Origin of the sequence: Hymenobacter terrestris, assembly GCF_013377905.1 — a bacterium.
Lineage (GTDB): Bacteria > Bacteroidota > Bacteroidia > Cytophagales > Hymenobacteraceae > Hymenobacter > Hymenobacter terrestris.
Window position 1 is genome coordinate 1 of record NZ_JABKAV010000001.1, and the last position, 115,343, is coordinate 115,343.

Annotated in this window: 97 protein-coding genes, 1 tRNA gene, 1 pseudogene and 1 riboswitch; of the genes and pseudogenes, 46 read left to right on the top strand and 53 right to left on the bottom strand. The window is 60.3% G+C overall.

Going from position 1 to position 115,343, the window contains the following annotated elements; genetic code table 11:
- Window positions 1-6 precede the first annotated feature (6 nt).
- Window positions 7-2,223 (bottom strand): protein-disulfide reductase DsbD family protein, encoded by a 2,217-nt coding sequence (locus HW556_RS00005; RefSeq protein ID WP_176896812.1) that lies wholly within the window; start codon window positions 2,221-2,223, stop codon window positions 7-9.
- Between the two features lie 226 nt (window positions 2,224-2,449).
- On the opposite strand from HW556_RS00005, the gene HW556_RS00010 reads away from it, so the two are divergent.
- Window positions 2,450-3,781, top strand: a complete 1,332-nt coding sequence (locus tag HW556_RS00010) for a hemolysin family protein (RefSeq protein ID WP_176896814.1) — start codon at window positions 2,450-2,452, stop codon at window positions 3,779-3,781.
- 94 nt (window positions 3,782-3,875) lie between these two features.
- On the opposite strand, the gene HW556_RS00015 is transcribed toward HW556_RS00010, so the two are convergent.
- The gene (locus tag HW556_RS00015) at window positions 3,876-4,418 is read right to left on the bottom strand and encodes a gamma carbonic anhydrase family protein (protein WP_176897091.1); all 543 of its coding nucleotides are present in this window, start codon (window positions 4,416-4,418) and stop codon (window positions 3,876-3,878) included.
- Window positions 4,419-4,571: 153 nt separating this feature from the next.
- Window positions 4,572-5,555, bottom strand: coding sequence for a radical SAM protein (locus HW556_RS00020; protein WP_176896817.1), 984 nt, complete (start codon window positions 5,553-5,555; stop codon window positions 4,572-4,574).
- A gap of 115 nt (window positions 5,556-5,670) precedes the next feature.
- Between HW556_RS00020 and HW556_RS00025 the strand changes: the two genes are divergently transcribed.
- Window positions 5,671-6,159, top strand: a complete 489-nt coding sequence (locus HW556_RS00025; RefSeq protein WP_176896820.1) for a hypothetical protein — start codon at window positions 5,671-5,673, stop codon at window positions 6,157-6,159.
- Between the two features lie 2 nt (window positions 6,160-6,161).
- On the opposite strand, the gene HW556_RS00030 is transcribed toward HW556_RS00025, so the two are convergent.
- From HW556_RS00030 to accD, 5 genes are all read right to left on the bottom strand, one after another.
- Window positions 6,162-6,923, bottom strand: a complete 762-nt coding sequence (locus tag HW556_RS00030; protein ID WP_176896824.1) for an endonuclease III domain-containing protein — start codon at window positions 6,921-6,923, stop codon at window positions 6,162-6,164.
- Window positions 6,924-7,032: 109 nt separating this feature from the next.
- Window positions 7,033-7,737 carry an OmpA family protein gene (locus HW556_RS00035; RefSeq protein WP_176896826.1) on the bottom strand — a complete coding sequence of 235 codons (705 nt, stop codon included), beginning with the start codon at window positions 7,735-7,737 and terminating at the stop codon, window positions 7,033-7,035.
- Between the two features lie 201 nt (window positions 7,738-7,938).
- Complete coding sequence (locus HW556_RS00040; RefSeq protein ID WP_176896836.1) at window positions 7,939-8,205, bottom strand: YMGG-like glycine zipper-containing protein; 267 nt, start codon at window positions 8,203-8,205, stop codon at window positions 7,939-7,941.
- Between the two features lie 443 nt (window positions 8,206-8,648).
- The gene (locus tag HW556_RS00045; protein ID WP_246289461.1) at window positions 8,649-9,392 is read right to left on the bottom strand and encodes an OmpA family protein; all 744 of its coding nucleotides are present in this window, start codon (window positions 9,390-9,392) and stop codon (window positions 8,649-8,651) included.
- Window positions 9,393-9,624: 232 nt separating this feature from the next.
- Complete coding sequence (gene accD, locus HW556_RS00050) at window positions 9,625-10,500, bottom strand: acetyl-CoA carboxylase, carboxyltransferase subunit beta (RefSeq protein WP_176896838.1); 876 nt, start codon at window positions 10,498-10,500, stop codon at window positions 9,625-9,627.
- 222 nt (window positions 10,501-10,722) lie between these two features.
- On the opposite strand from accD, the gene HW556_RS00055 reads away from it, so the two are divergent.
- On the top strand, window positions 10,723-11,730 hold the full coding sequence (locus HW556_RS00055; protein ID WP_317170451.1) for an OmpA/MotB family protein: 1,008 nt from the start codon (window positions 10,723-10,725) through the stop codon (window positions 11,728-11,730).
- Window positions 11,731-11,842: 112 nt separating this feature from the next.
- The gene (locus HW556_RS00060; protein WP_176896839.1) at window positions 11,843-13,282 is read left to right on the top strand and encodes a hypothetical protein; all 1,440 of its coding nucleotides are present in this window, start codon (window positions 11,843-11,845) and stop codon (window positions 13,280-13,282) included.
- A gap of 113 nt (window positions 13,283-13,395) precedes the next feature.
- On the opposite strand, the gene HW556_RS00065 is transcribed toward HW556_RS00060, so the two are convergent.
- Entirely contained in the window at window positions 13,396-14,535 is a 1,140-nt protein-coding gene (locus tag HW556_RS00065) for a cystathionine gamma-synthase (RefSeq protein ID WP_176896841.1), read from the bottom strand.
- A 172-nt stretch (window positions 14,536-14,707) separates the two neighbouring features.
- On the opposite strand from HW556_RS00065, the gene HW556_RS00070 reads away from it, so the two are divergent.
- Window positions 14,708-15,418 carry a TVP38/TMEM64 family protein gene (locus HW556_RS00070; protein WP_176896843.1) on the top strand — a complete coding sequence of 237 codons (711 nt, stop codon included), beginning with the start codon at window positions 14,708-14,710 and terminating at the stop codon, window positions 15,416-15,418.
- Window positions 15,419-15,551: 133 nt separating this feature from the next.
- Window positions 15,552-15,625 (top strand) — tRNA-Arg (locus HW556_RS00075).
- Window positions 15,626-15,786: 161 nt separating this feature from the next.
- On the opposite strand, the gene HW556_RS00080 is transcribed toward HW556_RS00075, so the two are convergent.
- Complete coding sequence (locus tag HW556_RS00080) at window positions 15,787-16,623, bottom strand: bacteriorhodopsin (protein ID WP_176896849.1); 837 nt, start codon at window positions 16,621-16,623, stop codon at window positions 15,787-15,789.
- Between the two features lie 319 nt (window positions 16,624-16,942).
- Here HW556_RS00080 and HW556_RS00085 point away from each other — a divergent pair, with 319 nt between their 5' ends.
- The 3 genes from HW556_RS00085 (at window position 16,943) to HW556_RS00095 (ending at window position 19,386) form a co-directional block, all read left to right on the top strand.
- The gene (locus HW556_RS00085) at window positions 16,943-17,959 is read left to right on the top strand and encodes an NAD(P)/FAD-dependent oxidoreductase (protein WP_176896850.1); all 1,017 of its coding nucleotides are present in this window, start codon (window positions 16,943-16,945) and stop codon (window positions 17,957-17,959) included.
- Window positions 17,960-18,051: 92 nt separating this feature from the next.
- Window positions 18,052-18,378, top strand: a complete 327-nt coding sequence (locus HW556_RS00090; RefSeq protein ID WP_176896852.1) for a 2Fe-2S iron-sulfur cluster-binding protein — start codon at window positions 18,052-18,054, stop codon at window positions 18,376-18,378.
- Window positions 18,379-18,519: 141 nt separating this feature from the next.
- Window positions 18,520-19,386, top strand: a complete 867-nt coding sequence (locus HW556_RS00095) for a hypothetical protein (protein ID WP_176896853.1) — start codon at window positions 18,520-18,522, stop codon at window positions 19,384-19,386.
- A gap of 87 nt (window positions 19,387-19,473) precedes the next feature.
- Here the strand turns inward: HW556_RS00095 and HW556_RS00100 are convergent, their stop codons facing one another.
- The 3 genes from HW556_RS00100 to HW556_RS00110 form a co-directional block, all read right to left on the bottom strand.
- Complete coding sequence (locus HW556_RS00100) at window positions 19,474-19,833, bottom strand: hypothetical protein (RefSeq protein ID WP_176896854.1); 360 nt, start codon at window positions 19,831-19,833, stop codon at window positions 19,474-19,476.
- 220 nt (window positions 19,834-20,053) lie between these two features.
- Window positions 20,054-26,347 carry an alpha-2-macroglobulin family protein gene (locus HW556_RS00105; RefSeq protein ID WP_176896855.1) on the bottom strand — a complete coding sequence of 2,098 codons (6,294 nt, stop codon included), beginning with the start codon at window positions 26,345-26,347 and terminating at the stop codon, window positions 20,054-20,056.
- Window positions 26,348-26,515: 168 nt separating this feature from the next.
- Entirely contained in the window at window positions 26,516-27,097 is a 582-nt protein-coding gene (locus HW556_RS00110) for a DinB family protein (RefSeq protein WP_176896856.1), read from the bottom strand.
- 127 nt (window positions 27,098-27,224) lie between these two features.
- Here HW556_RS00110 and HW556_RS00115 point away from each other — a divergent pair, with 127 nt between their 5' ends.
- Window positions 27,225-28,208 (top strand): hypothetical protein, encoded by a 984-nt coding sequence (locus HW556_RS00115; protein WP_176896857.1) that lies wholly within the window; start codon window positions 27,225-27,227, stop codon window positions 28,206-28,208.
- Between the two features lie 103 nt (window positions 28,209-28,311).
- Window positions 28,312-29,376: a ComEA family DNA-binding protein gene (locus tag HW556_RS00120; protein WP_176896858.1), complete on the top strand. Its 1,065-nt coding sequence runs from the start codon at window positions 28,312-28,314 to the stop codon at window positions 29,374-29,376.
- Window positions 29,377-29,383: 7 nt separating this feature from the next.
- Here the strand turns inward: HW556_RS00120 and HW556_RS00125 are convergent, their stop codons facing one another.
- Window positions 29,384-30,157 carry a phosphatase PAP2 family protein gene (locus HW556_RS00125; protein ID WP_176896860.1) on the bottom strand — a complete coding sequence of 258 codons (774 nt, stop codon included), beginning with the start codon at window positions 30,155-30,157 and terminating at the stop codon, window positions 29,384-29,386.
- Between the two features lie 132 nt (window positions 30,158-30,289).
- A complete protein-coding gene (locus HW556_RS00130; RefSeq protein WP_176896861.1) occupies window positions 30,290-31,174 on the bottom strand; it encodes a hypothetical protein in 885 nt (294 codons plus the stop codon).
- A gap of 178 nt (window positions 31,175-31,352) precedes the next feature.
- On the opposite strand from HW556_RS00130, the gene HW556_RS00135 reads away from it, so the two are divergent.
- Window positions 31,353-31,544 (top strand): cold-shock protein, encoded by a 192-nt coding sequence (locus HW556_RS00135; protein ID WP_176896862.1) that lies wholly within the window; start codon window positions 31,353-31,355, stop codon window positions 31,542-31,544.
- A gap of 159 nt (window positions 31,545-31,703) precedes the next feature.
- On the opposite strand, the gene HW556_RS00140 is transcribed toward HW556_RS00135, so the two are convergent.
- Entirely contained in the window at window positions 31,704-32,204 is a 501-nt protein-coding gene (locus HW556_RS00140) for a gliding motility lipoprotein GldH (protein WP_176896863.1), read from the bottom strand.
- A gap of 20 nt (window positions 32,205-32,224) precedes the next feature.
- Window positions 32,225-33,724, bottom strand: a complete 1,500-nt coding sequence (locus HW556_RS00145; protein ID WP_176896864.1) for a PSP1 domain-containing protein — start codon at window positions 33,722-33,724, stop codon at window positions 32,225-32,227.
- Window positions 33,725-34,236: 512 nt separating this feature from the next.
- Here HW556_RS00145 and HW556_RS00150 point away from each other — a divergent pair.
- Window positions 34,237-35,040 (top strand): M57 family metalloprotease, encoded by an 804-nt coding sequence (locus tag HW556_RS00150; RefSeq protein WP_176896865.1) that lies wholly within the window; start codon window positions 34,237-34,239, stop codon window positions 35,038-35,040.
- 417 nt (window positions 35,041-35,457) lie between these two features.
- Here HW556_RS00150 and HW556_RS00155 read toward each other — a convergent pair whose 3' ends face one another.
- The 4 genes from HW556_RS00155 to HW556_RS00170 form a co-directional block, all read right to left on the bottom strand.
- On the bottom strand, window positions 35,458-38,112 hold the full coding sequence (locus HW556_RS00155; protein ID WP_176896866.1) for a S8 family serine peptidase: 2,655 nt from the start codon (window positions 38,110-38,112) through the stop codon (window positions 35,458-35,460).
- A 187-nt stretch (window positions 38,113-38,299) separates the two neighbouring features.
- Window positions 38,300-39,250, bottom strand: a complete 951-nt coding sequence (locus tag HW556_RS00160; protein ID WP_176896867.1) for a hypothetical protein — start codon at window positions 39,248-39,250, stop codon at window positions 38,300-38,302.
- Window positions 39,251-39,365: 115 nt separating this feature from the next.
- Window positions 39,366-40,154 (bottom strand): UDP-2,3-diacylglucosamine diphosphatase, encoded by a 789-nt coding sequence (locus HW556_RS00165; protein ID WP_176896868.1) that lies wholly within the window; start codon window positions 40,152-40,154, stop codon window positions 39,366-39,368.
- Window positions 40,129-40,794, bottom strand: coding sequence for a LutC/YkgG family protein (locus tag HW556_RS00170; protein WP_176896870.1), 666 nt, complete (start codon window positions 40,792-40,794; stop codon window positions 40,129-40,131). The genes HW556_RS00165 and HW556_RS00170 overlap by 26 nt, the downstream gene beginning before the upstream one ends.
- A 290-nt stretch (window positions 40,795-41,084) precedes the next feature.
- Here HW556_RS00170 and HW556_RS00175 point away from each other — a divergent pair, with 290 nt between their 5' ends.
- Window positions 41,085-41,282 carry a hypothetical protein gene (locus HW556_RS00175; RefSeq protein ID WP_176896872.1) on the top strand — a complete coding sequence of 66 codons (198 nt, stop codon included), beginning with the start codon at window positions 41,085-41,087 and terminating at the stop codon, window positions 41,280-41,282.
- Between the two features lie 110 nt (window positions 41,283-41,392).
- Here HW556_RS00175 and ftsH read toward each other — a convergent pair whose 3' ends face one another.
- The gene (ftsH, locus tag HW556_RS00180; protein ID WP_176896873.1) at window positions 41,393-43,528 is read right to left on the bottom strand and encodes an ATP-dependent zinc metalloprotease FtsH; all 2,136 of its coding nucleotides are present in this window, start codon (window positions 43,526-43,528) and stop codon (window positions 41,393-41,395) included.
- Between the two features lie 150 nt (window positions 43,529-43,678).
- On the bottom strand, window positions 43,679-44,071 hold the full coding sequence (gene rsfS / locus HW556_RS00185) for a ribosome silencing factor (protein WP_176896875.1): 393 nt from the start codon (window positions 44,069-44,071) through the stop codon (window positions 43,679-43,681).
- Window positions 44,072-44,113: 42 nt separating this feature from the next.
- On the opposite strand from rsfS, the gene HW556_RS00190 reads away from it, so the two are divergent.
- The 5 genes from HW556_RS00190 (at window position 44,114) to rlmB (ending at window position 51,209) form a co-directional block, all read left to right on the top strand.
- Window positions 44,114-44,875: a biotin--[acetyl-CoA-carboxylase] ligase gene (locus HW556_RS00190; RefSeq protein WP_176896877.1), complete on the top strand. Its 762-nt coding sequence runs from the start codon at window positions 44,114-44,116 to the stop codon at window positions 44,873-44,875.
- A gap of 273 nt (window positions 44,876-45,148) precedes the next feature.
- Window positions 45,149-45,556, top strand: a complete 408-nt coding sequence (locus HW556_RS00195) for a T9SS type A sorting domain-containing protein (RefSeq protein WP_176896879.1) — start codon at window positions 45,149-45,151, stop codon at window positions 45,554-45,556.
- Between the two features lie 248 nt (window positions 45,557-45,804).
- Entirely contained in the window at window positions 45,805-48,804 is a 3,000-nt protein-coding gene (locus HW556_RS00200) for a glycosyltransferase family 117 protein (protein ID WP_176896881.1), read from the top strand.
- Window positions 48,805-48,924: 120 nt separating this feature from the next.
- Window positions 48,925-50,139: a GWxTD domain-containing protein gene (locus HW556_RS00205; RefSeq protein ID WP_176896883.1), complete on the top strand. Its 1,215-nt coding sequence runs from the start codon at window positions 48,925-48,927 to the stop codon at window positions 50,137-50,139.
- The gene (gene rlmB, locus HW556_RS00210; protein ID WP_246289462.1) at window positions 50,103-51,209 is read left to right on the top strand and encodes a 23S rRNA (guanosine(2251)-2'-O)-methyltransferase RlmB; all 1,107 of its coding nucleotides are present in this window, start codon (window positions 50,103-50,105) and stop codon (window positions 51,207-51,209) included. The genes HW556_RS00205 and rlmB overlap by 37 nt, the downstream gene beginning before the upstream one ends.
- An 80-nt stretch (window positions 51,210-51,289) precedes the next feature.
- On the opposite strand, the gene HW556_RS00215 is transcribed toward rlmB, so the two are convergent.
- Window positions 51,290-51,664, bottom strand: coding sequence for a hypothetical protein (locus HW556_RS00215; protein ID WP_176896885.1), 375 nt, complete (start codon window positions 51,662-51,664; stop codon window positions 51,290-51,292).
- A 180-nt stretch (window positions 51,665-51,844) separates the two neighbouring features.
- On the opposite strand from HW556_RS00215, the gene HW556_RS00220 reads away from it, so the two are divergent.
- Window positions 51,845-53,077 carry an NADP-dependent isocitrate dehydrogenase gene (locus HW556_RS00220; protein ID WP_176896887.1) on the top strand — a complete coding sequence of 411 codons (1,233 nt, stop codon included), beginning with the start codon at window positions 51,845-51,847 and terminating at the stop codon, window positions 53,075-53,077.
- A 90-nt stretch (window positions 53,078-53,167) separates the two neighbouring features.
- Here HW556_RS00220 and HW556_RS00225 read toward each other — a convergent pair whose 3' ends face one another.
- Complete coding sequence (locus HW556_RS00225) at window positions 53,168-54,295, bottom strand: mannose-1-phosphate guanylyltransferase (RefSeq protein WP_176896889.1); 1,128 nt, start codon at window positions 54,293-54,295, stop codon at window positions 53,168-53,170.
- An 81-nt stretch (window positions 54,296-54,376) separates the two neighbouring features.
- Window positions 54,377-55,357, bottom strand: a complete 981-nt coding sequence (locus HW556_RS00230) for a KpsF/GutQ family sugar-phosphate isomerase (protein WP_176896891.1) — start codon at window positions 55,355-55,357, stop codon at window positions 54,377-54,379.
- 180 nt (window positions 55,358-55,537) lie between these two features.
- On the opposite strand from HW556_RS00230, the gene recQ reads away from it, so the two are divergent.
- Window positions 55,538-57,736: a DNA helicase RecQ gene (gene recQ, locus HW556_RS00235; protein WP_176896893.1), complete on the top strand. Its 2,199-nt coding sequence runs from the start codon at window positions 55,538-55,540 to the stop codon at window positions 57,734-57,736.
- Window positions 57,737-57,852: 116 nt separating this feature from the next.
- On the opposite strand, the gene HW556_RS00240 is transcribed toward recQ, so the two are convergent.
- From HW556_RS00240 to HW556_RS00250, 3 genes are all read right to left on the bottom strand, one after another.
- The gene (locus tag HW556_RS00240) at window positions 57,853-58,779 is read right to left on the bottom strand and encodes a glycosyltransferase family 2 protein (protein ID WP_176896895.1); all 927 of its coding nucleotides are present in this window, start codon (window positions 58,777-58,779) and stop codon (window positions 57,853-57,855) included.
- Window positions 58,780-58,880: 101 nt separating this feature from the next.
- Window positions 58,881-59,591, bottom strand: a complete 711-nt coding sequence (locus HW556_RS00245) for a GNAT family N-acetyltransferase (RefSeq protein WP_176896897.1) — start codon at window positions 59,589-59,591, stop codon at window positions 58,881-58,883.
- Between the two features lie 153 nt (window positions 59,592-59,744).
- On the bottom strand, window positions 59,745-60,167 hold the full coding sequence (locus HW556_RS00250; protein ID WP_176896899.1) for a BrxA/BrxB family bacilliredoxin: 423 nt from the start codon (window positions 60,165-60,167) through the stop codon (window positions 59,745-59,747).
- Between the two features lie 167 nt (window positions 60,168-60,334).
- On the opposite strand from HW556_RS00250, the gene HW556_RS00255 reads away from it, so the two are divergent.
- The 6 genes from HW556_RS00255 to HW556_RS00280 all read left to right on the top strand — a co-directional run bounded on the left by HW556_RS00255 (window position 60,335) and on the right by HW556_RS00280 (window position 69,123).
- The gene (locus tag HW556_RS00255) at window positions 60,335-60,628 is read left to right on the top strand and encodes a hypothetical protein (RefSeq protein ID WP_176896901.1); all 294 of its coding nucleotides are present in this window, start codon (window positions 60,335-60,337) and stop codon (window positions 60,626-60,628) included.
- A 289-nt stretch (window positions 60,629-60,917) separates the two neighbouring features.
- Window positions 60,918-61,904, top strand: a complete 987-nt coding sequence (locus tag HW556_RS00260; RefSeq protein WP_176896902.1) for a tetratricopeptide repeat protein — start codon at window positions 60,918-60,920, stop codon at window positions 61,902-61,904.
- A 98-nt stretch (window positions 61,905-62,002) separates the two neighbouring features.
- Window positions 62,003-64,045 carry an OmpA family protein gene (locus HW556_RS00265; RefSeq protein ID WP_176896905.1) on the top strand — a complete coding sequence of 681 codons (2,043 nt, stop codon included), beginning with the start codon at window positions 62,003-62,005 and terminating at the stop codon, window positions 64,043-64,045.
- Between the two features lie 166 nt (window positions 64,046-64,211).
- The gene (locus tag HW556_RS00270; protein WP_176896907.1) at window positions 64,212-67,697 is read left to right on the top strand and encodes a hybrid sensor histidine kinase/response regulator; all 3,486 of its coding nucleotides are present in this window, start codon (window positions 64,212-64,214) and stop codon (window positions 67,695-67,697) included.
- A gap of 52 nt (window positions 67,698-67,749) precedes the next feature.
- Entirely contained in the window at window positions 67,750-68,460 is a 711-nt protein-coding gene (locus HW556_RS00275) for a LytR/AlgR family response regulator transcription factor (RefSeq protein ID WP_176896909.1), read from the top strand.
- 30 nt (window positions 68,461-68,490) lie between these two features.
- Window positions 68,491-69,123: a PKD domain-containing protein gene (locus tag HW556_RS00280; protein ID WP_176896911.1), complete on the top strand. Its 633-nt coding sequence runs from the start codon at window positions 68,491-68,493 to the stop codon at window positions 69,121-69,123.
- 30 nt (window positions 69,124-69,153) lie between these two features.
- Here HW556_RS00280 and HW556_RS00285 read toward each other — a convergent pair whose 3' ends face one another.
- The 7 genes from HW556_RS00285 to HW556_RS00315 all read right to left on the bottom strand — a co-directional run bounded on the left by HW556_RS00285 (window position 69,154) and on the right by HW556_RS00315 (window position 75,788).
- Complete coding sequence (locus HW556_RS00285; protein ID WP_176896913.1) at window positions 69,154-70,065, bottom strand: SDR family oxidoreductase; 912 nt, start codon at window positions 70,063-70,065, stop codon at window positions 69,154-69,156.
- A 165-nt stretch (window positions 70,066-70,230) separates the two neighbouring features.
- Complete coding sequence (locus HW556_RS00290) at window positions 70,231-70,872, bottom strand: peptidylprolyl isomerase (protein WP_176896915.1); 642 nt, start codon at window positions 70,870-70,872, stop codon at window positions 70,231-70,233.
- 379 nt (window positions 70,873-71,251) lie between these two features.
- A complete protein-coding gene (gene hemC / locus HW556_RS00295; RefSeq protein ID WP_176896917.1) occupies window positions 71,252-72,184 on the bottom strand; it encodes a hydroxymethylbilane synthase in 933 nt (310 codons plus the stop codon).
- A 332-nt stretch (window positions 72,185-72,516) separates the two neighbouring features.
- Window positions 72,517-73,653 (bottom strand): DNA polymerase III subunit, encoded by a 1,137-nt coding sequence (locus HW556_RS00300; protein ID WP_176896919.1) that lies wholly within the window; start codon window positions 73,651-73,653, stop codon window positions 72,517-72,519.
- A gap of 3 nt (window positions 73,654-73,656) precedes the next feature.
- Window positions 73,657-74,085, bottom strand: coding sequence for a hypothetical protein (locus tag HW556_RS00305; protein ID WP_176896921.1), 429 nt, complete (start codon window positions 74,083-74,085; stop codon window positions 73,657-73,659).
- A gap of 42 nt (window positions 74,086-74,127) precedes the next feature.
- Window positions 74,128-75,378 carry a GlmU family protein gene (locus HW556_RS00310; RefSeq protein ID WP_176896923.1) on the bottom strand — a complete coding sequence of 417 codons (1,251 nt, stop codon included), beginning with the start codon at window positions 75,376-75,378 and terminating at the stop codon, window positions 74,128-74,130.
- A 143-nt stretch (window positions 75,379-75,521) separates the two neighbouring features.
- Window positions 75,522-75,788: a type B 50S ribosomal protein L31 gene (locus tag HW556_RS00315; RefSeq protein ID WP_176896925.1), complete on the bottom strand. Its 267-nt coding sequence runs from the start codon at window positions 75,786-75,788 to the stop codon at window positions 75,522-75,524.
- 285 nt (window positions 75,789-76,073) lie between these two features.
- On the opposite strand from HW556_RS00315, the gene HW556_RS00320 reads away from it, so the two are divergent.
- The 5 genes from HW556_RS00320 to secDF all read left to right on the top strand — a co-directional run bounded on the left by HW556_RS00320 (window position 76,074) and on the right by secDF (window position 81,674).
- Window positions 76,074-76,472: a hypothetical protein gene (locus HW556_RS00320; RefSeq protein ID WP_176896927.1), complete on the top strand. Its 399-nt coding sequence runs from the start codon at window positions 76,074-76,076 to the stop codon at window positions 76,470-76,472.
- An 80-nt stretch (window positions 76,473-76,552) separates the two neighbouring features.
- Window positions 76,553-77,134 carry an RdgB/HAM1 family non-canonical purine NTP pyrophosphatase gene (gene rdgB / locus HW556_RS00325; protein ID WP_176896929.1) on the top strand — a complete coding sequence of 194 codons (582 nt, stop codon included), beginning with the start codon at window positions 76,553-76,555 and terminating at the stop codon, window positions 77,132-77,134.
- Between the two features lie 210 nt (window positions 77,135-77,344).
- Complete coding sequence (locus HW556_RS00330; protein ID WP_176896930.1) at window positions 77,345-77,977, top strand: uridine kinase family protein; 633 nt, start codon at window positions 77,345-77,347, stop codon at window positions 77,975-77,977.
- 131 nt (window positions 77,978-78,108) lie between these two features.
- A complete protein-coding gene (locus HW556_RS00335) occupies window positions 78,109-78,486 on the top strand; it encodes a hypothetical protein (protein ID WP_176896931.1) in 378 nt (125 codons plus the stop codon).
- Between the two features lie 224 nt (window positions 78,487-78,710).
- Window positions 78,711-81,674 (top strand): protein translocase subunit SecDF, encoded by a 2,964-nt coding sequence (secDF, locus tag HW556_RS00340; protein WP_176896932.1) that lies wholly within the window; start codon window positions 78,711-78,713, stop codon window positions 81,672-81,674.
- 237 nt (window positions 81,675-81,911) lie between these two features.
- Here the strand turns inward: secDF and HW556_RS00345 are convergent, their stop codons facing one another.
- The gene (locus tag HW556_RS00345) at window positions 81,912-82,541 is read right to left on the bottom strand and encodes a NifU family protein (protein WP_176896933.1); all 630 of its coding nucleotides are present in this window, start codon (window positions 82,539-82,541) and stop codon (window positions 81,912-81,914) included.
- 177 nt (window positions 82,542-82,718) lie between these two features.
- Between HW556_RS00345 and HW556_RS00350 the strand changes: the two genes are divergently transcribed.
- Window positions 82,719-84,077: an HTTM domain-containing protein gene (locus tag HW556_RS00350; RefSeq protein WP_176896934.1), complete on the top strand. Its 1,359-nt coding sequence runs from the start codon at window positions 82,719-82,721 to the stop codon at window positions 84,075-84,077.
- On the opposite strand, the gene aroC is transcribed toward HW556_RS00350, so the two are convergent.
- A complete protein-coding gene (gene aroC / locus HW556_RS00355; protein WP_176896935.1) occupies window positions 84,074-85,153 on the bottom strand; it encodes a chorismate synthase in 1,080 nt (359 codons plus the stop codon). The two genes, HW556_RS00350 and aroC, sit on opposite strands and share 4 nt — an antisense overlap.
- A gap of 151 nt (window positions 85,154-85,304) precedes the next feature.
- The gene (locus HW556_RS00360) at window positions 85,305-86,783 is read right to left on the bottom strand and encodes a BatD family protein (protein WP_176896938.1); all 1,479 of its coding nucleotides are present in this window, start codon (window positions 86,781-86,783) and stop codon (window positions 85,305-85,307) included.
- A 488-nt stretch (window positions 86,784-87,271) separates the two neighbouring features.
- On the opposite strand from HW556_RS00360, the gene HW556_RS00365 reads away from it, so the two are divergent.
- The 5 genes from HW556_RS00365 to HW556_RS18585 all read left to right on the top strand — a co-directional run bounded on the left by HW556_RS00365 (window position 87,272) and on the right by HW556_RS18585 (window position 91,303).
- The gene (locus HW556_RS00365) at window positions 87,272-87,994 is read left to right on the top strand and encodes a ferritin-like domain-containing protein (protein ID WP_176896940.1); all 723 of its coding nucleotides are present in this window, start codon (window positions 87,272-87,274) and stop codon (window positions 87,992-87,994) included.
- A 29-nt stretch (window positions 87,995-88,023) separates the two neighbouring features.
- Window positions 88,024-88,839: a ferritin-like domain-containing protein gene (locus tag HW556_RS00370; protein WP_176896942.1), complete on the top strand. Its 816-nt coding sequence runs from the start codon at window positions 88,024-88,026 to the stop codon at window positions 88,837-88,839.
- Window positions 88,840-89,131: 292 nt separating this feature from the next.
- Window positions 89,132-89,860, top strand: a complete 729-nt coding sequence (locus HW556_RS00375) for a ferritin-like domain-containing protein (RefSeq protein WP_176896944.1) — start codon at window positions 89,132-89,134, stop codon at window positions 89,858-89,860.
- Window positions 89,861-89,879: 19 nt separating this feature from the next.
- A complete protein-coding gene (locus tag HW556_RS00380) occupies window positions 89,880-90,809 on the top strand; it encodes a ferritin-like domain-containing protein (RefSeq protein WP_176896946.1) in 930 nt (309 codons plus the stop codon).
- Between the two features lie 299 nt (window positions 90,810-91,108).
- Window positions 91,109-91,303 (top strand): hypothetical protein, encoded by a 195-nt coding sequence (locus tag HW556_RS18585; protein WP_246285144.1) that lies wholly within the window; start codon window positions 91,109-91,111, stop codon window positions 91,301-91,303.
- A gap of 99 nt (window positions 91,304-91,402) precedes the next feature.
- On the opposite strand, the gene queG is transcribed toward HW556_RS18585, so the two are convergent.
- Window positions 91,403-92,365, bottom strand: coding sequence for a tRNA epoxyqueuosine(34) reductase QueG (gene queG, locus HW556_RS00385; protein ID WP_176896948.1), 963 nt, complete (start codon window positions 92,363-92,365; stop codon window positions 91,403-91,405).
- Between the two features lie 122 nt (window positions 92,366-92,487).
- Here queG and HW556_RS00390 point away from each other — a divergent pair, with 122 nt between their 5' ends.
- A complete protein-coding gene (locus HW556_RS00390) occupies window positions 92,488-94,560 on the top strand; it encodes a HelD family protein (RefSeq protein WP_218136831.1) in 2,073 nt (690 codons plus the stop codon).
- 139 nt (window positions 94,561-94,699) lie between these two features.
- Here HW556_RS00390 and HW556_RS00395 read toward each other — a convergent pair whose 3' ends face one another.
- Window positions 94,700-95,488, bottom strand: a complete 789-nt coding sequence (locus tag HW556_RS00395) for an MBL fold metallo-hydrolase (RefSeq protein ID WP_176896950.1) — start codon at window positions 95,486-95,488, stop codon at window positions 94,700-94,702.
- A gap of 164 nt (window positions 95,489-95,652) precedes the next feature.
- Window positions 95,653-95,931, bottom strand: coding sequence for a phosphatase PAP2 family protein (locus HW556_RS00400; RefSeq protein WP_176896952.1), 279 nt, complete (start codon window positions 95,929-95,931; stop codon window positions 95,653-95,655).
- Window positions 95,932-96,161: 230 nt separating this feature from the next.
- On the opposite strand from HW556_RS00400, the gene HW556_RS00405 reads away from it, so the two are divergent.
- From HW556_RS00405 to HW556_RS00415, 3 genes are all read left to right on the top strand, one after another.
- The gene (locus HW556_RS00405) at window positions 96,162-96,845 is read left to right on the top strand and encodes a haloacid dehalogenase type II (RefSeq protein WP_176896953.1); all 684 of its coding nucleotides are present in this window, start codon (window positions 96,162-96,164) and stop codon (window positions 96,843-96,845) included.
- Window positions 96,846-97,150: 305 nt separating this feature from the next.
- Window positions 97,151-99,094 (top strand): glucosamine-6-phosphate deaminase, encoded by a 1,944-nt coding sequence (nagB, locus tag HW556_RS00410; protein ID WP_176896954.1) that lies wholly within the window; start codon window positions 97,151-97,153, stop codon window positions 99,092-99,094.
- Between the two features lie 156 nt (window positions 99,095-99,250).
- Complete coding sequence (locus HW556_RS00415) at window positions 99,251-99,811, top strand: GAF domain-containing protein (protein ID WP_176896955.1); 561 nt, start codon at window positions 99,251-99,253, stop codon at window positions 99,809-99,811.
- Window positions 99,812-99,837: 26 nt separating this feature from the next.
- Here the strand turns inward: HW556_RS00415 and HW556_RS00420 are convergent, their stop codons facing one another.
- From HW556_RS00420 to ruvB, 6 genes and pseudogenes are all read right to left on the bottom strand, one after another.
- Window positions 99,838-100,203 (bottom strand): hypothetical protein, encoded by a 366-nt coding sequence (locus tag HW556_RS00420; RefSeq protein ID WP_176896956.1) that lies wholly within the window; start codon window positions 100,201-100,203, stop codon window positions 99,838-99,840.
- A gap of 42 nt (window positions 100,204-100,245) precedes the next feature.
- Entirely contained in the window at window positions 100,246-101,553 is a 1,308-nt protein-coding gene (locus HW556_RS00425; protein WP_176896957.1) for a PAS domain-containing protein, read from the bottom strand.
- Between the two features lie 34 nt (window positions 101,554-101,587).
- Complete coding sequence (locus HW556_RS00430; RefSeq protein ID WP_176896959.1) at window positions 101,588-101,986, bottom strand: hypothetical protein; 399 nt, start codon at window positions 101,984-101,986, stop codon at window positions 101,588-101,590.
- A 166-nt stretch (window positions 101,987-102,152) separates the two neighbouring features.
- Window positions 102,153-102,566, bottom strand: a complete 414-nt coding sequence (locus HW556_RS00435) for a hypothetical protein (RefSeq protein ID WP_176896961.1) — start codon at window positions 102,564-102,566, stop codon at window positions 102,153-102,155.
- Window positions 102,567-102,836: 270 nt separating this feature from the next.
- A pseudogene (gene arsB / locus HW556_RS00440) lies at window positions 102,837-103,852 on the bottom strand (ACR3 family arsenite efflux transporter).
- A gap of 307 nt (window positions 103,853-104,159) precedes the next feature.
- On the bottom strand, window positions 104,160-105,206 hold the full coding sequence (ruvB, locus tag HW556_RS00445) for a Holliday junction branch migration DNA helicase RuvB (protein ID WP_176896963.1): 1,047 nt from the start codon (window positions 105,204-105,206) through the stop codon (window positions 104,160-104,162).
- A gap of 368 nt (window positions 105,207-105,574) precedes the next feature.
- Here ruvB and HW556_RS00450 point away from each other — a divergent pair, with 368 nt between their 5' ends.
- Window positions 105,575-106,543, top strand: coding sequence for a hypothetical protein (locus HW556_RS00450; RefSeq protein WP_176896965.1), 969 nt, complete (start codon window positions 105,575-105,577; stop codon window positions 106,541-106,543).
- 195 nt (window positions 106,544-106,738) lie between these two features.
- Here HW556_RS00450 and HW556_RS00455 read toward each other — a convergent pair whose 3' ends face one another.
- Window positions 106,739-107,077: an HIRAN domain-containing protein gene (locus HW556_RS00455; protein ID WP_176896967.1), complete on the bottom strand. Its 339-nt coding sequence runs from the start codon at window positions 107,075-107,077 to the stop codon at window positions 106,739-106,741.
- A gap of 140 nt (window positions 107,078-107,217) precedes the next feature.
- On the opposite strand from HW556_RS00455, the gene HW556_RS00460 reads away from it, so the two are divergent.
- Window positions 107,218-107,679 carry a DUF4268 domain-containing protein gene (locus HW556_RS00460; protein ID WP_176896969.1) on the top strand — a complete coding sequence of 154 codons (462 nt, stop codon included), beginning with the start codon at window positions 107,218-107,220 and terminating at the stop codon, window positions 107,677-107,679.
- An 88-nt stretch (window positions 107,680-107,767) separates the two neighbouring features.
- Here HW556_RS00460 and HW556_RS00465 read toward each other — a convergent pair whose 3' ends face one another.
- The 3 genes from HW556_RS00465 to HW556_RS00475 form a co-directional block, all read right to left on the bottom strand.
- A complete protein-coding gene (locus HW556_RS00465; RefSeq protein ID WP_176896971.1) occupies window positions 107,768-108,127 on the bottom strand; it encodes a type II toxin-antitoxin system RelE/ParE family toxin in 360 nt (119 codons plus the stop codon).
- Between the two features lie 9 nt (window positions 108,128-108,136).
- On the bottom strand, window positions 108,137-108,358 hold the full coding sequence (locus tag HW556_RS00470) for a hypothetical protein (RefSeq protein ID WP_176896973.1): 222 nt from the start codon (window positions 108,356-108,358) through the stop codon (window positions 108,137-108,139).
- A 455-nt stretch (window positions 108,359-108,813) separates the two neighbouring features.
- On the bottom strand, window positions 108,814-110,049 hold the full coding sequence (locus HW556_RS00475) for an acyl-CoA dehydrogenase family protein (RefSeq protein WP_246289464.1): 1,236 nt from the start codon (window positions 110,047-110,049) through the stop codon (window positions 108,814-108,816).
- A 204-nt stretch (window positions 110,050-110,253) separates the two neighbouring features.
- Here HW556_RS00475 and HW556_RS00480 point away from each other — a divergent pair, with 204 nt between their 5' ends.
- A complete protein-coding gene (locus tag HW556_RS00480) occupies window positions 110,254-111,993 on the top strand; it encodes an APC family permease (protein WP_176896974.1) in 1,740 nt (579 codons plus the stop codon).
- A gap of 120 nt (window positions 111,994-112,113) precedes the next feature.
- Here HW556_RS00480 and HW556_RS00485 read toward each other — a convergent pair whose 3' ends face one another.
- A complete protein-coding gene (locus HW556_RS00485; protein WP_176896976.1) occupies window positions 112,114-114,615 on the bottom strand; it encodes a TonB-dependent receptor in 2,502 nt (833 codons plus the stop codon).
- Between the two features lie 61 nt (window positions 114,616-114,676).
- Window positions 114,677-114,787: riboswitch (TPP riboswitch) on the bottom strand.
- A 237-nt stretch (window positions 114,788-115,024) separates the two neighbouring features.
- On the opposite strand from HW556_RS00485, the gene HW556_RS00490 reads away from it, so the two are divergent.
- On the top strand, window positions 115,025-115,258 hold the full coding sequence (locus tag HW556_RS00490; protein WP_176896810.1) for a hypothetical protein: 234 nt from the start codon (window positions 115,025-115,027) through the stop codon (window positions 115,256-115,258).
- Window positions 115,259-115,343: the final 85 nt, after the last annotated feature.

Consider the following 115,343-nt stretch of genomic DNA (forward strand, 5'->3'; position numbering starts at 1 on the left):
TTAGGGTTAGCGGTTGGCCTGCCGCTGGCGGTAGCTGGCCAAGCCTGCATCCAGGAAACGGGCGAAGGCCGCCGCGTTAGGCTCGTAACCAAGTGGTGGGGCCAACACACCGGTCTGGTTGGCGGGTGCGTTAGGGTCGAGCAGCACGTAGTAAGGCTGCGCGTTTACGTTGAAGCCCGTTACCTGCAGATCGGCGTTTTTCTTGCCAATCGTGCTTTTCAATTTACCATCGTAGGCCGAGGTGTACGCCTCTTGGGCGGGCAAATCGGTTTTGTCATCGACGTAAAGTGCTACCACTACGAAGTCTTCGCGCAGGCGCTTCAGCACCTGAGGGTCGCTCCAGACGGTGGCTTCCATTTTGCGGCAGTTCACGCAGGCGTGGCCAGTGAAATCAATGAACAACGGCTTGTTCTGGGCCTGGGCGCAGCGGCGGGCCTGCTCCAGATCGAAGTAGCCGGACAGGCCGTGGGGAAGCTCAAGGAAGTCGCCGTAGCGGGGCGGCTCGCAGCCGGCCACGGGCGCGGCCTCGGCCGCGCTGCCCTGCGTTGTGCCCACAGTCGCTACCATAAAGTCGGTGCGGCTTTGGGGGGGTAGGTAGCCGGCCAGCAGCGGCAGCGGCGCGCCAAACAGGCCGGGCACCAGATACGTCATGAAGCTAAACGCCAGCACGGCCATCAGCAGCCGGCCCACACTTAGATGCGCCATGTCGGAATCGTGGGATAGTTTGAAGCGGCCCAGCAGGTAGAGGCCCAGCAGGCCCGAAAGGGCAATCCATATAACCAGATTCACGTCGCGCGGCAGTAGGTCCCAGTGGTAGGCCAGGTCGGCCATGCTCAGGAACTTGAGAGCCAGCATCAGCTCCACGAAGCCCAGCGTCACCTTCACCGTGTTCAACCAGCCGCCCGAGCGGGGCAGGCTTTTCAGCCAGGTGGGGAAGATGGCAAACAGCGTGAACGGCAGCGCAAAGGCCAGCGAAAAGCCCAACATACCTACCACCGGAGCCACCCGCTCGCCCCTAGCGGCCAAGCCCAGAATGGTAGCCACAATGGGCCCGGTGCACGAAAACGACACCAGTACCAGCGTTAGGGCCATGAAGAACACGCCCGCCCAGCCGCCTTTGTCGGCCTGCGCATCAATCTTGTTCACCATGCTGTGGGGCAGCGTGATTTCAAACAGGCCCAGAAACGAGAGGCCGAACACCACAAACACCACAAAGAAAATCAGGTTGGGCAACCAGTGCGTGGCAATCAGGTTGGGGCCGTCTTCGCCCAGCAGCGCCGACACCACCACACCAATCAGTACATAGATAACGATGATGCTGAGGCCATACACGGAGGCTTTGAGGATGCCGCGCTGCCGGCTGTCGGAGCCGCTAGTGAAGAACGAAACCGTCATCGGAATCAACGGAAACACGCAGGGCGTGAGCAAAGCGCCCAGGCCGAACACGAAGGCCGCGAAGGCAAAGCCCCACAGTCCGCCCGCCGACTCGACCGCCGTGGACGTTACCGTGGCCGCGCTGGCCGCCGGCGTACCGGCCGACGGCGACACCACGGCCAAGCTGCCATCGGCTGTAACAAGCGTATCGTTAGTGGACGTGGCGGCGGGAACGGTAGCGGCAACGTTGGCGGCAACGTTGGCTGGAGCAGAGGACGCAGTGCCGGGGGCGGCCGGAGTTGCTTCGGGACCAGTTGCCTTGGTGGCGGGCGTGGCAGCCACCGGAGTAGCGGCGGCCGGCGCGGCGGCAGTGCCGGTAACCTCCAGCGGGCCAAAGCTCAGGCTGGCATCACCCGGAATGCAGCGGCCATCCACGTCAGTGCAGGTCTGAAACTCGGCTTCAGCCTTAACAACCAAAGCGCCGGGCTGCAGCACCCGGATGCGCTGACGAATCTGGCCGGTCTTCTCGAAGTACGTGACGTCGCCCTTAAATACGTTGTCGTAGTGCTTGGTTTCACCCACCGATTTGGGCGGGCCGACCAACTCGTAAGCCGGGCTTTTAGCAAACTGCAAACTGAAAACCGTGGGGCCTAAGTCGGGGTCGAAGTTGGTGGCATACAGATGCCAGGTGGCCTCCATGCGCGCATTGATGATAAGGTCGAGCTGCTCGCCCACTTTGGCGGTGGGCTGGCTGAGGGTAGTGGTAAGCTTGGTAGGCTGCAGCACCTGTGCCTGGATGCCCAGGGGCAATAACAGCGCCAGTAGCAACAAGAAAAAGCGGTGAATCATGAGCAGATGATAAGCGGGCAGTAAGGCAGAACGACAACAAAGGTCGGCAGAAACGGCAACAGCTACCGGGCGGGCAAGTTTAAGCCACCCCGCAGCCGCCCGCACCAACCAAGCCAGTCATCTGCAGTATCCGGAATTCCGGTTATTACCCCAACCCCTTAGAGCGAATGTCGTACTTTCGCAGTATAAAGGATGGCCGGGCCGGTTGAGCCTGCCGTCCACAACTATGGGCTTAAACATTTTATTGACTATCCTGCTGGTTGCCGCCAACGGATTTTTTGTGGCCGCCGAATTTGCCTTCGTCAAGGTCCGCATCTCTCAGATTGAGTTAAAAGCGCAGAGCGGCAACCGCATTGCGCAGCTGCTGTTGGGCATGCTACACGAGATGAACCACTACCTCTCGGCCTGCCAGCTCGGTATTACGCTGGCCTCGCTGGCCCTGGGTTGGATTGGGGAAAGCGTGGTAGCGGAGATTATCATGGCCATTATCGCGCAGTTCGGCATCGTGCTTTCCTCCACGGTGGTGCACCAGATATCCATCGTTACCTCGTTTTCGCTGATTACAGTGCTTCACATCGTGCTCGGCGAGCAGGCTCCCAAGGTACTGGCCATTCAGAAGCCCGAAACCACCAGCATTGCCATTGCCATTCCGCTACGGGCTTTTGCTTTTATTGCCTTCCCCTTCATCTGGATTCTTGACCGGATGTCGAATATCGTGCTGCGTATGTTCGGGGTAGTTTCGTCGCACGGCTCGGAGGTACACACCAGCGAAGAACTGCGGATACTGCTCGACCAGAGCAAGCAGAGCGGGGAGATTCAGGAGTCGGAGCACGAGCTGCTCGAAAACGTGTTCGAGTTCAACGACCGAATGGTGAAGCAGATTATGGTGCCCCGCACCAAGCTGGTTGCTCTGGACATGAATACGCCCGAAGATGCGGTGCTGGAAATGGTATACACCGAGGGCTACTCGCGCATCCCGGTCTACGAGGTCAACATCGACAACATTGTAGGTGTACTCTATGTAAAGGACCTGCTCCAGATTATCCGGCGGCACGAGCCGCTGGAGTTGGCCAAAATTATCCGGCCGGCGTACTTCGTGCCCGAAACCAAGAAAATCAACCGGCTGCTGCGTCAGTTCCAACGCAAGCACATGCACATGGCCATCGTCAGCGACGAGTTCGGCGGCGTGTCGGGCATTGTTACGATTGAAGACATCATGGAGGAGCTAGTAGGCGAAATCCAGGATGAGTACGATAACGAGGTGCCGGTGGTAGAGAAGGTATCGGAAACCGAATACCGCGTAAATACCGCCACGCCCATCCCCGACGCCAACGAGCACCTGCCCTACCCCCTACCCGAGGGCGGCGACTACGAAACCGTGGGCGGCCTGCTCAACGTGCTCTATGGCAACATTCCCGAGGTAGGCGACGTGGCCACGCTCGATAACTACGAGTTCCGGGTGCTCAAACGCTCGCGCCGCGCCGTCGAACTGGTGCAGCTGCGGGTACTCAATGGCCAAGAGGAAGAAGCGGAGGCCGGTGCACTGCCGCACCTGTAGCAGCCGGCCGTGCAGGTCTCAAATTACATCAACCAAAAGCGCCTCCCCGGTTTGGGAAGGCGCTTTTGGTTGGCACTTGTTGATAGAATCAAGCTTAATCAGTAGCCTTTTCGGGCTGAGTTTCCTCAGTTTGAAACCAGCTGGCGTACAGTACATAATTGTCGGCCGTTTGAAGCAGGCCGGCGCGCTGCTGCTCCGTAACGGGCTTTATGCGGCGGGCCGGCACGCCGGCATACAGGTAGCCCGGCTCGCAGTGCATGTTTTCCAGTACTACGGCCCCGGCCGCTATAATGCAGCCGGCACCCACCACGGCATGGTCCATCACGATGGCGCCCATGCCAATCAGCACGTCATCCTCCACGGTGCAGCCGTGCACGATGGCGCGGTGGCCGATACTCACCCGCGAGCCCACTATCGTGGCCGCCTTCAGATACGTGCAGTGCAGCACCGCCCCGTCCTGAATGTTGGTCTGGTCGCCAATGCGGATGGAGTTCACGTCGCCGCGCACCACAGCCCCGAACCACACGGTACAGGCGCGGCCCAGCGTCACGTCGCCCACAATGGTAGCATTATCGGCCACGAAACAGTCGGGGCCAAGCTGCGGATGTTTTCCCTGAACAGGTAGAATGAGGGCCATGAGGTAGTTGGTGAGTGGTGAGATGGACAAGAACGTGTCATGCTGAGCGGAATCGAAGCATCTCGCGTGCAATGCCAATCCTACTATCAGAAATTACTATTACATGTGAGATGCTTCGGCTCCGCTCAGCATGACACGTTCTTTCTCAATTGCTCAGCGCGTCAGCATGCGCTTCCAGGTGCCTTTTTCCCAGTTGTATTTGATGGTGCTAGGTAGGGCCTGCCAAAAGTACTTGCTGGTTTCAACGGCGAAGCTGGGCTGCATGTAGCAGTTGATGGTGCAACCTTCGCAGGCGGGTAGCCGGCCTTCGAGGGCGGCCAGCTGCTGTACTTCGGCCGAGTTGTAGAGGTCGAACAGGCGACCTTCAATCGGGAATTTCTTTTCGCCGAGGTGGTAGCAGGGCAGCACCAGCTCGTTGGAGGGCGACACGACCAGCGTGGTGCTAGCGGCCCGGCACACCGGGTCGGCCACGTGGTTGCCTCCATCGCGCCGTAGCTGAATAAAGGCTTCGTTGAGGTACACACCCTTGCGCTTGCCGAAGGCCGAGAGGTAGTCGAGCTCCTCAACTGTAAGCTGCTCGCCGGTTTCTACATCACCGTACTCGAAGGCCGGATTAAGGATCAGCACCAGTCCGTTAGGCTGCGTAATCTGCTCGTACACCCGCTCCAGATCGGCCAGGTTCTGGCGGAAGACGGTAAACAGCACGTCGGGCCGCTCGCCCAGCTCGCGGGCTACCCGGATGCTTTCGAGCACGAAATCGAAGCAGGCCACGCCCCGACCCCGGTCGTGCACCTCCTTCTCCGAGGAATCAAGCGAGAAATGCAGCATATCCACCTTGCCTCGCAACCGCTCGGCGTACTTGGGGTAGAGCAGGCAGTTGGTGGTCAGCGTCGTGATGAAGCCCATGTCGTGGGCCAAGCCCACAAATTCATGAATCTGGCGGTGCAGCAGCGGCTCGCCGCCCGTAAAGTCCACCACCGATACGCCCAGCCGCTTCAGGTCGCGCAGGTTTTGGGTTACATCATCGAGCGTAATGTAGGGCGAGGGCTTCTCCCAGATATCACAGAACGAGCACTTAGCATTGCACCGGTAGGTAACGTAATAATTGCACAGAACCGGATGACGAACAAGACGCATGGCAGTAAAGGTAGAACGGACCGAATAGCTTTTACTGTGGTGCCTGCAACGTTCCTCTTCGTGCGGGGATCTTGCTATTGAATCTGGCCCTCATTTCAATCTTAACTCTCCCAAAATGCACAAGCCCATCCTGGCAACCATCTGTCTGGTAATCTGCGCCCTCTCTGCTTGTAAAAAGAATGAGAACATGATCATAAGCGACGAAAACCAAACCCTCGTCTTTGGCAGCTTTTTCGGCGAGTGTGAAGGCGAAAAATGCGTTGAAATCTATCTGGTGGACTCCCAAATGGAGCGGCTGGCAGAAAACACGACAGATGCCTACCCGAGAAGCAATGTCCCTCTCAACGGCTCATTTACAGAACTCAGTGCTGCTCAGTACGAGCAGGTGAAAGATTTGCCGGCTTTATTTCCTGCGGAACTGCTGACGGAGCAAACCAATGTTATCGGTGCGCCTGATGCGGCAGATCAGGGCGGGTATTACGTGGAGGTAACCCGGCGTGGAGTGCGGCGTCATTGGTTGATCGATACCGATAAAAAGGGCATCCCGACCTATTTGCACCCTTTCGTAGATTCCTTGAGCGTCCGGCTAAAGCGCCTGCCCTAAACTCAATGCTGCAACTCGCCCCAGGCTAAATCCCAGCGGGCGGGGGTGGCGGCCAGCGCCTCGGGCGTAGCGGGGCCGTGGTGTTCGAGGTAGTAATTGCAGAAGCCCTTGAGCGGGCAGCGGGCACAGTTGGGCTTGGCGTAGAAGCACACCTTCTGCCCGTGCCAGTAATTATGCTTGTGGAAGTTGAGCAACACCAATGCATCGGCCGGCAGCTGGGCCAGCAGCAGCTGGTGAGCCTTGTCGGCCGAGGCCTTGGGCGGAATCATCCCCACGCGTTGGGCAATGCGGTGCACGTGCGTATCGACGGGCAGCACGGGCTTGTGGAAATTGAAGAGCAGCACCAGCGAGGCGGTTTTCAGGCCGATACCGGGCATGTCGTGCAGCCAGCTCATGGCCTTGTCGGTGGGCCATTCGGTCAGGAAATCCAGCACAAACTCGCCCCGTTCAGCCTTTATGCGGCGCAGAATTTCCTGAATGCGCGGCGCCTGCGTATCGGGCCAGCGGGTGGTGCGGATGGCGTGGACCAGCTCCTGGGTTGGGGCCGCCGCCACCCCGGCCCAGTCGCCGAAGGTTTCCAGCATCCGGTCGTAGGCCAGCTCCTCATCGGCGTGAGTGGTGCGGTGCGACAAAACCGTCGAAATCAGCTCGCGCATGGGTGAGCGGCGGGGCTTTTCAAGCGTGAGGGGCGGATAGAAGCGCTGGAGTTCCTCGTAGTTCTGGCGCGTTTTCTCGGCGGCGGAAGCGGTATAAGCTGTGGTCATAGGCGGTTGTACCGCCGGGCCGGGCAGCAGGTTGCGCCCGCCGGGCCACAAAAAAGCGGGGGCATCCCCGAAAGGAGGCCCCCGCTTTTTAAAAGGCTGAAAACCTGGGTTAGATGGTGCCCTTCTCGGCAGCCTTCTTCAGCTTTTCGTTGGCAAAAATGGCCACTTCCACCCGGCGGTTGGCCACCCGGCCGGCTTCGGTCGAGTTGTCGGCTACCGGCTGTTTCGAGCCGTAGCCCGTTACCGTGAAGCGCGAGGCATCCACGCCCTGCTGCTGGGTGTAGTTGGCCACAGCTTGGGCCCGGCGCTGCGAAAGCGGGTTGTTGACGGCGTCGGAGCCACTGGTGTCAGTGTGGCCTTCCACAATCACGTTGGTGTCGCCGTACTTCACGAGCGTCTTGGCTAGCTCCTGGATGTTGTTCTGGGCCGCGGCCGTCAGGCTCGACGAGTTTTTGGCGAACAGCAAGCCCGAATCGAAGGTGATTTTGATTCCCTCGCCCACTCGCTCGACAGTGGCACCGGCCATTTCGCGCTGCAGTTCGGCGGCCTGCTTGTCCATGCGGCGCCCAATCAGCGCGCCCCCGGCCCCGCCCACGGCGGCCCCGATGATAGCTCCCTTGGCCGTGCCCGACTTACCGCCAATCACGCGGCCCAGAATGGCCCCGCCAGCAGCGCCGCCCAGGCCGCCAATTATTCCGCCTTTAGCGGTTTTGCTCCAGGGCTTTTTCTCTTTGGTGGTTTGTGCCTCGGCGAAATTGCCGCCCAGCAGCAACACGGCCAACAGCAGCACAAATAGAGAGCGAAGATTGATCATCGGAAAACAGGAAAGATGAGGAAGTGAAAAATACAGGGCCATCTAGCTGGCTACAGGCCGGCAAAGCTACCCGCCGGAGGCCGCTTTACAACCATCCTGCCAAAAACAGCCCGGCCCCACCCGCTGGTAGCGAATGGGGCCGGGAGTCAGCCTGATAGATTCTTGGAAACGACCTTATCCAGGCTGAATAATGCGGCGTGCTTACAGGTTAGGGTTGTTAGCTTCCCGCGCCCGGCGACGCTCATCTTTGCGCTTCTGCTTCTCGTTACCGATAACGGCCCCGGCACCAGCACCCACAGCGCCACCAATTATGGCGCCTTTGGTACCGCCAATTACGGCGCCGGCAGCCGCGCCGCTACCGCCACCGATTATGGCGCCTTTGCCCGTGTCGTTGGCATTACGGTAAGTCGAGCAACTCATCATCAGGGCTGCAATCAGCAGCATAAACGTCCAGCGTATCATTTTCATGGTCGGTCAGTTTTAGTGAAAGAAATAAGCGTTCGGCGCAGTGGCTTCTAAGCCGGCGGTTAGTTGCCTAAGGCACACCTAAGCCAGAGCAGCCTGCCAATGAGCGTTTAAACGGCTCAGGCTATAGCCAGGTTGGCAGTTTCCGGTAAGTACGGCGGCACGTATTGTATTTTCCGACGCCCTCCTTATCGTAGTCACTTACCATTCCTGAACCATGTGCCGGGTACTACATTACGGCCGTGGGGAAAACCGCCCGCATGTGAAGCCTTGCACTACCGATGCTGATAATAGCAGATTTCGAAGCCACGATTTTCCACTTTAGGTGGGCACTGCGGCCGTAGTTTTCAATCATAGCTCCGAAATAGTCGGTGCAGGCACAAAAAAAGCCCCCTCAGCGAGGGGGCTTTCTCTATTACGGCTGGCATCATGTGCCCGGCCTTTAATTACAGCGTACCGTTTTCGGCGGCCTTCTTCATCTTCTCGTTGGCGAAGATGGCAATTTCAACGCGGCGGTTGGCCTGCTTACCGGCTTCGGTCGTGTTGTCGGCAATAGGCTGGCTCGAACCGTAGCCCTCCGTCGAAACACGGCTGGCATCTACGCCTTGGCTAACGGTGTAGTTAGCCACGGCCTGGGCCCGGCGCTGCGAAAGCGGGTTGTTGATGGCATCCGAACCCGAGGCATCGGTGTGGCCTTCTACAATCACGTTGGTGTCGGGGTACTTCTTCAGCGTTTCGGCCATCTTCTGGATTTCGGTCATCGAAGCGGCACGCAGGTCGCTCTTGTTAGTATCGAACAGGATGCCCGAATCGAAGGTGATCTTGATGCCTTCGCCTACACGCTCTACCTTGGCGTTAGCCATGTCGCGCTGTAGCTCTTCGGCCTGCTTGTCCATTTTGCGGCCGATCAGGGCACCGCCCGTGCCACCTACAGCAGCACCAATGATAGCACCAGCAGCCGTGCCGCTTTTACCACCAATTACGCGGCCCAGCACGCCACCTACTATCGCACCACCACCAGCACCGATGATGCCACCTTTGGCCGTTTTGCTCATGCCGGTTTTGCGGGGACCGGTACCGTTGGTATCAGCCTCCGGAATGTTGGGGTTGCGGGGCTGCGAAGTGGCGCAGGAGCTGATGAACAGCACGAAGGCCATCAGAAGAGTAAAAAGGGAGGTGCGAGAAGTCATAAAATTCAACAGATTGGTGAGAGAAAGAGTCAATTTACCTGGTCAGAGGTACTTACTAGGTTTGAGAAAAAAAGTTCGGCAAATATAGACGCTTATCTATACCCGGCCGCTGGCAGAGAACCGCTATAATAGCCGGAAGCCCGCCCGAGGCGCCTACAGCGCATCTGGCGGGCTTCTTCCCAAAAAGCTTGCCGAAAATTGAGTGTGGAGGCCGAAATACCAATCGGGAAGCCTAAGCAAGCTCAGGCTCAGCGCCTTTACCGGCCTGCAGCATAGAAAGCAGCGTGTGCAGCCGCATCTTCAACTCCTTACGGTCGACGATAAAGTCGAGGAAGCCGTGCTCAAGTACAAACTCGGCGCTCTGGAAGCCCTTAGGCAGATCTTTGCCAATGGTTTCTTTGATAACGCGGGGGCCGGCAAAGCCGATGAGCGCGCCGGGTTCAGCAATATTAAAGTCGCCGAGCATGGCGAACGAGGCCGTAACACCACCTGTGGTCGGGTCGGTGAGCAGGGAAATGTAGGGCAGGCCAGCCTCAGAAAGCAGCGCTAGCCGGGCCGAGGTTTTGGCCATCTGCATCAGCGAGAAGCCGGCTTCCATCATGCGGGCGCCGCCCGAGCGCGAAATCATGAGGAAAGGTAGGCGGTGCTCACGAGCGTAGTCGATGGCGCGGGCAATCTTCTCACCTACCACTGAGCCCATCGAGCCGCCGATGAACTTGAAGTCCATGGCCGCCACAACAAGGCCCAGACCTTCGAGCTGGCCGTGGGCCGTGCGCACGGCGTCGCGTAGGCCAGTGCTTTTCTCGGTGGCTACCAGGCGTTGCGGGTAGGCTTTGGTATCCACGAAGTGCAGCGGATCGGCCGAGTGCATATCGGCGTCGAGCTCCTCGAACTGGCCACCATCGAAGAGGAAGTTGAAGTACTCGGCGGCTTCCACCCGGTCGTGGTAGCTGCAGTTGCCACAGGTGCAGAGCAGGCGCTTGTGCTCCACCATGGTGGCCACCGTTTTGCACTCCGGGCACTTGTACCAGAGGCCGTCGGGGGTTTCCTTTTTCTGGTCGGTGGGCGTTACAATGCCTTTTTCTTTGCGATTAAACCAAGACGACATAAGTACAGAAAGGCGTGGGGTCAGAAGGAAGTACGGGCCCGCGCCGTCCGGGAGGGCGCGGGTTGGGGGGTGCAAGTTACGGCGGAATCCAGAAGCGTGAAACGCCGGGGCAAAGTGCGCCCGGCTGACGGGGCGGGGCCGAAGCGGCCAGCGGACTGTATCTTGCCGGATGCCGGCCGCGAGCCGGCCGTATTTTCTTTCGGCTTTCTACTCGTTTTCGTAGTGAAGAACTCCTTTCCTTCCGCCCTGGCAATGGGCGCCCTACTGGCCTCTCTGGCCCTGCCCGGCTGCGTAGCCTCCAAGAAGTACGACGACTTGCGGGCCCGCCAGTCGGCCACCGAGCAGGCTAAAACCGAGGCCGAGCGCCAGAACCGCCAGAATGTGGCCGAGCTGAAAAAAGCCTCCGACGAGCTAACCCGCCTGCGGCTGCAGAACCGTCGTCTCACCGACGACTCGACCGAAACCGGCCGTAACCTGGCCCGCACCCGCCAGCTCTACGAACAGCTCACCGACAGCTACGACCGGCTACTGAAAAACTCGGACCGGACGCTGGCCAACAAAACCACCGACTACAACAAGGTAGCCCAGGACCTGGCCCGCCGCGAGGCCGAACTGGGCGAGCTCGACCAGAGCCTGCAAAAGAGCCGCGCCGACATCGACCGCCTCAACCAGGACCTGACGACCCGCGAGGCCAAACTGGGCGAGCTACAAAAGGCGCTGGCCGAGAAAGACCGCGCCGTGGATGCCCTCAAAGCCAGCGTGAGCAACGCGCTGCGCGGCTTCAAGGGGACAGAATTGCAGGTAGAAATGCGCAACGGCAAAGTATACGTGTCGCTTTCCGAGCAGTTGCTGTTCAAAACCGGCTCGACCAAAGTGGACCCTAAAGGCCAGGATGCGTTGCGGCAGCTGGCCACCGTGCTCCAGCAGCAGCCCGATGTGAACGTGGTAGTGGAAGGCCACACCGACAATGTGCCCTTCAGCCGGGCCGTGGGCTCGATGACCGACAACTGGGATTTGAGCGTGCTGCGGGCCACCGAAATTGCCCGCCTGCTCACGACCGGTGGCGTAGCGCCGGAGCGTGTAACGGCCTCGGGCCGCTCGCAATACGTGCCCGTGGCCCCCAACAGCTCGGCCGAAAGCAAGGCCCTCAACCGCCGCACCGAAATCATCCTCACGCCTAAGCTCAACGAGCTATTCAAAATTCTTGACTCCAACTCGGCAGGCAAGTAAATAAGCTGCCAACAATTACTGCTTTACCATATATTTACAAGCGAGTAGCGTGAGGACAGCTAACTGATTCTCATGCTACTCGCTTTTTCTATTACACTCTTTATCCTTGCTTATGTCTGTTCACGCCTGGGCCCGTGCCCTGCTTGTAGTCGGTGCCCTGTTTAGCTCCGTCCCTGGTTTCGCCAGTCATGCCCGTGGGGGTGAAATCTATTACACTCCCGTACCCGGCACGGCCAATACCTACCATATCACGGTCCGGAAATACGCGGTACCGCCCTCCCCCGTAGTAGTCGAGTATGGCCCGGATATGGAGCTGGTTTGCGGCCAGGGAGGCTGTTCCTCCACTTCGGCCGGCAGCTTTGTGGCGAAACTACTGCTCACTAGCAGCACCAGGGTGCTCGCACCCGACTGTACTGCGGGTTCTGCTATCCAGGTATTGGTGTACGAAGGGGATGTAGAGCTCCCGCCGGCCCGCTGGACGCTGAGTATGGGCGATGTAAACCGAACTTTTGGCTTACTTAATCTGGAAAACTCCGGCAATCAAAGCCAGTACGTAGAATCATTTCTGGATAACTCCTCCGGATTACGCAATTCGTCCCCCCAATTCATTGAGTCACGGGTCCCGCTCCTGCTGGGAAATCAGCGGCAGCTATACAGCTTTAGTGCCTTCGACGCCGATGGGGATTCATTGGTCTATCAGTTGGTGCAGCCCTTGCAGGGTGGTTGGCAGATAGCAGGTAGTGGCATTGCGCCCTGTGCCCAGCCCACCGTTGGCTTCACACCTTCGCACTTCCAGTTGAATGAAGTTACCGGCGAGGCCCAAACTATTCCATTTACCTTGGCGGTTGGCGCCTTTGTAATGGCGGTGCGCGTGCAGGAATACCGCCGCCTCAACGCTTCCTGGACCTTAATTGGCAGCATCACGCGCGACCTCGCGTATTTCGCCAGAGCAAGCAGCAATAGTACGCCTTCATTCACGTCTCTGCAGGTGGGTACCGTGGGCCAGCCATTTGATAAGGCTATCGAGGTAATTCCAGGCCAGACTATTGCCGTGTTGCTGGACGCCACTGATGCGGATGCTGACCAGATCCTTACTTTCAGCAGTGCTGCCACCACTATCGTTCCCGGCGTAGCCCTCCAGCCGGTTTCGGCTACCCAAGCTCGCCTAACCTGGCAGGTTCCGGCCGATCTGCCTTCGGGCCGCTACTATTTGCCCGTCACGGTAACCGACAATGGCTGCCCGCTTTTCGGGAGTGAGAGCCGCAGCGTTGCCTTTTTGGTAACCGCCCGGAGAGTTCTGAGCACGGGTCCGACCCAACCGGCCGCCGCACTTTTCGCGGTTCCTACGCCTTTTCGGGAGCAAGTAGAGTTCAGGCTCCGCCAACCCGGTACCCAACCGGTAACGGTATGGGATGCGCTGGGCCGGGTAGTAGCTCAACTGGTCAGCACGCCCGACGGTCGGGTTGTCTGGCGGCCCGAAAACCACTTGGTAGCCGGGATGTACCTAGCCCGCACCGCCGATGGCCAGCAGGTGCGACTGCTACGCGAGTAACCCCAATTGCCTAGTCGGCCGCAGCAAAATTTTGCAGCCGGACACCCCCAGGGCACAAAAAAGAGCCGCTCAGCTAATAGCTGAGCGGCTCTTTTTTGTGCCCTGATTTTGACTTACCCGATGGCCTGCTTCAAATCGGCAATCAAATCTTCGGCGTCCTCAATGCCCACGCTCAGGCGGATAAGCGAGTCGGACAGACCAGCCTTGCGGCGCTGCTCGGCCGGAATGCTGGCGTGCGTCATGGTAGCGGGGTGGCCCGAGAGGCTTTCGACGCCGCCCAGGCTTTCGGCCAGCGTGAAGAGTTCGAACTTTTCGAGCACCGCAATGGCATCGGCCTGCTTATCACCTTTGAGTACAAACGACACCATGCCGCCAAAATCGCGCATCTGCTTGGCAGCTACGGCGCGGTTCGGGTGGTTTTCGAGACCGGGCCAGTACACCTTTCCCACTTTCGGGTGCTGTTGCAGGTACTCGGCTATCTGGCGGCCGTTTTCGCAGTGGCGCTGCATGCGCACGTGTAGGGTTTTGAGGCCGCGCAGCACCAGAAAGCAGTCCTGGGGGCCGGGCGTGCCGCCACAGGAGTTCTGGTAGAACGCCAGCTGATCCGCTAGCTCTTCGTTGTTCATCACCAATGCGCCCATCACTACATCGGAGTGGCCGCCCATGTATTTGGTGAGCGAGTACACTACAATGTCGGCGCCCAGATCGAGCGGGTTCTGTAGGTAAGGCGTCGAGAACGTATTGTCGACGGCCAGCAAAGCGCCGGCCTTTTTAGCTACGGCCGCGGCGGCTTCAACATCAATAATATTGAGCAACGGATTGCTGGGCGTTTCCACCCAAATCAGCTTCGTGCGCTCGGTTACGGCGGCTTCTACGGCCGTCATGTCGTGCATGGGCACGAAATGGAAGTTGATGCCGTAGGGCGCGTACACCTTTGTGAAGAGCCGGTAAGAGCCGCCGTACAGGTCATCGGTGCAGATAACCTCGTCGCCGGGCTTGAGCAGCTTCATCACGCAGTCGATGGCTGCCATACCCGAGGCGAAGGCCAGTCCCTGCTTGCCGTTATCGAGGGCTGCCAGGGCGTCCTGCAGTTGGGTGCGGGTGGGGTTGTGCGTGCGTGAGTATTCGTAGCCCTTGTTCTGACCGGGCGAGGTCTGGACGTAGGTAGAAGTCTGGTAGATAGGCGTCATGATGGCCCCGGTAGCGGGGTCGGGATGCACGCCGGCGTGGATAGCTTTGGTTCCGAATTTCATGCGTAAAGCGTAAGTAACAAGTGAAAATTTAATTACCCGGCAAAGGTACAAGCCTTTGCCGGAGTGCCATTTTGGGCTGACTGAAGCCTTGAACCCGGCCGTAGCAGCCATTCTTACGTTCTTAGCAACCGACCGGCCAACAGCGCCGGTCTACTCTTTGTTGCCTGCTACTATGTCGTTTCTGAAAACCCTGTTCCACCAGAACAAATCCACGCTTACTGCCTTGGTCCTGCTCACGGTGCTGCCCATTATTGGCGACAGCGTGCTGACCTGGACCCTGCACGAAAACCAGCACTGGCTGCGCGACCCCAGCCCGGGCCTCATGCTGCTGTACTTTGTGGTGGTAGCCGCCACCATGACCCTCTCCCTCACCCACACCACGGTAGTGGTGCTCACCACGGCCTTTTTCTTCGGCTGGCCGGGCTTCCCAGGGATGCTGCTGACTTACATGCTGGCTGCCTACGGAGGCTACCTTATCGCCTACAATCTCGACAAGGGCAAGCTTATCCGGCTGCTGGAGCAGTTTCCGAAGGCCCACGCCGTAATGGGCGAAATGCGGGCCGACAGCTGGCGGCTGGTGCTGCTCACACGCCTCTCGCCGGTACTGCCCTTCGCCATGATTACGTTCATCCTGACTGTAATGGGCGTACCGAAGCGGCAATTCCTGACGGCTTCGGTTATCGGTATGCTGCCCCGCACGCTGTTCTTCTACTGGCTTGGCACCAAGGCCCAGGATGTGCTACTCCTTATTCAGAACCCCGACACGGGCACGGCCGGGAAGGTACTGGTGGCAGTGCTACTTGCCATATCGGCTTTCGGACTATACTTTGTATTTACCCGGGCTTTGAAGCGCAGTTTAAAGCAAAGTGAGGCATCAGAATAAAAAAATCCGACTGTCATTCAGCCGCTTGCAGGCAGGGAGCACACTTTTTTTGCCTCTCGGTTTGCGCAGCCCGCTTTTTAGCTGCTATCTTTGCACAACCAAAACGGATAAACGCATCCGCATAACGGTAAAGGGTTGTGTAGCTCAACTGGATAGAGCATCTGACTACGAATCAGAAGGTTTAAGGTTCGACTCCTTACACGACCACTAAAAAGCCCCTCGGCATTACGCTGAGGGGCTTTTTGCTTTTCATAAGGGTTACTTTCTCCGCCGTACATATCACCAGCGTGGCCGGCCGACGCACAGCAGCAAGTTTAGTACACGCGATGCACATCAATCGTGATGCGGCTTACCCACACCGGGCAAGGTTAGCCGATGTTGTAGGCAGGTTGGGTAGCATCCTTCGGCACCCGTTCGTCGAGCATAGTTTTGCCCACCAGATACACCGCTACCGACAGCCCCACCTTATTGATTACATCGGCAATGGAAAAGCCAATGTGTACGTAGTTCATATTGATGGGGAAAACTGACAGCACATAGCCCACCGGGTACACGCCCCAGGTAGTAACCGTACTGATAGCCGCCAGCTTAAAAGCCCGGCGCTCCACGGCTGTAACCTGATTTTTAAACCGATTCCAGAGCCGCCAGAGCACGAAGGGCACCACTAGGTAAGCAACCGTAGATACAGCACCCCAAAATAGTTTCGGTCCCATCACAATATGGCCCGTAGCATCGAGTTGCTGCTCGCCGATATAGCCGGTAAGCACCATCAGAAAGTCGGCTAGCAGCAGGGCTACTATTGAGCCTTTGGCCTGCATGGGGTCTATCCGTAGCAGCAGCACCATGGTTAGTAGCATAATGGGCGTGGTAATCGACCAGCTGATATAGCGATACTGACCGATAGCGTTGTAGCTGGTTCGGATCAAATCCTGCTGCTCGGCCAGTGTACCCAGGCGGGCCAGGTCGGTTAGCATGTGCTGGTAATAGTTCTGAATGAAATAGTAGGAGAGCGCCGCAATGCCCGCCACGACGGCCCCCATGGTGCGGGTGAGACGGTGCTCGGGCACCGTGAGGCCATTGGAGATGATAGAGAACAGGAAGTTGCCCAGAAAGGCGTACATCGAGGCCAGCAGAAAAAAGTAGGTCAGCATCGACACCATGTCGATGCGGGCAGCGGTGGGCACAAATAAGTCAGAGAGCTCCATAAGCGAAGAGATTGGGTTGGGAAGCAGACAGGTGGTGGGGCATTTTCTGCGGCCCAGACCGCTCCAAACAACGCAGATTCCGGCCTTGCCGTTGCGGTCGAGCTTGCCCTGCAAGCGGTATTCTTTCCAGGGTTACGACCTGCCAAAATCAGACCGTCTGGCAGGTGCTGGCTGGTTTGGGCAGCAGGCTGCCTATCTTTGCGGCCGCGTAGCGCCCGGTGCCAACTATGCTTTGGCTTTTTAGCCAACGATTTGGCCAGTTTGGTTGTTAAGCAAGCGGCCCCCACGGGTCGGATGTTCCGTTTTTCGTTGCTTGTACATGACCAATTCCATTTCCACTGATATCTGCATTATCGGGGCTGGCCCAGTGGGGCTGTTTGCTGTATTCGAGGCCGGGCTGCTGAAGCTACGCTGCCACGTAGTCGATGCTCTGCCCCAAGTGGGCGGGCAGCTGTCGGAAATCTACCCGAAGAAGCCGATTTATGATATTCCGGGCTTCCCCGAAATTCTGGCCGGCGACCTGGTCACCAACTTAATGCGCCAGATTGAGCCTTTCCACCCCACGTTCACGCTCGGTGAGCGGGTGGAGGAGTTCCGTAAGCTTGACGACGGCTCGTTTGAGCTCGTGACCACCGACGGCACCCAGATCAACTGCAAGGCCGTGGCCATTGCCGGCGGCCTGGGCTCGTTTGAGCCCCGCAAGCCCGCCATCGAGGACCTGACTACCTTCGAAAACGGTAAGGGCGTACACTACATGGTGCGCGACCCCGAAGCCTTCCGCGACCAGCGCCTGGTAATTGCCGGCGGCGGCGACTCGGCCCTTGACTGGACGATTTTCCTGGCCAACATCGCGAAAGAGGTTACGCTGGTACACCGCGGCACCACTTTCCGCGGGGCCGCCGACTCGGCTGAGAAGGTGCAGAAGCTCCACGAGGCCGGCAAGGTGAATCTGGTGCTTAGCAGCAACGTAACGCACGTGCACGGCAACGGCCGCCTAAACGCCGTCACTATTACGGCCAACGGCGGCGAGGCTAAGCAGATCGAAATTGACTCGTTCATTCCACTTTTCGGCCTCACGCCTAAGCTGGGCCCGATTGGCGAGTGGGGTTTGGGTATCGACGACAATGCGGTGGAAGTGAACACCGTTGATTACTCGACTTCCGTGCCCGGCATCTTCGCCATCGGCGACATTAATACCTACCCCGGCAAGCTCAAGTTGATTTTGTGCGGCTTCCACGAGGCTGCCCTCATGTGCCAGGGCGCCTTCAAGTACATTTACCCCGACAAAAAATACACCCTCAAGTACACTACGGTGAACGGGGTACCTACTCTATAATTGGCTGTTGGCTAAGAGTTGTTAGCTAGTAGCCTGATGTTTTTTCAGGTCGAAGCTAACAGCTAGTAGCTAGCAGTTATCAGCTGAATAAAATGACCGACGAAGTACGGGTGTACGTGGAGGAAGCTCCTGGCCACCGCCGCGAAATTGTGGGCCCCACCGATATGGGGCTGAGCCTAATGGAAATCATGAAGGCCGACGGCTACGACATTCAGGCCACCTGCGGCGGCATGGCGCTGTGCGGCACCTGCCACGTAGAAGTGCTGGCCGGCCCCGAGCTGCCCGAGCCCTCCGACGACGAGTTGGCCATGCTCGAAAGCCTGCCCATCATGACCCAAGGCAGCCGCCTTTCGTGCCAGATTCGCCTTAACCCGCGTATCGATGGCTTGGTGGTGCGCCTGATGCCCCAGGAATCGTAAGCAGTTGATATACTAATGAAAAGCCGGCCCAGAGGTCGGCTTTTTTTGTTTGGGGATACCACACTGCTGGAGCGGGGGAATCGTTATGAACGGACGTCCGATACCGGACCTACTTTCTTGCCGCCATTACTGCCGCAGCCAATGGGTTTTTATCTTTACCGAATAGCAGGCGGCCTGCTGGTTGGGCTGTTGCCGCTGGCAGATGCCTTGGCCCAACCACGGCCCCAACTAAGCCTGTGTGTCGGACCGACTTACTCGCTGATGACCATGCAACGCGCGGCCGGCACCCCTTCCGGCTTCCGGGCCCATAGATACCTCTGGCCAATGGGCGAGTTGCGGCTGGCCTGGCCGCTCGCCCCGCAGTGGTCACTGGAAACTATGCTGGGGCTTACCGAGCTGCAACCGGGTATCCGGTATCGGCACCGATACGATAGAAGTAGCACCAGCATTGGACTGGGGCCGCTGTTACAAACCGGCCTGGCTCTGCGCCGCCCCAACCTGCTCACCTTCGGCTCCCGCCTCAGCCTCGACGCTACCTTGGGAGCCGCGGTGGCCTGGCTAACCCGCTCGTACCGGCCCGACCGGCTGCACGAGTTTTATCCGGGCCAGCGGCAGCCCATGCTAGGCCGGCCGCTGGTCGTGTATACCAGCCACCAGCTGCACCGCAACACTTGGCTGCTGAACGGCGGGGTTCGGTTGCGCTATGCCCTTACGCCCAACCACAACCTACTTTTGAGTCTGGATTACGCGCAGGGACTGCGGCCGCTGCTGGAGATGAGCACCCAACGGCTAACTTACCTGGACGCTAATGGCATGCCCCAGGAAGGCGGATTTGTGTTGCGTGACCGGGGCTCGCGCGTGGCCTTGCAACTGGGCTACGGCTGGTTTTTGGGTCGGGCCGGGGAGCAGGCCACTCCCCGCACGCCCCGATACGGCCGTGCCCCCACGCTACCCGAAGAGCCGGCCGAAGACGAAACGCCCGCTTTTTCAGAGCCGCCCACCGAGTAATCCGGAGCTGTTCATCTGCTTTAGACGCAACGCGCCGCCCGGCAATAGCCGGGCGGCGCGTTGGTTTTGGTAGAAGCTAAATTGGGTTTAGCGACGGCCGGTTTTGTGCTTGACACCTTTTTTGCGCTCTTCAGTAGGCGCAGGTACCGGTACCGGGGGGGCATTCTTTTCGGCTTCCACCTGGGCGGCCAGGCGGGCAGCTTTGGCGGTGGCCTCAATGGCGGCTTCGGCGGCGCGGGCCTTTTCTTCCACCGCTTCGATGGCGGCGGCGCGCTTGCGGCGGGTGGGCATCAGAAAATCGCGCTCGGCACGCTCCTGGGCCGACAATTCTTCTTCGCCAGGCAGGCTGGTGGGCGTAATGATGGCGGCGGCTTTGGCGTCGTCCTGGGCCCAGGCGGGGGCGCTGCCGAGTAGCAGCGCGGAGAGTAGCACAAGTAATTTACGCATCGATTTTTCCTTTCTTTCCTTCAGTAAACGAGGGGCAAAGGTACGCCGTCAGGTCGCTAAACTCAACCACAATCCTTGAATTTAGGTCATAATCAAGCCTATAAGACTGTGAGTGGCGAAAAAACAATCCAAGGCAATACCCTGTCGGCCATTGCAACAGCCCACTGTCGGAAGCCTCGCCGGCTGCCAGCAACACTCCCGACAATACTTTCGGCCCACGCTATTTCTGCTCCGCAATGCTTACCCGCGTGCCGGCCGAGTGGGTGGTGAACTCGGGGGCATAGAGGCACTGCAACTGCGAGAGGCCACCACTAAAATTGCCCGCCTGCGCCGCCCGCAGGCGGTACTCGAAGGTGTGGGTGCCCTTGGGGAAATAGCTGATAAAAAAGTTGGCAGCCGCGTCGCGGGGACTCTCGTAGTAGCCTAGGCCGCCCTGGTAGCGGTAGCCGCTGGTCTGGCCGATGAGCTCCAGGCCGGCGGCGCGCTGGTCCTTGAGGTGCACGTACTCCAGGTCGCGGTCGGCACGCAACACCAGGCGCACCACCAGCACATCGCCCACGCGCAGCGGGCTGGCGGGCGTGAGGGGGTCCAGTACCGGGCCGGCGGCGGTACGCTGCTCGCGGTAAAGGCGGCGCTCCAGCTGCAGGCCAGTGGCGGCGGGCGTAATTTTATCGAGCTGCTCGAAATACTGCCAGTACAGCGCCCCCCAGGCCACGCCGGCATCGGGCTTGCGCACCGTTACCCGGCCCTGGGCTGGCGTAATGTCGGCGGCCGGCCAGGCAATTTTATAGTAGCCGGTGCCGGCCTGCTGGCTGGTGGGTTGGGCAGGCTGCCCACCTACCACTACCGTGAGGGGCTCGGTGGCGGGTTTCAGCCAGTCGGAGCCGCGCAGCAGCAGGGCGTAGCAGGCGTCGGCGGTGGCGCGGGTGCTGGGCCAGTTCTGCACCTGCTTCTGTTTGAGCAGCCAGAGCTTCATCTCATCCACCGATTTCTGGTCGTTTTTGATTTCGTCGTAGGCTTCGATGAGCGTGGCCTGGGTTTCGGTGGGGGCCTCGCGCCAGTAGTAGCCGGGGCGCACGTCTTTCCAGTACATACCCAGCTCGTCGTTGTGCAGGGCATTTTCGCTGAGCGCAGTCATAATTTGGTCTACGGCGACGGATTGCGCTTTGGCGCGGTACAGGGCTAGGGCCGTTTGGGCCTGCAGGTAGCGGGTGCGGCCGGGCCAGTAGGTGGCGGCCTGCTGCTGGTAGTAGGCCTGGGCGGGCAAAGCGGCTTTCGGCACGGCCAGAGCCGGCCAGAAGCTGCGGGCGTACAGCGCCTGAATCTGCGTGTCGTTGAGGTGGTCGGCTTTCAAATCCACCTTGGGTTGCTTGCGCAGGCGGGCGTAATCCTGCTGCAATTCGCCATCGAGGTAGGCCAGCGCGTTTTGCAGCAGCGGCCGGGCCTGCTCGTCTTTCATAGCATCGAAGGCGCCCAGGCGCTGCAACTTGCCGAAGCCAGCCACAATGAGCTGGGTGATGTAGCGGTCGGCGGGCATCCGCTCAAACCACGGGAATGAACCGTCGGGGAGCTGTTGCTGGCGGAGCTTAGGCAGGGCGCGGGCGGTTTCGGCTTTCAGGCGGGGCTCGTCGAAGAGCTCGGCCAAGCGGCGCATGCGCTCGGTTTCATTCTGGGCGTCGCGCACCCAGGGCGTTTCCTGGAGCAGCAGATTTTTCAGCTCCTGGTTCTGCTCCAGCTTGCTGCTCAGGGCCGCTTTGTCGCCGGCCTGGGCGGCGCGCTGCCATTCGGCCAGCGTGGTTTTTAGCGCCGGATTGCTCTGCAGGATTTTAGCGGCCAGTAGATTGGCGTAGAGGCGGCTGAACACCTGCTCGGAGCACTCGTAGGGATACTCCATCAGGTAAGGCAGCGCCTGCACGGCGTACCAGGCCGGGTTGGGCGTCATTTCCAGCGTGAGCGAGTAGTTGCGCCGGGTCGCCGACGTAGTGCTCGTCAGTTTCCTCAGTTCAAACTCACGCGTAGCCGGCCCCACAATCGGCAGCGGCAGGCTCTCGGTTACCAGCAACCGGTTGGGCAGAACCGGCAGCGTATTCTGCTCGCCATCTTCAACGGTTGCTAGTTGTTGGTTGGCAGTTGTCGGTTTGTTCTTGCGGCGCTGGCGCTTCTCTTTGCCTGACAACTGACCACTGACAACTAGCAACTGAGCGGAAGCTACCACCTTGTAGGTTACGGCCTCCAGAGGCAGCTGGCCCTCAGCGGTTTCAGGCAGGGTGATGCCCCAGCTGAGGGCCTGGCTTTGGTTGCCTTTGAGGTTGAAGGCGAGCTGGGCGGGGCTTTGCAGCAGGCGGGCTTCGAGGGGTTGCTGGGTGCGGGCATCGAGCAGGAAAAGCTGGGCGGTGCCGGCTAGGGCCGCATCAGTGAGGTTGCTGAGTTTGGCTTGGAAGATAAGCTGGTCGCCCTCGCGGAAGAAGCGCGGGGCGTTGGCCGTTACCTGCAGCTTCTTCTGGGTTACCAGCTCGCGGCGCAACTGGCCAGTGCGTAGCTGCCGGTCTTGGGCCAGCGTGAGTAGCTGCCAGCGCGTTACGGCCTCGGGCATCTGGAATTCGAGCACGATTTCGCCCTGGGCATTGGTGCGCAGCGCGGGCAGCCAGAAGGCCGTTTCGCGGAAATCGGTGCGGGCCTGTACCGCCGAGAGGTTGGATTGAGGGGTCGAATTGGGAGCTCCGGAGCCGGTCACTACTACTTCGTTGAGCTGCTTGGAATCAGCCATATCCATGCCTGGTGTTGATCGGGCACCCCGAATCATAACCTTCGCTGGCGCTCCAGGGCGCATGGTAGCCGCGTCTGCTACTGAGTAAGCTTTGGTTTCTACTACCATCTCAACTGCTTCCATCCTGGTACCGGAGCCGAAGACCCACAGGTTCAGCTCGGGATACAGGACAGGAGATATGGATACAATTCCAATACGGTCAGACAGTAACTTCTGCCCTTCTGTTGTGGCGAATCGGCCCTGCCAGGCTAATGTAGGCGGAAAGTAGCGGCGGGGGAAATCCAGCGCCGTGAAATCGTGGGGCCGGAATAGGTCGAGCGATTTGTCGTAGAGAGTAGCCAGCAGCTCGGCATCGGCTGGTTTGCCATCGGTTTGCTTGATGGTAACGCGCCAGGTTTCCTGCTGGCCGGGCTGCAGCTTGTCGCGGAACGTGGCGATGTCGAGCACTAGTGGGGCAGGCGGATCGGCCACCTGCACCGGGGCCATGTGGGTGGAGAGGCGGTTGTCGCGCACCTGCGTGAGGTGCACGTAGAGTTGCGTTTCGCCCAGCGCGGCGGGCACGGGCACTTCCACCACGCGCTGCTCCCCGGCGCGCAACGTTAGCCACTCCGAACGTAGCGGCTGGCCATTGGCTTCGGCGGCCAGCAGCACGCGGGCATCGGCCAGCGAGCTGCCCACCAGGAAGCGCGCCACGCCACCGGGCCGGATGCTGTCCTGCAGGGCCACAAACCAATCGGTAGCGGGCACCGGCAACTGGCGTGCGGCGGGGTCGAAAAGGGTGAAGAACTGTTCGGCCTTCGGCGCTGGCTGGCCGGATTTGGCTGGTGCGGTAGTGGCTTCGAGCAGGTAGCGGCCGGGTTGCTGACGGGCCAGCTGGACGGCCAACTCGGGCAGTTGGGGCGTTTTTTCGGTATCGAATTTCAGCGTGGCAACCAGCGTACGGGTCCAGGTGCTGTCGTTGTCCTGCTGACCGTAGGCATCGAGCGGAAATTGCTGGCGAAACTCCTCGCGGCTCAGAGCCTCACGCTCGGGCCGCTGCCAGGGCCGGGGCCGGAAGGCGGTAGCGGGCGGCGTGAGGCGGTAAAGGCGCAACTCGCCGGTAACTGGCAGGGCCTCGCCGGTTGCGTTAGTCGTTAGTAGCTGCAGCTGCGCCTGGGTGGGCAGTTCGGCGCGGCTGAGCAGCGCGGGCACTTGCAGGCGCAGCACCAGCGCCTCAGTACCGAGACTGACGCGTTGCTGACCGCTACGGGTTTCGCCGGCCGCGTCAGTTACGTCGGCCGTTACTTCGAACACGTAGCCCGGTCCCCCAGGCCCCCGCCGGCCGCCGGTGCTTACTTCGCCGGGCTGGGCCACGAAGGTTACGCTAAAGCCGCCGGCCGAATCGGTACGGGCTGTGCCGCTGGCAATTTCCTGCTCTGGGTTTCCCCCGCCACCATAGTAGCCACGCCCGAAGTAAGGCCAAAACGTGCGCCGCACCACCCGGTACTGCACGGTGGCCCCATCAACGGGCTGGCCGGCGTAGGCGGTTGCCGTGCCGCGCACCGTTACGAGCTGGCCCAGCACGGGCGTACCCTGCACCGGCGCCAGCGTTATCTGGAACGTGGGCCGCTTGTAGTCTTCGACAGAAAAGGAGACGCGGCCGTCGTTGGTAACTAGCTGCATCTGCCCATTGAGCAGGCTGGTAGGCAGCAGCACCGAGCCGTGAAAGGAACCAAACTCACTGGTCGTGAAGGGCAACGTCTGTACGGTCTGGCCGTTCACGTCCATTAGCCGCACCGAAACCGGCGTGTTAGTTAGTAGCGTAGCTTTTGCGGCCCGCGTTTCGGTCAGAATACCCTTGAAATACAGCGTCTGGCCGGGCCGGTAAATGGCGCGGTCGGTGTAGAGAAAAGTGCGGCGCTGGGCGCGTTCAAGAGATTCATTGCGCGGGAGGGAGAAATGGTTCAGGTAGTCGTTTATCAGCAACGAATCGGCGCCCTGTGAGAATAGTAACGACCTGATTTGTGTAACGTCGCCGGGTAATTTCCCGACTACGGGGCTCACCTTGCCTTTTGCATCAGTGGTTTGCGGGGCTTGGCGCACGTAGTTGGTTGCGCCACGAACCTTATCAAACTGATTGTACTTCTGCGCAAAAGCCAACACTTGTACCCCCGCCAGCGGCGCGCCCGACTGCCGGTGCAGCACCAGCAGTTCGGGACCATCGTTGTCGGCGGCGCTGCGGCGCAGGTAGCTCAGTTCGCTCACCGGCACCTCGCTATAAGCCGTAACGGTGCCGGGCTGCTCCTTGGCGGGGCTGTTGGGTGCCGTACTGAGCACAATAAGGTAGTAGCCCAGCGGCAGAGCCGGACCGGCCTGCTGCACGGTATGGCTGCGAAAATCGGCCGGGCCGGGGACGTCCAACGTCCAAGTAGCGGCGGGTAACGCGGCCAGAGCGCGGGCATAGCGCTGCTGCAGCGTTTTATTTTGATACAGCTCTGGCCGCTCCAGTTGCCGCAGCTGCTGGGCGTGGCTGATTCGGTAGGCCGTGGCGTACAGGCGCGGGGCGTTGCGCACCGTCAGCTGCAGCAGCCAGGGCTGACCGGGCAGCAGCACGTCTTCCGTTGTAAAGCCTACTTCCACGCGCTCCAGCTGTTGGCGCAGGGCCGCAGCCTGCCTGGCTCCGCGCGACTTCGGGTACTGCTTTTCTACCACTAGGGCCAGCGCGTGGGCTTTGGCGGGCTCGTCTTCTTCCCAGCTGGCAGCTTCGGCGGCCCCAAACTCGGCGGCCACCGGCGTGGCCCGGTAGGCTTCGGCGGCCCGGCGCAGGGCGGCGCGGTATAGCTCGGTCTTATTTTCCAGCGTGGCGTGTTGCTGCACGAATTCCAGGCGCTGCAAATCGGCATCGGCCAAGGCCTCGGGTTGGGCAGCGGCGTTCTGGAGGCGGAAAGCCAGCAGCTGCTGCAACACCTGCAGCGCGTGGAACTGGCCATTGAGCGAGTCGGCAGCCGGGGCTTCCAGCTTCAGGCGGGCAAACCCGGCAGCAGGGCCAAACAACTTGGGGTCGGTCAGGCGGAACTGCTGGGCAGGTTTCGTGATGTACAGCTCATCGTTGCCCAACGCCTCCACGGCCCGGAAGGCCAGCAAATCGAATAGCGTGGGGCGGCGGGCGCGACCGGCGGCATCGGCGCCGCGGCTCAGGTAGCCCAGGTCGGCCAATTGTAGCTGCTGCTGGCGCCGAGGCTCGTCGGTCACCGAGGCCTGGTAGTGGCGTACTACCGCCGCGGCTAGGCGGGCGGCATCCCAGGTGCGCAGGTCGGCGCGGCTCTGGTCGGCCGTGTCGGGGCGGGCGGCAACGTTGGTGCGGCCGTACAGCTGGTAGCGGTGCTGGTCGTAGTAGCGGCCGTAGAGCTGGGCCAGCAGACTGTGCAGTACCGGCCGGGCCGGAAACTGCGCCGTTTTTACATCGGCTTCGAGCAGTGCAATGCCCTTCACATCGGCTTCTTCCTCCTTGTTTTCGAGCAGCCGCAGCTTGTACAGCAGCGTACGCACGTACTCGGGCGCAGCCTGGGGCCGGCGGCGAGCCTGCTGATAGAGCGGCTCCAGCAGCTTAGCGGCCGAGGCCGTCTGGCCCTTGACCAGCAGCTGGTCGATTTTCAGCCAAGTGGCGGAGTTCGGTCCATTGTCGGGCCGGTCAGCACGGCTGGTTTGGGAAGAACCGGGAGTCAGCAGCATCAGCAGGGCCAACAGGCTAAGCAGGAAAGGGCGCATAGGAAGACTGAAAAGGGAATGCGTGTTCAGATACACCCTTGATGCCCACCGCCGCCGGATTCCATACGGCCCGGAAATAAGGGCGTGAAGCAACACGCCTGCCGCGCGTTAATCCTACCGGAGTTCCCCTACATCCATAGCCGCCGCCCTAGTCTGCCTCTTCCTGCTTCATTCGCTACCTGTCAGGCCGTCGAGCACGCGCTCGGCCTGCAGCAGGTGGCGCTTGAGGTGCTCCACCAGTAATTCGAACACGTCGGGCAGGGGCGGCAGCAGCAGCGGGATTACCGGGTTGGCAATCCGAATGGCGTTCATGTTGATGCGACGCGCCTGGCTGAGCAGGTTGCTCAGCTCGTCGAGCTGGCGGGTGAACACCTCCACTACCGTACCCGGCAGCCGCGAGCCGCTGGGCGCATACTGCTGCGGCGACTTCAGGGGCTTCTCTGTGGCTGGCACGCGCATAGCGGCCGTCAGCTTCTGGCCGAAGTAGCCGTGCTTCACGGTGGTGGCCGGGCGGGTGCCGCGCTGCTGGGCCGCCTGAATTTTACGGCTGATAACCGGCAGATACAGGCCGCCAATCAGATTGAGGTGCTCCAGGCACTGGCCCACGCTCCAGCGGCCTGGCCCCGGGCCCCGGTTGAGCTGCTCGCTACCCAGCGTGCGGAAACGGCGGTTGGCCACCTCGCGCACCCGCTCTACATCAGCGGTCAGGGCGTCCAGAAATTCGGTCGTAGCAGTAGGATAAGCAGACATGGCAACAGGCAGCGGTGGGCGGGTTTGTGCCGTAATGATACGCGAAGCCAGCCGGTTCGGCAACGACAACCGGCCAATTTAGGCCCCAATTGCCAGGAAATTGCCGGGCGGGCGCTACTTTCGAACTATGCTTTTGCTCTTTCCGCGCTTCGTTTTGCTTATTCTGCCGCTGCTGGGGGCACTACTGCTGCCGGCAGGCCCGGCCTCGGCCCAGGCTGCGCCTAACCCCGGCGAGAATATTCCCTTCCTGATTACGTTCGGCCCCCAAGCCAACCCCAGCTGGGGCGACGATGACTTCAGCCAGACATTCTTTTTTCTGGTGCCTAAAGAGCGCCGCCAGCCGGTGTATATCCGCGTGTTCGACCCCGACTGCGGCGGCCGCCACGACGAGCTGAAGGGTGGCTGGAACACGACGACCAATTTCAGCCTGTACGGCGGCGCCAACGCCCACTCGGCCCCCGATGCCCGCGCTACCAGCCCCAAAGGCCAGTACCGCGCCGGCACCCTGCTGGCCCAGAAAGCCTTCGGGGCCGAGCCTACCTACGACAACTGCTGGTACACCTTTGGCCCCCTCAACCCGCTCGAAGGCGAGCTGACGCCCGAGTTTGAAGGCTACGTGTTCAAGCTGATTGCCCAGGGCCTGCGTGGCGACGACGGCAACCTGTACCGCTACTTTCTGAGCTCCTCCCCCACCGAAAACATCCCGGTAGAAGGCGGCAATGCCTTTACCTATGAGTACTCGTTTCGGCTTTCATCGGTTGTCGGGGCCAAAACCCACCTCTACCCCTTCGTCAACGACCGGGTGGTGAGCATCCGGCAGAGCAATTTCGACCTGGATGGGGGCCTCAAAATGAAGATTTTCAGTGTGGCCAAAAACGGGCATCCGGCCACTATAAGCGGCGACAATGTCTGGGCCGCCAGCACCCATCCCGTAGTAGCCAAAGAGCACGGTCTCTCACTCGACTTCCAGCTCACGACCCTTTCCAAAACCTCCAACGACCTTGTTTTCTACGTCACCGACCAGTATGATGTGGCCCTGCCCTTCTTCGCCATTCCGCTCGGTGGGCCGCCCCGCTACCGCTACGAAGTGGAAGTGAAAATGCGCGAATAAGCTTTGGGGGCATGCGTAGCGGGCAGTAGCGCCTGGCTCTATTGATTTTGTGCGGAATATCGGCTAAACTGAGGGCTTTATACTCTACTAAGCCTTATCCGTTATGCCTTCTGCCGCCCCCCGGCCCCAACCGCCCGCTACGCCACCTGCCCGCCGGAACCGTGGGAGCGTGGCCGGGCCGCTGGCAGGCCTGCGCCGGGCAGTGAGGCGCTACTTTGGTTTTTCGCGGCGCGAAACCTCGGGCCTCGTGGTGCTGCTGGCACTGCTGGGGCTGCTGTTGGCCCTGCCCGCCTTGCTGCGCCCTGCCCTACCCGCCTACGACCCGGCCCCCGACCAACGCCGCCTCGATGCCTGGGCCGCCCAGCTGGCCGCCCGCCGCACCGTCCGGCCCGATTTTGAAAACCGCTACTCCAGCCGCTACCCCCGCCGCCCGCCCCGCGAGCGGGTGCCCCAGGTGCCGCTGGCCCCCTTCGACCCCAACACCTTTTCGGCCCGCGACTGGCAGGCGCGGGGGCTGCCCGCCTGGCTAGCCGAGCGGCTGGTGAAATACCGCACGGTGGTGGGCGGCTTTCGGGCCAAGGAACAGCTGCGCAAAGCTTACGGCCTCTCCGACACTACGTATGCCCGCCTCGCGCCCTATATCCAGCTACCCGAGCAGCTCCCGCCCCGCGAGCAGCGCACTTTCGCCAAAAACAACAAGTTTCCCGAGCGCCGACCCTTCGAAAGCAAGCCCGGCTTCGTGGCGAAGCCGCGCAACCTAACGGCATTCGACTTGAATGCGGCCGATACCACCCAGCTGATGCAGATTCGGGGCATCGGGCGCGGGTATGCGCGGCGGGTGGTGGAGTACGGCCAGCGGTTGGGTGGCTTCCGGCAGGAAGACCAGCTGGCCGAGATTTTCGCTTTTCGCGACGCCCCCGACCTCATCGACAGCCTGCGCAAATACACCTTCGTGGCTCCCGGCTTCAACCTGTCCCGGCTGGCGGTGAACACGGCGTCCTTCGAAGTGCTCCAGGCGCATCCGTACCTGGGCAAGCGGCTAGCCCGCGTACTGGTAGCCTACCGCCAACAACACGGCCCCTTCCAGCAGCCCGCCGACCTGCGCAAGATCCGCATTATCGATGAGGCTACTTACGACAAGCTGCTGCCCTATATCGAATTGAAATAGCGCCTCTCTACCGCAGCACCAGTACCGCGCCAACGGTTCCGCCGGGGGCGTAGGTAGGCATAAGCAGTAGTTTCTGGCCTAAATGGCCCGGCAAGTGGCGGGCCAGCACGGGGTAGAGCCGCCACACGGTTTCGGCCGATAAAAAGCCCACGCTGGCTCCCGCCACCACGTCGGTGAGCCAGTGCCGGTCGTTGAGCATGCGCATGGCACCAGTGGCCGTGGCTACGCCGTAGCCCGCCACCGACAGCCAGGGACGGCCGCGGCCAAACTGCTCGTGTAGCAGCGTCGCCGTCAGAAAGGCATCGGCCGTATGGGCCGAGGGGAAGGAGCTTAAATCAGTAGGAGAATCGGGGCGGCGGGTAGCACTCAGGCGCTTGAGGTTGCTGACCAGCCCCGTGTTCAGGGCGTGGGCCAGACCGAAGCAGGCAGTGAAGGGCACGATGCCCCGCTCCCCTTTCATACCCAGCGCAAACAGGCTGTAGGAGGCTACCAGCGGCGCGCTACGGCTGTAGTCGTCGAGGCTGGTATGGAAACGTGGGAATTTTTCGTGGGTCTCGTGCCGCACATACTCTTTTAATTCATCCAAAAAATTCTCGTTGCGGCTGGCGTAACCCATTGCCACCAGCACTACGGGTACCGCAACGCGTACAGTAGCGGGTCGCACCAGCCAGGAACGCGTAACCGGCGGGCTAACCGAGTCGGGACGAGCAGTCGGCTGGGCATCTACCGACCGGGGCAGCAGCAGTAACAGCAGAATTGTACACAAACCAAGGCTTCTCATATTCAGGCTGTTAAGAACCCTGAAATATAGGTGATTTAGCAGCGGATTACCAGCCAGCCGGCCCATAAAAAATGGCCCGCAGCCGCTGCCACAAACGGGCAACGGCTGCGGGCCGAAATCGGGGCAGGCCGGTTACTTCACGGGGGGACCGGGCACCGAGCCGTAGTCGGGCGAGTTAGGCGAATCGGTCCGCTCATCCGACGCCGCTCCGTAGTTTTTGGCACCTTGCTGCTTGTCGAAGTCGCCTTTGGCCGGCGAGCCTTCGGTACCACTCGGCTGCGAGTCGTCGTACTCATCATTATAAGAGCCGCCCTTTGTGCCGAAACCCTCCTGCTCGCTGCCCTGCGAGTCGGGCGAGCCAGCCGCCTCGTAGCCGCTGCGGTCGGCGCGGGTGGGTGGGGTAGCACCGGCCTCGTCGCTGCCATGCCCGGCATTGCCCGGAGCCTGCCCGGTACGTTGGCCTACGGGGCCGCCTTCGGGGTGGCCGGGCATATAATCTTCGCGTTGGTTGCGTTGCATGTCGGCACCCTCAGTCTCGGCGTTTGACTGGCCACCGAGCGAGGAGGTACCGTAGTTCTGCGCGTAAGCCGAGCCCGTGCCCGTAGGAGCGTCGTTGTCGTTACCAAACAAGGGGCCTACTGCCGACTCAGGAGCATTATGTCCGGCTCCTACAGCTACGGTACCAAAGCTGCCGTTTTCAGTCGATGGGAAGCCATCATTGTTCTGGGCCCGCTCGCCCACGTAGCCCGAGGTGGCAGGCGCCTGCACCGGCGGGCCGGCGTACGTATCGATACCGCGGCTGGCTTCGTTGCCGTAGCCTCCCTGGGTGGCCCCTTGGTCCGACTGGCGGCCAAATTCGCCGCGGCTAGCCCCGGCCACCTCGTTCTGCTCGTGGTTGAACTCGTCGTTGGCCACAGGCTGCCCGGCGGCGGTATTATCCGGGGTGCGCAGCTCGATTGGCAGCGCGTTGGCAGGATTTTCGGGTGTGGTAGCGGACTTCTGGGCGTTATCGGACATGGATGCGGAAGGCTTAGGTGGCAGTGCTGTTACATACGCAGCCCCGGCAGCCACGTTTTGCCACCGGCCTTTTTTGTTGCTTTAAAAAACAGCGTAGATTTACCGCGCTTAGTTATAGCATTCGCTTCACGCTCTCTTGCTTTCCTTTCCACCATTTCCTCAACCATTTAACACCTTTATGAAAACAGGTACCGTTAAATTTTTCAATGAAGCCAAAGGCTTTGGCTTCATCGTGCAAGACGAAGACAACCAGGAAATCTTTGTTCACCAGACTGGTCTCGTTCACGAAATCCGCGAAAATGACCGCGTTAGCTTTGATATTGTTGATGGTCGTAAAGGCCTGAACGCAGTGAAAGTGGAGCGGATTTAAGCTACTTTATTTCCAATTGTCATCTACGAATTCGCATTAACAATCAAGAGCAGGGTCCCGGCCCGCCGAAACAGCTTGTTTCGGCGGGCCGGGACCCTGCTCTTGATTGGCACTACCAGTTATGTGTTGGCGACGGTAAGCTGCAGAATAAAGCCCCTGCTACTTACCCGCTTCGTGGCGGGCTACGCGCACGCCCACGGCCATAATACCGGGCAGCTGGTCTTGCCGCATGTACTGCTCCAACTGAATACGATATGTGCCGGGCTGGCTGAACTCCTGGTTGGGCAAGGCCAGAATGCGGTGGTCGAAAATGTCGCCGCTGCCGTTGCCCAGCGGTTCGCCGGTTTTCGGGTCCATCAGGTTCATATCGTGCAGCTTACGCGAGATAATCCGCCCATCGGGCCCGGTAAGCGTCATCCGCGCAAAGAGGTTGTAGTAACTGTAGTTGGTGGTGTTCCGAATGTTGAGAAATACGTCGTAGCGGGCTGCCGGATCAGTTATTTCAAACTCGAACGTCGGCTTGTCCTGCACGGCCCACACGTAAGGGTCGCCGGCAGGCGAAGTCAGGTCGATGTTCTTTTCGTAGACCTCGGCCGGGTCGCAGGCGGTCAGCAACAATCCGGCCGCCAAAACCATAAATCCACGCGAGAAAGCGTGCATAGAGTCAGAAAAGCTAACCATCAGGAGTCGGCGGAAGGTGAGGGTGAGTTACTGCCGCCATCGGCGCGGCCTTCGCGGCCGGCTGAACGGCCCGTACGGCGGCTGCCCGAACGGCCCCGGCGCTCGGCCGAACGGCCTTCGCCACCTTCCGGCTGGCTGCCATCAGCACTGCCTTCGGAGCCGGCGTTGCGGGGCGGGCGGCCACCTTCGCGGGCGGGGCGGGGCGCATCAGGGGGTCCGCCTTCGGGCGTCGTGCGACCCGCCCCGCGCCGGTTTTCGCCACGGCCTTCGCCACGGCCCTCACCGCCACGGCCACGGCCCGAGCGACGGTTGAGGGGTTTAGCTGCGGCCCCCCGGGGCCGCGCACGCTCCTCGGCGGCATCGGCTCCTTCGGCCGGGCCGGCTGCCTTAGCGGGAGCGGTAGCATCATCGGCATCGGGCGCGGCAACCCGGGCAGGGCGTTCGGGCCGGCCGGAGCGCGGTGCACGCACGGCGGCCGGAGCTTCGTCGGTGGGCTTCTTTTTGCCGCGCTTGGGTCGCTTGGAAGCCGAAGAGGTTATTTTGTCGTCGAGGCGCTCCAGCGAGCCTTCCACGATGGCCGTTACTTCGGGGGCCCGCTCCTCTTCGCGCATGGGTACGAGCAGCGTATCGGGCTTTTCGCCGCGCTTGTTCATCTCCAGCACTTCGCGCACGCGCTCCACCGGCAGCACTACCCAGTTGTTGTCGCCGCGCACGGCAAACCACATTTTACGGCGGAAAATATCGGTTTTCTGCAGCGTGTACTCGCCCTTTTCAGTCAGCAGCGGGCGCTGCACCTGCGGAATGTCCTTGAGCGCGTCGAGGTAGGTGTCGAGCTCGTAGTTGAGGCAGCATTTGAGGCGGCCGCACTGGCCCGAAAGCTTGGCCGGGTTCAGGCTCAGGTTCTGGTAGCGGGCGGCGGTGGTACTCACGCTCTTAAAGTCGGATAGCCAGGTGGAGCAGCACAGCTCGCGCCCGCAGCTACCGATACCACCAAGGCGGCCGGCTTCGTGGCGCAGCGAAATCTGGCGCATCTCTACCCGCACCCGAAACTCGTCGGCCAGCCGCCGGATCAGGTCGCGGAAGTCCACGCGGTCGTCGGCCGAATAGAAGAACGTGGCACGGGTACGGTCGGCCTGATACTCCACGTCGGAGAGCTTCATGCGCAGGCGCAGCTCCTCGACCACGGCGCGGGCCCGGAACATGGTGCCCGTTTCAAGGTCGCGCACGGCTTGCCAGCGTTCGGCGTCATCGTCGGTGGCCACCCGCAGAATAGGGCGGATGTCTTTGGAGTCGAGGGGCACCTTTTTCTTTTTCATCTGCAGGCGTACCAGCTCGCCCTTGAGCGAAACGTGCCCCAGATGCCAGCCGCTGCCGGCCGCTTCCACCACTACGGCGTCGCCGGTGATGAGCGGCAGACGGCTCTGGTTGCGGAAAAAGTCTTTGCGGCCGCCCTTAAAGCGGACTTCCACAAGATCGAACTCTTTAAAGTCGCTGGGCATATCCAGATCCTGGAGCCAGTCGAATACATTAAGGCGGGTACAGCCGCTGCTACAGCTACCCTTCGAGCCGCAGCCCGAAGTGGTAGAATTAGTAGAGCAACCGCCGCCGCCGGAAGAACAGGAGGAACAAGCCACGGCTTGGAGAATCTATATAGGTAAGTCCGCGACCAATAAGCCAGCGGCACGAAATGGGTTATCGACAAAGATAGCCAAATAGCCGGGGCAGCTAATACCGGCCATTTAGCAACGTCTATGGCCACCACAGAAGTTGGATTGGTAGTAGCGCACGGATTGGGCAACCAGAACGCGAAAACATTTTTCTCTTCATACAATCCACATAAACCGCTTTAATTCTATTAAATGAGCCGATTACGTCATTTTATACAATCTTCATAATCAAAGTACAATGTATATGATTTTGTCAATCAGGTGTCTTGTATTTTGAAATATCATCAACAAAGTACTAGGTTTACCTCATTGTTCAACCACTCTACCTCTTACAACCAAACACCATGAAGAAAAGTACTCTACTGGCTTTGTTGGCTGCTACCGGACTTGGCCTAGGCCTTTCCTCGTGTCAGGAAAAAGAAAGCGTTACCGTTAAAAACCAAGTATCGGAGGAAACCATCAGCCAGATTAAGGCGCTTGGTTTCACTTCGACCGGAGCCCTGAAAGTAGAAGGAGGAGTATTGGTGGAAGGCGATATTGTGCTGACCAATGAAATGTTGGCCAGTGCTCCCGAGCAGAACATGCTGCGCGTAGGGCAGGATGAGCAATACCGCACCAACAACCTCGTGAGCGTGGGTACGGGCCGCACCATCCGCGTGGCCATCACCACGTCCCTCCCTTCAGCCTATGTGACGGCCACGGACGAGGCCATCCGCCGCTTCAATGCCCAAAACTTGCGGATTAAGTTTCTGCGCGTTTCGTCAAGCTACAACATTCTGCTAAGCAAAGCCCCCGCCGGTTCCTCGTACTTGGCCTCGGCGGGTTTCCCCACCAACGGCAACCCGTTCAACTCGGTACAGGTGAACTCTGATGCCATTGGCACGGCCAACGCCAGCACCTACATCGCCACCATCCTGGCCCACGAAATCGGTCACTGCATCGGCTTCCGTCACACCGACTACATGAGCCGCCAGTACAGCTGCGGCGGTGCGGCCGTGAACGAAGGCGCCAGCACCGTGGGAGCCGTTTACATCCCCGGCACGCCTAGCGGCCCCGACCCGAGCTCGTGGATGCTGGCTTGCATCGGCAGCGGCGGCAACCGTCCGTTCAACGCTAACGACGTAACTGCTTTAAATTACGTGTACTAAATCCCGGGTTCCCCGCATCTGTAGGGTATTTCCAGGATAAAAGAAGGCCAGCCTCTTGAGGCTGGCCTTCTTTGCATTACACAGTCTCATTAAAAGATATATCGTTGCTGTTGCCGCATGGCGGTTTAGCCAGCGAGGAAGCTGGCTGTCAAATCACAATGGTCCTTCCGCTGGTGCAACTGCTGAGCATTATGCAGCTTTCACTTAGCTGCAGCCTATTTATGGCAGCACGCCAACCAGGCAACACTTCGTACCGCCTTTTGCCCGTTAAACCGACAAGCAATCGGCCTTACATTGATTATCCTGTAGCGCTGAGTTACATATGCCCGGCACTTGCCCGGCCGAACAGCCGGAGCTAACCGCTTGATCTTGTTGTCTGCTGCTGCTGCTGCCAGATAATCTGTACCAGGAGCACAGCTACAGCACAGTGATGCGGCGGGTGATAGTGGCACCGCCCCGCAGGCTAATGCGCAACACGTAGGAGCCGGGGGACAGTGTTTCGGTTGCGATTCGCTTGATGGTGCCTTCGGTTACGACGTTTGCAAAGTGCAGACGTCCCATCAAATCATATACCCGCACATCGGCAGCCTGATCGGGAGGCAGCACAATGCGCAATGGCTCGCCGGCCACTACTGGCACCGGATATACCAGCACAGCTGCCGCATCTATCACCCGGAATACCCGTTCCGGCTTGCTGTAGACCTCGCTACCATTATCAAGCCGGAGCCGCGCCCGGTACTGCGCATACCCTGTAACCGGGACAGGATCTATGAGCACCAGGCTGGTGACTGCCCCCGCATTCAGCAGTTGGATATCCTCAAAGTTACCGTCGGGGCTTTGGCGCTGCAGCGCTATAGTCTGCACCCGAAAGGTAGAGCCCAGGGTCAGGTCGAACTGCACTGTATCGGTTACCAGCTGGCGGGGCAGAAAAGACCGCACGTAGCATTCATTGCCAGCCTGCTCCAGATCCTGCGTCGGGCCCCGCATACCAACGCGCCCGCTTATAACCGGCGCTACGGCAAAGTAGCGGGCGGCGGCCTCGGAGGCCGTAAGCACCAGCACCGTATCAGCAACCGACCGAAGCGGCATGAGCATAGTGGCGCCGAGGGCGTACACCCGGTATTGCGTGGCGCCGGGCACCCGCCGCCACGTTAGTAGCGCTTCCTGGGGGCAGCTGTAGGCCACAGTAAGTGCCAGCGGGCGGGCCACGAAAAACGTATCGGATACAACTGTTGTAGCCCCGGCCACCAGCCGCAGTTGGCCGGGCTGGGTGACATCGGGGGCCGTCCAGCGGTAAAGTTTATCAGCTAGGTTAACGCTGGGGCTAAGCACTGCCCAAACCGGCTGGCCCACGGGCTTGTATTCGAGCCGGGCCGTAGTGGCAGGGCCGGCCCACTGCCAGCGCAGCAGCTGGCCGGCTCCGGCAGCTTCCAGGCCCCGGGCTTTGTTGGGTGCCACCCAGCTTAATCCCGTTTCGAACTCGTAGGCTACGCTGAACGCCTGCGGGCCCTGGGGCACGGCAAAGCCACGCACCCGCAACTCGTAAGTACCGGCCACGGGCGTATCGAGGGTGATTTGCTCGGCATTGTCGCGGTGGTTGGGGCGGCGGCGGGCGGGGCGGGCCAGCGAGTCGCGGTGCGGATAGACGCTCAGCGTCCAGGGCAACCATTGCTGGCTGGTGGCGGGCCGGCGCAGGGTCAGGTCGAGGTCGTTGATGAGGGCCGTGGCCGTGCCGGCGGCGGCTTCAGGGTCGGTCCAGGCCAATGTTACTTTGAGGCGATGCACACCGGCAGGCACGGTAATCGAAAATACCCGCTCTTGCCCGGTGGTGGCCGTGCTTTCCATAAACCGGCCGTCGAGCATCGTCTGTACGGCTCCCAGCGCATCGGCCTGGCCGTAGCCCGCCACAAAATCAACCTGCGGCCGGCCCACATCGTCGGCCGAATTGAGCAGGGCGGCCCGCACCAGCGCGGCGCTGGGCAGGGTACCGCGCCGCTGCTTATGGGCCTGTTGCACCAGCAGGCTGATACCCGAAACCAGCGCCGCTGCATCGGAGCTGCCCCCGTCGCCAAATGCCACCAGCTCTGGTTTGACGCGGCCATCGAGAGCCGGGCCGCGGGAACTACGCGGACTCACGAAACCCAATGCGTCGGTAACCCCCACGCTAAGGCTGTTTTTAGCATTTTTGAACTCGCCGGTCAGGTTGGCCACACTGTCGAGCCCGGCGTACGGGCCGGCCGGGGCCGGCAGTTGGCCCGAGTTGCCGCTCGAAAACACATGGAGTAGCGTGGGGTACTGCCGCGCCTGCTGGTCGTAGGCGCGGGCTTCGAGGCCATAAAAATTCTCCACCTCAACCCCATAGGAGTGGTTCTGTACCGATACGCTCCGTGCGGCAAGTAGCGCGCCGTCGTCGGGCAGCAGGTTGTCGTAGCTCGACTGGGCGATGCGCGCCTGCCAGGCCACGCCACGGCCGTCGGGCGAAGTGTTACCGCCCCCGGCAATAATGGTAGCCATGGTAGTGGCGTGCGAGTTGAGCAAGGGGGCCAGTGGGTCGGGCTCTAGCAACCGGCCCTTAAAATCGAGGTCGGCAATATCCAGGGGGCTTTCTTTCACCGAAACTGTAAGCCCCTGGCCCGTGAGCGTAGGGTAGCGCGCATGGACGGCCGTTACTTTATTTGCTCCTAAATCGAGCCCGCCCAACTCCCGCTCGGGCTGTGCCCTGCGGTCGGCGCCCTGCACGAAAAGCACCAAAGGGCTTTGGGCCAGAGCCGCCGCCGCAATACCGCGCACCCGCAGCATGTTGTGCTGGCGCGGCTCGGACTCGGCTACTGCGCCCGGATGGCTGCGCCCCAGCCACTGCCGAAACGACGCTTCGTTGGTTACGCTCACCCGTAGCGCACGCGGCCCGGAGTTGCTCGGGCGTTGCAACTCGGGGGCCATTCGGGCGGGCAGCGGCACGGGCCGTGCCGGACTCTGGGCTTTTACCTGAACCGGAAGGGCCGCGCTCAGCAGCGTAAAAAGTAGCGCAAACGGCAAAAAGCGTGCGGCGCGGCGGCGCGGAGCAGTGGGCATACAGGCGAGATGGTTGTGGCGGAGCAGGGCAAGCGGGCAGTTTCCAAATATAACCAGAAATACCGTTGGCTGGCGTCCCTCCATTGCCTGCCTACCCAAGACAGAACCGCACCTTCAAAACCGTTATAAACAACTACCTGACAATCCGATACTGCATTGTCACCCAATCTGCATCGGTTCCTTGCCTTTACTTGCCCGGTATTTTGTACACCTGCACGCCGCCTGCCGTCAGCAGGTAGGCGTACTGGTCGCTTACGAGCACTTGCTGCACGCCAGCTACTGGCAGCGGCAGGGCACGCTCGGTGAGGTTGTAGAGGTGGAAGAAGCGTAGCTCGCCGGCTGATCCCAGATAGTAGAGCTCATCGGCGCGGAAGCCCACGTAGCTCAGGCCCGGCAGCGGCAGTTTCTTGCGGAAGTTGCCCAGGTTGTCGAATACATACACGCCCCCTATCCTATCTACCAGATACAGGTTGTTCTGGTACTCGCGCAAAAACCGGAAATCGGGCCGCGACCGGCCAATCAAGATATCGAGGGGCGTGGTGATGGTGAACCGCTTCTGGCTAGCGTCGAACTGCCGCAGCGTCAGGTCCGATTCGTTGAAGAGCCAGTACCGGTCGTCGGGGGCCAGCGTGACAACGCGCGCCTGCCCGTCGAGCAACTGGGGCAAGGGCAGCTCGCTGATGGGCGACAGGAACCGGTCGAGCAGCAGCACCTGCTGGCGGTCATCATAAAAAACCAGCACTTTGGCCGTATTCCAGGCCTCTACCTGCATTACGTGGCCGGGCAGCGGGGGGGCGTACACGTTCAGCGCCTCGCCTTCGGGGCCAAACTGGCGCAGGTTGTTCTGACGGTCGGTCACGTACAGGTTACCCCGCCTATCCAGGGAAGCCGCGCCGGGCTGGGGCAGCGCCACACTACGCACCAGCTGCCAGCCTTGGGCGGTGCCGGCTGTGTCGGGGAGCAGGCGCACCACTGGCGCGGCCTGCCCCGCCGGAGCTACCGAGCCGGCCGGGGGCGCGGTGGTCTGAGCGGCGGCAGGAAGCGAGAAGCAGGAAGTGAGGAGTGCAACAACGAAGAAGCGGAAGGCCCAAGTTGTCATTCTGAGCATGTAGCGCATAGAGCCAGGGGCGAAGGACACATCCAGAGGGCAAATCATACGGCCGCTTAGTTTCGGTATGGGTCCTTCGACCCTGGCTCTATGCGCCACATGCTCCGGATGACAAACCAACTTCTCGCCTATCGACTCTAACGGCTCACTTCTGAAACTCATATTCCCGTAACGCCAGTTGCTGCCCATCATACACGCCGTAGGTGCAATAATTGACCCATTCGCCGAGGTTGATGTAGCGGCTGCCGGGAGCTACTTCTACGTCGAGGGGCAGGTGGCGGTGGCCGAATACGTAGTACTCGTGCGGGAACTGCTGCTGCATCTCGCGGCAATAAGTCAGCAACCACTCGTCGTCGCCCAGAAAATGGTCGTCGGAGGGGCCGTTCTGCAGGCGGCTGTGGCGGCTCCAGCGGTTGGCCAGCCCAATGCCGAAGTTGGGGTGCAGCCGCGCAAACAGCCATTGGGCCACTGGCGAGGCAAACACTTTCTTCAGCACCTTGTAGGTGTGGTCGCCGGGACCGAGCCCGTCGCCGTGGCCGATGTGGAACTGGTGGCCACCAATGCGCTGGCTGACCGGGTGGCGTAGCACGGGGATATTGAGCTCCTGGGTGAAGTAGTCGAACATCCACATATCGTGGTTGCCGGTGAAGAAGGTAACCGGCAAACCCGCATCGGTCAGCTCGGCCAGCTTGCCCTGCAGGCGCGTAAAGCCCCGCGGAATAGCATGGCGGTATTCGAACCAGAAATCAAAGATGTCGCCCAGCAGGTAGATGGCGGCCGCGTCGCGGGCTACCTCATCGAGCCAGCGCACAATACGCTTTTCCCGCTCGCGCGAGCGGGCGGCATCGGGGGCGCCAAGGTGAAAATCAGAGGCGAAGTACACCCGGCGGCCGGGCGGCAGGGCCAGATCAGGTAGTTGGAGCGGGCGCGTCATCCAGTAGAAAGAGTGCTAAGCGGCGCGGGCCGTGGGCCCCAAGTACCAGCGTTTTTTCAATATCGGCCGTGCGGCTAGGCCCCGAGGTGAGGGAAATCATCGACGGGAGCTTGCCGGGGCCGTATTTGTTCTGCATCAACTGTAGCGCGTCGCCGATGTCGGCTACTACCTGCGAGGTGCGGGCCAGCACCAAGTGCTGATCGGGGTAAATACTCAGCCGTCGTCCGCTGGTTGTGGCTCCCGATACCAGAATGCTACCAGTACGGGCCACCAAGGCCTCGCAGCTCGTCAGGCCCGCATCGGCATGCTCCCGGAATCCCTCCTCATCCCCCTGAAATACCAAGTCGCCGGCGTGCAGCAGCTTCTTTAGCTCTGGCTCCCATACATACAGGTTTTCCAGCTGCTGCTCCTTTTTATACAGGAAGAGCTGATCGTAGAAATGCTCCTCCGATTCGCAGTAGTAAAATGCCCCGCCTACGCGCACAAAACTCTGGGCAAAGGCCACGGCCAAATCATCAGAAGCGGCGGGCCTAGGGTGTAACGGAGCCACAAAATCGGGCCGGGGCGCAGATGCCGGGCCGGGCGTCTGCAGGGCCTCGCGGATGCGGCGTAGAACAAGGTCACGAGAGCTTTCGGCCATACAGCAAATGTACGCGGGTTTCGGCCGGATGAAAATACGGCCGAAACCCGCCGCGGGAATTGAGGTCGCCTATTGACCCACTACGGGAATCGAAGCTAGCCCGGCTGGTTGATGCAGATAGCAACTTATAAAATTCGGGCGTATGCCAGCTGTATACTTGCGGCCTGCAGGGACAGTAGAGCCCATAAGGAGTGGCAGGGGCATTCTAACTAGCTGAACAGTAGCAAGGCGAATAAGAGAGTGGCACCTTTTTGGTATTTCCGTCATCGAACCCACGCTTTAACCCTGCTATGCACAACACGCCCGCCGTCAGTTACCATGCTCCGACCGCGCCGGCCATCCAGTGCCTCCCGGCAACCGAAGCAGATTTCCAGGACTGGCTACAGGACCTGCTGCCCGGAGTGCGGACGGCGTTGGCTCATCAAGGTTTCGAGAAGATTCGTACTCTGAAACCATTCCAGCAGTTTCTGCAGGAGCGAGCCGCATAAGTAATATACTCATCCCGCATTATCAAAAACATACCTGTTTAGAAAGCACACAAAAAAAGCCCACTGCCAGATACTGGCAGTGGGCTTTTTTTGTGTGCTTCGGCTGTAGGCTACATAGGGGTTACAGCTGAACCCGTAGGCCCGGCAGAAGAACCACCGGCTACATCGCCATTTTGATCCAAACCGGGCAGATTCAACTCGGGCAGATCATTGTCTAGGGCTACGGGATGTTCCTGCTTCCGCTCACTCAGGGTCTCCGAGCGGTCGGTGCCAGCCATGTGGGCCTGGTAGCTCGTTTGGGTATCGTAAGGACGAGGCCCCACGAGACGCAACAAGTCATCCTGCAGCAGCACTTCCTTTTCCAGCAGCTCCTTTGCAATTACCTCCAACTCGTGGCGGCGCTCAGTGAGCAGCTCTTTGGTCCGGACGTACGCTTGGCTGATAATGGCACGCACCTCCTCGTCAATCATCTGCGAGGTGGCTTCCGAGTATGGCTTGTTGAAACCGTACTGGTCTTGGCCCTTCGAGTCGTAGAACGACACGTTTCCGAGCTTCTCGTTCATGCCGTACATGGTCACGATGCTGTAGGCCGTTTTCGTGATGCGCTCCAAGTCGCTCAGCGCACCGGTCGAAATCTTGCCAAATACTAGCTCTTCGGCCGCGCGGCCACCCAGCGTCATGCACATTTCGTCCATGAGTTGCTCGGTGTTGTATAAGAACTGCTCGCGGGGCAGGTACTGCGCATAGCCCAGTGCGGCCACGCCGCGGGGCACGATGCTCACCTTCACCAACGGATCGGCGTGCTCCAGGAACCAGCCGGCTACGGCGTGGCCGGCCTCGTGGTAGGCCACAATGCGCTTCTCACCGGGGCTGATGATTTTGTTTTTCTTCTCTAGGCCACCAATCACGCGGTCAACGGCATCGGTGAAGTCCTGCATGGTCACCATTTTCTTGTCGCGGCGGGCGGCAATCAGGGCGGCTTCGTTGCAGACGTTGGCAATTTCGGCACCGGCAAAACCGGGCGTCATGGCTGCCAGCTTGCGGTCATCTACATCGGGGCCCAGTGTGAGGGGCTTGAGGTGGACGCTGAAAATCTGGGTACGACCGTTGATGTCGGGCTTGTCGATGCTGATCTGGCGGTCGAAGCGGCCGGGCCGGAGCAGGGCCGAATCGAGCGTATCGGGGCGGTTGGTAGCGGCCAGAATGATGACACCGGAGTCGGTACCAAAGCCGTCCATTTCTACCAGCAGCGAGTTGAGCGTATTTTCGCGCTCATCGTTGCCGCCGGGCGTGTTGCCACGGCTGCGGCTGCGGCCGATGGCGTCAATCTCATCAATGAAGATGATACACGGCGCCTTCAGCTTGGCCTGCTTGAACAGGTCACGCACCCGGGCCGCGCCCACGCCCACGAACATCTCCACGAAGTCGGAGCCCGAGAGCGAGAAGAACGGCACGTCGGCTTCGCCGGCTACGGCTTTGGCCAGCAACGTTTTACCGGTACCAGGAGGGCCTACCAGCAAAGCACCTTTCGGGATTTTGCCGCCGAGCACAGTGAACTTCGAGGGATTCTTGAGGAACTCCACGATTTCCTCCACTTCCTCTTTGGCTTCTTCGAGGCCGGCTACGTCTTTGAACGTAATTTTCACCTTGTCACCACCCTCAAAAAGGGCAGCGCGGCTCTTACCGATGTTGAAAATCTGGCCGCCTGGTCCACCCGCGCCGCTCATGCGACGCATTAGGAACCAGAAGCCCACGAAGAGCAGAATCATGAAGCCCCACGTACCGAGGAAGTCGCCGAAGCCACGCTCCTCCGATACCTTCAGTCCAACCTGGCGGTCGGTAGGCAGGGTAGCCTGCAGCTTGTCGAGGTCTTCCTTGAACACTTTGCCTTCGACTACGCGGAACGCAAACTGCGGCCCGGTAGTAGAAACACCTGCCCCAGGCAAAGCCAGCGGACTGCGTTGGGTGGTGAGGCGGCCCTTGTATTCGGGTTTCTGCAGAGCTTCCTTTTTCAGGGTAACCTGTACCTCCCGGTCATTAACAAGGGCTACGTCGGCTACATCGCCGGCCGTGAGCATCTGCTCAAAATCGCGCTGCTTGATTTCTACCAACCGGTTGCCGCCAGAGAAATACACCATCCCGAGGATGAGCGCCACCAACCCGGAGAGGACCCACAGCTGCATACCGGGTTTGGGAGCCGGATTGGGCAAGGGGGATTTTTTCTTTTTGGGCGTCGTATCAGACATGAATTGCTAAGTAAGTATTTGGTATTCAGCAGCAAACAGCTGGTATTGAGCAGTAAGATGACGTGCCTTTGGCGCGAATGCTACCGAGCCTCATCTCATTACTTTATACCAGCTACTCACTTCTAACCTAATGACACGGCAACCCACCTTTTAGTTTGCCGCGGCAGACGCTTCTTCTTCCACGTAAGTGATGTTGGCATCGCCCCACAACTCTTCGAGTGCGTAGAACTGGCGACGGTCGCGCAGAAATATGTGCACAACCACATCAACGTAGTCGAGCAAAACCCACTCGCGGTTGGTGCGACCCTCCGTCTGCCAGGGGTTCTGGCCAGTGAGCTTTTCCACTTCTTCTTCCACCGAGCGGGCAATTGCCTCGATCTGTGTGTCGGAAGAAGCCGAACAAATAATAAAATAATCGGCTACGGCATTTTTAAGTTCTTTGAGATTGAGCACCACGATATCGGACGCTTTCTTCTCCTGCATGCCGCTCACGACAATTTCTGCCAACTTGTCCGAATCCTGTCGAACTGAGGTACTTTTCATAAGGTCTTGGTAGGTTTGACTAGCACAAAGTACGAAAAACAGATGGCGGCACTTTCCCCCCAAACGCTCTTCACGGGCCAACAGCTTGTCTGGCTGCCCGAATGCGGCTCCACGAACTCGGAAGCACAAACACTGATAGGCGAAAACCGGGCCACGGATGGCTGCTGCGTGGTTACCGACAAACAGACCGCCGGCCGCGGCCAGCGGGGCAACCAATGGGAGGCCGCGCCCGGCGAAAACCTGACGCTGTCGGTGGTTTGGAAGCCGGTTTTTCTTCCCGCCGCCGATCAGTTCCTGCTCAGCCAGACCGTAGCCCTGGCCCTGCACGACTGGCTAAGCGCGCTGCTCGGCCCCACGCCCGCGCTCCGGGTGAAGTGGCCCAACGACCTGTATTACGGCGCGCAGAAGCTGGGTGGTATTCTCATCGAAAACACACTCAGCGGCGCAAAAATCCAGTATAGTGTTGTCGGTATTGGCCTCAATATCAATCAGCAGCAGTTTGGGATACCTACTGCCACCTCGCTTGGCTGCCTTACGGGCCGAACTTACCAGCTGGCCCCGCTGGCCGAGCGCCTGCTCGAATGCTTGGAGCGTCGCTACCTACAGTTGCGGGCGGGGCGGGTGCGCGAATTGCGCACGGAATACCTGGCCGTACTCTACCGCTTTGGAGAAACGCACACTTACGAAACCGACGGCCAGCGCCTGCACGGCCGCATTGTAGGTCTGGATGAAGCGGGCCGGCTGGCATTGGAAACCGGTGGGCAGGTACGCCATTTTGACCTGAAGCAGATTCGGTACGTGTAGTGTGTTCTGACATAAGTCGGTCCACGGCTATGCGTTAGGCAGCGCAGTAGATTATTTTTACGCAGCCATACGACTAAAAACCAACTATTTACGTACCTTGAGTCCCAAAGCGTTAAACCGTAGGCAACTTACATCCTCCAAGATGTATCTCCCCATTGCTTGCCAGCCCTGGCAGGGTGGGCACGGTAGTTGCAAATTACCGCTCTGGTTATCCGAAACACCTTTTTTCTGGTACCAGCTTGCCCCTCTTTCGCTATAGCTTTACTGAATGTCATGAAATTTACGCCTCGCTTCTTCACCTTCCTATTTCTGCTGTTGTGGCAGTTGCCGCTGCTGGCGGCCGCCAGCTACGTACCGCGCACAGCGGCCGCCAAACAGGCCCCGGCGGCCGGGTTGCCCACGCTGGCCGCCCGCATGCTGACGCCTACGTTTTCGCTGGCTCCAAACCCGGCCCACGGTCAGGTCACGCTTTCGATGAGCCAGTTTGCCGTGGGCACCGAGTACCGGCTGCGCCTGAGCAATATCATCGGCCGCGAGGTACGTACCGTGGCCCTGCGCCCCGAAGCAGCCGACCGTGGCATGGCCCTGAATCTGGCCGACCTGCCTTCCGGCATGTATTTCTACAGCCTGCTGCAGAACGATAAGGTGGTTTCGACTAAACGGCTGGTGCTGCAGAACTAGGTTTGCCGAGTCTCCCCATCTATAACAAACTACTAAGCCCTCGCCCCTACCGGCGGGGGTTTTGTGTTTTATGCTGGTTTGGTTTATCAGTCGCAGAAGGGTGAATACGGGAGTTGGTTGAAGCTGGGGCGGGCATTGGTTGATTTGGGGAGGCGGCTCGATACTTATTGGCTACTTTTGAACTTTCGCTGACTGCTTTCCCGATTTCCCCGCCCTTTTGCAAGTGGCGGTCCTCTCTCACTACCTATATGCGGAGTTACAAAAGCCTGAATAACCTCGTGGGCTGGCTGGTATTTACCCTGGCCACTGTCGTTTTCCTGATGACCCTGGAGCCCACGGCTTCGTTCTGGGACTGCGGCGAGTTCATTGCCTGCTCGTATAAGCTGCTGGTGCCGCACCCGCCCGGCGCGCCCACATTCCTGCTGCTGGGCCGACTGTTCTCCATGCTTAGCTTCGGCGACGTAACCAAGGTATCGGTGCTGGTGAATGCGCTGTCGGCGCTCAGCTCCTCGTTCACGGTGTTGTTCCTGTTCTGGATCATCACCATGATGGCCAAGAAGCTGGTGCTGCACCGCCCCGGCATGCACGACGACCGGCAGCTGGAGCCCACCTTCGGGCAGACGCTGCTGATTATGGGCGCAGGCGCCGTGGGTGCCTTGGCCTATGCTTTCTCCGATTCGTTCTGGTTCAATGCCGAGGAAGCCGAGGTATATGCCATGTCGTCGCTCTGCACGGCCGCCGTAGTGTGGCTGATGCTGAAGTGGGAAAACCGCGCCGACGAGTCGGATTCGGACCGTTGGCTGGTGCTCATTGCCTACGTTATCGGCCTGAGCATCGGGGTTCACTTGCTCAACCTGCTGGCTATTCCGGCACTGGGCTTCATTTATTACTACCGTCGCACCCAAAACCCTACCATGTGGGGCGGGGTGGCTACGCTGGCCATCAGCAGCGTGATTGTGGGTTTGATTCTGGCCGGTATTATTCCGGGTCTGCCCACGCTGGCGGGCGCTTTCGAGGTGTTCTTCGTGAATACCGTGGGCCTGCCCTTCAACTGGGGCATCATCATCTTCCTGCTGCTATTTGTGGGCCTTATCTGGTTCGGATTCCGGCAGTCGTTTCAGCGGCGCAGCCGGCTGCTGAACACGGTGATGCTGAGCTTCATGTTCATCCTGATCGGTTATTCGAGCTACCTGATTGTTCCTATCCGTAGCTCCTACCACCCCACCATCAACGAAAACAACCCCGAGGATGTGCTCTCGTTCGTGAGCTACCTCAAGCGCGAGCAGTACGGCGACCGGCCCCTGCTCTACGGCCCCCAACTGAATGCCCAGCCTACGGCCCAAACGGACGGTGCGCCGCGCTACGTGCGCCAGGGCGACAAGTACGTGGTGGCCGAATACCGCCCGGTGCTGGAGTACCGCCCCGAGGATAAAATGCTTATTCCGCGCATTTACAGCCCCGACCCGCTGCACGTGTACAACTACCAGAAGTGGGTGGAGGGCATCAGCAAGGAAGTGAAGCCGACGATGGGCCAGAACTTGGCCTTCCTGTTCCGCTACCAGATGGGCCACATGTTCTGGCGCTACTTTATGTGGAACTACGTGGGCCGCGAAGGCGACCTGCAGCAGTCGGGCATCCTGTGGGGCAGCGCCGACGGCAACGGCCTGCCGGAGCGCGTGGCCGACAGCCCGGCCCGCAACGCCTTCTTCGCACTGCCTCTGATGCTCGGTTTACTGGGCCTGTTCTTCCACATCCGTCGTGACGGCCGCAACGCCTTCATTGTGGGCCTGCTATTCCTGTTCACGGGCCTAGCTATTGTGTTCTACCTCAACCAGCCACCCATCGAGCCCCGCGAGCGGGACTACACGTTTGCGGGCGCCACGTTTGCCTTCGCCATCTGGATTGGCCTGGGCGTGCTGGCACTGGCCGAACTACTGCAATCCGTTATTAAAGCCGATGCCACCCGGGCCGGCGTGGTAACCCTGGCGGGCCTAGTGGTACCTGGCCTTATGGTTACGCAGGGCTGGAACGACCACGACCGCTCGGACCGCTACCTGTCGGTTGATTCGGCCAAGAACCTGCTGAATTCCTGCGCCCCCAATGCCATCCTGTTCACCAACGGCGACAACGACACCTTCCCGCTCTGGTACGCCCAGGAAGTGGAGGGCGTGCGTACCGATGTGCGCGTGGCGGTGCTCAGCTACCTGAACACCGACTGGTACATCGACCAGATGAAGCGCCGTTCCTACAGGTCGGCCCCGCTGCCGGTTTCGATGGACAACAAAGACTACAAGCAGGGCACCAACGACTACCTGCCCTACGCCGAAAACCCGGCCGTACCCGCCGTGGATGTGCGCCAGTTTATGCAGCTGGTGAAGGCCAACAGCCCCCTGTTGCAGGTAAGCTACGGCGACGGCAAAAACATGCTCTCCTTCCCCTCGCGCAACTTCTACCTACCCGTTGATACGGCCGCCGTAGCCAAGTCGGGCATTATTCCGGCCGGGCGGCGCAAGCAGCTGGTGCCGCAAATGGACTGGAGCGTGGGCAAGAGCGCCATCGAAAAGAAAAGCCTGTTCATTCTCGATATTCTGGCCACCAACAACTGGGAGCGGCCAGTGTACTTTTCGAGCACTGTGGATTCGCGCGACTTTATGGGCCTGCAGCCCTACTTCCAGCTCGAAGGCATGGCCTACCGCATTCTGCCCGCCCGCAACCCCGACTACGACGCCAAAACCGGTGCCGCCGACGAAGGCTACGTGCAAACGGACCTGATGTACGAGAAGCTGATGAAGACCTTCGCCTACCGCGGCCTCGACAACGACGGTATTTTCTACGATGAAAACAACTTGCGCTTCCCGGCCAACTACCGCGACAAATTCTCGCGCCTGGCCGACGCACTGCTGATCCAGGGCGACAAGGCGCGGGCCAAGCAGGTGCTCAACAAGGCGTTCGAGGTGATGCCCGACAAGGCTGTTCCCTACGACTACTATGTGCCCCAGTTCATTCCGGCGCTTATTGTGGTGGGCGAAACCCAGCGAGCCAACGAAATCATGGATACCATGACCGACCGTGCCGAGCGGGGCCTGGCCTACTACAGCACCCACAATCAGGCGCTCTTCGACCAAGAATTCCAGACCTACCTGATGACGCTCAACAGCATTGGCCGCGCCGCCGAGGAAATCGGCGACCAGAAACGGGCCGAGCGTGCCATTCGGCTGTTGCAGCAGTACTACAATCCGCGCCAATAGTGCACGATTTTTGAGCGCCGAAGCCGGCTCCGGGAACGGGGCCGGCTTTTTCGCGTAAAATTGAGCTATCTGAGCCTTCCTGCACGTCGCTCATCTATCCACATTCTTGCATTCACAAGTATGAGAAACCTGGCCTCCCTGCTATTGCTATTCCTGACGTTGCTTGCGGCGGGGCCGCTACAGGCCGCCCCGCGCCGCGACTTTGCCAACCAGTACCAGCCAGGGCGTACTGTTGAGGTAGACACCCGCCGCGAGGGCGACAGCCTACGGGTGTATCTGCAGTTTCCGAACCGCAGCGCGCAGCGGCGCCAAGTACCGCTGCGCGTGATGGGCTGGATTGATTTTGATGCCCGCAGGCCCCTTTGGCAGGACACCGTGCGCGGGGCCGCCCGCCGCCTGCGGACCGACGGCGATGTGGACCGCCTAAGCTTTACACTGCCGCTGACCCGCCTCGTATCGGGGCATGCACTGAGCATTGCCTTCGGAGAAGCCGAGGATGCCATGAGCGGCGACGCGGCCTGGCTGCGCCTCACGCCGGAAAACCTCAACCGCAGCTTTATTTTTATCGATTCTCTGAGCCGGCCGCTGATGCGTCGCTACGTACGCGCCCAGGAGGTATTCGGGGTGGCTGCCTACGCCCCTGGCCAGGCCCTGAACGCCTACCGCTACCCGCTTAGCTCGCTGGCCGCTGCCCCGCCCATGGCTACCAGCAGCACCTTGGGCGAGCAGCCCCGCACGCTAGGCCTCCAGGATTCGGCCCGCTTCAATGCCGACCAGCTGCTACGGCTGCCCGCCGGTCTGTACCTGCTACGCCTGGGCAACCGGGGGCCAAGCCAGGGCTTGCTAGTAGAGGAAAACAACTTTCCGCAGCTCACTTCGGCCGATGAGCTGATTGCCCCGCTGATTTACGTTTCGACCTCGGAGGAACGACAGAAGCTTTTTGATGCACCCGACCCAAAGAAGGCGGTGGATTATTTATGGCTTGGTGTGGCCAGCGACGACCAGAATAAGGCCCGCCAGCTGATTCGCATGTTTTATAGCCGGGTAATAGCGGCCAGCCAGTTGTTCTCGGCCCACAAAGCCGGCTGGCTCACCGACCGGGGCATGCTCTACCAAGTGTTGGGCGCCCCCGAAACTGTGTACCGTAGCGGCAACGAGGAGCGGTGGGTGTACCGCGGCTACCAAACCTTGAATGCCACCTTCGTCTTCCGCGCCAAACCCAGTATCTTTGCGCCTGACAACTACGAACTGGTGCGCCGTCCTGAGCATGAATTTCTCTGGTATGCCGCCGTGGAGCTATGGAGAAAAGGACTAATCGCCCAGCCCGGCCGGTAACCGAACGCCGCCAATATTTCGACTCGCAGAACCGCCCCGTGCCCAACCGCCGCACCCCGCGCGAGGACCAGGGCCGCGACGGCAGCCGCTCCGACGAGGCCCCGCGCTTCGAGCGCAGCCGCGCCGAGGAAGGCCGAAACGATGAGCAGTTTGGCGAGCCCCGCCGCCGCGACGACGAGCAGCGCCCCGAAGGTCGGCGCGACGAGAACCGCCGAGAGGAAGGCCGCTGGAGTGAAGGTGGCAGCCGCGAGGAAGGCCGCCGTCCGTCTTCTTCCTCGTCCGACAAGCCGCGCTACCCCCACCGGCCACCCCAGGACCGCAGCATCGACATGATTTTCGGGTTGCGTCCGATTCTGGAGGCGCTGAGCGCGGGCCGCACGCTGGACAAGATATTCCTGCTGCGCGCCACCAAAAATTCCATGACCCAGGACATTAACGCCCTGGCTCGCGAGGCCAGTGTGCCCGTGTCGATGGTGCCGGTGGAAAAGCTCGACAACATCACCCGCAAAAACCACCAGGGTGCCGTAGCCTTCGTGTCGCCGATTGACTACATGCCGCTGGACAACATTTTGGCCGGGCTGTACGAGGAAGGCAAAACGCCCTTGTTGCTGGTACTGGACCGGATTACCGACGTGCGCAACTTCGGCTCCATTGCCCGGAATGCCGAGTGTTTAGGCGTGCACGCCATTGTAGTGCCCAGCCACGGCGCGGCCCAGATCAACGGCGACGCACTCAAAACCTCGGCCGGTGCCCTCAACCTGATTCCGGTCTGCCGCGAGCACAACCTCAAGCAAACCCTCACATTCCTGCGCGAATCGGGCGTGCAGGTGGTGGCCTGTACCGAGAAGTCGGATGCCAGCCTAGAGGCTGAAACGGTGGACCTGACCGGCCCGCTGGCCATTCTAATGGGCTCGGAAGAAGACGGCATCAGCCCCGAATACCTGCGCCTAGCCGACCACAAGCTCCGCATTCCAATGGCCGGCCAGATCAGCTCCCTCAACGTATCGGTAGCCAGCGGCATTATGCTGTATGAAGTGCTCCGGCAGCGGCTTGGGGCAGTTAAGGAATAGAAACCAAAAGTAAATAGCTGAAAAGTGGGCCATTCTACTACCTTTTTAGGAGGAGTAGAATGGCCCACTTTTAGTTAAAATCAAGACAGCAACCCCGCCTGTTTAGCGGCAGCTAGTAGTTGGGGCGCGTTTTTGAGCGTGGCGGCCACGAAGCGCTTGCCCGACTCCTTTACCTCGTCGCGGCTTACGTCCCGCACTTCATCGCCCACGAACTCGCTTAACTGCCGAAAAGCCTCGCGTAGCGCTTGGTGCCGGGGTTGTTCGGCGTGTAGCTGCTGTTGCACCAGGGCCAGCTGCTCGCGGATTTTCTCGCGGCGCGAGCTGAATACCGAGTCGTGGCCCACATGGGGGCGAATGCGCTCGACCAGCTCCAACAGTGGGCGCAGGCGGTGGCTGGTGGCCAGGGCGGCATCTGCCAGGTGGTCGCGCTTGCGCAGGGGGGCGGAGTCGGGCATAAGAGCGGTGAGACGAGGATACTGATCGGGGCCAAAATAAGCGAAAACCGGGCTTCGGATGCGTCATTGGGCCGGCTCCTGCGTATGGCCCTTAGCGGCCGGTGCCTATCTTATGGCCGCAAAGCCTGGCTGGCCTGGTCGGCTGGGCCCGTTTCCCATTCTCCCTTACCCCCCACCCCCATGACTAAAATCAAGGTAGCCAATCCGGTAGTTGAACTCGACGGTGACGAGATGACCCGCATCATCTGGAAATTCATCAAGGACAAGCTCATCACACCGTACCTCGACCTCGATATTAAGTACTACGATCTGGGCATCGAGTACCGCGACGAAACCAACGACCAGGTAACCATTGACGCTGCCAATGCCATCAAGCAGTACGGCGTGGGTATTAAGTGCGCCACCATCACCCCCGACGAGGAGCGTGTAGTAGAGTTCGGCCTCAAGCAGATGTGGAAGTCGCCGAACGGTACCATCCGTAATATTCTCGACGGCACCGTATTCCGCGAGCCGATTGTGATGAGCAACGTTCCCCGCCTCGTGCCCAACTGGACGGCTCCCATCTGCATCGGCCGCCACGCCTTCGGCGACCAGTACAAGGCTACCGATTTCGTAACCAAAGGCAAAGGCAAGCTCACCATCAGCTTCCAGCCCGAAGACGGCGGCGAGGCGCAGTCGTTTGAGGTGTACAACTTCAAAGGCGACGGTGTGGCGCTAGCCATGTACAACACCGACGAATCCATCCGTGGTTTCGCGCACGCCTGCTTCAACCAAGCCTTGAGCAAGGGCTGGCCGTTGTACCTGAGCACCAAGAATACCATCCTAAAAAAGTATGATGGCCGCTTCAAGGACATCTTCCAGGAGATTTTTGAGCAGGACTATACCGCCAAGTTCACAGAAGCCGGCATCACCTATGAGCATCGCCTGATTGATGACATGGTGGCCTCGGCCCTGAAATGGAACGGCAACTTCGTGTGGGCCTGCAAAAACTACGACGGCGACGTGCAGTCTGACACCGTAGCCCAGGGCTTCGGCTCGCTGGGTTTGATGACGTCGGTGCTGGTAACGCCCGACGGCGACACGATGGAGGCCGAGGCCGCCCACGGCACTGTAACGCGCCACTACCGCGACCATCAGAAAGGCAAGCCCACGAGCACCAACCCCATTGCCAGCATCTTCGCCTGGACGCGTGGCCTGGAGTTCCGCGGCAAGCTCGATAACAACCAAGAGCTCATCGACTTTTGCCACGCGCTGGAGCAGGTCTGCATCGAAACCGTGGAAAGCGGCAAGATGACCAAAGACCTGGCCGTCTGCATCCATGGCAACAAAGTAGAGCACGGCCGCGACTACCTCTACACCGAGGAATTTCTGGCTGCCCTAGACGAGAACCTGAAAACGAAACTGGCTAAGTAGGTTTTAGCGCTTGGTTATTAGCGCATAGAAAAGCCTGTTACCGGTGACGGATAACAGGCTTTTCTATGCGCTAATAACCAAGCGCTAAAATCAATTATACCCGTTGCCCTTCTTCGATTTCACGTCGGCCACAAAATCTTTAACGCGCTGCTCCTCGGTGCGCTTGCAGATAAGCAGCACGTTGTCGTATTCGGCCACGATGTAGCCTTCGAGGCCTTGCACAACTACCAGGCGCTCGGGCGGGGTTTTGATAACGCACTCGCGGGTGTCGTAAAGCAGGGCGTTGCCGTCGACTACGTTCTCGTCGGCATCGTGCTGGCCCATGCGGTGCAATGAGTCCCAGGTGCCCAGGTCGCTCCAGCCAAAGTCTGCCGGTAGCACGTACACGTTGTCGGCCTTTTCCATCACGCCATAATCGATGCTGATGTTGCGGCAGAGGCTGTAGGCGCGGGTGATGAACTCCTCCTCGGCGGGCGTGCCGAGCTGCTCGGCACCTTCGTCGAAGACCTCGGCAATATCGCTCAGGTACTGGTGGAAAGCCTGCACAATGGCATCAGCCCGCCACACAAACAGGCCCGAATTCCAGAGAAACTCGCCGCTACTCACAAACATCTGGGCCAGCTCGGTATTAGGCTTCTCAGTGAAAGTCTTCACCTTGCGCAGCTCCTTTGGAAACGAACCATCGGCGTGGCCGGGCATAGTTTGCACTTGCTCAGGCTGCACCGCGTCATCGATGAACTGGATGTAGCCGTAGCCAGTATCGGGGCGCGAGGGCTGGATACCGAGCGTGATGAGCACGTTGTGGCTGCGGGCCCCATCGAGCGCGGTGCGGATGGTCGAGCGGAACTTCTCCTCGTGCATCACGGCGTGGTCGGCGGGCGTAACCACAACCACGGCCTCGGGGTCGAGGCGAGCAATGCGGTAGCTGGCGTAGGCGATGCAGGGAGCCGTGTTGCGGCCGATGGGCTCGCCCAGAATCTGGTTGGCAGCCAGCTCGGGCAAATGTTGCTGCACCAGCTCGATATAGTCGCGGTTGGTAACCACAAACACGTTTTCGGGCGGGCAAATACCCGCAAAACGGTCTACAGTAAGTTGCAGCATGGAGCGGCCCAGGCCCAGCACGTCATGGAACTGCTTGGGGTGATGGGTACGGCTGAACGGCCAGAAGCGGCTGCCAATGCCGCCGGCCATCACCACTAAGTAGGTATGTTGATCCATGGGGTCAAGCTTGTTTTCCGGTAAGGTAGGGCTAGGGAAAGGAACGTCATCCTGAGTGCAGTCGGAATGACGTTCTTTTCCTTACACCAACCCTTCGCGCAGCAAATCGTGCAGGTGAATGAAGCCACTGAAGCGGCCCTGCTCGGTTACCAGCAGCTGGGTGATGTTGCGGGCCTGCATACGGGCCAGGGCCTCCACCGCGAAGTCGTCCACTTCCACCGTCACGGGGCTGGGCGTGAGGATGTCGCGGGCCGTTACGGCATCGAGGCGGCCGGCGTGGGCCGTGAGCATGCGGCGCAGGTCGCCGTCGGTGATGATGCCCACCAGCGCGCCGCCGTCGTCGGACAGCACGGCGGTTGCTCCGAGGCGCTTGCCCGAAATTTCAAGGATAATCTCGCGCAACGGGGCCGATTCGGTTACCTGGGGCTGCTGGTTCTGCCGGCTCAGGTCGCCAACTTTTAGGTAGAGCTGCTTGCCCAGCGTACCGCCGGGGTGCAGGTTGGCAAAGTCGTGGCGTGAGAAGTCGCGGCTTTCGAGCAGGCACACAGCCAGCGCGTCGCCCAGAGCCAATGCGGCGGTGGTGCTGGTGGTGGGCGCTAGGTTGTGGGGGCAGGCCTCGCGGGTTACCGGCGCGTGCAAAATGTAGTCGGCCTGCTGGGCTAGGTAGGAGTCGGCGTTGCTAACCAGCGCGGCCAGCGGCACGCCTTTGCGCTTGAGCAGCGGAACGAGCACCTTTATTTCGGGCGTGTCGCCCGACTTGCTGATGGCAATAACGAAGTCATCAGCTTGGATCATGCCCAGGTCGCCGTGGATGGCGTCGGCGGCGTGCATGAACAGGGCGGGCGTGCCGGTCGAGTTGAAAGTGGCCACCATTTTACCCGCAATGTGGGCGCTCTTGCCGATGCCCGTAACCACCACGCGGCCGCGGCGACCTAGAATTGCTTCTACGCATTGTGCAAAATCGGGCCGTTCGTCGAGGGCCGCGGCGACGCCGGCAATGGCTTCCGCTTCAAGCTGAAGCACTTTTTTTGCGATACTATGAAGTTCGGTTGGCAGTTTCAATCTAAATTTGATAGTGCGGTTCGAAATCGGGGCCGGAATGAGGGGAAGAATTGGCCGAGGCCGGCCCCGCCGTTTCGCCTGCCCGGCCGCAAATCCCGGTAAAATCCTTAGATTGAGGATGCGGCCCAAAGTAGCCGTTGCCCAAAATCTATCAACTAATTAGTGTAAGTGCGGATGTCGATGTCAGTGATAACCCCCGAAATTCAGCAACCAGCTGATTTGAAGGGCAAGTTAAAAGAAGTTTTCGGCTACGGGCAGTTCCGCGGCGTGCAGGAGGATATCATCAACAACGTTATTGCCGGCCACAATACCTTCGTAATTATGCCCACCGGGGCTGGTAAAAGCCTTTGCTACCAGCTGCCCGCGCTGGTGTTACCGGGCACGGCCATCGTCATCTCGCCGCTCATCGCCCTGATGAAAAATCAGGTTGATCAGCTCAACGCCTTCGGCGTGAATGCCCAGTTTCTGAACTCGACGCTGAGCAAATCGGAAATAAACCGGGTGAAGCGCGACGTAATCAGCGGCGAAGTGCGGCTGCTGTACGTGGCCCCCGAGAGCCTGACCAAGGACGAAACCATCGAGTTTCTCAACAAGGCCACCATCAGCTTCGTGGCCATTGATGAGGCCCACTGCATATCGGAGTGGGGCCACGATTTCCGGCCCGAGTACCGCAAAATCCGCGGCATCATCGACAATCTGGGCTCCGGCGTGCCCATTATTGCCCTCACGGCTACGGCCACGCCCAAGGTGCAGCAGGACATCCAGAAAAACCTGCAGATGGACGACGCCTCGGTGTTCAAAACCAGCTTCAACCGCACCAACCTGTATTATGAGGTGCGGCCCAAGCACAACACCAAAAAGCAGCTGATTCAATACGTGAAGCAGCACAAGGACCAGGCAGGCATTGTGTACTGCCTGAGCCGCAAAAAGGTGGAGGAAATTGCCGAGCTGCTGCGCGTAAACGATGTGCGCGCCCGCCCCTACCACGCCGGCCTCGACCCGCACGTGCGCATGGCCAACCAGGACGCGTTTCTGCACGAGGAGTGCGACGTGATTGTGGCTACCATCGCCTTCGGTATGGGCATCGACAAGCCCGACGTGCGCTTCGTGATTCACTACGACACGCCCAAGAGCATCGAGGGTTACTACCAAGAGACAGGACGCGGCGGCCGCGACGGCATGGACGGCGACTGCCTGATGTTCTACAGCTACGACGACATTGTAAAGCTGGAGAAGTTCAACAAGGACAAGCCCGTAACCGAACGCGACAACGGCAAGCAGCTGCTCCAGGAAATGGCCAACTACGCCGATTCGGCGGTGTGCCGGCGCAAGCAACTGCTGCACTACTTCGGCGAAGTATACGCCACCGACTGCGGTTTCTGCGACAACTGCCGCCACCCGCGCGAGCGGTTCGAGGCCCGCGACGAGGTGTTGCTGGCCCTGAAGGCGGTGGTGCAGACCGATGAGCGGTTCGGCCTCGACCACATCGGCACGGTGCTCATGGGCATGTCGAACCCGCACGTCATTAGCTACGCCCACAACCAGCTGCCAATTTATGGCCAGGGAAAGGCCCACGACGCGCAATTCTGGCACTCGCTGCTGCGGCAGTCCATGCTTAGTGGACTGCTAGCCAAGGATGTGGAAAATTTTGGCGTAATTCGGATTACCCAGAAGGGCCTGGATTTCATCGAAAAGCCGCACTCCATGAAACTCACCAAAGACCACAACTACGACGAGGAAGTAAAGGAGGAACAGCAGCAGGAAGACGTGCAGCTGGCCGCCGGCCACGATGAAGCGCTGTTCGAGATGCTGAAGGCGCTGCGCAAGAAGGTGGCCAACCAGAAGAACCTGCCGCCCTACGTGCTGTTCCAGGACCCTTCGCTGAAGGAAATGGCCACCACCTTCCCCACTAGGCAGGAGGAGCTGGCCCACGTATCGGGCGTGGGGCAGGGCAAAGCCCAGAAGTTCGGCGAGCCCTTCCTGACGCTCATCAAGCAGTACGTGGAAGACAACGACATCACGACGGCCGCCGATGTGGTGGTGAAGTCGGCCGTCAACAAGTCGAAAATCAAGATTTACATCATCCAGCAAATCGACAAGAAGATGGACCTGGAGGAAATTGCTTCCTCCAAGGGCCTTGAGATGCGGGAGCTGATGGAGGAAATCGAGCATATCTGCTACTCAGGCACCAAACTCAACCTCGGCTACTACATCAACGGCGTCCTCGACCAGAGCCGTCAGGAGGACATTTACGACTACTTCATGTCGGCCAGCACCGACAACATTGCCGTGGCCCTGAAAGAACTCGGCACCGACGACTACACCGAAGAGGATCTGCGCCTGATGCGCATCAAGTTTCTGAGCGAAGTAGCTAATTAACACCATCTGTTTTATTGACCTTCAAATCAGTGAGGTCGGTAAAACAATCAAAAGGGCCTCACTCTACTGGAGTGAGGCCCTTTTACTTTATGTAGCAACTTGTTCTGTATTACAGCTTAATCCTCCATCGTTCGCTTCACGAAATTGGGGCGGCGCGTTGTTTTGAGGTTGATGCGGTAGATGTACTCCCCTACGATGCCCAGCCCTAGCATAATGAGGCCCACGCCGAAGCCAATGGAGATGATGAGCGAGGGGAAGCCGAGCAGGTAATCGTCGTAGAGCAGCTTACGCCCCAGCACGTAGGCCGAGTAGGCGCTGGTAACCAGAAATACAAGCACCGAAAGCGCCGTGAGCAGACGGATGGGCAGGTTGGAGAAGGTGATGAAAATATTGAGTGATAAGGCCAGCAGCTTGCCCAGTGTGTAGCCGCTGCTACCGGCTGTGCGGGGCTGGTGCACTACGGGTACGCTAGCCACGTGCGTGGTTATCCAGGTGAGGTAGCCATCGAGGAAGGTGTGGGAGTTGCGCATGTCGAGGCACGCGCGGGCGGTGTCGGCTTTCAACAGCCGGAAGGCCGAGTAGTGCGGATGCAAATCGGGGATGCCGGCCCGCAGCAGCCGGCGCATGGCCCGCGAAGTGAAATTGCGGAAGGGTGAGTGCCGCAGCTCTTGGGGCATGCCGTATACCACATCAAAGTTGCCCTGCTGCTGCCGCGCGATCAGCTGCTCAATGTCGGCGGGCCGATGCTGCAAATCCTCATCGAGCGTGATGATAAACTGGCCCAACGCCTCGCCAAAACCGCACAATAGGGCATTATGCTGTCCGAAATTGCGCGTCAGGTGCACTCCCCGCACCAGTGACGGCCCATATTGCGCCTGCAGCGCCCGGATGACGGCCCAGGAGCCATCGGGGCCGCAGTCGTACACGAAAATAATTTCGAACGAGCGGTTGGTGCCAGTGAAAAAAGCGTGGAGCTGTGCCGTGAGGGCCGCCAGCGTATCCTGGCCCTGGTACACGGGCACTACCACCGAGTAGTCGAGCATAAGGGCGAAGGTAGCAACTGGTAATTAGCCGGCGAACGTGCCCCTTACACCGGTGCGTAGCCCGGCTACCTAGGCATGGGGGCCGCGAACTGAAGTCCGGGCTATAGCCACATGTGGTACACCAGTTCCTCGTGCTCCTCCACAAAGCCTTCGCGACGGTAGAGGCGACAGGCCGGATTATTTCCCTGCGTCGTAACCCGTATCGTTGCGTGACCGGCGGCGGCGGTCCGGCGGCGGGCGGCTTCGATGAGCGCGGCTCCGATACCCTGACTTCGCTTAGTGGAATTAACAGCAATAAGCCCTATTTCCGTACCTTCATTTCTATCAGCCAAAGTCAGAAAGCCTTGCACCGGCCCCGCTGGGTTGGGCTGATACACCAGCACCTCGCGGGCCAGCTCGCCGCTAAGCGAGCGGCCCAGCCAGAGTTGGTACAGCCGTTCGTGCACTTCGGGCGCAAAATTCGGGTCGGTTTGAAAGCGCGAATACACCCCGGCCTGGGCCGCCAGGGTGCGCAATGCGGGGCTGTAGTCGTGCGTGGGGGCAATGCCGGCCGGCAGCTGGATGGCCTGCCCGACTGCTACCGGCATACAGAACCGCACCTTATGGTCGGCCAGCCGCGCGGCCGGGCAGGCCTGCAGCGCAGCCGCAGCAGCCGAGCCGGGCGGAACGAACCAGTAGAGTAGCCGGTAGCCTTGCTGCCGAGCCTGGGCCAGTAACGCGTCCAGGCCAGCAGCCGGCAGTTCCGGGTCACGAAGCTGCCCCACGGCGAAGCCCAGAAAGTCGGAATCCCAAGGCAGAAGCTGAACAGACACGCGAGGCGAGCTATAAATGAGAAAACCGTAAAAGTAAACACAACAAAGCCCACAGCTTGCAGCCGCGGGCTTCGTTGTGTTTGGGGCTTAAATGTTGACAGGGTGAAAACGTGCCTAAGCACGAAGCACAATCAGCTAAGCGCTAAAAAAACCCTAGCAGTGCTCCTCGAAAGCGCCCTGCAAGTTGTTGACGATACGCATCAGGTCGTTGCCTTCGATGTGGTAGCGCTCAATCATGTGCACCAGTTCGCCATCTTTAAAAAGGGCGATGCAGGGGCTGCTGGGCGGGTAGGGCAGCATATGCTGGCGGGCCTGGGCCACGGCCTCCGACTCCATGCCGGCAAACACGGTGACGAGCTTGGCAGGCTTCTTATCGGAGCTGGAAACGGCCATTTTGAGGGCCGGACGAGCTTTGGCAGCGGCGCAGCCACACACCGAGTTTACGGCTACCAATACGGTACCGCTGTCTGCCGACAGGGCCTGATCAACTTCTTCGGGGGTCATGAGCTGCTCGAAGCCGGCCTCGGTGAGGTCCTGGCGGATGGGCGCAACCATGTATTCTGGATAGGTGGCCATAGGTGAAAGCTAGGCGTTGGAAATGAACTTCTTCGACGGACACGTTGTCCGGCGGCGGCGTAAAATTACGCAACTACCGCCGCTTGTCCGCCGCCGGCAGTTGAAACCCCGGCGGGCTCCGAGAAGTTTACTACCCAATACCCTATTGTGTCTTTCACCGCTGCCTTATGACGTACCAAAACTTTCTCGACTCTCAGACCCAACTCGAAACACCGACCGGCCTTTCGCCCCTGCTCGAAGCTCTTTGGTATGCCGGCCGCGACGAATGGCATAAGGCCCACGCTATTGCCCAGCAGCACGAAGACGCCCCGCTTTTCGACTGGCTGCACGCCTTTTTGCACCGCCAGCAGGGCGACTTTGGCAATGCCGCCCACTGGTACCGCCGCGCCGGCCGCCCCCAGTTCGACGGCTCGCTACGTCATGAGTGGCAGGAAATGGTAAAAACCCAACTGCCTGATTGATTTTCTAAAGGCACGAGGTAGGGACAGGCTTTGCTCCTACTTCGTGCCTTGTAAAATCCTACTGCATCCATGCTTCAAAGGTGGCCAAACATTTTCTAGCTTCTGACACTATTAGATCTTGACAAAAACCAATATCAGCATAATTCAACTGCCTGATTAGCCATACTCAGCAGAAAAAATTACATTTATCCCGCGTCTTTAAAATGGGCGGGATACGATGCGGAAAATTTCTATTTTATTGTTGGGTTCACTGCTGAGTGCGGCTGCGGTCCAAGCCCAGGTGGATAGCGTGCGGGCTTCTACCCTACCGCCCGACCAGCAGGCTGAGCGGCTCTACAACAGCGGGCTGGCCAAGTTCAAGCAGCAGAGCTACCGCGCGGCCGTGCTCGATTTTGATAAGGCCCTGGCCGTGAAGCCCGACTTTGCCCGCGCCTACACCAACCGCGCCGCCGCCCGCTACGAGCTAAAAGACTACCAGCCCGCCGTGCAGGACTACGACCAGGCCATCAAGCTTGACCCCAGCACCTTCGCTCCTTATTTTGGGAAAGCCCGGGCCGAGGAGGCGCTGCAGCAGCCCGCCGAAGCCGAGCGCGACTACGGGCGGGCCACCGAACTGCAGGCCGATTATGCCCCGGCCTGGTACTACCGCGGCGCCCTGCGCTTCGAAAAGGCCGACTATGCTGCTGCTAAAACTGATTTTGACGCTGCCATCAAGGCCGACCCCACTTATGCCTACGCCTGGCATGACCGGGGCAGCACCCAGCGCCGGCTCGGCAATCTACCCGCTGCTATCCAGGACTACAGCCAAGCCCTCACGCTGCAGCCCGAGCTGCTGCCGGCCCTGCTCAACCGGGCCGGTACCCGCCGCCGCGCCGGCGACCTAAAAGGGGCGCTGCAGGACTACGACGCGTATCTGGCCAAAAAACAGGACAACGCCCTGGCCTACACCAACCGCGGCGCCACCCGCTACGAACAAGCCGATTACAAGGGCGCCGTTGAGGATTTCGGGCGGGCCGTGGCGTTGGATGCCGGCTACGCCTTCGCCTGGAACAACCGTGCCGCCGCCTACCTCAAGCTCGAAGATTATAAGAGCGCCGAGGCTGATGCCAGCAAGGCCATCAGCCTGAACAAGGAGTACGCCGAAGCCTACCTCAACCGGGGCCACGCCCGCGAAATGCTCCGCCAGCCCGATGCCGCCTGCCAGGACTGGCGCCGCGCCGCTGAGTTGGGCCTGGAAGTAGGCAACACGCACGCCGCCAATTCGGGCTGCCCATAGCCGCACGCGGCCCGGCCGGCTGGCAGCTGTTTGTAAGGCTAATTAAGGGAGCCTTCTTGGACTCCAACTACCCAATATTCAGTACTGATTACTGACTTATGTACAAGTATCTGATTGCGTGTTTATTGCTCACGGCCTGCGCCACGGCTTCGGCCCAGAGCGTGGAGTTTAGCAAGGACCAATTCGGCAACGACAAGGACGGCCTGAAAGCGGCCCAGAAGGACCTGAAGGCCGGCGACGCGTTCTACGAGTCGGATCCACCGCGCTACGAGCAGGCGCTGGTGTTCTACCTGAAAGCCCAGCAGTTCAACCCCAAAAACGACCAGCTCAACCTGAAAATCGGCGACTGTTACCTGCATTCGGGCTTTAAGCCCCGGGCGCTGGAATACCTGCAGCGCGCCTATCAGCTCAATCCCGATGTGAGCCCGCGCATCCATTATTTGCTGGGCCGGGGCCTGCATCTGAACGCCAAGTGGAGCGAGGCCATTGCCGAATACAAACGGGCCGTTCCGGCCACTGGGGCCAAGAACACGGCCGGGCTGGTGCTCGATATTCAGAAGAAAATAAAAGAGTGCGAAAACGGCCGCCGGCTGGCGGCCAAGCCCACCCGCGTGTTCATCGACAACGCCGGGCCGGGCGTAAACTCGCCTTACCCCGACTACGGCCCCGTTATCACGGCCGACGAGTCGGTTATCCTGTTTACCTCGCGCCGCGAGGGCTCGACGGGCGGCAACACCGACCCCGAGCTGGGCGGCTATTTCGAGGATATTTACCAGAGCACCCGCGAGGGCAAGGACGGCTGGAGCGCAGCCCGAAACTTAGGCGAGAACATTAATACCGACGGCCACGACGCCACCGTAGGCCTGGCGCCCGATGGCCAGCGCCTGCTGGTGTACCTGGAAGACAACGGCGGCGACCTGAACCAGGCCGAGCTGCGCGGTACCGAGTGGCGCAAGCCCCAGAAGCTGGGCTCGCGCATCAACTCTAAACTGCACGAGTCGTCGGCCTCCTACACGCCCGACGGCCGCAACCTGTTTTTTGTGAGCGACAAGGAAGGCGGCCTAGGCTCACGCGATATTTACCGCATCGAAATAGAGGGGCGCGGGCCGGCCCAGAACCTGGGTTCGGTCATTAATACATCGTACGGCGAGGAGGGCGTGTTTTTGCATCCCGATGGCAAAACCATGTACTTCAGCTCGGAGGGCCACGACGCGATGGGCGGCTACGACATCTTTAAATCGGTGCTGGAGAACGGCAAGTGGAGCAAGCCCGAAAACCTGGGCTGGCCCATCAATACACCCGACGACGACGTGTTTTTCGTGATTTCGGCCTCGGGCCGCCACGGCTACTACTCCTCATTCCGTGAAGATGGGCTGGGCGGCAAGGACATTTACCGGATTACGTTTCTGGGGGCCGAAAAGCCACCCCTGCTCAGCCAGGAAGACCAGCTGCTGGCCAGCCGGGTGCAGCCGGTGAAGGAAACACTGCTGGCTCCGCCGGTGGCCATTGTGGCGGCCCAGGTAACTATTTTGAAAGGCGTAGTAACTGAGGAAGCCAGTCGCCAGCCCTTGGAAGCGACCATTGACGTCATCGACAACTCGCTTAACCAGGTAATTGCCTCCTTTCAGTCGAATGAGAAGTCGGGCCGCTACCTCGTGTCGTTGCCTTCGGGCGTGAACTACGGCATTGTGGTGCGCAAAGATGGCTACCTGTTTCACTCCGAAAACTTCGATTTGCCAGCTGGCGCGGCCTACTCGGAAGTCGTGAAGGACATTGCGCTCAAAAAGCTCGACGTAGGCGTGAAGGTGGTACTCAACAACATCTTCTTCGACTTTGATAAGGCAACTTTACGCAAGGAAAGTACCGGCGAACTGGAGCGCCTGCACAAGCTGCTGACCGAAACGCCTGCCCTGCGCCTCGAAATTTCGGGCCACACCGACAACGTGGGCAACGACGCCTACAACAAAGACCTCTCGCAACGTCGCGCTAAAGCCGTAGTAGACTATCTCGTGGGCAAGGGCATTGATAAGGGCCGCCTGACCTTTGCCGGTTACGGCGACACCCAGCCCGTAGCCCCCAACACCACCAAAGCCAACCGCCAACTCAACCGCCGCACTGAGTTCAAGGTAACCGGCAAGTAAGTTGCCGTTCAGCCCGAAGCCACAGGGGGAATACCAAGGCTGCTTGGTATTCCCCCTGTGGCTTCGGGCTGAACTGACGCCCACGCAGACGGCTTCACCGAGAAAAGCCCACGGCTGAACGCAGAAGCCGGCCGCGGTTCGCAACTGCGCGTATCTTGCCTGCCCGATGCGCTGCCTGCTCCTTCTGTTCTTTCTGCTCGCCCAATTTGCCACTGCCCAGCCGCTGCCGGCCCGGCAGGCGCTTAAGCAGTTTGGGGCGGCCGAAGGGCTCCCCCAGCCATTCATTTACGCGCTGGCTCAGGACCGCGCCGGCTACCTCTGGCTGGGCACCGCCGAAGGACTGGTGCGTTTCGATGGCACCACGTTCCGCACCTTCACCACCCGCGAAGGGCTGGCCGAAGACTTTGTAACCCAACTGGCGCTGAACCCGCTCACCGGCCGGCTGGCGGTGCGGCATTTCCAAGGCGGGCTGTCCATTGAAAACGGCACCGGCTTCCGAACCGCTACGGCCGCCGAAACGGGCCTGCGCACCACCAAAGGCCTGCTGCCCCCCGATACGGCCCGCCTGAACCAGCTGCGCCGCCGCTACCAGCTCGCTCTACCCTCCGACCTAAAAATCAACGACATGTTGCGCGACACAGAAGGCACCTACTGGCTGGCCACGGCCGGCCAGGGCCTGTGGCGGCTCACCGACGCACATGTTTCGCTGCGGCCGCTGCCTGGCCTGGTTTCGCTGGTGCGCCGCGGGCCGGAGCTGCTGGCCGCTACCCGCACCGGCCAGGTGCTGCGCATCGACGAGGGCACCGGAACGAACCCAAGGCCAGTGCCACCCGCCACTAGCACCCCGGTTGCCCCCGATGGAACTGGTTGGGCTGTGGCCGGCGCCGAAGCGGCGGCCGCGTGGCGGCAGAGACTCCCGTTGCTGCTCAATTCCAAAGCAATCCGGTCCGCAGTGGTGCAGCTGCCAACCGGGCTGTCGGTAGTGGCGCTGGCTCAGGATGCGGCCGGAGGGCTGTGGGTGGGCACGGTGGGCGAAGGGGCTTTTTATCTGCAGGAGGGCCGGCTCCGCCACTATACCACTGCCAGCGGCCTGCTCCACAACGATATTTACGCCATTCTGCCCGACCGGCAGGGCCGGGTGTGGTTCGCCACGCACGGCACCGGGCTGGCCGTACTCGAAGCCGGTAAATTCCGGGTGTATCGGGTGCTGGCCGGCGGCATTGAGGCTTCGGCCTTGTGCCAGGATGACGCCGGGCGGGTGTGGATTGGCACCGAGGGCGACGGGCTGCTCTGCTTTGAAAATGACCGCTTCCGGCAGTTCAATACCCGCAATAGCGGGCTGGCCAGCAACTACTGCTACGGCCTGCTGCCCACCCCTGCCGGCCTGGTAGTGCAGCACGCCGAGGCGCTCAGCTTAGGGCGGGGCACAGGTTTTAGTCCGCTTACCGCACCCGCCAACCCGCTGGTGCGGCAACTGCTGCCCAACGCGGCCGTGCTGCTGGCCGGCCGCGCCCCAGCCGTACTACTGACCAGTAAGGCGGGTTTGCTGCGTGTTGGGCTGCCCACGCTGCCCCCCTCGGCTAAGCCCCGGGTGGCGCTTGGGGCCGTGGAGGTAAACGGAACCGCGCGCCAACCTTATTCCCTGGCCGAATTGCCAGCAGGCCCGCACCACCTCACTTGGTTTTTCCGAACCGCCAGCCTGGCCCCGGCCGGCACCTGGCAGTACCAGTACCGGCTGCGCGGCTACCAGCCCGCCTGGAGCCGCGCCAGCAGCTTCACCGAGGCCGATTTTCCGCGACTTGGTGCCGGTAGCTATGTCTTTGAGGTGCGCGCCCGTCGCGGTTCCGAAAGCAGTTGGGGGCCGGCTACTACGGCCCGGTTCGGGGTGGCTACGCCCTTCTGGCAAACCGGCTGGTTTGGGCTGCTGAGTGTGGCGACGGTAATGGGCAGCGTCTGGGGGCTACTGCGGGTGCGTACCGCCACGCTGCGCCGCCAGAAGCAGCAGCTGGAAGCCACCGTGCGCAAGCGCACCACCGAGCTGCGCCGCCAGAAGAACGCCACCGAACTGGTAAACGCCGACCTACTGGTGGCCCGCGACGCGGCCGAGGCCTCGCGGCGGGCCAAGGCGCAGTTTCTGGCCAACATGAGCCACGAAATCCGGACACCGCTTAATGCTGTTATCGGCCTTACGCACCTGCTGCGCGGCACCCGCGTCGATGCCGGGCAGCAGGAGTACCTGGAGGCTATTCAGTCGTCGTCGCAGAATTTGCTGGTCATTCTCAACGACATCCTCGACTCGTCGAAGATGGAAGCTGGGAAGCTCACGCTGGAGCAGGTCCCGTTTCGGCTGCCCGCACTGCTGGAGCGGGTGCAGGCCATGTTCCGCTTCGCCCTCGATGCCAAAGGCCTGTACCTACGCACGGAAATCGGCCCCCAGGTACCCGAGGCCATCACCGGCGACCCAGTGCGGCTGCAGCAGGTGCTGGTGAACCTGGTGGGCAACGCCCTAAAGTTTACGGCTCAAGGCGGCATTACGCTGCTGTTAGAAGCCGGCCCGGCCGCCAACGCAGTCAGCGAGCCGGTATTGCGGTTTGGAGTGCGCGATACGGGCATCGGCATTGCGCTAGAGCAACAGGAAGCCATTTTCGAGGACTTCTCGCAGGCCAACGCCAGCACCACCCGGCAGTACGGCGGCACTGGGCTGGGCCTGAGCATCGCCCGCAACCTGGTGCAGCTACACGGCGGGCAGCTGTGGGTGGAAAGCATTGAGGGTCAAGGCAGCACGTTCTGGGTTGAGATTCCGGCCTACCCCGCCGACCCGGCCACCATACCACCCGAGGCCACGGCCGTGCTGCCACCCTTTGAACCCGCCCTGCGGGTGCTGGTGGCCGAAGACAACACCCTCAACCAGCTCGTAGCCCGCCGCACCCTCGAAGCCTGGAATGTGCTGGTAACTGTAGCCGACAATGGCCGACTGGCCGTGGAGGCCGCCCGCCAGCAGCCCTTCGATGCCGTGCTGCTCGATGTGCAAATGCCCGAAATGGACGGCTACGAGGCGGCCCGCCAGCTGCGACTCCTGTTTCCCGACTCCACCCGCCTGCCGCTCATCGGCCTCACGGCTTCGGCCCTGCCCGAAGACCGGGTGCTGGCCCTGGCCGCCGGCATGAACGACACGCTGGCCAAACCCTTCGACCCGGCAGTGCTCTACGCCCGCCTCGCCCACTACACCGGCCGCACGCCGCCCGCTGCCGCCATCGGGCCGGGCCCTGCTCTGCAAACCGCCTTCCCCGAGCCGGCTTCACTTTCCGAAGCCACCGCCACCGAACAACCCGACTGGACGCTGCTGGAGGAACTGGCTGGGGGCAGCCCCGCCTTCGTGGGCCAGCTGGTGCGCACATTTCTGGCCCAGGCCCCGCCGCTGGCCCGGCAGCTGCACCTGCTGCCGGCGCCGGCGCTGGCCGAGGCCGCGCACAAGCTGCGGGGCCAGGTGGCGTATTTTGGTCTGCCGCAGCTTTGCCAGTTGCTGGAAGAAGTGGAAGCCACCGCCCGCCAACAGCCCCCTCACCCGGCTCTGCCCGCCCGGCTGGCTGCCATTGCGCACCGCCTGCAGGCCCTGTATCCGTTGCTGGAGCAGCGGCTGGGTGAAGACTAGCTCGATTCTGCTTTGATGGAATTTTGCAAAGAAAGACTGTAGCTTTGCACATATGGCCGAAACTCCTGCTCCCCTACGCTGCCTGGTAGTCGACGATGACCCGCTGGCCGTGCAGATTGTTGAAAATTGTGTCGCCAACACCCCGTTTCTGGTGCACGCCGGCAGCTGTAGCAGCGCCCTGCTGGCCGCCGAAATGCTGCGCGAGCAGCCCATCGACCTGCTGTTTCTAGATGTGGAGATGCCGCTGATGTCGGGCCTTGACCTGCTGCGCACCCTGCGCAATCCGCCGTTGGTCGTACTCATCACCAGCAACAAAGGCTACGCCGTGGAGGCATTCGAATATGCCGTGCTCGATTACCTGGTGAAGCCCATCAGCTACGCCCGCTTTCTGCAGGCAGCCCAGCAGGCCCGTGAGGCGCTGGCGGACCGTGCCCAGCCCGTTGCAGCCGATGCCGCCTTCACCTTTGTAAAGGTGGACAGCAAGCTGGTAAAGGTGCAGTTTGACGAGGTGCAGTTTGTAGAAGCCCTGGGCGACTACGTGCACATCGTCACTAAAAACAGCAAACTCATCGTGTACAGCACGCTACGGGGCATTACCGAGAAGTTTCCGGCCGCGCTCTTTATGCGGGTGCACCGCTCGTTTATCGTTAATATCCGTCAGATTCAGTCCATCGAGGACAACTCCATTCTGCTGGCCGGCAAGCATGTTCCTATCGGCCAGACTTACCAGAAAGAGGTTTTTCAGCGTCTGAACCGTTTTTAGCGGCCGCCGGCCTTTCTCCCTACCATCACCTTGCCCGCTACCGTGCTGCTTCGCGTATTCTGCCCCGGAAGGCTGCTGCTATTTCTGCTGCCATTGCTGCTGTTGCTGGCCCGGCCGGCAGCAGCCCAGCAGGCCGGCGACACCACCAGCGTAGCCTGCTCGCCGCCACGCGTGCCCAAGCTGTGCGTGGAGCTCGACGCCCGTCAGGCCGTTGACCCCGCCGCCGGGCCGCTTACGTTCCGCTGGAATATGGGCGATGGCACCCAGCTTACCGGCCCCACCGTGGCCCACTGCTACGCCGAGCGCCGCCGCTATACCGTGCGCCTGGATGTGGTAGACGAGGCCAGCGGGGAAGTGCGGGATGCTGAAAAACTACTCGACGTTGATTTCACGAAGCAAACCGTGGTCAACTTCCGAGCCGCCGACACAGTGCGGGTGGGCCAGCCGGTGGCCTTTGATGCCGCCGACTCACAGCTGCCCGCTTGTCGGAATATGGTGGTCATCTGGGATTTTCGCGATGGCGCTACCAGCACCGGTCCACGGGTCGAGCACCGCTTCCGCCGGCCCGGACGCTACGCCGTGCGCATGGCCCTGCGCGCCAACGGCCCCGGCTCCTGCCCCGACAGCCACTGCGTAAGCCGCCAAGTGGTAGTGCTACCCTAGCACTGGTGTTGGTGTACGATGACCGGAACCCTATAACGGACCTTCATCGGCCTGTGCGGCTACTAAAGCAATGCCCTCGGCCAGCGAGTGGGGCCGGTAGCCCAGCTCGCGCACCGCTTTATCGACCACAAAGCCCGTGCGCAACGGCCGGCGGGCCGGCTGCGAAAACGTGTCGGCATTCACCCGGCTGATAAGGCTGGCATCGAGCTGAAAGTACGCGGCGACCTGCAGCGCCAGCTGGTAGGGCGTGCACAGCTCGGCCCCGCTGATGTGGTAGATACCGGTGGCGTTGTGGCGGGCCGCCAGCCAGCAGCCCTGGGCCAGGTCTTCGGCCAGTGTGGGGGTGCGCAACTGGTCGTCCACTACGTTTATCGGCTTGCCGGTCCGCAGCGCGTCGCGCACCCACAGCACCAAGTTGGTGCGGCCGTAATCGTGGGCCGTGCCGTACACGAGCACGGTGCGCACAATGGCCCAGGGGCCGCGGCTCTGGCGCACCAGCTGCTCGGCGGCCAGCTTGCTTTCCCCATAGAAATTAACCGGCCCCGGCACGGCATCCTCGGCCAGCGGCCCAGCTTCGCCGCTGAAGATAAAATCGGTGCTCAGGTGGATTAAATGCACCTGATGCTGCTCGCAGGCGGCCACCAGATGCGCCACCGCCGTCACGTTCTGGTTCCAGCAATCGGCCGGGTGCAGCGCGCACTCGTCCACGTTGGTCAGGGCGGCCGTATGGATGAGATGGGTGGGTTTTTCGGCTTCGATTACCTGCGCTACCTGAGCGGCATCGGTTACGTCGAGCGGCACAAACGATACCTGCGGATACAGGCCGGCCAGCTTATTGGGGCCGCGCGACGTGGCCACCAGCGCCACGCCAGGCTGCCGGCTCAGCAGGGCCACCAGTTTCTGCCCTAATAAGCCGTTGGAGCCGGTAACAAGGATTTTCATTGCGTGAAGCAGGCAGAAAGTGAGAGGTGAGTATTGAGCAGTACGTCATTCTGAGCGCAACGAAGAATCTGGCGTTAACTCGTTACAGCGCCTATTCAACGGACTCTATCGAGATTCTTTGCTGCGCTCTGAATTACGTTCTGCTCACGCCTACATACTCACTCTTTAATATTGATACCCGAACTGCTCGGTAATCTTCTTCTTTTTCATTTTCTCCACCTTCATCGTCATCTTGATGTCGGTAAGAGGGCGGTTGGCGGGGCCGGCGGGCTGCTGGGCAATCTTGTCTACCACCTCCTGGCCGCTGATAACCTGGCCGAAAACGGTATACTGGCCGTTGAGGTGAGGCGTGCCCTGGGGGTTCTGCACGATGTAGAACTGCGAGGCGCTGCTGCGTCGGTCGGGGTTCATAAAATCGGCGGTGCGGGCGGCGGCTACGGCCCCGCGCATGTGGGTCAGCTCAGGCCGGATTTCGGCCGGCAGCGTCTGCTCGCTGGCCGGTCCCTGGCCATCATTGCCGGGGTCGGCGTCCTTCGAGTTGGGGTCGCCACCCTGCACCATGAAGTTGAGGATAACGCGGTGGAACGTGGTGCCGTCATAGAACCCGCTACGGGCCAGCTTCAGGAAATTGGCCCGGTGTACCGGCGTCAGTTCGGAAAGCACCAGCCGAATGTCGCCCAGCGAGGTACTAATGGTGACCAGCTCGTCTTTTTTGCTTTTACGGGGCTTTTTGGCCGCCTGCACGGCGGGTGTGGCCAGCGTCAGCGCCAGGCCCAGTAGCAGGGTGCGGCGAAAGAAATTTATCATGCGAGGTAAGAGGGCAGAAAGTTCAACAGCGAACTGAGGGCCAAATTTACGTAGTTTCTTTACGGAGCTGCGCAAAAACCCGGGGCTTACCGCTCGGGCTGCTACCTAAATGCCCCGGCTTCGCCCCGCAAACCCGACGCAGCTACCCACCCCCTCACAGCCGGCGCATGCCGGGGTTGCGTAGGTTACCGCGTCTCTGTGCTTTTCCGGAGAAGGTGGACAGGAAGTAGAACAAAGCGGCGTGGGCTGTTATGCCAAGCTTGCCGAAGCATCTCCACCGCATCATTGCAATGGCAGAGAAGCAGTAGAGATGCTTCGACAAGCTCAGCATGACCCGCTTGCTAGCTGCTTAGATAGTCGCACCAGCTCATCCCCCAACCTACCTACCGTTGCGAATTTCTTCCAAAATTTCGCGGCCACCGCGGGCCAGGATGCTTTCGGCTATTTCGGTACCGAGTTGGGCAGCGGCGGCGGCCGGAGCCGTGCGGATTTCTTCGAGTAGCTGAGCGCCATCGAGGCTGATGAGGCCGGCATGCAAGTGCACGGTTTGGCCATCGGGGCTGAGGGTGGCCAGCGCGAAGCTAGGGATGCTGCAGCCGCCTTCCATAGCGCGCAGGTAGGCGCGCTCGGCCCGCAGGCAAACGTGGGTGGCGGCGTGGTCGAGCAGGCGGTGCAGTTCGGCCTTGAGCGCCGGCTCCAGGTTGCGGGCGCACTCCACGGCCACGCTGCCCTGGCCAGTAGCCGGCACGTACTGGGTTTCGGGCAGTACATGCCGGATCAGGCCATCGTACTCCATGCGGTGCACGCCGGCGTAGGCCAGCACGAGGCCGTGGTAGTGGCCTTCTTCTAGTTTACGCAGGCGGGTTTGCAGGTTGCCGCGCACGTCGGCAGCGGTGGCGCGGGGCAGAAACCGGCGTAGCATGGCCCGGCGACGGGTGCTACTGGTACCCAGCACCAAGTCGGGCCGGTTCAGGTCGAGGTCGGCGTCGAAGCTCAGCACCACGTCGTTCACCTTTTCGCGCTCCATAAAGGCCAGCAGCTCCAGGTCGTCGGGAATGCTGCTCTGCACGTCTTTGGCACTGTGCACCGCCACGTCGATGTGGCCAGTGCGCAGGCCCTCTTCCAGCTCCTCGGTAAACACGCCTTTCGAGCCGATTTTATCCAGCGAGCGGTCCAGCACAATGTCGCCCTTGGTGGTGATGATGACTATTTCCGGCTCCAGGCCGGTGGCTTTCAGCCGGTCGGCCACGTGGTTGGCCTGCCACAAGGCCAGCTTGCTGCCCCGGGTGCCGATGCGAATATGTTTTTTCACTAGGAATTAACGTCAGAAAACAGAAAGCTTGAGGGCCAGAAGCCCGTTCTCAACCCCTGCCAAAGGTACTTCTCCTGCAACTGAAGAAGCGAACCTATAGTGGTTTTAACACCGACTATAGTAAATTAGCAAAATGTATTTACTGCCCCTACAGGCTAGAAAAGGCCTTTTTATGTATTATTCCGCTTGAGTTACGGAGAGCAATATAGAAACGGGGCTCGCCCATACATTGCCATTTGCACCGTTGAGCAAAACCGTTGAAGCGGCACTAGCGGCGGGCCGGAATAAGCCCCGCCCCTACGGCGCCGCAACTTAGGCCAAAAGCCAACGAATTACGCCCGCAGCAGTTCGGCTAAGCGCAACGAAACGTCAATGAACACCATGCGCGGGTTGGCGTTGCGCTCGATGTGGTAATGCGCCTCGTTGATTTCCTGGGTCAGCGCATCGGCGTTGCGGGGCGTTACAAAGGGGCTGAAGCTTTTGATAAAGCCCTGCTCCTGGGCCGGCAGGTGCGGTACCAGCTGCGGGTCGAGGCCGAAGAGCAGCACCTTGCGCAGTAGTGTCAGCGCATATTGGAAAAACTCCTTCTGGCTTTCGCGGCCCAGCTTCTGAAATTCGTCGCTGCGGGTGAGCATATCGGCTACTTTGTTGCCGTAGCAGGTGCGCATCCAGCCCACAAACAGCTCGTAATAGTCGTGCTCGGCACTAGCGCCATCGGCGCTGGCAGCCAGCGCGGCGCCCACGTTGCCGTCGGTGAGCTGAGCCAGCTGCCGGGCTTTGACTTCGGGTATATTCTGGGTGGTGCGTAGCCAATCGGTCAACTCCTGCTCGGCCGGCGCGCGCACCACAACCGGCTGCACCCGGCTGATAATGGTGGGCAGCAACTGCTCGGGGGCGAAGCTCACCAGCAGAAATACGGTGGCGGGCGGCGGCTCTTCCAGCAGCTTGAGCACAGCGTTGGCCGCCGCCGGGTGCATGAGTTCGGGCAGCCAGATGACCACCACTTTAAAGCGCGCCTCGAAAGCTTTAAGGCTCACCAACCGCAGCAGCTGCACGCTTTCATCCTTCGAAATGCTACCCTGCTTGTTCTCGGCCCCAATGTGCTGCATCCAGTCGTTGAGCCCCTGATATGGATTACCAAGCACGAACTCGCGCCACTCGGCCCCGAACTTGCTGCTCGTGGCATCCTTGGCCACCGCCTTGGTGGTGGTCACGGGCACGATAAAGTTGAGGTCGGGGTGGATGAGCTTGTCGATTTTCTGGCAGCTCGGACAGGCCCCACACGAATCCTCGGCCTCAGCTGGCCGGTTTTCGCAATTAAGAAACGCCGCATAGGCCAGTGCCAGTGCCAACGCCGCCGACCCTTCAGGGCCCCGAAACAGCTGGGCATGGGCCACGTGGTTGCGCCGCACGCCGCCCAGCAGCAACTGCTTCACCTGACTCAGCCCCGGAATAGCAGAGAAACGCATGATTTATTCAGGTAATGAATCCAGACGCCAATCGACAGCACCCCGCTGTTTGCGCCAGTCCCAGTAAGCGTCCATCAACCCGTCGTGCAAAAACGCTTGGTCGCTCGCATCATCGGCCGCATCAACCAGCTGTATGCCGCGCCAGCTGCCAAGCGTCGGGTCCGTGGTGCCATCTATCAAATTCAGTAAATCAAAAACCACATCAGCCGCGCAGCCAGCCAGCATTTTGCGGATAGCTGCCTGCAAAACCGGCTTGCCACGAAGTTCCATAACGGCTTCTGCTTCCGCTGAATTCAATCCTCCATTCGGCGGATAAAACAATTCAATCGCACGGCCTTCCAGCAGATCAGCGGCATACGCCACGGCGTACTCCTCAAGTAACTGGTTGGCCGTTAGCAGGAAGGTGCGCCTATGGTCGTCAGAAAGTTGCATCAGCTTGTCAAGCTATTAATTCTTATCGGGCGCTTAATCCGACTATTTCTCCGATTCCTGTTCCGTGCCGGCAGCAGGCCCTGATGGCAGAGCCTTCTCCCACACCCGGTCGTTGGCCGTGGCTTCGTACACGTGGCGCATGATTTCCTGCTCGGACTCGTCGTAGGCGAGCTTGCGGCGGGCCATTACGCGCTCGGCCACCTCGCCTGCTTTGGCTAGCCGGAAGGTTTCGAAGCCCGCTGGGCCACCCCAGGCAAAGCTCGGAACAAAAGCACGCGGAAAGCCGGCTCCAAATATATTGGCTGCCACGCCCACCACCGTACCGGTATTGAACATCGTGTTGATGCCGCACTTGCTATGGTCGCCCATCGTCAGGCCGCAGAACGTCTGGCCCGTGTTCACGAACCGGCCGGCCGCATGGCTCCAGATTTTAACGGGCGCGTAGTTGTTTTTGAGGTTGCTGGTGTTGGTATCGGCCCCGATGTTGCACCACTGGCCGATGAGCGAGTTGCCCAGGTAGCCCTCGTGGCCCTTGTTGGAGTAGCCCATGATGATGCTGTTGGCCACCTCGCCCCCCACCCGGCACTGCGGGCCGATGGTATTGTCGCCGCGCAGTTTGGCGCCGGTGTTAATGTGGCTGCCCTCGCAGACGGCCAGCGGCCCTTTCAGCGTGGCTCCTTCGTGCACTTCTACGTTGCGACCCAAGTAAATCGGGCCGTCTTCGGCATTGAGGATAGAGGCCCGGATTCTTACGCCGGGCTCGATAAAGATATTTTCCAGCCCGTACACAATGGTATGCGGGTCGCTTATCGGGGCTGACTGGCGGCCGGCAGTCAGCAGCGCAAAGTCGAGCCGGATTTCGGCCCCGTTGTTCAGAAACAGGTGCCACAGCTCGCCGATTACGGTTACCGGCTCGGCTACTTCGTGCGTGTTCCGGAAGCCTTCCTGAATCAGCTCGGCCACCTTAGTGGCATCGTCCAGATGAGCGGCCACCAGCAGCTCGCCGTCATAGAGGGCACTACCGGCCTCCAGAGCCTGCACCTGGCGCACCAGCAGTTCGTCGGGGCACACGGCACCGTTGATGACCAAGGCCGGGCCAGTCGTGTCGCCGGCCGGAAACTTAGCCTGCAGGTAGCTTTCGGTCAGGTAGCCGACTTGGCTTACGCCGAGGCGGTGCTGCCATTTTTCGGCCAGCGTGAGGATGCCGCAGCGCAACGCCGCCACGGGCCGGGTGAAGGTAAGTGGCAGCAGCCGGGGCCGGATGGCCGGGTCGTCGAAGAGCAGAACGTGCATGAGAAAACGAGTTACAAGCCGCAAGCTACAAGCTGCCTGCGGACGGAACAAAAGTAGGAAGGGAGGAAAGGGAACAAACAAAAACTCCCGCTGGCAGGGCTGCCAACGGGAGTTTTTGGGATATAGCGCTTGTAGCCTGGAGCTTACTCGCTTTCGCTCTGCTGGGTCTTCTTGCTGTAACGGTTGCGGAATTTCTCCACGCGGCCGGCGGTGTCGATAAACACGTTTTTGCCGGTGTAGAACGGGTGCGACGCCGAGCTAACTTCCACCTTGATAACGGGGTAAGTCTTGCCGTCTTCCATGGTGATGGTCTCGTTGGAGCTCATCGTGGAGCGGGTCACGAACTTGAAGTCGCTGGAAGTGTCCTGGAATACCACTTCGCGATACTCGGGATGAATTTCTTTTTTCATGGTCGTAGGGCCGTTTGTACCTGAGTGCCTGCCGATTTTGCGGAAGGGATTGCAAAAGTACGCGTTAGGTCCGGATATTAAAAACGTCCGCCGTTTTTTTCCTCGGCCCAGCCCAACGGCAGTTTGGCATCAGGCCGTTTCCGGATGTGGCTGCCGCTGGTAAAACGAATATTTCTGTAGCTTCCCCTGTCCCCAAAGTCCTCATTCCAGCGCTGCGCTTTTAGACGAAACATAAGTATGTTTGCGCTACCCTCCGCTCTATCTACTACGCTTATCTTCTTTGCTATGAAACGCTTGCCCGCCCTACTAGGGCTTCTGCTGCTGCTTTCCGGACTGGCCTCGGGCTCAGGGCTGTTGCTTTTCCGTACCCAGGCCTTACCTGGCGGCGTGCAGCTGGAATGGGCCGCTGCCAATGCGCCCGGTGTTATTCGCTACGGTATCGACCGGCAGGATGGGCCGGCGGATGACTTCTACTACCTGACGAGCCTGACGGCTGGCTCCCAGTCGCGCTACTCCTACTTCGACCGCCATACCCGCCCCGTAGCGGCCACTGGCAGCCCGGTTACCTACCGCCTCACCGTGCATACAGCCGTCGGCACCCAGGCCTACCTCAGCTCACCCCCACCTCCGGCCAGCGCCCCGCTGGACAGCTGCTGGCACCTTATCAAGCAAATGTTTCGCTGAGTGCAGCAACGCCGGCCCCTAGCCGGCTTTTTTACGGCCGATATTTGCGCCGCTTTCCGTTGATTCAACTCCTGCCTGCCATGCGCCTCTGCTTTGCCTCCAACAACGCCCACAAGCTCGACGAAATCAGGCCGCTGCTGCCAGCCAAGGTGCAGTTGCTGAGCCTGAACGATATCGGCTGCCACGAGGAGCTGCCCGAAACCCAGGATACGATTGAGGGCAACGCCCGCCAGAAGGCCCAGTACGTGTGGGACCATTTTGGTGTGGCCTGCTTTGCCGACGACACGGGCCTGGAAGTGACGGCGCTGGGCGGCGCGCCCGGCGTGTATTCAGCCCGCTATGCTGGCCCGCAGCGCCTAGCCGAGGACAACGTGGCCAAGCTATTACACGAGCTCCGCAGCCACACCGACCGTACGGCCCGATTCCGGACCGTGGTGGCCCTGGTGCTGCCCGACGGTACCACACACGAGTTTGCCGGGGCCGTGGAAGGCCGCATCAGCCCGGAGCTGCACGGCAGCGGCGGCTTCGGCTACGACCCGGTGTTTGTACCGGTTGAGGGAGACGGCCGCACCTTTGCCGAAATGCCGCTGGCCGAAAAAAACGGCCTCAGCCACCGCAGCCGCGCCGTAGCCGGGCTCGTGGCGTTTCTGGGTGAGAAGTGAGAAGTGGTACGCGAACTAAATGAGAAAAGAACGTCCTTCTGAGCGTTCCAATGAATCTCTACTACTTCGTTGAGACGCTGTTACGATGAAGCAGCAGAGATTCATTGGCCAACTCAGAAGGACGTTCTTTTCTCATTTAGCTGTACTCACTTCTAATAATCACTACTTTTGCAGGGTTGGCCCTGCCGGTACGGGCCTCGCTTTTCCCTTATGCAACAACCTTTCATCGTCGGTATCACGGGCGGCAGCGCCTCGGGCAAAACCACGTTTCTGCGCCGGCTGCTGGCCTCCTTTCCCGAAGAAGATATTTGCCTGATTTCGCAGGACAACTATTACCACCCGCGCGAAAACCAGTTGGTCGATGCCCAGGGCGTTACCAACTTCGACCTGCCGACCTCCATCGACTCGGCGGCCTACGCGGCCGACGTGCTGCGCATCAGCCAGGGCAAAGAGGTGCGCCGGCCCGAGTACACCTTCAATAACCCTAACGTGGTGGCAGCCGAGCTGGTGTTCAAGCCCGCGCCTATTGTGGTGGTAGAGGGTATTTTTGTGTTTTACTTTGAAGCTGTGGCCCGCCTGCTCGACCTCAAGGTGTTCATCGATGCCCAGGAACACGTGAAGCTGCAGCGCCGCATTATCCGCGACCGGGACGAGCGGGGGTATGATCTGGAGGACGTGTTGTACCGCTACACGCACCACGTGGCCCCCACCTACGAGAAGTATATAAAACCCTTCCAGCAGGACGCCGACCTGATTATCCCGAACAACCACCGCTTCGATAAAGGCTTGGAGGTACTAGTGGCCTACCTGCGCGGCAAAGTGGTAGCCAGCCGGGCCGGATAGACGAAACCACTTTTTTTGCGAGCAGCCCCCGAAAATTCCGGGGGCTTTTTCGTGGTTTTGCGGCGGCAGCGGGCCGGGGCGTTGCAGCCGCGAGGTCAAAAACCTATATTTGTAGTTCTTACACCTGTTCCGTGCTGCTGCTCACCGCCTTTTTACCGCGTCTGCGCCTCGCCTTTCTCACCCTAACGGTGCTGATGGTGCTGGGCCTCAACCACCAGTCGGTGGCGACGCTGCGGGTGGTGCCGGCAGCCGAAGCGCCGGCCCGCGCCGCCGTTGCCGGCCGCACGGCCGTGGTAGAAGAGCGCGTGAACCTGGAGGCAACGCCCGTTTTGGTGGCCGAGCTGCCCGGCATTGCCGATGTTTGGCTGCCCGCGCCGCTGCTCCTGCCCACGAGGCCGCAATGGCTGGTCGCCGTTCAAACGATTGTGCTGCCTTACCCCGGCCGGTTGTCGGTAGGCCTACTGCGGGCCCGGCTGCTGCGCGTGGCCCTTTCGCCCCAAGCCCCTTAACTTCGGCGGGGGAGAAAAGCAGGCGCTGCCCCGGTTTGCCGAAGCGCACTGGCTGGCTTCAGTTGAGGCAAAGTTTTATTTGCGCACTTCTGCCCCTGGCTCCCTCATTTTCTGCCATCCGGTAACTGTCCGATATTATTTCGGATCGGACCCGGTCTTACTTTTCGCTTTCCAGAACCGTAGCCGCCAGCCAATTGCTGCCGGCTAACAGCTCAACAAAATCAATGCGTAATAAAGGACTCATCATCACGCTGACACTTATTCTGTCGGCGTTGTGCATCTATTTCCTCTCGCTGACGCTCATCTCGCGGGGTGTGCAGCGCGATGCCGAGCGCTACGCCACGAGTGGCGGCAATATTGTAGAAAAACAGCGCCAACACTACCTCGATTCGGTATGGCGGGCGCCCGTGTTCGGGCCGCTTACTTATAAAGAAGTGCGGCAGTCGGAGCTGGGCCTAGGCCTGGACCTGAACGGCGGCATGCACCTGACGCTGGAAGTGTCGCCGGTGGAAATTGTGCGGGCCATGAGTGGCAAGAGCAAGGACGCCAACTTCAACAAGGCCATGGCGCAGGCCCAGGCGCAGCAGCGCAGCAATCCGGGCACGCCTTTCACCACGCTGTTTGCCCAGGCATTCCGCGAGGTGGCTCCCAACGATAAGCTGTCCCGCATTTTCGCCAACACCATCAACAAGGGCGCTATCGACATCAACTCGTCGGATGAGCAGGTTATCGGCGAAATCAACAAGCAGTTGGAGGACGCCATCGACCGTTCGTTCGACATCCTACGCACCCGTATCGACAAGTTCGGCACCAGCCAGCCCAGCATTCAGCGCGTGAAAGGCACCGGCCGCATCCAGATTGAGCTGCCCGGCGTGGATAACCCCGACCGTGTGCGCAAGCTTGTTCAGGGTCAGGCCAAGCTGGAATTCTGGGAAGTATGGCGCCAAGACGAGTTTGCGCCCTACCTCAACCAGCTCAACCAGGTGCTGAGCGCCAAGGAAGCCCTGGCTAGCCCAGCCGCTGCGGCTGCTACCACGGCGGCGGCTACGGCCGCCCCCGGCGACACCTCGGCCCTGGCCCGCCAGCTGGCCCAGAAAAACACCGCCGCCGCCCAGACCGACTCCGCTTCACCCCAGAAAAACGTCCTTGGCAGCCTGTTCACTATGCCCGGCACTTTGGGCGCCAACATCCGCGACACGGCCCGTGTAAATGCCGTGCTGCGTAGCGCCGACACCCGCGCCGTACTGCCCTCCAACCTGAGCCTGATGTGGGGCGTGAAGCCCGACATGATTGATGGCCAGGAGTACCTGCAGCTGTACGCCATCCGCAAAAGCCGCGACATGGAGGCTCCTATCGGGGGTGAGGTAGTGAGCGACGCCCGCGGCGACTTCAGCCAGCAGGGTGCCGGTGCCGAGGTATCGATGCAGATGAACTCCAACGGCGCCCGCAAGTGGCAGCGCCTGACGGCCGCCAACATCGGCCGCCAGGTAGCCATTGTGCTCGACGATTACGTGTACTCGGCCCCCGTGGTGCAGGCCGAAATTGCCGGCGGCAACTCCAGCATTTCGGGCAACTTCACCATCGAAGAAGCCCAGGATCTGGCCAGCGTACTGAAGGCCGGTAAGCTGCCCGCTCCCACCCGCATTGTGGAAGAAGCCGTGGTAGGCCCCTCGCTGGGCCAGGAGGCCACCAACCAAGGCCTGTACTCCACGCTCGGCGGTCTGCTGATTATCATGGCCTTCATGGCGGCCTACTACGGCCGCGCCGGCATCGTTGCCGACGTTGTGCTACTGTTCAACCTGTTCCTGATTATGGGCATTCTAGCCCAGTTCAGCTTCGCCCTCACGCTGCCCGGCATTGCCGGTTTGCTGCTCGTTATTGCAGCCTCGGTAGATGCCAACGTACTTATCTTCGAGCGAATCCGGGAAGAAATTGACCACGGCCTGATGACCAAGGACGCCATCAACAAAGGTTATTCCCGGGCTTTCTCGGCCATTTTTGATGCCAACGTAACCACGCTCATCATTGCCACCATCCTGTTCGTCTTCGGTACAGGTCCGGTGCAGAACTTCGCCATCACGCTGCTGATCGGTGTGTTCACCTCGTTCCTGGCGGCCGTGTACATTTCGCGCCTGATTATCGAGTGGATGGTGAAAGGAAAGGAAACGACTTCGCTGACGTTCAGCACGTTCCTGTCGCGCAACCTGTTCAAAAACATCAATTTCGATATCGTGGGCAAGCGCAAGCTGGCCTACATTTTCTCGGCTATTTTCATTCTGATCGGCTTCGGGCTGATGTATCTGCAGGGTGGCCCCAACCTGGGTGTTGACTTCCGCGGCGGCCGGGCCTACGTGGTCAGCTTCAGCAAACCCGTAGTGGCTTCCGACGCCCGCGACTTTCTCACCAAGAACTACTTCACCGGAGCTGGCACCGAGGCCAAAACCTTCGGCACCGACAACCGCCTGCGCATCACGACCGGCTACCTGGCCGACGATGAAAGCGTGGAGGCCGATGACAAAGTAAAAACCGCGTTGATGACGGGCCTCAATGCCAAGTACGGTGCCCTCAACCCCAACATCGAAAGCACCGCCAAAGTAGGTGCCACCATTGCCGACGACATCAAGCGAACTTCGGTGCTAAGCCTGGGCCTGACCCTGCTGGCCATCTTCGTGTACGTGCTCTTCCGCTTCGAGAAGTGGCAGTATTCGATGGCGGCCGTAGTGGCTCTGTTCCACGATGCGCTCATCGTAATTGCTTCCTTCCCGATTGCACGGGCCTTTGGTCTCAACTACGAGATGGACCAGGTGTTCGTGGCCGCCATTCTGACGACCATCGGCTTCTCGATGAACGACACCATCGTTATCTACGACCGAATCAGGGAATATCTGCAGGAAAACAAGCAGCTCACGTTTGCCCAGGTGGTAAACCCTGCCCTCAACAGCACGTTCTCGCGCACCATGATTACGTTCACCACCGTGTTTCTGGTGATGCTCGTTCTCTACATCTTCGGGGGCGAAACCCTGCGCTCGTTCTCCTTCGCCATGTTGCTCGGCGTCGTGTTCGGCACCTATTCGTCGCTGTTTATCGCGGCCCCGCTGATTCTCGATACCTACGGCAAGAAGGAAACCGAGCGCATCAACGACGGCGGCGAAATTGGTGTTCCCAAACTCAGCAGCTCGCAAGCTTAATCGAGCACCGCTGTTGCAGATTCGTTCTGTGTGCTTCTAAACAGAAAGAGCCCGGCCAACTGGTCGGGCTCTTTTGCTTTACCGGGTAGTAAAGTGCTGCCGAAGCTACCTGTAAAGCCGCTGCGCCACCTCGCTTCTGTCTGAAACAGAAAGAGCCCGACCAATTAGCCGGGCTCTTTTACTCTATATGAACGGAGGCCTGCATTTGCCGCATCTACTCATCTGCACCAGCGGTGCTTAAACGGTGATGCCTTCGGCTACCACGCTTTGCACCTCGGGAACCATGCGCTTGAGCAGGTTTTCGATGCCCGACTTAAGCGTAACGGTGGCCGAGGGGCAGCCGGAGCACGAGCCCTGCAGGTTCACGGTTACAATACCGTCGTTGAAGCTTTTGAACGTGATGTTACCACCGTCCTGCTCCACGGCGGGGCGCACGTAGTTATCAAGCAGGTCGATGATTTTCTGGCTGGTGGCCTGGTCGGCTTCCGAAGCATCGGCAGGCGTGGCGGCAGCCTGTTGGGCAGCCTTCTGCTCCGCGGCGGGGTCGACGGTGAAAATGGGGCCGCTGGCCTCAATGTACGACTTGAGGAAGGTGCGCAACTCCGGAATCAGCTGAGCCCACTGGTGGTCGGTGCTCTTGGTGATGGTCACGAAGTTCTGGGCGATAAACACGCGGCCCACATAATCGAAATTGAACAGTTCCTGAGCCAGCGGCGAGTTACCGGCGGCTTCCAGGTTGGGGTAGTCCACGCTCACGCCATCAGCCAAAAGCTGGGCGTTGAGCACGAATTTCATGGATTCGGGGTTGGGCGAAGCCTCGGCGTATATCGATACCGGGCCAGCGGGGGCAGTGAGTTGTTCAGCCATGTTTGAAAGACTTGGAGACAAGCGGAGAGAAAATCGGGCCGTTTTGGTCGGCCCTAGTACCATAAAACCGCACGGGGCGGCAATAGTTGCAAAGGTAGCTTCTTTGCAGCTTCAAGTCATGAGCCGGAGGCAGATGTTGGACATCCGCTTGTAGCTTGCCGCCGAAAGCCTCTATCTATGCGCCGCCTGACTGCCGCTTTGTTTCGCCCTGTTGATATTGCCTGGCTGGTGTATTTCCGGCTGGGTGCGGGCTTTCTACTGGCGCTGGAGCACGGCGGGGCCATTCTGCTGGGTCGCGTGCGCAACTATACCGAGCCGCAGTTTCACTTTCGCTACCTAGGCTGGGAGTGGTTGCCGCACCCGCCACCGGCCGGCATTTACGCGCTCTACGGGCTGGTGGTAGCTGCCGGGCTGGCCGTGGCTGCTGGCTGGCACTACCGCGTGGCTGCCGCCCTGCTAAGCCTGGGCTACGCTACCCTGCTGCTACTCGAAGAAACCGAGTACATCAACCACTTTTACTTGTATGCGCTGGTAGCGGCCGTGCTGCTGGTGCTACCTGCCCACCGCGCTGCCTCGGCCGATGTGCGCGCCGGCCGCGTGGCCCCGGCCGCCACCACCCCGGCCTGGACGCGGCTGGTGCTGCTGTTTCAGATGGGGCTGGTGTACGCGTTGGCCGCCCTGGCCAAGCTTAATCCCGACTGGCTGGCGGCCCGGCCCCTCACGGTGTGGCTGGCAGCCAAGGCGAACTACCCGCTCATCGGTCCGCTGCTGAGCCACTCTGCCGCGGCCTGGATGCTGAGCTACGGCGGCATTGTGTTTGATGCCCTGATTGTGCCGCTGCTGCTGTGGCGGCGCAGTCGGCGCTGGGCTTTTGGGGTGGCCGTGCTGTTCCACCTCACCAACGTGGTGGTATTCGGGCTGGGCACTTTCCCGTGGTTTTCCATCCTATTAACCACCCTGTTTTTCGCCCCCGATTTCCCGCGCCGGCTGCCGGGCTTCGTGGGCCGCTGGTTCCGGGCGCGAGTGCCGCTACCCGCCGAGGCAGCCTCCGCGGCTCCTGCCGTTGTGCCCCCAAGGTCCCGCTGGGTGCTGGCGGGGCTGGGCCTGTTCGGACTGGTGCAGCTGCTGGTACCGTTGCGCCACTACCTCTACCCCGCCGATGTGCACTGGACCGAGGAAGGCCACCGTTTCAGCTGGCACCTGATGCTGCGCAGCAAAACCGGTACGGCCATGTTCCAGGTAGTGCTGCCCGACGGGCGCGAAGAGTGGGTGCACCCGCAGAACTACCTCACGCTCAACCAGGCCCATAAGCTCAGGGCCAGCCCCGACCTGCTGCTTCAATTTGCGCAGCTGCTGAGCCAGGATTTCCGCCGCCGGGGCCAGCCACCGGTAGCCATCTACTGCCATTCGAGCGTGAGCTTGAACGGCCACCTGCCCCGGCCACTTGTCAGCCCTACGCTGAATTTGCTAAGTGTACGCCGTACCCTGGCACCCGCCCCGTGGGTACTGCCCGGCCCGGTGGCCGATGCGCTTTAAACCTTGTTGGCCCGGGCCCGCAACAGCATATCGGCTAGCACGAGGCTGGTCATGGCATCGACGATGGGCACGGCGCGGGGCAGCACACAGGGGTCGTGGCGGCCCCGGCCCGCCAGTGTTACGGCCTCGCCTTGGTCGTTGATGGTGGCCTGAGGCTGCAGAATGGTGGCCACAGGCTTGAAGGCGACCCGGAAGTACACGTCCTGGCCATTACTGATACCGCCCTGGATGCCGCCTGAGTGGTTGGTACGGGTACGCACGCGCCCGGTGGCTTCATCCGTATAGAAGGAGTCGTTGTGTTCGGAGCCAAACAGCAGCGTACCGGCAAAGCCCGAGCCGTATTCGAACCCTTTCACGGCGTTGATGCCCAACATGGCCCGACCGAGCTCAGCATGCAGCTTATCAAACACCGGCTCGCCGAGGCCGGCGGGCAGGCCCTGCACCACGCCCGTTACCAGGCCGCCCACCGTGTCGTGCCGGTCGCGCGTCTGGCGGATGAGGGCGGCCATACGCTCGGCTGTTTCGGGGTGCGGGCAGCGCACGAGGTTGGTGTCAATCAGGCCCAGATCCAACTGTTCGTAGCCCACCGGAACGGCCACCGCCCCCACCTGCGACACGTAGCTGTTCACTTTAATATCGTGCTGATTAAGCAGCTGCTGAGCCACAGCGCCAGCGGCTACGCGGGCAGCCGTTTCGCGGGCCGAGCTGCGGCCGCCGCCCCGGAAGTCGCGCCGGCCGTACTTCTGGTCATAGGTGTAGTCGGCGTGCGAGGGGCGGTAGGCATGCTCGATGTGGGAGTAGTCGTGGCTGTGCTGGTCCTGGTTGCGGATGTACAGGCTGATGGGCGTACCGGTGGTCTGGCCCCGGAAAATGCCCGACTGCACCTCCACCCGGTCGGCCTCGGCGCGGGGCGTCGTCAGGTCCGACTGTCCCGGCCGGCGCCGGTCCAGCGCCGCCTGAATCTGCGCATCCTCCACCGCCAAGCCTGCCGGGCAACCGTCAATTACCACCCCAATTCCCGGCCCGTGCGACTCGCCAAACGTGGTAATGCGAAACAGGGTGCCGAAAGTGTTCATAGGTGGTGGGGTAATGGATGAGTGACTTGGAGGACAAAAGTACGATTGTCATCCTGAGCTTGCGAAGGACCCTATTACCTCTAACCGAAGCTTCTTGTTCGACTTTAACCAGCTCCTTCGCAAACTCAGAATGACCGACGCCTGCACCTACTTACCGCCGCGCCTGCCACCAGCCCCAGAGGGCGAAAATTACTAGTACACCAAGAAATAGGTTGGCGTAGCGGCGTACGTCGCGGTAGATACTCCGGGGCTGGGGCGTGGTATCGGCGGCGGCCAGGGCCTGGCGGTAAAACGGGTCGGTGGGCACAGCGCGCAGGGTGTTTTCGGTGCGCTCGGCCCCAGTCACTACGGGTCCCAGCTTTGGGCGCAGCGTATCGTAGCGGGCCGTGGCAGGATTGAAAACGATGAGCTGGAACAGCGTATCGAGGCGAACCAGCCCGGGTTGACGGGCTACCAGCCGGAAGCGGAAGCTCTTGCGCCCTCCTACCCGACCGTTCTGGCGGGTCAGCGTCTGCTGCACTTCAGGTCCGTAAAGCTCCAGGCCAACGGGGGCCACGGGAGCAGGCAGGTTCGCGGTAGCCAGGTTGCCCTCGCCTTCGAGCGCAAACGTGTAGGCAAACGTCCGGCCGGTACGAAACGTGGTGCGGTCGAGAAACTCTTTCAGCTCGTAGTTGCCCACCGGCACCTGGTCGCGCAGGGGGTGAGGCGGCAACGGCACCACGGGCACCGTTAGCGGGGTCGAGCGGTAGGTTTTGTAACCTTCGAGACGGTTATCGAGGCCTTCGGCGGGCTTTTTGGCCACCTTGTACTTGCGCATCTTCAACTCGACGGCCGGAAACGCGAGCGGAGCAGCGTTAAGCGGATACAGCGCGGCTTCCCAGAGGCGGTAACGCAGAAACGGCTGGCCACCTACCGTCACGCTTTCGGGCACCACCTCCTGCTCGTCGAAGCTTTCCTCCCACACCGTGCGCTGGCGTAGCTGCCGGATAATACCTGGCAGCTGGCCCGCAAAATCGTAGAAATCGAGTACGGCCTGGTCTTCGGGGCGCAGGTAGAAATACAAAGCCACATGCAGACCTTCTCCTACAAAAACCCGCTCTTTGTCGGGGGTGAGGGTCAGAAAAGCCTGGTCGCGCGGCTCGGTATAGTCCTGGGGCCTGGGCTTGCCAAACAGTTGGTCGAGCAGCCCCAGACCCTGTAGCGGGGCCGCGCCGCCGGGCACGGGCGGGGCGCTGGTCTGCTGGGGGCCTACTATTAGCTTGGCCCCCGCCGATTCCAGACTCAGCCCGTTCACCTTCATGCTAAAGGGCTTGACTTCGTACTCACCTTCGGCAAAAGCGGCGTAGCGCTGCGTAATGGTCAGCTCCGTAAAGCTCTGACCGCCCACGATGCGCGTGGTAGTGGTGCTCGATTTGCCGCTTTTCTTGAAGCCCTCCAGATCGGGAAAGGCGGAGTAGCGTTCCAAAGGAGCACCGCGCAGCCGGAAGCTGATAGTGTAGTACTCATTGAGCGGAAAAGCACCCGGCCCCAATTCAATATCGGCCGTGCCGGCTGGTACCGTTGGCTGCGCATGGGCACCAAAAGAGGGCAGCAGCAGCATCCAGCAAAACACAACCAGAACTAAACGCATGATGCCCAACTTCAGCGGGTGGGTTTCAAAGCTACGAAAAACTGCTTTGGGGCTACTGAGCCCACCAACGCCCGGCTACCGGACTGATCTTAGGATTACCAATAGGGTTGGGCCAGAACAATTTGGAAGCGTAGCCGTTCGCACTCCATAATGGAGTAGCACAAAATCCGCAACCCACTATTGCAGCCGCGCACAAATTCAATACCAGCAATTTTTCACCATACTAAACTGATTATCAGACGCCTTTCATTGAGGCATTCTATTGAAAAATACCCCTTGCATTGAAAAAGGCATATTCTATCTATCAGCACATTACACATAATATGTTACAAAATTTCGGTTATTCTCAATCCACTGCTGAGTTGCAGTCGTAACTCTACCCAGCAACTACTCCACCGCTCTTTTCGGCAGAAGTTCCTGACTTGTAATTCTCTGCCCCAGGGCGTGCAGATTCAACTTGCCTTTTTTTCACCCAAACTATTTCTCTAATGTCCAACATCAAGCAAAATGCCAGCGAAGAGGCGGAATTCGCCAAGCCGCTGTACACGCCTATCAAGCGCCGCTCGTTCTTCATGTACGCCGGAGCCACGGCTGGAGCTACTGCTCTGCTGCTCTCGGGCTGCGACGACGACGATAATGAAATCGTTACGCCTAACGGCACCGTGAATCTGGGTTCGGGCGATGTAGGCGTGCTCAACTACGCATACGCTCTGGAGCAACTCGAAGCCGCTTTCTACGCTCAGGTAAAGGCTACACCTGCCGCCGACTTCTCGACCCTGGAAAAGGATTACTTCAGCCAGGTTGCTGCCCATGAAGCCATCCACCGCGACTTCTTCAAGGCGGCCATCAACCGCGACGCACCCGGCCAGATCATCCCCGGCCTGACGCCTATCTTCACTTCCATCGACTTCACGAAGCGTGCTTCGGTATTGGCTACCGCCAAAACGTTCGAGGATTTGGGAGTAGCCGCTTACAACGGTGCCGGTAAATACCTGAAGACGCCGGCTTACTTGGTAATTGCCGGACAGATTGTATCGGTAGAAGCCCGCCACGCCGCTTATGTGCGCGACCTGATTTCCCCCGGCTCGTTTGCTGATGACAGCATCATCGACGCCAACGGCCTCGATAAGGCCATGGAGCCGGTCGATGTGGTAACGGCGGCTCAGAGCTTCATCAAAGAGAAGCTCGACGCTTCGAGAGTCGGTAAGTAATTCCTCCTTCCTTTTAACGAGCCATCATCATGAACATACTTCGCATAATCGAGCAACTGTCGGAAGTAGACGCCGACGTACTGGGCCGCTTCGACTCCCGTCGGGCAGTATTCAAAAGCCTTGGCAATACCGCCAAAATGGGCGCCTTGGCCGCCGCCCCAGTTTTCGTATCCTCGCTGTTTTCGAAGGCCTATGGCCAGACGACGACTCCCAGTGTTGTTGAAGTCCTCAACTACGCGTTGACCCTGGAGTTGCTGGAAGAAGACTTCTATAAGAAAATGACTGCCGCCGGCAGAGTACCCGCTGGTGCCGCCGCCGGAGCCATTGCTACTATCCTGAAGCACGAAACTGCTCACGTTAAGCTGCTGTCTGACACCATCAGAGCGCTGAACGGCACGCCCGTGACGAACGTAAAGTTCAAGACTTCGGCTTTCCCAGCCGACTATCCTACTCAGTTGGTAGTAGCCCAGGCATTGGAAGACACCGGTGTACGGGCCTACAAAGGCCAGGCTGGTAACTTGCTAGGCAAAATGGCCGGTACGACCAGTCTGCTTCAGGTTGCCCTCCAGATTCACTCGGTAGAAGCTCGTCACGCAGCTCACATCCGTGGCATGCGCATGCAGCCAGCCTGGATTCCAGCCTCTGACTCTAACCTGCCTGCTCCGCTGGGTCCGGTATACACCGGTGCTATCCGCGAGGATAACGTTATCCAATCGAACGTTAACATCACCAGCCAGCTCGGCACGCCTTACTCGGCTAATGATGCGGCGGCTTCGTTTGACGAAATCCTGACCATGGCCGAAGTGCTCGACGCTTCGCGCGCTGGTGGTTTGGTACAAGGATAAGCTGCTACAGCTTTTTTGCTTTCCCAATGAAAACAGGCTGTTCCGTAAGGAGCAGCCTGTTTTCATTTGACAGGACGCCCGCATGGCGTGACATCTGTGCCAGAGCAAGAGGCTGGACAGGCTAAACGGCGCGGTGCGGGTGCCAGATGCGCTGCCCGGTGCGCTGGCCTGGCAACCTTCTGGTCGGTATCGGTATCGTGGCGGTAGAGCATCCGGGTTCAATGAAGTACCTTTACCTTCCGGGACTTGGCAACCTGCGTTGGGTTGTTACTTGTCGGATTTATTTTCGCGTATGGCTGATTTGGCAGACACTTCTTTTTCGGGCCGGGCCCTGCGCCGGCGCACTTTTTTACGGGTAGCCAGTGCTACGGCTGCTTCCTCGGCGCTGGTACTGGCCGGCTGTGGCAACGACGACGACGACCCGACGCCGGTGCCCAATGGCAGTACCGGCACACTGGTCCTTGCGGGCAACGATACGGGCATCCTCAACCTGACCTATCTACTGGCTCAGATACAGGCGTCGCTCTACCAAAAAGTGGTTACAACGCCCCCGGCCGATTTTACGGCCGCCGACACGGCCGCTTTTGTGGATATGCGCGACCACGAGGTTATTTACCGCGAGTTTTACAAGTCGGTGCTCGGTACGTCAGCCTACGATAATGGCCTGACGACGGCGCTGGAGTTTAACTTCACGACCTATACCCTCACCACGCGCAAAGGCGCGTATGAGGCGGCCCGCACCCTCGAAGACCTTGCGGTGGGTGCGTACAACGGCTTGGGCCGGCGGCTGGCCAACAGCAGTTACCTACGTCTGCTGCTTAAAATCACTTCCGTGAAGGCCCGTCATGCAGCCTTCGTGCGCGACCAGGCCGAGCCCAACTCCTTCGCCGGGCCCGATGTAATATCGTCTACCGGCAACCAAGCCGGGCTCGACACCATAAAAACGCCCGTCGAAGTAGCCAAGTTGCTCGCCCCACTGGTACCCGTGGTACTGGTGGCCGACAACCTGATGACGCTTTAAGCTTCGCTTTTTCTTTCTCATGGATTTTCTGAACCTGCTGGCCCGGTTGGCCGACCTCGATTCGACTACTGCCGCCCCCCAACTGGCGGCCCCGCGCCGCGCCGCCCTGGGCCGGCTGGGCCAGGCCGGTACGGCCCTGCTGCCGGGCTTACTCCTAAGCGCCCTCAGCCAGCCGGCCACTGCCGGCACCCTCGACACCCGTACCCGCCTCGATGTGCTGGTGCTGGTTCGCCAGCTGGCGGCCCTGGGCAACGAGCTGCACTCGCGCGCCCTGGGCCTGGTAGCCGGTTACCCGGCGCTGCCCCTTACGGCCACCGAAAAAGCCGGTATTCAGGTTATTCAGCAGCAGGAGGCGCAGCGCGTTACCCTTTTCTCGCAGCTGATTACCGACGGTGGTGCCACGCTACCGACCACGCCGCGCTACGATTTTACGGGCAGCAAGAACAGCGCCCAGACCGCCCTCTACCCCGACATCCAGACCAACCCCGCTACCTACTTGCTGGTGGCGCAGGTGGTGAAAGACGTAGCCGTGCGTGTTTATAAGAGCCAGGTTGATTTTGTGCGCGCTGATGCTTACCTCACCGAAACGCTGCTCCGCAGCCACTCGGCCGAAGCCCGCCATGCCTCGCACCTGCGCACTTTGCGCCGACAGCGCGGGGTTGCGGTAAAAAGCTGGGTAAGCCCCGACGACGCTCCGGTACCCGCCACCAGCCCGGCCATTGCCAAGGTGTACGAAGGCGAATCGGGTTTCATCCAGACCTACAACGCCAGCGACGCCAGTGGCCAGGGGGGCGCACTGGTTTCGGTGCCTTTCGATTCGACGCTGCCCATTAACGTGGCAACGCCACCGCTAAGCGCAGAAGCCATCCTGCGCAAGGTGGCCGAGGCCTTCGACGAACCCGCCGACGCTATTGTCGCGACCAATGTAGCAGCCCTGTTTACGTACTAAATACGGGCCTGAGAGCCGATCAGCAATATTCGTTTTTTACAGGCGGAACGTGGTAAACCACGTTCCGCCTGCTTTTTTTAGCCCTGTTTGCCACAATAGGCACCTGTCCGGTAGTTGCATCTGTCCGGCAAAATTTTGTATCTTTCAAGAAAGGAGCTACCCGGTTACGGATGTCGCACGGCCTTTCTCTGTGGCAGCCGTACAAGGGGCAGTTTCCCCACTAAAAATCATTCTTCCACCTTTTAATTCTTCGTTCTTACCCACACTCCCACCTTTCCCACCCCAAATTATTCAACGCCATGTTGGAGTATGCCAAAACTATTTTGCTGAAAGTGAGCTTTGACAAAATTTTGTTTGAGAAGGAGTTACGCAAGGCCCTGCGAAATCTGGTACCCGCCGATTTGCAGGAACTCAAAGCCTGGTGTTACCAGCAATTCTCCAGAATTTATCATCGCCTCCTGAACCGGGTTTTCGGTCAGCCTGCTTTGGGCTAAGCCCTACCTCTCCTGTTGCATCCCACGCAGCCGGCACCGCAAGGGCCGGGCACCGCACCTACTGGTAGCGCTGCCCGGCCCTTGCGTTTTGGCACCCAATTAGTCGGCAGCAGTGTCGGCGGCTTCGGGCGCATCGTCGGTTACGAAGCGGATGTTGCGCAGCAGGCCCGCGTAGCCGGTGCGTTTTACGGCCGATTGCCGGAATAGCTCCGAGAAAAGTTCGTGGGTGATTTCCTGCCAGTCGCTGCGGGTCAGGTCTTTTAGGGCCGGGTGGGGGTTGAACTGTGGCTCGTGGTGGGGTTTGGCGAACCGGTTCCAGGGGCACACGTCCTGGCAGATGTCGCAGCCGAATACCCAGTTGCCGAACTTGCCTTCCACCTCCCGCGGAATCTGGTCTTTGAGCTCGATGGTGAAGTAGCTGATGCATTTGCTGCCGTCCACCACGTAGGGTTCGGTAATGGCCTGGGTGGGGCAGGCATCTACGCATTTGGTGCAGGTGCCGCAGTAGTCCTTGATGGGGCCGTCGTAGTCGAGTTTTACGTCCACAATCAGCTCGGCAATGAAGTAGAACGAGCCCACGCCGGGCGTAATCAGGTTGGAGTTTTTGCCCACCCAGCCCAGGCCGCTCTTTTTAGCCCAGGCCTTGTCCATCACCGGGGCCGAATCGACGAAGCAGCGGCCCCCCACCTCCCCTATTTCCTGCTGCATATCGTGGAGCAACTCTTTCAGCTTGTCTTTGATGACGAAGTGATAGTCGCGGCCATAGGCGTACTTGCTGACTTTGAGGGTATCGTCGGGCTGCTGGGTTTCCTCGGGCGGATAGTAGTTGAGCAGGAGCGAAATAACCGATTTAGCGCCCTCCACCAGCAGGCGCGGGTCGAGGCGCTTATCGAAGTGGTTGGCCATGTAGGCCATCTGGCCGTGCATGTTCTGGTTCAGCCAGTTTTCGAGGCGCGGGGCTTCATCCTCCAGAAATCCGGCCTCCGAAATACCGCAGTACATGAAGCCCAGCTCCGCCGCCCGGCGTTTGATGAAAGCAGTATAGTGGGCCGTTGGCAGCATAGAATCAGGCAGAAAGGAAGTACAAAAATACGTTATGCCGAAACGGGAGGCCCGCCAGCGGTGCGTAGTGCCGGGGCCCGCAATGCTGCGCCGCTTCCATACCCCGGAATTTGCCCCGACCTTTGGGGTTCAATTTTCAGGAGTCGGCCGTGATAAACGTAACCCAGCAGGAGGAGAAAGAATACCTGGAGCAGATAAAGGAGCAACTGACGCTGGCCATCCGGCGGGTAGACGGCTCGGTAAAGCAGTTTTCAGAGGAGCTGCGGGAGAAAAAAGAGTACATCCACGAGCACCAGTCGGGCATGGATGAGGCCGATATGGTGGCGGCCGGCCAGTCCATCAACCGCATGGCGTTTACGGGCGAAGCTGCCGTGAGCCGCAAGCGTAAGCTGCTTAAGCTGGGCCAGTCGCCCTACTTCGGCCGGCTCGATTTTGCCGCTACCGGCCGCGAAGCCGCGCCGGTGTACATCGGCATCTACTCCTTCTTCGACGAGCTGCAGCGCGCCAACCTGATTTACGACTGGCGGGCCCCTATTTCGTCGATGTTCTACGATTTCGAGTCGGGCCCGGCCTCCTACACCACGCCGGCCGGTTCGGTGCGCGGCACCATTGGGCTCAAGCGTCAGTACCGCATCCGCGACGGCCGCCTGGAATTTCTGCTCGACAGCGACGTGAACATTCAGGACGACGTGCTGCAGCGCGAGCTGGCCAAGTCGTCGGACGACAAGCTCAAGAACATTGTTGCTACTATCCAGCGCGACCAGAACGCAGTTATCCGCAACGAGGAGGCGTCGGTGATGGTGATTCAGGGCGTGGCCGGCTCGGGCAAAACTTCTATTGCCCTGCACCGCATTGCCTTTCTGCTTTACCGCTACCGCGAAACCATTTCCGCCGGCGACATTCTTATCATCTCGCCCAACAAGGTATTTGCCGACTACATTTCCAACGTGCTGCCCGAGCTGGGCGAAGAGCACATTCCGGAGATGGTGATGGAGGAGCTGGCGGCCGACCTGCTCGAAAACCGGCAGCCGTTCCAGACCTTCTTTGAGCAGGTATCGGCGCTGTTAGAGCACCACGACGCGGCGTTTATTGAGCGCATCCGGTTTAAGTCCTCGTTCGATTTTCTGAGTCAACTCAACCAGTACCTACTGCACATCGAAAACAGCTACCTCACGTTTCAGGACTTGCGGGTGGGCAGCACGCTGGTTCCGAAGGCCGTTATCGAGCAGAAGTTCCGGGGCTACCACCGCGTGCCGCTGCTGAAGCGCTTTGCCCTAGTGGCCCAGGATGTGCGCGATTACGTGCGCCACGCTGCCGGCCGCAAGCTCAGCGGGCGCGAAAAGGGCACGATTGGCGAGGCTCTGAACCGCATGTTCCGGTTTCAGAATGTGCTCGACATCTACCGCGACTTTTACCGCTGGTCCGGCCAGCCCACGCTGCTTAAGCTCGGGCAGAACCTGAAGCTGGAGTACGCCGACGTGTTTGCCCTGATCTATCTGCGCATTCGGTTGGAGGGTGTTAGCACATACGCCCACGTAAAGCACCTGCTGATAGACGAAATGCAGGACTATACGCCCGTGCAGTACGCTGTGCTGTCGCGCCTGTTTACCTGCCGCAAAACCATTCTGGGCGATGTAAGCCAGACCGTGAACCCGTACAGCGCCTCTTCGGCCGAAACGATTGAGCGGGTGTTCCCGCAGGCCGATGTGGTCCGGCTCTACCGGAGCTACCGCTCGACGATGGAAATTACGGCCTTCGCGCAGCGCATCACGCCCAACCCCCACATCATTCCGCTGGAAAGGCACGGGCCGGCCCCGGCCGTGGTGTGCTGCGGCAGCCCCGCCGATGAGCTAAACACGCTTAAGCAGCTGCTGGCAGCCTTCCGCAAGTCCGGCAATCAGTCGCTGGGCATCATCTGCAAAACCCAGCACCAGGCCGAGCAGGTGCATGAGGCGCTGCCGGCCCCGGACGTTTACCTGCTCACCGACGAGTCCTCGTCTTTCAAAGAGGGCGTCATCATCACCACGGCTCACCTGGCCAAAGGGCTGGAATTTGATGAGGTTGTTGTGCCCTTTGCATCGGCCCGCACCTACCAAACGGAAGTCGACCGGAGCATGCTGTACGTGGCCTGCACCCGCGCCATGCACCAGCTTACGCTAACGCACACGGGCCAGCCAACCGGGTTTCTGGCCTGATTGGGCGAAGGCAGGCGCAAAGTCATCAAGCTGCTGAACGCATAGTAACCTTACCACCACTGCCCACCCAAAACGGGCCCGCCCCTGGTTGTAGCAACCAGGTAGCGGGCCCGTTTTGGGTAGCAGATAGCAGGCAGGCCTACTTGGCCGCTGGGTACCAGTTGCGCAGCCGCACGTCGATTTTCTTGTTGGCGGTGTTCACGGTTTTCTTGAAGCCGTCTACGTCGCTCAGGCCATCCTGGCCCCGGTAGTGGTAGGGGTACACGATGCCCGGCTTGAAGGCCAGCACGCCCTGGGCGGCCTGATTCACGTCCATGGTGTAGGGCAGGTTCATGCACACGAAAGCCACATCTATTTTCTTGAGGGCGCGCATTTCGGCAACATCCTCGGTGTCACCCGACAGGTACACGTTCTTGCCGCCCAGGTTCAGCACGTAGCCATTGCCCCGGCCCTTGGTATGCCGCGAATCGGCGGCTTCGGGCAGGTTGTACATGGCCACGGCCGAAACCGACATGCCCAGCGTATCGAGGCGCTGGCCGTTGTTGAGGATACGCACCTGCGCCTGATACTCGGCGGGCAGCTTTTCGGCTACCGCTTTGGGCACCACCATCAGGGCTTTACCTACCGAAAGGCCCGCCAGCGTTTTGGGGTCGAGGTGGTCGCCGTGAATGTCGGTAATCAGGATAACATCGGGGGCGGCCAAGCCGGCATAGGCTTCGGCTCCGCCGTAGGGGTCCACGTAAATGGTTTTACCGTTCCAGGTAAATACCACGCTGCCGTGCGTGATAGGCTGCACCGTAAGCGGGCCTTTTTTGGTGGCAATCTGGTCGGCAGCCGCCAGGGGCGCGGCGGCGGGGGCAGCCATCTGGGCCTGCGCCTGAACCGCAAAAACAGCCAGCGCGGCCGTGAGCAGGAAGGTAGATTTCATCGGGTTTTCTTGTTTAATGCGAATGACTGAGAAGGGTGGCGTTCGGTTGCAGCGCCTTGTTGCAGCCGCTACCCCCGAAAACCGTGCCCTATAACTCTGTTGCCCCGCACAAGTTTTGGTGGGCTGGCAATTCGGCTTGCCCTGCCCGGCCACCCCGCGGCCAACTACACGGTGCCCGTCCAGTAGGCCTTGGATTTTTCGAAAGCGTTGGTGTCCACATTTTTGCTCAGCTCCAACCCCGACACGTTGCCCTCGTAGAAGTGGATACCGCCGTAGATGCGGGATTCGCCGGCATCGAGCGCCGCGTCGCGGAACGTGTTCCAGCTCAACAGAACGCCCAGCACTTGCTCGTGCGGGTCGGCGGCCAGCGGTTTGCGCTGCATATAGAAGTAGCCGAACTCGTCGCTGCCAGTGTAGGCTTTTAGCACAGTAGCGGCGGCCATGCTAAACGTGCTGTGCCCCGTTTCTCGCGTAGCAGATTCTCCAGAAGGTCAGGCGGGCCGTTGCTGCCGCTAATGTGACCGGGCTACCAGCCCAGCCAGCCCATCAGCTCGCTGTGGCCGGCCGGAGTTGGAGCAGCTGCGTAAACGGCAGAAGCTTACCCCCCGCGTAGTTTTATCCTCCCTTGCCCTGGTAGCTGCTGCCGCGGCCCTACCCTTTTCCGCTGTCCGCCATGTCTGCCGATTCCAACCGTCCCAAACTGCTGATTTTCGACGTCAATGAAACCCTGCTCGACCTGGGCAAGCTGCAGCAGGCGGTTAACCAAGAGTTCAAGTCTGAAACCGCCTTTAAACAGTGGTTTTCGCTGCTGCTGCAGTATTCATTGGTGGACACCGTAACCGGCAACTACCACAACTTCGGGCAGATTGGCGACGCGGCCCTCGATATGCTGGCGCAGGCGCTGGGCCAACCGGCCCGCCCGGCCAGCCGCAAAAAGGAGCTGCTTGCCCTCATTGCCGAGCTGCCTCCGCACCCCGACGTAATTCCCGGCCTCACGGCGCTACAGCAGGCGGGCTTTCGCATGGTCACGCTCACCAACTCGCCCGACGCCACCATGCGCAAGCAGCTGGCCTACGCCGGCCTGACTGGCTTTTTCGAGCAACTGATCAGCATCGATTCGCTTAAGTGCTACAAACCCCACCCCACCACCTATCTCAGCACCTGCCAGCAGCTGCAAGCGGCCCCGGCCGAAACCATGCTGGTGGCGGCCCACGGCTGGGATACGGCCGGAGCGCAGCTGGCTGGCTTACAGGCCGCTTTCATTACCCGTCCGGGCCAGCAAACCTACCCGCTGGCCCCCACGCCTACTCTTACCGGCTCCACCCTGCCTGCCATTGCCCGGCAGCTTATCGGCTAGGCGATATTGGTGGCAGGGTGTGGCGGCACCTTTAAGCCCGGCACCTGCCTAGGCGGGGCAAATAGCGGCGCATGGCCTCATCTGCATGCTGAAGGAATGGTTGTGCGCTTCCTGGCTAAGCCGCTCCGGCCTTGTTCTGCAGGCTAACCCCGGGCTTTCGGCAAGTTTTCACCGCCGGCGTTTCGCTTACCAGAAAGCTTTTGCTTTATTGAGCCGGCACTTACGCAGAAGCGCCTCAGGCATGTAGCGCGAACTGGATTGCGCAAGTCCTGCGCTTGCCTAACAACTTCTCCCCCCCCGGCCCGATGACAAACCCGACTGCTCCCGTTACAACCCGACTTAATCTGCTGGAAGAAACGCGCTTCGAGAAGCAGCCCGTCACGGTGTTTGCCAACCCGCAGCTGGCTTCGATACAGGTAGCCGCACGCATTGCCGATCTTATCCGGCGCAAGCAGCAGCGCAACGAGCCGGCCGTGCTGGGTTTGGCCACCGGGGCCACGCCGGTACAGGTGTACGCCGAGCTGGTGCGCCTGCACCAACAGGAAGGCCTGAGTTTCCGCAACGTCGTCACCTTCAACCTCGACGAGTACTACCCCATGCTGCCCACGGCGCCCCAGAGCTACGTGACGTTCATGCACGAGCACCTGTTCGACCACATCGACATCGAGCCGGAAAACATCCATATTCCTGATGGCACGCTGGCTCCCGAAGACGTGGCCGACTACTGCCTGCGCTACGAGCAGCAGATTGGGCAGGCCGGCGGGCTGGATTTGCAGCTTTTGGGCATCGGCCGCACGGGCCACGTGGGCTTCAACGAGCCCGGCTCGGCCCCCAACTCGGGCACGCGTCTGGTAACGCTCGACGACCTCACCCGCCGCGACGCCTCGCGCGACTTCGGGGGCAAGGAGAGCGTACCCCGCAAAGCCATTACCATGGGCATCGGCACCATTTTCAAGGCCCGCGAGCTGGTGCTGTTGGCCTGGAGCGGCAAAAAAGCTTCCATTGTGAAGAAGGCCGTGGAGGGCGAGGTATCAGGCGAGGTGCCGGCAACCTACCTGCAGCTGGCCCCCAACGTAGAATTTGTGCTCGATGAGGCCGCCGCCGCCGAACTCACGCGCTTCGATACGCCCTGGCTGGTGAAGGACTGCGTATGGAGCGAGCTGCTGATCAGGAAGGCCGTCATCTGGCTTTCCAACACGCTGGGCAAGCCCATTCTCAAGCTCACCGAAGAGGACTACAACAACAACGGCATGGCCGAGCTGGTAACAGAGCGCGGCGCGGCCTACGACATCAATATTGCCATTTTCAACCACCTCCAGCACACCATTACGGGCTGGCCCGGCGGCAAACCCGGGGCCGACGACTCGCAGCGTCCCGAGCGGGCCCTGCCCGAAAAGAAGCGAAGCCTCATCTTCTCGCCCCACCCCGACGATGACGTGATTTCGATGGGCGGCACCTTTATTCGCCTGATTGACCAGGGCCACGAGGTGCATGTAGCCTACCAGACCTCGGGCAACACGGCGGTGTGGGATGATGACGTGCTGCGCTACATGGAATTTGCCATCGACCTGGAAAAGAGCCTGGGCCGCGACGGCCGGGAGTTGCTGAAAGTATACGAGAACATGCGGGCGTTTATCGGGCAGAAGCAGCCCAACCAGGTAGATACCCAGGAAATTCGCAACGTCAAGAGCTATATCCGCAAGAGCGAGGCCATTGCCGGGGCCCGCTACGCCGGCCTGCCCGACAGCCACATCCACTTCCAGGCCCTGCCCTTCTATGAGTCGGGCAAAACGGTGAAGCACCCGGTAACCGATGAAGATATTGCGCTGACCATGCAGCTGCTGCAGGGCATAAAACCGCATCAGGTATTTCTAGCCGGCGACTTTGCCGACCCCAACGGTACGCACATTGTGTGCTTCAACATTGTGGCCGAAGCCCTGCGTCGCCTGAAGGCCACCGAAAGCTGGGTGGCTGACTGCTGGGTATGGATGTACCGCGGGGCCTGGCACGAGTTTCCGGTGCACGAGATTGAAATGGCCGTGCCCCTCTCGCCGCACGAGGTTATGCGCAAGCGCAACGCCATTTTCAAACACCAGAGCCAGAAGGATACGCCCGTGTTTCCGGGCGACGACGCCCGCGAGTTCTGGGTGCGCGCCGAGCACCGCAACCACGAAACGGCCGAGCATTATCACCGTTTGGGCATGGCCAACTACGAGGCGATGGAGGCTTTCGTGCGCTGGCACTTTTAGCCCCGGCAAAGCAGGCATACCGCTCCTACCTGGTTCCGTTTCCCGCTCCAGGCTGCCGGGCTAGTCCATTTTGCAGGAGCTAGCCCGGCAGCCCATGGCCCAGGAAATTGCCCTCATTATTGGTAAATTTCTCCCGCTCTGCCAACTCAACCCGCTATGTCAACTCAGCCTGAACTTACCCTAGAAGCAGCACGCCTGCAGGCCTTAAAGCGCTACGATATCCTCGACACGCCCCAGGATGGCAGTATGAACCGCCTGGCAGGCCTCGCCGCCAGGGTATTCAATATGCCCATTGCCATTATCAGCCTAGTTGATGAAGACCGGATTTGGTTCAAATCGCGCTATGGCTTGGATGCGGAGCAGATTGACCGGGGCGGCGGCCTATGCGACTCGGCCATCCTCTCCGACGAAGTGTACATTGTGGAAGATGCCCGCAACGACCCGCGTACCCTTGCCAACCCACTCGTGGCGGGCGAATTTGGCCTGCGGTTTTACGCCGCCGCCCCGCTACAAACCCACGACGGCTACCGACTGGGCACTTTCTGCCTCATCGACCAGAAGCAACGCTACCTAAACGAAAACCAGAAGCTGGTTCTGCAGGATATGGCGGCCATTGCTATGGATGAGCTTGAGCTGCGACTGGCTGCCCGGCAGGCTGCCCAGGAAAATGAGCGGCAGCTCAACGAACTCCGGCAACAGCTAGACCGCAAATCCTGACCGCTACCCATTTCTCGCTTCGGGATTTAAGCTGCCAGCTTTGGCGGTTGCGTGCTGAGCTGCTGCAACACGGCAACCAGCTCTTCGCCAATCTGCTCAATGCGCGTCAGGCCCCGGCGGGCTTCGTCAATCTGGCCCTGACGGTACTGTGCCGCCAGCTCGCGGCCCGTGTTGAGCAGCTGCTGGAGCAGGCGTTCGGCTTCGCGCACTTCGGGCCGGTCGGGGTAGCGGGGCTTTACCTCGGTGCTCAGCCACAGGCCCAACGCATTGTTTTGCAGCGAGAACAGGTTCTCATCGGCCTCGCGCACTCCGTAGAGCACCGAACGCAGCTGCGACTTAAACAGAATCTGTTTAATGCGGGCTTGCTGAATATCAAGAGTAGTAAGGTCCATGGGTAAGGAAGTGAGCAATATCAAGGGAGCACACTTGCTTACCTAAGAGGCAGCCGGGGGCGTTGGCAACAGGGCTTCTAGCTTGTGGCGGGCCTCCACAAGTTCCGTTACATCGAAGGCAAAGCTGATTATGCCTACAATCTGTCCTTTTTCGCGCAGCGCCTGATAAGAGAAGTCGAAATACCGCTCCTCAATTTGGCCCGTGGCACGCCGGTGAAGCTGCAGCAGCATTTGCTTGCCAAAAAACGGCTCTCCCGTCTGATACACATTGTCGAGCAGCGTGATGTAGCCCTGTTCGGCGGCTTCAGGCACTACCTCCAGCACCGACCGGCCAATCAGGTCGTCGGTGGCGAACAGCTCGTAGTAGGGCGGGTTAGCAAACTCGAAGACGTGCTGCGGCCCCCGGGCAATGCCAATGAGGGCGGGTGCCTGCTGAAACAGGGTGTAAAATGTTTCGCGCTGCGACTGAGCGAGTTGGTAGGCCTGGTATGCCTGATCGGAAAGCACGGCCTGCTCCTCGCTGGCCTGTAGCAGTTCCAGCACCATGAGCTTCTGATCCTGAATATCGACGCTGCAGCCTACCCACATGGTTACGGCGCCCTCGGCATTACGACGCGGGATGCCACGGGCCAATACCCAGCGGTAGTCGCCATCGGCACAGCGCAGGCGGTATTCGGTCTGGTAAGCCTCCCCCGACTCGTAGGCCCCGCGCCAGGCCGCGCCCGCACCGGCACGGTCGTCGGGGTGTACGCCATCAAGCCAGCCGAAATCGGCCTCGGCTTCCAGCGGCTTGCCCGTGAAACTGAGCCAGCGCTGGTTGAAGTAATCGGCCGCCCCATCGGGCTGGGTGGTCCAGACCATAACGGGCAACGACTCGAGAATAAAGCGGGTCCGCTCCTGGCTTTCATGCAGTTCGCGCTCTATGGCCGCGGCCTGCTGCTCGGCACGGTGCTGCGTGGTTACGTCCTCCGTTTTCAGCAGAATGGTCTGGAGCTGGCCCTGGTCGTCGAACTGGGGGTAGTTGGTCGTCTGCCAGTACCGCTCTTCCAGCCCGCCACCCTGCGTGGCGGGGCGCTGCAGGTCGTAGCGGATGCGCGGCATAGTGTGGGCCGTAGCGTGCTGACGTACGTATTCAAGCGAATTGAAAAGCACCTGCCACTCGCTCTGCTCTTCGCGGGGAAAAACATCGAACACATTGCGGCCCAAAATGTTAGCGCGTTCCAGCAGCGTGGTAGTCAGGTATAGGTTGCTGGCGTCCAGAATAGTATGATCGGGCGCTACCAGCATATAATGCTCGGGTAGCTGCCACAAAGAATAGAACGTGCCGGGGGCGGGAAGTGGAGAAGTCATGGCGCGAAAAAAGGAGCAGGCGACGAGCCTTTATTTACATGCGACGGAGCCGCGCGGCAGCTGTGGACAGGTCTTGAAAAGACATAAACGTGATACCGGCGGAGGTCTGCTGCATGGCCAACTCGGCCGACAGTTGGCTGTAGCGCTCGGGCGAGTGTACCCACGAAAAGTAACGGCAGCCCGCGGCATGAAGCTGCGGGAAGAGCACGTCGCTGCCCCATTTGGCCGCATCGGCCCACAGGCCGGACACGTGGGTGTTATCGTTGAGAATTTTAGCGCAGCCTTCCTGCTTTAGCAACTCAAGCAATCGGAGGGCACCAGGCACGATATCTTCATCGGTGAGCCGGCCGTGCCAATCAAGGTATAGCCAGTCGTCGATGTAATTAACGGAAATGGTCAGAACAGGCGTATCGTAAAGGATGCGGTTGGCCATTGCGAAGGGGATTGTGGCAGGTTTACGGCCCCAGCCACGTTGAACTAGGGCAGGCCTGAGGAATGGGTGCGCTGATTTACGATAGATAACTAAAGGCTGCAAATAACCCTTTCTGTCCTATCCCGCCACACAGCAGAGCCGGTTAAGCCACCAGACCAACGGGCACTTACGATACTTGCTGCAGCCACTGTTGCGCCGCCACCTCCGAATCGAATATGCGGTAGGTAAGGGCGGCAACGTGCGCATCGACCGTGAGCTGGCTCGCAGGAAGAAGGGCAATATCTTCTTCGGACAGCAATACGGCGCCATAAATGCGGGCACTGCCCCGCTGCTCGGCTGTAAGCCAGAAGTCAACAATCCATTCGCTTTCCTCGGCTGTAAAGGGCGTCATCAGCCGCTGGTCGCCCAGCAACTTGTTCCAGCCCCGTAGCCGCAGCAACTTGCCGGTATGGGTCAGAAAGGACTGCAGGTAATCGAGCCGACGAGGGCCCGGCTCGTAGATAATATGGGCGTACCCTTCGGGGTGTTCCATAACCCTCCCTACAGGGTTGTTGAAGTAAAGCCGGGAGGCAGCAGGCATGGGCAGCAGGTGATTAGAGCAGGATTTAGAGACGCTAAGCAGTGGCGTAATACTACGGATGCATGTCCCAACACAAGGGGGCACCGGCACCACACATAACCGTCAATTGAAAGGCAATTTAGACATTCCGCCTGAACGTGAAGCAGAATCATTTCGCCGACTTTTTGTGCACTTTCCTGGCTGAGCGCAACAGTAGGCACTCTAAATAGCTGTAAACGAGATTAATCGAGCCTGTTGGCAACCTGCCCGCATACATCAGGTGTGCGGGAGTTATGTACTTGTTTTTACGGGCGAATCGGGGTACCAGCGGCGGCGTAGCCAGAGCGCTACGTTCACCAGGGCAATGAGGGCGGGTACTTCGATAAGTGGCCCGATAACGCCGGCAAAAGCCTGGCCCGAGTTTAGACCAAACACGCCGATGGCTACGGCAATGGCCAGCTCAAAATTGTTGCCGGTGGCCGTAAAAGCAATGCTGGTATTCTCGGCGTAGCTGGCCCCCAGCCATTTGCCGGCAGCAAAGCTGAGCAGAAACATAATGCCGAAGTACAGGGCCAGCGGCAGGGCAATGCGCAGTACGTCCAGGGGCAGCTGCACAATGGTTTCACCCTTCAGGCTGAACATAAGCACAATAGTTAGCAGCAGCGCAACCAGCGTAACGGGACTGATGGCCGGCAGGTAAACCTGCTCGTACCATACCTCACCTTTAAGCCACCGCAACACCCGGCGCGACAAGTAACCCGCCACCAGCGGAATGCCCAGATAAACCAGCACGCTTTGGGCGATGTCGCCGAATGCAATATTCACCGTGTAGCCTTCCAACCCAAAATACGGCGGCAGCACCGTGATAAACAGCCAGGCCAGCCCGGCGGCGTACTCGCGGCTGCCGTCGGCCAGATCATTCCAGACCAGCACCATGGCAATGCAGCGGGCAATACCAATAAAATCAGCCCCATCATGTATTCTGGCTTGTCGGGCAGGAGCCAAATGGCCAGCAGAAAAATGAGCAATGGGCCCACAAGCCAGTTGAGCACCAGCGACAGCCCGATAATGCGCGTGTTGCCGAATACGCTGCGTAGCTCCTCGTAGCGCACCTTGGCCAGCGGCGGGTACATCATCACTATCAGGCCCACGGCCAGTGGCACATTCACGGTGCCCACCGAAAAGTAGCTCACCGCCTCATTGACACCGGGCACCAGATAACCCAATACCACCCCCAGAGCCATGGCCAGAAATATCCACAGCGTCAGGCCCCGGTCGAGCCCGGAAAGTTTTTTTTCGGCCAGCATGGCGGGCCCAGGCGTAGCAGAAGGACGAACTGGTAGCATCAGCGGAGGAGAAAGCAGGCGAGAAGGGTTGGCCAAAGAGGCTGCGTGGGCCGGGCCGGCAGCGTAGCACTGCCGGCCCGGCCACAACGAATAGCCGAAAGTACTGCTCCGGTCATTCCAAAACCCGGTTTCCTTGCTTCCTGATGCCTAAGCGCGATGCACAGCAAACCAAACCCGTCGTTTCAGCACCTTGACCAACCATAAACGGCCCGGCACCTGCCAGCCAAATGGTAGCAGGTGCCGGGCCGTTTATGGTTGGCTACGCAGCCTAACTGAACAGCTCGCCGGTAGATGAGTTGCCGCGCAGGTGCTGGGGCATGAGCCGGCCCAGATGTTCGTAAGCGGCCTCGGTAGCTTCGCGGCCGCGGCTGGTGCGCTTCAGGTAGCCTTCCTGAATCAAAAATGGCTCGTAGACTTCCTCAATGGTTTCGCCCTCCTCGCCACAGGCCGTGGCGATGGTGCTGATGCCTACCGGACCACCTTTGAACTTGTCGATGATGGTGGTCAGGATGCGCTTGTCCATGTCGTCGAGGCCGCGGGCATCTACGTCGAGGGCCGCCAGGGCAAACTGGGCAATGTCCTGCGTGATGGTGCCATTGCCTTTGATCTGGGCGAAGTCGCGGGTGCGGCGTAGCAGGTTGTTGGCGATGCGCGGGGTGCCGCGCGAGCGGCGGGCAATTTCGTAGGCCGCCTCATCATCAATGGGCGTGGCCAGGATTTCGGCCGAGCGGCCCACAATGCTGGTCAGCAGCTTGGCATCGTAGTATTCGAGGCGGGAACTGATGCCGAAACGGGCCCGCAACGGAGCCGTGAGCATGCCCGAGCGCGTAGTAGCCCCAATGAGGGTGAAGGGCGACAGCGAAATCTGCACCGAGCGGGCATTAGGACCCGAATCGAGCATGATGTCGATGCGGTAGTCCTCCATGGCCGAGTACAGGTATTCCTCCACTACCGGGTTCAGGCGGTGAATTTCGTCAATGAAGAGTACGTCGTGCGGCTCGAGGTTGGTGAGCAGGCCGGCTAGGTCGGAGGGCTTGTCGAGTACCGGGCCCGAAGTCATCTTGATGCCCGATTCGAGCTCGTTGGCGATGATGTGCGAGAGCGTGGTTTTACCCAGGCCGGGAGGGCCGTGCAGCAGCACATGGTCGAGGGCGTCGCCGCGGCGCTTGGCGGCGGCCACGAACACCTTCAGATTTTCCACCACTTTCTCTTGGCCGGCGAAGTCGTCGAAGGAAAGTGGCCGCAGGGCCTTGTCAATGTCTTTATCGGTGGCGTCGTAGTGTTCGGTGTCACCCGTCAGGAGCGGTTCGCGCATAAGTCTGGCAATAATTCAGCGTGTCGAAAGGTAACACTTTGCCGCCGGCCTTGGTGCCTTTTTTAGCAAAAAATAGTTGACATCATGGATATAGCTAATTTTATTAGTAATGAAGCTGTTTAGAAAGCCTAAAGAACGTCATGCTGAGCTTGCCGAAGCATCTCTACTGCTTCGCCAGCGGCTTCTCTAACGTAGCGGTAGAGATGCTTCGGCTGCGCTCAGCATGACGTTCTGATTGATTTCGACTACTTTCCAGAAAGCTTCAATTCTGTCCTTACGCCGCCACTTTTTGCCCGCAATGCCTGCGTTGCTACTTCCAATCAGCAGGCCAGGGCTGTACCTTGCAGCCTCAACCCGCTGCCTCGCATATGCCCCCTTCCGATTCCTGGCTCGATACTCTGCCAGCCGATTTCTACGCCCAGCTCACCCACACCCTGAACCTACACGGCATGGCCACGCTGGAGCTGCTGAGCCGGCCCGCCACACCCGCCACCGACCGGATCCGCCAGCTTAGCGGCCTCGATACAGCTACCGTACAGCGGCTCAACGGCATAAGTAGCCATGCGCAACTGCTGGCGGCTTTGCGGCAGGAGCCGCTGGCCGTGTACCACCTGCTGCTGCTGGGGGGCCTGACGCTGGAAACCAGCCTGGCCGCGCCGGTGCTGGCCTATGTGCGGCAGGCTATGGGTATTACTGAAGAACAACTGGGGCAGTTGCTCGCTTACTGCCAGCAGTTGAGCGGGGCTTTTCTGGGGCAGTTGGAGGAGCATGTAGCGGCCCCGGCAGGCGCGGCTTCGCTGGGCCTGCATCGGCTGGCAGTTGAGGAGGCTTTTGCAGGTTTTTTGGCCGCGCAAATGGCCGCCCGGCCCGTGGCCGAGTTGCGGCCGTTGCCGCCGCAGCTGCACATTATGCGCTTGGCGCTGCTGTTGGCCGTCAGCCTGCCGCAGGACACCGACCACCCGTTTGCGCAGGCTGTGCAGGCACTGCCCCACCTGCAGCCCGCCACTCTGGAGCCCCTTATTGCCCGGCTCGGCCATGCGCAGCCTCACGAGCCGCTGCCGCTCAGCATGCCCGAAGTGGTGCAGCTTTACCAGGCCCTGCAGGTATGCGGCATGGTGTTCGTGTCGGATTTAATGAGCCACATCGGGCTGGAGGACTCCTTCCCGACCTTGTCGGAAGAAGAGCGCCGGGCCAGCGAGCCGGCCCCGGCCAGCAACCGTGAGGCCGTAGGTAGCATTGTGAGCGGCTTTACGCAGTGGGTGCAACAGCACTTCCCCGACCACCCCGAAATAGCACTGGCCCGGCAGCAAGTGCTGGCCCTAGCCGATGAGCTGTAGGCGGTGAACTGTTAACATTGAGCAGTAGAAGCACTATTATAAAACTGTCATGCTGAGCGAAGGCGCAGCCGTAGTCGAAGAATCTCTACTGCTAAAGTATTTCCCGACGACAGGATTACTATGGTAGTAGAGATACTTCGACTGCGGCTGCGCCTTCGCTCAGCATGACTGTTCTTATACAGTTCCTGATTCGTCCTACTGGGCCAGCAGCACTTCAATTTCCAGGTGCAGCCACTCATCTTCCCAGGCTTTGTGGGTGAGGCGAGCCGAGAGTGGGTAGCCGGCGTCGAGCAGACGAGCGACGGTTTCGTTGCGGCCTTCGGGCAGGTAGCCGAGCCAGAACGCCTCGCCGGGGCCGCTGGTGAGCACGCGCACGGCCCAGTCGTCGTAGGAGCTGTCGGCTTCGCGGGTGAGGGCCAGCGGCTGGCCGGGTTGCAGCGTAGGTTCGAACTCGCGCAGGCCGGGGCGATGAGTGGTGCCGGCCACGAGGCATTCGAGTAGTACCAGGGCGTTGGCGGGGGTAGAATCGGACATGGAGCAGGGAGGCGTAGTGAGGCTCTAAACTACGCAGCAAAACGGGTTTGCGCAGCTACGGGTTGGGCAACCCGACAGCACGGGGCGCGTTTGCCCGGGTTCGGCCGGCCTCTTTCGCCCGCCCGCTACCTTTGCCGCCTATGTATAGCAAAACCGAAGCTACCCAGCTCCGCCAGGCCTTTTGGACCACGCTGGGCCAGTACATGCAGCCCGTGCCCTCGGCCGACGGCGGGCCGGTGAACTGGATGAATTACAAAACCGGCCTCAAGCACGTGTATTTCCGCCTGCACGCCGATAACCGCCACGCCACCGTCAGCATCGAAATAACGCACCCCGACGAAGGCCTGCGCGAGCTGTTCTTCGAGCAGTTTCGGGAGCTACGGGCTATGCTGGAAGAAGCCACCGGCGAAACCTGGACTTGGGAGCCAACCGCCATCAATGAAAGCGGGCAGCCGCTGGCCCGCATCTACCGCGAGCTGCGCCCCGCCAACCTGTTCTCCCGCGACGACTGGGCCCGGCTCATCCCTTTCTTTAAGCCCCGGCTAATGGCCCTCGATGAGTTCTGGAGTACAGGGCAGTATGCTTTTGATGATTTGCGGTAGGGCGACGGGTAGACACCTCGACTGGAGACAAAAACGGCCGCTCTGTTTCCAGAACGGCCGTTTTTAAACTGTGCAAGACGCCAGTATATCACTCATCCGGGAAATCATCCGGCACCGCTTTCAATAACTGCCGAATTTCCTCTCGCCCAATTGACGCAACCTCTGACTTATCATAGATTGAGAGTAGAAAAACCCACTCGGTCCCGGTTTGCGCGTCCACTACCCGCCGGTAGGTGATAACCCGCGCCCCGCCGCTTTTGCCTTGGCCTTTACTGGCAATAGCCACCCTTATTTTATAGCAGTCCCGCCCCAACGGCTCCCCTAAAGCGGGATGTGCCAGTAGAGCGGTTCCAAGAACTGCCAGCTCAGATTTCAACGAGCGGTACCGCTTTACTAAAGGCTTAGCCTCGCGCTTGAAGTTAGCCGTGGCAATGACGCGAACGGGCACGGCGGGCGGTTAAAGCGAATCCAGAAAATCGTGCAAATCCTCGCCCGGCTGCTCTCCGGCTTCGATAGCGCGAGTTTCTAGCACCGCACTGCGCATACCTTCCAGCACCTCGTCGCGGCAACGAAGCTGGGCGTAATATGCTTCCAACTCCTTCCACCTTGCGATGGGAATGACGACGGCTTCGGGCTTGCCGGTTTCGTCGGTTAAGTAATGCAATGCTTGCGCCGCCATAGTCGAGGAGGATTGAGATGATTTACTTGAATGTCTGGATGCCCGTAATATCGGCGCCAGTAACCAGCAGGCTGTTGTCGTGGGTAATAGCAAACACCAACTACACTTCACTTATCCTCGTCTTCAAGCACCCACATCCTTTTTACCAGCCAGAGAACAAAACCAACTCCCAACCAAATAAAGGGCAACACAAGAAAGCGCATTATACATAAGCCCCCATCGCAACCGCCGCCAGCAGTGCTATCTAAATATGCGCCCGAAGCCAAGTAGCTAATCACACCCCACGCTAGTAACCAAGCACATCCAGTGAAAAAAGAGGTAATCCAGGATTCCTTTTGACCAGCGGTTGACGAGCGTGAGTTAGATTGTGCTAGTCCAATGGTAAGCGCCACTAAGCCAACTACTACTATTGTGAAGAGCGTCTCCATTTAAAGGTGGCTGGCTACATTTCGCGCTTACTTGAACGCCTGAATGCCGGTAATATCGGCGCCCGTAATCAGCAGGTGGATGTCGTGGGTGCCTTCGTAGGTGAGGACCGATTCGAGGTTCATCATGTGGCGCATGATGGGGTACTCGCCGGTGATACCCATGCCGCCGTGAATCTGGCGGGCTTCGCGGGCAATGTGCAGGGCAATTTCGACGGAGTTGCGCTTGGCCATCGAAATCTGGGCGCTGGTGGCTTTGCCTTCGTTTTTGAGCACGCCCAAACGCCACACCATCAGCTGGGCTTTGGTGATTTCGGTAATCATTTCGGCCAGTTTTTTCTGCTGCAGCTGGAAGGCGGCAATCGGCTTGCCGAACTGCTCGCGCTCCAGGCTGTACTTGAGGGCCGATTCGTAGCAATCAATAGCCACGCCGATGGCGCCCCAGGCAATACCGAAACGGGCCGAGTCGAGGCAGCTGAGAGGACCTTTGAGGCCGTCGATGCCGGGCAGCAGGTTTTCCTTGGGCACCTTCACGTTGTCGAATACCAGCTCGCCGGTGGTGCTGGCGCGCAGGCTCCACTTGTTGTGGATTTCGGGCGTCGTGAAGCCTTCCATGCCGCGCTCCACGATGAGGCCCTTGATGCGGCCGCTTTCATCCTTGGCCCACACCACGGCCACCTGGCACTCGGGCGAGTTGGAAATCCAGAGCTTGGCGCCATTCAGCAGGTAGTAGTCGCCCTTGTCTTCGATGCGCGTAACCATGCCGCCGGGGTTGGAGCCGTGGTCGGGCTCGGTCAGGCCGAAGCAGCCGAGCCACTCGCCGCTGGCCAGCTTGGGCAGGAATTTCTTGCGCTGCTCCTCCGAGCCGTAGGCGTAAATCGGGAACATCACCAACGAGCCCTGCACCGAGGCCGTGGAGCGCATGCCGGAGTCGCCGCGCTCAATTTCCTGCATAATCAGGCCGTAGCTGATGTAGTCGAGGCCGCCGCCGCCGTACTCGGTGGGGATGGTGGGGCCGAACGCGCCGACATCCCCGAACTTGCGCACGATTTCGCTCGGGAAATGCGCCTGCTGGGCCCACTGCTCGATGTTGGGGCTGATTTCCTTTTTTACGAAGTCGCGAATGCTCTGGCGGATGAGCTTGTGCTCTTCGGTCAGCAGGCCGTCGAGGTCGAAATAATCGGTAAAACCGGCCGCGTTGGTAGAGCCGCGCTGGGCGGAGTGGGCTTTGGCCTGGGGCGAGAGAACGTCAGCTTCGGAGGACATAAGGCGTGGGCTATCGAGTGGGAATCAAGTTCAAAGATAGGACTTTCCGGGTGCAGAACAGCCTACCGGGGCCGATGGTTCGGCCAGCGGCGGGCCGGAAAAGCTGTAACTTAACCTGCCGGATAGTCGGGTTGGCTTTTTTCCCGTATCTAGTTTTCAACCCTATTTTCAACCGCCGTCTCCCTTCTCCCGCCCTTCCTTCCTATGAGCGAACACAAGAAGCTAACCGAACTAGAAGCCACCGCCATATGCGGCAACGATATTTCCTCCTCCTGCCTCTACGTTTCAGCCCTGGCCATTGCCTACGCCGGCCAGTACGCCTTCGTGGCCCTGCTGATTGTAGCGGCGGTGCTATTTCTATTTCGTAAAATATACGGCGAAGTGGTGGGTGCGCTGCCCCTCAACGGCGGGGCCTACAACGTGCTGCTCAACACAACCAGCAAGCGCAACGCCGCTATGGCCGCCTGCCTCACCATCCTCTCCTACATGGCTACGGCGGTTATTTCGGCCGCCGAGGCCATGCACTATCTGCACACGCTCTGGGATGGGTTCAACATCAACCTGGGCACGCTGGGGCTACTGGGGCTGTTTCTGGCCCTCACCATCCTAGGCATATCCGAGTCGGCGAAGGTAGCGGTGGCCATTTTCCTGACCCACTTGGTTTCGCTCACGGTACTGGTGGGCACTGTTATCTGGTTCATGTTCACCCACGACACGAGCACACTTTCGCTCAACTTCTCAGCCCCCATTCCCGGCGGCAGCCTCGCCACGGCCCTTTTCTTCGGTTTCAGCGCGGCCATGCTGGGTATTTCGGGCTTCGAAAGCTCGGCCAACTTCGTGGAGGAACAGGCCCCCGGCGTGTTTGCCAAAACCCTGCGCAATATGTGGATCGTGGTGAGCTTTTTCAACCCGGTTATTGCCTTTCTGGCCATTGCCGCGCTGCCCATCATTCAGGTAGAGGAGCACGCCGAAACGGTGCTTTCGTATCTGGGCACCGTGGCCGGCGGCCCGTGGCTGGGTACGCTCATCTCTATCGATGCCGTGGCCGTGCTCAGCGGGGCCGTGCTCACGAGCTTTGTGGGCGTGAGCGGCCTGATGAAGCGCATGGCCCTGGACCGGATTTTGCCCCAGTTTTTCCTCAAGGAAAACGCCCGAAAAAGCAATTACGTCATCCTGGTCACGTTTTTCCTGCTCTGCACGTCGGTGCTCTTTATTACCAACGGCGACATCAAGCCGCTGGCAGGCGTGTACACCATCTCGTTTCTGTCGGTGATGGCGCTGTTTGCCATTGGCAACTTCCTGCTCAAAAGCAAGCGCCCCAACCTGCCGCGCCCGGTGTATGCCGGTATTATAACAGTTACGGTGGCACTCATAAGCGTACTGGTGGCCCTATACGGCAATGTGCAGCTGAACCCCAGGTTTCTGATTGTCTTTCTGCAGTACTTCCTGCCCTCGATGGCCGTGGTGTACATCATGCTCAACCGGGCCTCTATTCTGGAGCTGGTTCTGGCCGCCGCCAACTCGTTTGCCCACAAATATCCGGGGGTTTCGCGCTTCAGCCGTCTGCAGGTGCAAAAGGCCACCCGCGAGCTGCACCAGCAGGAATTCGTGTTTTTCACCAAGGGCGACAACGTGTCGAATCTTAATAAGGTGATGGCCTACGTGGTGGAAAACGAGTTTACCAACCGCCTCAAAATCGTGACGCTGCTCCGCGAGGGCGAAACCTACCCGCCCGAGCTGCTCAAGGACATTGAGGTGCTCGACCGGGCCTATGAACAGATTCGGGTGGACTTCGTGGCCATGCCGGGCCACTTTGGCCCCGAGCTTATCGACCGACTCTCCGAAGAGTGGAACGTGCCCAAAAACTTCATGTTCATCGGCTCGCCCGGCGACCGGTTCCCCTACCAGATTTCCGAGCTGGGCGGGGTACGCCTAATCATTTGATCACGGATTTTTAGACGACTAAAAAGGCCGCCTCAGTTGAGGCGGCCTTTCAGTTTCAGCAAGTGTTCGAACATCAGAGCGGCCCGTTCCCAGATGATGGTCCGTCTACAAAATCCATGATCAGAATTTAGCCCCTACCGATACCAGAAAGTTGCGGGTGGCCTGAGGATAATACCAGTTGAACGTTTGCTGGCGGCCGTCGGCGCCGGGGTAACCGTAGGTGTAGCCATTGGCTACGTAGCGGCGGTTGAGCACGTTGTTTACCAGCAGGCCCAGCTCTATCTCCTTGATGGACACGGGCCGGATGGTGTACCGCAGCCGGAAATCGAGCACCTGATAAGGACTGATGCGGCGGTCTTCGCTCGTGGTGTTATCGAGGTACTGGCGGCTAACGGTTTTGTAGAGCAGCGCCGCCCGCAGGCCCGGCACGGCGGCCAGCGGCTGGGCCTCCAGCGTATGGGCCGATACCACCGAAGGCGAATAGGAAATGGTGGTAGTGCGCGCTTCAGCCGCCATAACAGGGTTGTAGTCGGCGTCGTAGGTGATGGCGCGGTAGTCGAGTATGCGGTTGCGGCTGAGCGTGAGCGTGCTGCTAAGGCTGACGCGGTTCTGCAGAGCGGCGGCCGCGCCGGTTAGCTCCAGGCCGGTGCGGTAGCTGCGCGGGGCGTTGGTGCGCAGGGCCGTGCCCACATCGTTGAGCTGGCCGGTAGCCACCAGCTGGTTGCGGTAATGCATGTAGAAATAGTTGGCCTCTAAGGTCACCGAGCCACCCGCCCCGAGCAGGTTCACATCGGCTTTGCGCAAGCGGTAGCCCGCTTCGAAATCGTTGAGGCGCTCGGCCTTAGCGCTCTGGTCGCCGGTGGGGCGGTCGGTGAAATCGGAGCGCACCGGCTCGCGCTGGCCCACAGCGAAGCTGGCGTAGAGCTGCTGGCCCGCTGCCAGCGCGAAGGTAGCGCCGGCTTTGGGGTTGAAGAAGGTGTAACGGGCGCGGGTAGTTACGTCGTTCTGGTCGTCTTCGAGCCCGTCAATTGCATAGTCGATGTGGCGCACCTGCACGTCGCCGTACACCCCGAGCTTGGGCAGCACCTGCCAGGTGGCGCGGGCGTAGGCGTTGTAATCGGTTTTGGTGGCGTCGTTGAAGTAATAGCGGTGGCGGATGTTGCCCGTGGAGGCAAACCGAGCCCAGATGACCTCGCCGTAGTGGTCGTTCACGAAGCGGTTCCAGGCCCCGCCCACCGTGGCCTGCAGCCGGTCGTTGCTTTTGGGCTGGTAGTTGAGCGCGAACGTGCCGCCGTAGAAGTAGTTATCCAGCCACTTGCGGTCTACAAGGTCGGTGCGGGCAATGGTGGTGTCGCCGAGGACCACGTTGGGCAGCTGATAGTTGGCCAGGCGGCGGTTGGCCCGGAAGCTCTCGTAGTAGCCGAACCCGCGGGTGAGGTGAAGGGCCGCACCCAGGCTCCAGTCGGCACCCAGGGCCTGCGAGAGGTGCAGCTGGTAGTGGTTTTGCTGGTAGTTATCGGTCTGGTTGTCGTAGGTGTAGTAGCTGTAGCGGCGGCCTTCGCGGCGCACCCGCTCGGCATCGGCCGCGCTCAACTCCCCATTCTCCACGTATTGCTGCAACAGGGCCTCATTGCCGGTGATGGCCGGCTCGGGCACGCCGTTCCAGGCCTGGTAGGTTTTCTCGCGGCCCGAAAACGTGATGAACTTTACCAGCGTGTTCTTGCCCTGGTAGCCGGCGGCCAGATAGTACGACTTCAGATCGGAAGCTGCCCGATTCATGTACCCATCGGTACTGATGCGCGAGAGGCGGCCGTCAACCGTAAAGTGCTTCCCCAGCAAACCGGTACCGAACTGGGCCGTGTTTTTCCAGGTATTGAAGGAGCCGTACGAGTTGCTGGTTTCGCCGTAGGCATCGAGGCGGTTGTCGAGCGTACTGATGTTGAGGCTGGCCCCGAAAGCGGCCCCGCCGTTCTGGCTCGTGCCCACACCCCGCTGAATCTGGATGGAGCTGATGGAGGAGGACAAATCGGGCAGGTTCACCAGAAACGAGCCGTGCGACTCCGCATCATTGAGCGGAATGCCGTTGATGGTCATGTTGATGCCCGTATTGCTCGTGCCCCGGATGCGGATATCGGTGTAGCCCACGCCTGCCCCGGCATCCGACGTAACCACCACCGAAGGCGTCTGATCGAGCAGATAAGGCAGATCCTGGCCGAAGTTACGCTTGGCGAGGTCCTGCTTGCCCAGGTTGGTGTAGGCGGTAGCAGTGCGGTCGGAAGCACGCTGGGCCGTTACGAGCGCGTCGCCGGTGAGCACTCCGCCGGGCTGCAGGCGGGCCGCTATGCGCTGGGCCTCGGCCTGGCCCTGCAGAGTCTGCACAAAGGCTTCGTAGCCCACAAACGTGATGCGCAGCTCGTGCTGGCCGGCCGGCACGGCGGCCAGGCTGAAAGCGCCAGCCGCATTAGTGGTGCCGCTAGGGGTGCCGTCGAGTAGCACAGTGGCGCCGGGCAGCGGCTGCCCAGTGCGGGTGTCGGTAATGGTGCCGGCCACGGGCCCCTGGGCCCAGGCCACGCCAGACGATAACCCCAAAAGGGCCAGTCCGGTGGTTAGTACTTTTTTCAAAAGTGAAAAAATAGAAAAAGTGGAACGTGCCCAGGGCCAGGGGTCGGCCCCCGTGGGCGTTTCGCTCGCGGATCGTTTGTTCCCTTCGCCGGCATTACCCGAATCAGGTTCAATGGGTATGATCTCAGCCTTATTGCTACTCGCGTAGCTTGGGGCACCCCTAAACTGTGCGGCGAAGGTACGCCACTAAATCTGGTTTCGGCGGGCCAGGCGCGGCCAATTGGCGCAAAAAGGGCTGGCACCTTCGTTTTCTACTGACAATCAGTTATCTTAGAAATACGCCCCGCCCACTATGGCAATCCGGACAAAAACCCGGGCACGCTAAAAACAAGCTGGGGCCACTGCCCGTTGCAGTAAATAGCCTGTTCGGTTCAGGAGCCCTTCTAGTTCCTTTTCAGCCTCCCGTGCCATGTCCGTTCCCAGCCTGCTGTATATGCTCGTCGCGCTTCTTTTTGCCGCCTTTGTGTTACTGATGCCCGGCCGCCGCCTGCGCCAGCCGCCGGCTCCCGGCAACGACGACGACAGTGGCGGCGGCGAACCAATCGACGATGGCATGCCCGATTTTGACCTGCCCCCCGGCATCTCGCGCCCCATCAACGACTGGGAGCCCGACTACAACCGCCGCCCGGTGATTAGGGATTAGGGATTAGGGATTAGGAAGAGCACGTCATTCAGAGCGAAGCGAAGAATCTCGCGTGCCACAGTACCCCCTTACGATAGGGAGTTAC

Coding starts and splice junctions, on each gene's coding strand:
- HW556_RS00005 (WP_176896812.1), bottom strand. CDS start 2,223: ATGATTCACCGCTTTTTCTTGTTGCTACTGGCGCTGTTATTGCCCCTG.
- HW556_RS00010 (WP_176896814.1), top strand. CDS start 2,450: ATGGGCTTAAACATTTTATTGACTATCCTGCTGGTTGCCGCCAACGGA.
- HW556_RS00015 (WP_176897091.1), bottom strand. CDS start 4,418: ATGGCCCTCATTCTACCTGTTCAGGGAAAACATCCGCAGCTTGGCCCC.
- HW556_RS00020 (WP_176896817.1), bottom strand. CDS start 5,555: ATGCGTCTTGTTCGTCATCCGGTTCTGTGCAATTATTACGTTACCTAC.
- HW556_RS00025 (WP_176896820.1), top strand. CDS start 5,671: ATGCACAAGCCCATCCTGGCAACCATCTGTCTGGTAATCTGCGCCCTC.
- HW556_RS00030 (WP_176896824.1), bottom strand. CDS start 6,923: ATGACCACAGCTTATACCGCTTCCGCCGCCGAGAAAACGCGCCAGAAC.
- HW556_RS00035 (WP_176896826.1), bottom strand. CDS start 7,737: ATGATCAATCTTCGCTCTCTATTTGTGCTGCTGTTGGCCGTGTTGCTG.
- HW556_RS00040 (WP_176896836.1), bottom strand. CDS start 8,205: ATGAAAATGATACGCTGGACGTTTATGCTGCTGATTGCAGCCCTGATG.
- HW556_RS00045 (WP_246289461.1), bottom strand. CDS start 9,392: ATGACTTCTCGCACCTCCCTTTTTACTCTTCTGATGGCCTTCGTGCTG.
- accD (WP_176896838.1), bottom strand. CDS start 10,500: ATGTCGTCTTGGTTTAATCGCAAAGAAAAAGGCATTGTAACGCCCACC.
- HW556_RS00060 (WP_176896839.1), top strand. CDS start 11,843: ATGTCTGTTCACGCCTGGGCCCGTGCCCTGCTTGTAGTCGGTGCCCTG.
- HW556_RS00065 (WP_176896841.1), bottom strand. CDS start 14,535: ATGAAATTCGGAACCAAAGCTATCCACGCCGGCGTGCATCCCGACCCC.
- HW556_RS00070 (WP_176896843.1), top strand. CDS start 14,708: ATGTCGTTTCTGAAAACCCTGTTCCACCAGAACAAATCCACGCTTACT.
- HW556_RS00080 (WP_176896849.1), bottom strand. CDS start 16,623: ATGGAGCTCTCTGACTTATTTGTGCCCACCGCTGCCCGCATCGACATG.
- HW556_RS00085 (WP_176896850.1), top strand. CDS start 16,943: ATGACCAATTCCATTTCCACTGATATCTGCATTATCGGGGCTGGCCCA.
- HW556_RS00090 (WP_176896852.1), top strand. CDS start 18,052: ATGACCGACGAAGTACGGGTGTACGTGGAGGAAGCTCCTGGCCACCGC.
- HW556_RS00095 (WP_176896853.1), top strand. CDS start 18,520: ATGGGTTTTTATCTTTACCGAATAGCAGGCGGCCTGCTGGTTGGGCTG.
- HW556_RS00100 (WP_176896854.1), bottom strand. CDS start 19,833: ATGCGTAAATTACTTGTGCTACTCTCCGCGCTGCTACTCGGCAGCGCC.
- HW556_RS00105 (WP_176896855.1), bottom strand. CDS start 26,347: ATGCGCCCTTTCCTGCTTAGCCTGTTGGCCCTGCTGATGCTGCTGACT.
- HW556_RS00110 (WP_176896856.1), bottom strand. CDS start 27,097: ATGTCTGCTTATCCTACTGCTACGACCGAATTTCTGGACGCCCTGACC.
- HW556_RS00115 (WP_176896857.1), top strand. CDS start 27,225: ATGCTTTTGCTCTTTCCGCGCTTCGTTTTGCTTATTCTGCCGCTGCTG.
- HW556_RS00120 (WP_176896858.1), top strand. CDS start 28,312: ATGCCTTCTGCCGCCCCCCGGCCCCAACCGCCCGCTACGCCACCTGCC.
- HW556_RS00125 (WP_176896860.1), bottom strand. CDS start 30,157: ATGAGAAGCCTTGGTTTGTGTACAATTCTGCTGTTACTGCTGCTGCCC.
- HW556_RS00130 (WP_176896861.1), bottom strand. CDS start 31,174: ATGTCCGATAACGCCCAGAAGTCCGCTACCACACCCGAAAATCCTGCC.
- HW556_RS00135 (WP_176896862.1), top strand. CDS start 31,353: ATGAAAACAGGTACCGTTAAATTTTTCAATGAAGCCAAAGGCTTTGGC.
- HW556_RS00140 (WP_176896863.1), bottom strand. CDS start 32,204: ATGCACGCTTTCTCGCGTGGATTTATGGTTTTGGCGGCCGGATTGTTG.
- HW556_RS00145 (WP_176896864.1), bottom strand. CDS start 33,724: ATGCCCAGCGACTTTAAAGAGTTCGATCTTGTGGAAGTCCGCTTTAAG.
- HW556_RS00150 (WP_176896865.1), top strand. CDS start 34,237: ATGAAGAAAAGTACTCTACTGGCTTTGTTGGCTGCTACCGGACTTGGC.
- HW556_RS00155 (WP_176896866.1), bottom strand. CDS start 38,112: ATGCCCACTGCTCCGCGCCGCCGCGCCGCACGCTTTTTGCCGTTTGCG.
- HW556_RS00165 (WP_176896868.1), bottom strand. CDS start 40,154: ATGACGCGCCCGCTCCAACTACCTGATCTGGCCCTGCCGCCCGGCCGC.
- HW556_RS00170 (WP_176896870.1), bottom strand. CDS start 40,794: ATGGCCGAAAGCTCTCGTGACCTTGTTCTACGCCGCATCCGCGAGGCC.
- HW556_RS00175 (WP_176896872.1), top strand. CDS start 41,085: ATGCACAACACGCCCGCCGTCAGTTACCATGCTCCGACCGCGCCGGCC.
- ftsH (WP_176896873.1), bottom strand. CDS start 43,528: ATGTCTGATACGACGCCCAAAAAGAAAAAATCCCCCTTGCCCAATCCG.
- rsfS (WP_176896875.1), bottom strand. CDS start 44,071: ATGAAAAGTACCTCAGTTCGACAGGATTCGGACAAGTTGGCAGAAATT.
- HW556_RS00190 (WP_176896877.1), top strand. CDS start 44,114: ATGGCGGCACTTTCCCCCCAAACGCTCTTCACGGGCCAACAGCTTGTC.
- HW556_RS00195 (WP_176896879.1), top strand. CDS start 45,149: ATGAAATTTACGCCTCGCTTCTTCACCTTCCTATTTCTGCTGTTGTGG.
- HW556_RS00200 (WP_176896881.1), top strand. CDS start 45,805: ATGCGGAGTTACAAAAGCCTGAATAACCTCGTGGGCTGGCTGGTATTT.
- HW556_RS00205 (WP_176896883.1), top strand. CDS start 48,925: ATGAGAAACCTGGCCTCCCTGCTATTGCTATTCCTGACGTTGCTTGCG.
- rlmB (WP_246289462.1), top strand. CDS start 50,103: ATGGAGAAAAGGACTAATCGCCCAGCCCGGCCGGTAACCGAACGCCGC.
- HW556_RS00215 (WP_176896885.1), bottom strand. CDS start 51,664: ATGCCCGACTCCGCCCCCCTGCGCAAGCGCGACCACCTGGCAGATGCC.
- HW556_RS00220 (WP_176896887.1), top strand. CDS start 51,845: ATGACTAAAATCAAGGTAGCCAATCCGGTAGTTGAACTCGACGGTGAC.
- HW556_RS00225 (WP_176896889.1), bottom strand. CDS start 54,295: ATGGATCAACATACCTACTTAGTGGTGATGGCCGGCGGCATTGGCAGC.
- recQ (WP_176896893.1), top strand. CDS start 55,538: ATGTCAGTGATAACCCCCGAAATTCAGCAACCAGCTGATTTGAAGGGC.
- HW556_RS00240 (WP_176896895.1), bottom strand. CDS start 58,779: ATGCTCGACTACTCGGTGGTAGTGCCCGTGTACCAGGGCCAGGATACG.
- HW556_RS00250 (WP_176896899.1), bottom strand. CDS start 60,167: ATGGCCACCTATCCAGAATACATGGTTGCGCCCATCCGCCAGGACCTC.
- HW556_RS00255 (WP_176896901.1), top strand. CDS start 60,335: ATGACGTACCAAAACTTTCTCGACTCTCAGACCCAACTCGAAACACCG.
- HW556_RS00265 (WP_176896905.1), top strand. CDS start 62,003: ATGTACAAGTATCTGATTGCGTGTTTATTGCTCACGGCCTGCGCCACG.
- HW556_RS00270 (WP_176896907.1), top strand. CDS start 64,212: ATGCGCTGCCTGCTCCTTCTGTTCTTTCTGCTCGCCCAATTTGCCACT.
- HW556_RS00275 (WP_176896909.1), top strand. CDS start 67,750: ATGGCCGAAACTCCTGCTCCCCTACGCTGCCTGGTAGTCGACGATGAC.
- HW556_RS00285 (WP_176896913.1), bottom strand. CDS start 70,065: ATGAAAATCCTTGTTACCGGCTCCAACGGCTTATTAGGGCAGAAACTG.
- HW556_RS00290 (WP_176896915.1), bottom strand. CDS start 70,872: ATGATAAATTTCTTTCGCCGCACCCTGCTACTGGGCCTGGCGCTGACG.
- HW556_RS00300 (WP_176896919.1), bottom strand. CDS start 73,653: ATGCGTTTCTCTGCTATTCCGGGGCTGAGTCAGGTGAAGCAGTTGCTG.
- HW556_RS00305 (WP_176896921.1), bottom strand. CDS start 74,085: ATGCAACTTTCTGACGACCATAGGCGCACCTTCCTGCTAACGGCCAAC.
- HW556_RS00310 (WP_176896923.1), bottom strand. CDS start 75,378: ATGCACGTTCTGCTCTTCGACGACCCGGCCATCCGGCCCCGGCTGCTG.
- HW556_RS00315 (WP_176896925.1), bottom strand. CDS start 75,788: ATGAAAAAAGAAATTCATCCCGAGTATCGCGAAGTGGTATTCCAGGAC.
- HW556_RS00320 (WP_176896927.1), top strand. CDS start 76,074: ATGAAACGCTTGCCCGCCCTACTAGGGCTTCTGCTGCTGCTTTCCGGA.
- rdgB (WP_176896929.1), top strand. CDS start 76,553: ATGCGCCTCTGCTTTGCCTCCAACAACGCCCACAAGCTCGACGAAATC.
- HW556_RS00330 (WP_176896930.1), top strand. CDS start 77,345: ATGCAACAACCTTTCATCGTCGGTATCACGGGCGGCAGCGCCTCGGGC.
- secDF (WP_176896932.1), top strand. CDS start 78,711: ATGCGTAATAAAGGACTCATCATCACGCTGACACTTATTCTGTCGGCG.
- HW556_RS00345 (WP_176896933.1), bottom strand. CDS start 82,541: ATGGCTGAACAACTCACTGCCCCCGCTGGCCCGGTATCGATATACGCC.
- HW556_RS00350 (WP_176896934.1), top strand. CDS start 82,719: ATGCGCCGCCTGACTGCCGCTTTGTTTCGCCCTGTTGATATTGCCTGG.
- aroC (WP_176896935.1), bottom strand. CDS start 85,153: ATGAACACTTTCGGCACCCTGTTTCGCATTACCACGTTTGGCGAGTCG.
- HW556_RS00360 (WP_176896938.1), bottom strand. CDS start 86,783: ATGCGTTTAGTTCTGGTTGTGTTTTGCTGGATGCTGCTGCTGCCCTCT.
- HW556_RS00365 (WP_176896940.1), top strand. CDS start 87,272: ATGTCCAACATCAAGCAAAATGCCAGCGAAGAGGCGGAATTCGCCAAG.
- HW556_RS00370 (WP_176896942.1), top strand. CDS start 88,024: ATGAACATACTTCGCATAATCGAGCAACTGTCGGAAGTAGACGCCGAC.
- HW556_RS00375 (WP_176896944.1), top strand. CDS start 89,132: ATGGCTGATTTGGCAGACACTTCTTTTTCGGGCCGGGCCCTGCGCCGG.
- HW556_RS00380 (WP_176896946.1), top strand. CDS start 89,880: ATGGATTTTCTGAACCTGCTGGCCCGGTTGGCCGACCTCGATTCGACT.
- HW556_RS18585 (WP_246285144.1), top strand. CDS start 91,109: ATGTTGGAGTATGCCAAAACTATTTTGCTGAAAGTGAGCTTTGACAAA.
- queG (WP_176896948.1), bottom strand. CDS start 92,365: ATGCTGCCAACGGCCCACTATACTGCTTTCATCAAACGCCGGGCGGCG.
- HW556_RS00395 (WP_176896950.1), bottom strand. CDS start 95,488: ATGAAATCTACCTTCCTGCTCACGGCCGCGCTGGCTGTTTTTGCGGTT.
- HW556_RS00400 (WP_176896952.1), bottom strand. CDS start 95,931: ATGGCCGCCGCTACTGTGCTAAAAGCCTACACTGGCAGCGACGAGTTC.
- HW556_RS00405 (WP_176896953.1), top strand. CDS start 96,162: ATGTCTGCCGATTCCAACCGTCCCAAACTGCTGATTTTCGACGTCAAT.
- nagB (WP_176896954.1), top strand. CDS start 97,151: ATGACAAACCCGACTGCTCCCGTTACAACCCGACTTAATCTGCTGGAA.
- HW556_RS00415 (WP_176896955.1), top strand. CDS start 99,251: ATGTCAACTCAGCCTGAACTTACCCTAGAAGCAGCACGCCTGCAGGCC.
- HW556_RS00420 (WP_176896956.1), bottom strand. CDS start 100,203: ATGGACCTTACTACTCTTGATATTCAGCAAGCCCGCATTAAACAGATT.
- HW556_RS00425 (WP_176896957.1), bottom strand. CDS start 101,553: ATGACTTCTCCACTTCCCGCCCCCGGCACGTTCTATTCTTTGTGGCAG.
- HW556_RS00430 (WP_176896959.1), bottom strand. CDS start 101,986: ATGGCCAACCGCATCCTTTACGATACGCCTGTTCTGACCATTTCCGTT.
- HW556_RS00435 (WP_176896961.1), bottom strand. CDS start 102,566: ATGCCTGCTGCCTCCCGGCTTTACTTCAACAACCCTGTAGGGAGGGTT.
- ruvB (WP_176896963.1), bottom strand. CDS start 105,206: ATGCGCGAACCGCTCCTGACGGGTGACACCGAACACTACGACGCCACC.
- HW556_RS00450 (WP_176896965.1), top strand. CDS start 105,575: ATGCCCCCTTCCGATTCCTGGCTCGATACTCTGCCAGCCGATTTCTAC.
- HW556_RS00455 (WP_176896967.1), bottom strand. CDS start 107,077: ATGTCCGATTCTACCCCCGCCAACGCCCTGGTACTACTCGAATGCCTC.
- HW556_RS00460 (WP_176896969.1), top strand. CDS start 107,218: ATGTATAGCAAAACCGAAGCTACCCAGCTCCGCCAGGCCTTTTGGACC.
- HW556_RS00470 (WP_176896973.1), bottom strand. CDS start 108,358: ATGGCGGCGCAAGCATTGCATTACTTAACCGACGAAACCGGCAAGCCC.
- HW556_RS00475 (WP_246289464.1), bottom strand. CDS start 110,049: ATGTCCTCCGAAGCTGACGTTCTCTCGCCCCAGGCCAAAGCCCACTCC.
- HW556_RS00480 (WP_176896974.1), top strand. CDS start 110,254: ATGAGCGAACACAAGAAGCTAACCGAACTAGAAGCCACCGCCATATGC.
- HW556_RS00490 (WP_176896810.1), top strand. CDS start 115,025: ATGTCCGTTCCCAGCCTGCTGTATATGCTCGTCGCGCTTCTTTTTGCC.